Raw genomic sequence first — 92035 nt, 5'->3', positions numbered from 1 at the left:
AGAAATGGACCATGCCGATCCGGGATTGGAAGCCTGCACTGAATCGCTTTATTATCGAATTCGGTGACCGCCTGGACGGTCACCTATAGTGAGGTGGGCAGTTACACAGATTTATTTACAGGCTCGCCCCGAAGCCAGCAACATCATAAAAGCGACCGGTGGATGGCCAGCACTTGTCAGGCTTATGTGCCGAACCCCAAACCCAAATCTCCCCGCAGCGACTTGGCCGGAAACTCGCTCGTATTTCAGGGACAACCTCTTAACTGCGTTACCCAATAGTACGAGGACCTTTCTTTGCAATGCAGCGATGCTCGAAGTAATCAGCGCTGAATGCTATGGCTATGTCTATAAGACAGAAGAGGCCGACCGGGAAATTACGTTTCTTAACGAACATTATGCTCTTTTAGCTCCCACCGGGACTTCTGCTGATCGTATGGATATGCACCCTGTGCTGCGAGAGTATTTGCGTAGTTTATTTAACACCACCCAACGAGAACGTCGCTCGTATGTACTGAAACGGGTCGCGTTCTGGCATTGGCGTAGGGGAGAGTACCTCCATTCAATCAATGCAGCTCTGGAAGCCAGTGACCATCGATGGGCTCGCGTCGTAAGTGACAGCATTATCCTGGACGTGGCACTCAGACAGGGTGAAATCGAAGTACTTCGTACCTGGTTTGGAAAAGTACCGGCTCGTACGATAAAAAAAATCGCTGCCTTGAGCATAGGTTACGCGTGGATTTTGTATTTCAGCCAACAAGCTCGTCAAGCAGAGGAAATACTGGTTAGTTCGCTTCATCCGAGCTCCAGGGGGGTGGGCGATCTTGATGAGGAAGGATGGCGGGAATTGGTTAATGCGATAGGCAAAGCTACACAGGATAAATTACTGGAGAGTCAGGTTCTCTGTCAAAAATGGATAGACGCCTTTGGCGACCGTAACATGGTTGGCAAAGGCGCAGCACTTACTTGCCAGGCATTCATTGCCTCCAGTGGACGCCATTTTGAAGAGTTGGAGCGATTGTCCCATCGAGCGGCTGTGGCCATCCAGTCATCCAATCAACATTACGCTTTTATTTGGCTTAAAACTGCAGAAATTCAGGGTGAACTGTTCAAGGGGGACATCGCCCGAGCAAGGAGTGTGTTGCTTCAAGCGAATAAAACAGCAGAAAAGATTCAGGTGCCAAAAACTTTTTTAAATAAAATGTTTGGCACCCTTGAGTTACAAATCCTGCACGAACAGAACCATCACCTGGTTACCCAGGAATCTGCACAGGCTTCGTTCGATTTCGCTTTGAACTATGGCGTTACAGATATTCTGTGGGGGTGTACACAGGCCTACAGCCGTTTTCTGTACCACCAAGGGTTCCGAGATAGAGCCATGGCCTTGTTGGAACAATCCCGCTTAGCCTCCTGCGAGCGAGAGCTCTCTCGTCTAAATATCCTGACTAAAGTTCAGTTAGCTGAGTTTACTCTCCTGAACAACGAGGAATTGGGTCCACCTATACTCCCCGATGAATGTGAGCTGACGTTCCTGCCAAATCAAAACCAGGCCATTCAAGCACGTATGGCCCTGGTAACCTCAATGTATAGACTACGGCTTGGGAAACAGTTTGGTGTCGCCGAAAAATATGCCAAACAAGCACTACAAAGCGCCAGCGCAATTTCAGACGCTAGAACCAGGATCGCCGCCCACTATTGTCAGGCCCTGGCAGCGTTTGCCCTCGGTTCATCAAAATCGGCGAAGCGCATGATTCTTGATGCAAACCTACTTTCGGAACATTTGAACTGTCACTTCACACGGCTCTGGATCAAAGAAGCGCTACTTTCTCTTAGCCCCCTTGCTCAGGATCTTTTTAACGATCTGCCAGACGACTCTGAAGCTAAAGCTACGAAGGATCCCGATGTCAGAATAGAAGACTCCAGCGTGCCACCTGTGCCCGGCAATGCCCACTCAACCATCACGATAAAGCAGATTTCTCTGTTGAAATGCGTAAGCAACGGAATGACCAACAGAGAAATCGCTGAACGGCTTCTTGTGACGGAGGATACCGTCAAATGGCATATGAAGAAGATTTTCAGCGAACTTAAAGTAACCAACCGGGTTCAGGCAGTCACTGAAGCTCGACTGCGCGGACTTTTATAGTGCTACAAAAACAAAAGAGGAATCGAGCGAATATGCAAAAAATAGTTATCATTGGCGCTGGAATAGCCAGCCTGACCGCCGCAGAGGCTCTCCGCCAGAATGGATTCGACGGAACGATTACCATTTTGGGCGAGGAAAACACGCTGCCTTACCAGCGTCCCCCGTTGTCCAAAGCCTATTTGACCTCAGATGAGTTGCCCTCGCCAACTCCGATCCGTTCTCCTAATTTCTTTCGGGACAACAAAGTTGAATTTGAACAAGGCGGTAAAGTAATAGCGCTTGAACGATCGGCAAAGCAAGTAGTGATTCAAGGCGGCAGGAAAATTAAATACGACACGCTGATTTTGGCAACAGGAGCGAGGCCACGTCCTATTGATTTACCTGGTGAGAGCGCAAAAAATGTTTTCTATCTCAGGAATCTTGACCACTCCACCGCATTACGTAATGCCCTGTTAGCCCCGGAATGCGAGAAGGTGGCCATTCTCGGCGCGGGTGTTATCGGGCTTGAAGTCGCCTCCGCTGCCAATCTACAGGGAAAACAAGTCTCTGTGTTTGAGGCCAACAGCCGAGCGATGTGTCGAGTAGCGTCACCATTAACAAGTAATTTTGTCAGAAACCGCATGGCCTCCGCCGGCGTAATGTTCTACTTCAATGCTAGCGTCAACCAGATTCTCACTGAGGGAGACCGAGTTTCCGGTATCCGTTTGTCCGACGGCACTACCAAACCCGCAGACGTCGTTGTTATCGGTATAGGAGCCATCCCCAATGCCGAACTTGCGCAAGACGCAAACCTGGATTGCGACGGTGGTATTATAGTAGACAGCGGCATGCGTAGCTCCGACCCTGACATATTTGCGATCGGAGATTGCGCTAAAGCCGTCAACGTTTCCACCAATACACCCATCCGAATAGAAACTATTCACAATGCCATGCTTCAAGCACAAATTGCGGCGGCTCATATTTGTGGTAAACCGTCTCCGCCTGCCTCTCCTCCTCGTTTTTGGTCAGATCTCAACGGCATGAAAGTCCAGTGTATTGGAATCGCCACTGGATACGACCGAATTCAGCGGCGTCCCACAGAGAGTGACAATGCCTGTGAATTCTGGCTCTTTTCCGGAGACCGGATGATCGCAGCTGAAACGGTCAATCTTCCCACCCGGCAAGCCAAGCTATCTAAAGCTCTCTCCGGGTAAGTGTAAGCGAGATGGGATGCAGCTCATTCTCATCTCTGAGATTTCTATGTGTCGAGCCTCGTGACTGAGCATATCCAGCTGCAGGGGGATTCTGGCCCTCCCACAAGCTCTGCTGTAGAGCAGGAGATACAGAATCGCCCAGCCCAGCTGTGATGGCCACAGTGACCAGTCATTCACCCGGGGCTTACCTAACGACCAGGAAAGTGGAGCAATTGCCAAAGCGATTATTCAGATGGGACATAGCCTAGGACTCGATGTACTGGCCGAGGGAATTGAGACCAAAGAGCAAGAAAACCATCTCCGAATCCTTGGCTGTGATGCGGGACAAGGCTATCTATATGCTAAGCCGCTCTCAGTCAAAAGGTGCGAGGAGTACCTACAAGTTACTGACTGGGTTTAATTGGCCCGATGGTGGTCATCGAATCAATTTGGGATCACCGGACGCTTAGTGTGCGCCGGCGTTATCGCACCATCTGAACGTTCGCTTTGCGACCAGAAGCACCTAAACAGAAGCGAACATTCGATGCACGTCGATCGCCAGTGTAATGGGTGCATGTCCGGTTGTTCGGGTGAGGCACCACAGGGATACACCAATCGCATGTCCAGATAATTCCTGATTTGATGCACAGACAGGGTGCAGCGACGGAACGCTTTGGAAATGACATGGCCTAGCTCCTGGGTGCTGACCTACGTTCAAGATTGGTATCGAACATTCAGGTATTAAAGGTCATGTTGGTAACGCCTTGCTCTGTCGAGCATAAGGTGCGCAATCCGCTGTCCCAGTTCGAAACCTTCCTGCACAGTCACCAGCTGCGCGCTTGGTTTATCTCGCCCCCAGGCCTCCCCGGCCTGTCGAGAGGCAAAGAAAAGGACATCGCAACAAAACGCACTTCGAATGTCTCCCGATGCGGCCACCGACACTAAAGAGACGACCGCGTCCTCCGGCTCAAGCGAAACCACTCTCTGTGGCGTAATCGTCATGTTGATCGGGTTGTTCGTCTGCGGGCAACGCGATTGCACCTGCGCCCGTTCGCCAATAACGGTTGGAAACATCAAGGCATCCAGTGCACACCAGGTGTAAAGGGGCCGATCGTTGATGACAAATGCATGCGGGGTTTCTCGCAGTGTGATGCCGGAGCCGATCAGCCGTCCCTGGCCGTCGTACTCGATGGTCCCGCAGGGCAGTTTTTCCAGCACCAACTCTGCCTCATCAGTCGTCCAGTTGAGCGACTTCGCGAGCCGCTCAACAGTGACCGGTTGTCCCAGGGCAAGCTCGCGCAACAGCGTCACATGAAGCGCGGCTTCCCTTTCGCCGGTCAGACCCAGCCGTTCCACGATCTCATCCATGTTATACATTGGCGGCACCGTCTTATCCCGCACAGCACGACAATTGCTTCACGTCCTTGGTGAAGGTTTGGGCACAGAGCTTGAGCCCCTCCACCATGGTCAGGTACGGGAACAGCTCATCGGCAATGTCGTTCACGGTCATACGCGCACGCAGCGCCATGACGGCCGTCTGGATCAGCTCACCGGCTTCGCCCGCGACGGACTGGACACCCAGCAATCGTCCGCTGCCACGCTCAGCGACCATCTTGATGAAGCCCCCGGTATCGAAGTTAACCAGGGCCCGGGGCACGTTATCGAGGGTCAGGGTGCGGCTGTCGGTGTCGTATCCCTGAGCCTGGGCCTCCGCCTCGGACAGACCGACGGTGGCCACTTGTGGATCGGTAAAGATCACCTCGGGCATGGCGCTGAGGTCGAGGCTGGCGTCACCGCCGGTCATGTTAATGGCGGCCCGACTACCACCGGCGGCAGCCACGTAGACGAACTGGGGTTGATCGGTGCAGTCCCCGGCTGCATAAATGCCGGACGCGGTCGTTTGCAGGTGGTTGTCGATCCGGATCGCGCCGCGCTCGGTAGCCACGCCGACGGCCTCCAGGTTCAGGTTCTCGGTATTGGGTGTGCGGCCACTGGCCACCAGCAGTTGCTCCGCCTCCAGGGTGCCGGCGTTGGTTTGGAGGGTGAACACCCGGCCATTGTGGGTAATCTCACTGGCCTGGGTCTGCTTGAGCACCTCGATGCCCTCGCGACGGAAGGCCGCTTCCACGGCTTCACCCACCGCCGGGTCTTCCTGAGACAGCACCCGGCTGCGGGCCAGAATGGTGACCCGACTGCCAAGGCGGGCAAAGGCCTGAGCCAGCTCGATGGCCACCACCGAGGCACCAATCACAACGAGGCGCTCGGGAATGTGATCCAGCTCCAGCGCACTGGTGGACGTGAGATAGGGCGTCTCGGATAGCCCCGGAACAGGCGGTTCGGCGGGCCGGGCACCGGTGCCGATAAAGGCCCGGTCGAAGTGCACCGTCTGCTCGCCGCCGTCGTTGAGCGTAACCGTCAGTGTGCGCTCGTCCACGAACCGCGCCTCGCCCTTGAGGACGGTAATCGCGGCATTGTCATTGAGAATGCTCTGGTACTTGGACTCGCGCAGCTCCTCCACCCGGGCCTGTTGCTGAGCCAGAAGGGCTGAACGATCCACCACCGGTGCCTGGGCACTCAGTCCGTCGTCAAACGGGCTTTCCCGGCGAAGGTGGGCGATATGCGCCGACCGGATCATGATTTTGGACGGTACGCAACCAATGTTGACGCAGGTTCCGCCGATGGTGCCGCGCTCAATCAGCGTCACCCGGGCACCGCGCTCCGTCGCTTTCAGGGCCGCAGCCATGGCACTGCCACCGCTGCCAATCACCGCAATGTGCAGGTTGTTGTCACTCATAAACGTTACTCCTTGGTTGAAGGGCTGTCGCAGCAGGCGTCGTGTTTCTTTTTACGCCAGACGGCATAGCAGGTCAGGCCAATAAAAAAGACCAGTGCGGGCAAAAGCACGTAGTCGAGATAGCCGGTGAGGGCTGCCAGGCCTAAGGTTCCCAGCAAAACCACCAGTATTGGGGTAAAGCAGCACAGGGCGACCAGCACCGTGCCGATGACGCTCACCCGCAACAGGGTTTTGGGGTTTGCCATGGTTACTCCTGTTTTGCCTGAGATTGTTTCAGCGTGGACGGATAGCCGGCGTTGGTGGTGGCTTGCGTCAGTGCCTCAACGGTCGTTTTCTCGTCGTCGAAGGTGACCGTCGCATCGCGTTCTTCATAACGAACATCCACAGAGGTCACGCCGTCCACCCGGTTGAGAGCGGCCTTGACGGTGATCGGGCAGGCCGAACAGGTCATGCCAGGGACTGACAGGGTGACGGTTTGTGGTGCTGCCAGGGCCGGCAGGCTAACGAACAGGAATAACGCTGTGGCGATCAGTGATTTTTTCATGGTGCTATGCCTCTCAGTAAAATAGGGGTAAAACATAAGGGAACGCCAGCGCAGTCAGAATGAGCAGCGCGACAATCCAGAAAACAACCTTGTAGGTTGTGCGTACTTGCGGCACCGCGCAAACATCGCCCGGCTGGCAATCCTGTGCAGGCCGGTATATCCGGCGCCAGGCAAACACCATGGCCACCAGTGCCGCACCGATGAACCAGGGCCGATAGGGTTCCAGGGCGGCCAGATTGCCGATCCAGGCGCCTGAAACTCCTAACGCGATTAAAACCAGGGGACCAAGACAGCAGGCGGATGCCAGGACGGCGGCAACGCCCCCTGCGATCAGCGAACCGCGACCGGATTTGGGCTCAGACATTACGTTGGCTCCTTTCATGAGATGGATGACTGAGATAAGGTTACTCCCGTAGTCAGCTACGGAATCAACCCCCTATGTCCAAGAAACCACGTTCAATGACCATTGGCGCCCTGGCCAAGGCCGCCAATATTGGAGTGGAAACCATCCGCTATTACCAGCGCCGGGGACTGGTGGCAGAGCCTGACAAACCCTATGGAAGCATCCGCCATTACGACGATCAGGCGTTGGCGCGTCTTCAGTTCATTCGAACGGCCCAATGGTTGGGCTTCAGCCTGGATGAAATCGGAGGACTGCTAACACTGCAAGACGGCACCCATTGCGATGAAGCACGGGTACTGGGCGGACAGAAGCTCGCCAAGGTGCGTGAGAAAATTTCAAGTCTGCGGCGTATCGAGCGAACGCTGGAGGGGCTGGTGCAGGCATGTTGCACTGAGCAGGGTGACGTGAAGTGCCCGCTCATTACGTCTCTTTATAAGGGCGTAGAGGAAAACACGTCGTGAGCTTATCTACGAGAGCCAACTTCTCTGCCGGGGTCGGTTATGGCAACCAGCAAGGGGGCCGATCCGGTCGGCATCATACGTCGCCGCTTATCCCCGAGCCTACGCCAAATCTAAACGTTCGCTTTGCGACCAGGGCTTACTCTAGACCCAGCTAAACAAAAGCGAACATTAAAGATAGACGAATACGCAACAATCATTGGTATCGCTGGAGGAAGTTTTGCTCTCGTCAATCAGAACGTATATTCAAAAGCGGCTCCAGACCTTGAACTTTCCTGCATGGTTCTTGAGATCTCAGCGAAAACCTTTAAATGAATTGCGGATGCCGTCGACAATGTTTGTTGTCGCCTCGACTACTCCATGGATCTCGGCTTCAGCAGTCAATGCCAATTCTTCAGTAGATCTCTGATTGCGCTGGGCCGGGGTTCGAACCTCATCGGCAATGACGGAAAAGCCTCGGCGCTGCTCGCCAGCGCGGAGTGCTTCGATGGAGGCATTAAGGACAAGAAGGTTTGTCTGCTCGGCTATGATCGGACTCCACCCCATTCAATGACACTCGGTGGAAAGTGCAACGACGTTTATAGCTCCATCATAAGACACATCGTTTGTCCTCAAGGAACCACTTAACGCGTCTGGATAATACACCTCTGAAACTTTGATGGCCCAACGCGCTACTTCAAGAGTTCGAACGAGGCTCTCGCGGGTCTGATTAAAACGCGGCAGGGATTCCGGCACGAGCTGCTAGCGATTTCTTGCTTGCTGGCCAACCGTCGCAACATAAAGTCCTTAACCGTTACTCAATGCAGAACGTGTGTCCCAGACCCGCAGAAAGTCTCGATCAAAAACTCGGCCCTGATGTCCAGGCTGAACCAGCCCCAGAAGTTGCTGTTTAGCGCTCCAGAACCAGTGCAACCACGATGCCGGCCAGTAAATCGCCTCGGATGTTGGAAAGCCAGTCGGCTTTGAGTTTGTTAACCATAGTTGAGTTTCCAGTGCACTCGTCAAAACAGGAAGGGTGTCAGCGGGTTCTCTTTATCAACGAAAAGGCAGGTTACGAACACAACTTGCGGTGACAACGAGAGTAAAACGCGGGAAAACGGGTCGGAATTGCCCACCGACAGCGGGCGCGGAGCTTATCAAACTACAGGTTAAAAGGTAAGGCGCACGAGACAATAGCAGCGGATTAAACACCACTAATCTACATATTCGATTTATATCTCCTTTTTTATTCATTTTACAGATAACAATTTAAGGCATAACGTAATTCCATTAGATAATAAAGGAAAGCGTTATGTACAAAGGTCTTGGGTTATGTGTTCTATTCACCATCGGTGGTTTTTTGCTCACCGCGCTGACAGGCGACCGCGTCAGCCCGCTGGTGTTTGCTCTGGTGCTGGGGGTCATCGTCGGGAATCTTCCCATGCCATGGAAAAGCCAATCCGTTGAGGCCGGACTGAAATTTTCGACCCGCTGGCTGTTGCGCACAGGCATTGTGCTGTTCGGATTTTCCGTCACCATGCAGCAGGTCTTTGCGTTGGGGCCGCGCATTGTGGTTCTGGATCTGTTGGTCATTGTCACTGTTTTGTTTGTTGGCTACCAACTGGGCACCCGCTGGTTCAAGCTGGACCCGGAGACTGCCCTGCTGACCAGTGCGGGAAGCGCCATATGCGGGGCGGCGGCCATTCTGGCAACGGAAGCCACGATTCGGGCGCGGCCTGCCACTACGTCCATGGCAGTGGCAACGGTTGTATTGTTCGGTAGCCTGGCCATGGTGGTGGAGCCCGTGTTGTTTTCGATGATCGGCTGGGATCAGGGCCTGTATGGCATTTACATCGGTGCCACCGTGCACGAGGTCGCTCAAGTGGTTGCGGCCGGCAATGCAATTGGCCCAGAGGCGCTGGCGAACGCGGTTGTCGTCAAGCTGGTACGCGTGATGCTGTTGGTACCGTTCCTGCTGCTGGTGGGCAGATGGTGGCTCAATCGCCACGCAACCAGACAGGATGGCACCCAATCCGTCGGTAAACTGACCGTTCCCTGGTTCGCGTTCGGTTTTGTGGCGGTGGCGCTGTTTAACAGCGTTGTCACGCTGCCGGAAGCCTTGCACGAAAGCCTGACGCTGACGGGCCAGATCGCACTTACCATGGCTATGGCAGCGCTGGGTTATGAAACGCGCATGTCGAAGCTTCGCGCCCTGGGGATCAAGCCTTTTGCTCTGGCACTGATGTTGTTTGTACTGCTGATCGGTGGCGGGCTTGCGGTGACTCCGATGATTGCACTGGCCTGAAATGCTGGACGCAATCGCCCGGGGTGGGTATTACGACGCTCTGTTAAAAAATCGCTCAAGCCGGGTTGTCAGAAACTGAATGGTGTGGCCGCTGTGTCGCCAGAAATGCCAATACAGCGGAACACTCAGGGCCTGATTTTCTGCAATCATGCCGTAACCCACTCCGGCCAGTGCAAACTGGACAAATCCCTGCGAGGACGGGCACAGGTGATAGCGAAAACCGCCGTGATACCCAAAGCTGTCCATGAACCGATGCTGTAACTGGTCGTTTGGGCCGTAAACGATGGCGGGTGCGCGGCTCAGCGAGTCCAGGCTGATACCGTCTGCGAAGAAGTGGTCCCGAAACTCCGGCGAAGGCCCACGTCCTGATCCTCAATCACCAGATCCATCAGCACATCTTCCTGACTGAACCTAATGTAAATGATTCAACAGTTTCTGGCCCGTCGGGGTTGGCCGTTGTAGCCTTTTTCAATGTGATTCGTGGCAGCCTGGTGGCTTTTTTGCAGGTGCCAGCACTGCGTCCGTGATTTGGTTCGGTGCCATGATGGCTGCCATCGCACTGCATCTTGCCCGTAACGGTCTGCAGGGGCCCATGATCTGAACAGGTTCCAAACCTACGTCGGGAATAAATTCCGGCCCGGCAACGCCCTTGGCCCCTGAGTTCTTATCCGACCGGCTCGATCTTGGCATCGCGTTGCCACAGCATGGAGGCGGTCGGCTTTCATTCAGCGTTCGGGGCTTTCAGCATGCATCCAACCATCGGCCAATACGTTCTATCCTTCATCGCTGTTGCCGGAACGGCAATCGGTATCAGCTTGTCTGCCAATGCGGCTGAATCCACCCGCTTCGAGCGCGGGGCCAAGGTTTACAGCCAGCAGTGTGCGGCCTGCCATCAGGCACAGGGCCAGGGCATACCGGGCTCGTTTCCGCCCCAGAAAAACCACACCGCTGAACTGTACAACGCCACCGACGGCATTGGTGGCCGCCAGTATCTTGGCCACGTGCTGCAATACGGTTTGACGGGGTCCATCGAAGTGGGGGGCACGGCGTACAACGGCAACATGCCCGCCTGGGGCGGTGCCCTCACGAACCAGCAGATCGCGGATGTGCTGAACTACGTGTTGACAGCCTTTGGTAACGAGCAGCGTCTTGCGGGAGAGTTTCAGCCCTACACCGCTGAGGAGATCAAGGCGATTGCGGGCCAGAACCTGTCCGGCAAGGACGTGTACCAGTTGCGACAGGCGGTGCTGGGTCAGTCAGTAGCGCCATCCCGGGAAGGTCCAACCGCCCGGTCGGCCCCAGAGCTGAGCCTGGAGAACGCCATCCGCGATCCGCTTTATGTGGCCGTCCAGAACAGCGGTATTGTAAGAGCCTTACCGTCAAAACAGGCCTGGCCTGGCGTGGCAGGGGCGCACTACGATGCTCTGAGCCCGGATGGCTCTCGCCTGATGGTGTCTGGTTTTAAAACCGGTAATGTCTATGTTCTGGATACGGCCAATGGCGACGTCATGGCCAGTGTGGCGATAGGCGAGGTGGCCCAGGGCGTCAAGATCTCACCGGATGGCCGCTATGGCCTTGCGGTTGCGCCGACCCAGGGCGACGTTGCAGTGATCGACATGAACACCCTCGAACTGGTGAAGAAAATTCCGGTGGGCAAGGTACCCCACAATCTCATCTACAGCGCCGACGGCAAATTTGCCTACGTCACTTTGCAGGGCGAAGGCGCTCTGGCAGTCGTGAACATGCAAACCCTGGAAAAACAGCATCAGATTCCGACGCCGGGGCTTGAGACGCCTCACAACGTTGACATCAGCGCCAACGGCCAACGGCTGTGGCTGCGCGACTTTACGGGCAACGTGGGCGTGATGGACCTGGCCAGTGAAACCATGCTGAAAACCTTCAAGGTGGGCAGTGGGCATGGCGGCATCGACGTGGTGCCCGGCGGGAAATACATCGCGACCGGGGCGATTTCCGCGTCCGCCGTGACCCTGATCGACCCCGAAAGCCTGGAAATTGTCAAGAACGTCGATGTGGGCGTCGGCCCCCATGGCGTTCGCGCCAGCCGTGACGGCCGGTTCATATACGCCTCTGTCACGGCGGATAACCAGATTGCCGTGATTGACAGCCAATCCTTGAAGGTCGTTCGCCGGCAACCCGTGGACGGCAAGTTCCCGTTCTGGATTGCGGTTCCCGGCAACCCGTAAAAAAATGTGGCGACAGGGAATAAACTGAACACAGGCGACGTCTTTGGTTAACAAGTCCACCGATTCCAAACGGGCACACAAAATGCGCAGCACCGGAAGCAAGCAGCAGTTTGACACCCTAGTACGCCCCTGGCGTTACCGGCTGTACGGTGTTGCGCAACGCCAGTCCGCCTCGACTGAAATAGCGGAAGACTATACTCAGGAAACCCTGCTTCGGGCCTGGCGGGATTTTGGCCAGTTGGACGACCAGGTAGCAATCTATGCCTGGCTGCTCAGAATTCTCAACCGTGTGGTTGCCGATGGCTACCGCCGGGACAATCGGCGGCGGCAACTGGCCCCGGTACTCACAACCGAAGACGCCGTGCTGAGCGAACACCCCTGCGCCGCTCCCGGCCCGTTCGAGCAGGCACTGAAACATCAGACCGATGCGCAGGTGATGGCCGCCGTTCGCGACCTGCCGGACAACTTCCGGCAGGTGGTTCTGTTGAGGGACTTTGAAGATCTGAGCTATCAGGACATTGCGCAGATTCTGGACCTGGCGCCAGGCACGGTGATGAGCCGCCTGTCACGAGGCCGTCGCCTGCTGGCCGAGCGATTGATCAAGGTGGCATCCGACAATCCGGCTGCCAGTGACAACACGCACACAAGGGTGACCCCCCATGAGTGATAAGCCCTCTATCACCCCCTCTTCGGAATCCCATCAGTGGTCTGACCTGCACCACCAGATTCAGGACTGGCTGGCGGGCTATGCCGATGGCGAGCTGGATGAGCATCACATCACTCTGGTTGAAGCTCACCTTGCTGGCTGTGAGGCCTGCCGACACGATGCCGAACGCCAGCGGATGCTTTCTGAACGACTACAAGAGATACCCGCGCCCAGATTGTCCCCCGCATTTGCCAAGCGCCTCGACGATACCCTTGCCAGCGTCCAGACCAGCGACAGGCGCCCGGTCGGTCAGAAGCCTCTGGAAGGCCTGAAACACTGGTTGACCCGCCTGAGCCCATCGGCTGTCATCGGAGGCGGCGGCTGGGCGGTGGCCATGGTGCTGGCGGCGATGCTTCTGGTACCCAGCCTGACGCCCGAAGATCCCAATCAGATGGCGGTGGCCAGTCAGATTCCCATGGTCAACGACGTGCTGGCCGATTATCAGCGGGTGGTGGGCAACGATCTGCGCACGCCGTCTGACGACGCCGACCTGTCGCCGCCCATGCAGTGGGCCAATGGCCGCGTTCTGGCCCGTTGGACAACCAGAGTAGGTGGCGAGCCCGCCGAGGCCTACGCCGTGCGGCTGGGCAACAGCCTGATCGTTCAGTACCAAATATCGGAGCGCGTGTTTTTCCGGAATCCGGACGTGCGACAGGCCGTGGCCCGTGCCGGTGATTTTCGAACCCGTGACAACGAGCTGGAAGTTATTGGGTTGCCGATGCGGGCATCGGGCTTACTGGTTGTGGCGCCATCGGGCAATGTGCCACCCATCGACAAGTCAGCGATGAGTGCTTCCTGAACCGACCTCGGTGGTTATTTTCTAATCAATCCCTACACTTAACTCATGCATTCGCAATCAGCCCAACAACAAAACCGGAACCAGTCCGGAGTGATCAACAATGAGGGAAATACCATGTCGATCAATGATTCGCCCGCCATTGCCTCCCAGTCTCCGGCAGAGTCAATCCAAATGAGCCGTCGGCGCCTTTTATTGGGCTCCGCCGGTGCCATGGCGTCCGTCAGTCTGCTGGGGCTCAGCCCGCTGGCCAAAGCCGCAGAGCCCAAAACGCTGCCGGACTACGTTCGCTGGAAAAACGCCAATGACGTCATCGTTCACAGTGCCAACACCATCGAAACCGAACGGGGAGCGATTGGCAGTGGTGTGGTCACTGACAGTGACAAATTGTACGTGCGCAACAATCTGCCAGCCCCGAATGCCGATATCGTTGCTGACCGCGATGCCTGGAAAGTGACTTTTGAAGGCGTGAATGGCCCCCAGTCCCTGACCCTTGGCGACCTTAAAAAAATCGGCGTGGAAACTGTGACCACGGTGCTTCAGTGTTCAGGAAACGGGCGGGCCTACTATCAGCACGGGCCGGGGGGCACCCAGTGGGGCACAGGTGCGGCCGGTTGCCTGATCTGGACCGGTGTGCCATTACGGGAGGTTGTCGCAAAACTGGGCGGCGTGAAACCCGGGATGAATTACATCACCAGCACGGGCGGCGAGAGCCTGCCTGCCGGGCTGGACCCGAAAACCATTATGGTGGAACGGTCCATTCCCCTGAAGGCTCTGGATCAGGCCCTGCTGGCCTGGGACATGAATGATGAGCCCATGCCCCTGGCCCACGGCGGCCCTTTGCGCATGGTTGTGCCCGGCTATTTCGGGGTCAACAACGTGAAATACGTGGATCGGGTGGCGTTCACCGAGGGCCAGTCGGACGCCAAGATTCAGGCCTCCGGCTATCGCATTCGTCCCATTGGCGAGAAAGGAGCACCCGATCAGCCGTCCATGTGGGAGATGCCGGTCAAATCCTGGGTTACCGCCCCCCTGACCACCGCCAGCCAGGGCAAAAACCTGGTGTACGGCGTTGCCTTCGGCGGCATGAATGCTGTCAGCAAGGTGGAGGTGTCAGCCGACGGTGGCGAAACCTGGAAGACCGCCCGCTTCCTTGGGCCCGACATGGGGCGTTATGCCTGGCGGCCGTTTGTGGTGTCGATGGATCTGAGCGCCGGCGATCACCGGATTGTCAGCCGCGCAACCGACACCGAGGGCAATACCCAGCCGCCCACACGCACGGAAAACGAGCGCGGATACGGCAACACCAGTTGGAAAGACCATGGCGTGACCGTCACCGTTTCATAAATGCATGAACCTTGTGGCGGTTCGCCCGCCGGGCCGCCCGTTTCTTTGACCGAACCAGGATTTTCCATGTCACTACGTACACTGTTATTCGCTGTACTTGTCTCTGCGTCTGCCACCGTGATGGCGGATGAACAACTCGAACTGGGCAAGAAGGTGTTCACCGAGCAGGCTCAACCCTCCTGCACCATCTGTCACGCACTGAACGATGCAGGATCGGTTGGCGAAATTGGCCCCAATCTGGACGAGCTCAAACCCTCTGCGGAGCAGGTCCGCAATGCGGTAAAGAGTGGCGTGGGGATCATGCCAGCGTTCGGTGATTCGCTGTCGGAGCAACAGATCGAGGCCGTTGCTCACTACGTTGAATCCGTAACCGGGAAATAAACGCAGGAGGGACCGCCGTGCCGGTCCCGGAGTTCACCCAACCCTGCTGAGTTGCCTAGACCTTGTGCACCTCGTAATAGCGCATCATGCCATTGTCCTCGTGCTCCATATTGTGACAATGGTAAGGATAGAGTCCCGGGAAGTCGGTGAAGGTCAGCGCAATCCGGACCCTCTCTCCGGGCAGCACCAGCACGGTGTCGTGCAGCCCTGAATCCACGATGCCGGCCGCCAACTGCCCGGCAGCTAGTGCATCGGCGTAGCGTCGGCTTAGCACCCTGAACTGCAATCCACGGACATGCATGGGATTCGGTATCATGGTGTTGTTGAAGAACTCACAAACCTCGCTTTCGCCCAACAAAACAACTTCGCCATCGGCCACCGTCGCACCTTCAAACTGACGACCTTTGATGGTAAAGCCTTGCATCAATTTCATGCCAAGCCGGAACAATCGGGGGGGCTGTGATCGTGTCCGGGCGTGGCAGGTCGGCCAGTTCATTGCTCAGCCGTTCAGGGTGTGTGGATATTTACCCCATGTCAAAGCCTAAGTTTGGGATTTGACATTTCCTTGATAAATCCTTCAACAAACCTTGACCCACCATCCAGTCTGGACTTCCCCCACTAAACACGACAACCCCGAGCCTCAAACGGAGGCAAATTGGGCGGCATTGAAGGCCATTCCGAATGTTCGCTTTGCGACCAAAGCTGAAAATGTCTGCTTGGATGGTGCAGCGCGGCTGTGCCATGAAGAGAGTCAGGTGAAGACAGTGCAAAGGTCACGTCGGTAGGTTGCGATGCATTCACCTAAATTAACTGGGCACTGCCAGGGCACCATTTGGGCACAGGCGCAATAATCGAGAAAAATTCTCGCTTTTAATCTTCCCGTGCAAAGGTCACTGATTGAATCGGAGGTGTTCGGACTGGTCAGGCGTGAGCGATACAGGTGAGGGTGTTGCCTTGGTGATAACTTATTGATTTGCCAAATTAATGGCCCGCCCGTCAGGATTCGAACCTGAGACCTTCGCCTCCGGAGGGCGACGCTCTATCCAGCTGAGCTACGGGCGGATTTCAACAAGTTTGGCATGTTTGACCGTTGCCTTCGGTTCCGGATTTTTTCAGTGACCCTTGCCTCCGGAGGGCAGCGCTCTATCCAGCTGAGCTACGGGCGGGTGTCGAAAAAAACGCCGTGGCGTCAATTTCGAGTGCGCAATCTTACGTGTGATGGGCTGCGCTGTCCAGTCCTCTCGGCGTCGGTCTGGCCCGGGCCGGAGCTTCAGGCGGAATTCGCCTCGGCGCGCGGGTTGCGCGGATAATAGCGCTCCGGCAGGTGTTCGATGTGGGGGAAGAAACGGGTGTCCTTGTAGGGCATTTTCATGAAGCCGGACACCCCCAGCCCGGTGATCTGATTCACCGCGCCAAGGATGTCGTCCAGCAAGCGGGCGAATTCGCCCTCCCGCGCCGGGTCCAGTAGGCGGTAGTGGCTGTGGATCTTCAGATGGCGGGGCAGGGCTTCGAAGATGATCATGCCGGTGTGGTGGATGTCGTTGAGGGATTCCAGGGCGGTGATGATGGTGTGCGGCAGTACCAGGAATTCTTCCGGGTCGGGGCCGTCTTCGAAGTAGGAATGCACCCGGGATTCGTCCTCCACTTCCGGCGCGGCGCTGACCTCATACCGTAACTGCATGCCGGGTTCCGGCACGAAGGGCTGGTCCGGTCGCTTGCGGTCGATGTGCAGGGTGTTGCGGGCGTTGAACAGGCAGCTCTTGAAAATGCCCTGGCGATAGATCGCCTGGGCCAGGCACACCATGTTGTTGACGGCACGCACGAACGCGGTCTTGAGGCTCGGGTCGTGCAGGTTCAGCGAAGTGTCGACGTACACCCCGTCCGTCTCCCAGCGCACCGCCAGGCCACCTTCCACCGGGTATCGGCCCAGCCGGCTGACGGCCGCCAGGAACGCTTTTTCCGTTTCACCCATGCCCTGCATGAAGTTCTTGTAGTAGCGGTCCAGTTGTACGTCGTTGACGTCGTTCAGGGTTTCCGGGGCGCCTTCCTGGCGCAGGAAGGATTTGCGGGAGCTGTACACCACGGTGTCGATCTCGTGGTCGGAGGTGCGTGTCCACACCGGCACCATGGGCGCCAGCGGTGGCTCGGGCAGATCGATCATCACCGTGCGGGCCATTCGCGGCATTTCCCGCAGGTAGTAATCCCCGGCCTGGCGGCGGGTGTCCGGGTCCGGCACCAGCATGCCATCCAGCATGCGGGCAAACTCCATCGGCAGCCCCAGCGATCGGGCGGGAATCGCCAGATGGCCGAAACGGCAGGACTGGCCGGAAGCCAGCGCATAGAGAGTCGCCGCCGCGCCCTGTTCGTCAAAGCGGGGCGATGACAGGCCGCCGTTCAATTGCTCCTCGCCGATGAAATAAACGTCCCCCAGTCGGGCGTTGGTCTGCTGCAGGTTATCGGACATCAACTCCATGACGTTGCTGGCAATGAACTGCTGGTTGGCGTCGAGCTGGGCGAACACGGACGAGCCCCAGTCGATGAGAGCGATGTTTTCGGTGCGGGCATCAAACACCAGGTTCGATGGCTTGATATCGCCGTGCACGATGGGGCGGCCGGCGGGTCCGGCCTCGCGGCGCAGATGGCGCAGAATGTCCGCAAGCTGGTCGGCAATGCGCATCAGTACGCGGGGCTTGAGGCGGCCTTCGCGCAGGGACACTTCTTCCAGGTTAAGGCCGGCGGCCCGTTCCATCACCAGGATGGGCTGGTTGCGGGCCCGCTGGTAGGCGATCAGCCGCGGCACCCTGGGGTGGCGCACCTGTTCAAGTATGTAGGCTTCGTCTTCCAGGCGATCCTGCAGATGCCGTGGCAGATTGATGCGGGTGAATTTGAAGACGTGCTCCGGGGCGGTGTCACTCTGGCCGGGCAGGCGGCCGGCAAACACAAATCCGTAGGCACCCTTGCCGATCAGTTCGATGTCCCGGTAGCCAAGCTGGCGGAGCTGGGCGGCGCAGAGCGCCACCCAGTCCTTGAGCTTCTTGGCGTCGTCATGGCTGAGCAGATAGATCGACTGCTCTTCGGGTATGTAGAACTGCTGCAGTTGTGTCTTCTGCGCCATGATGACCGGTCAGCCCAGATGCAGCAGCATCGTTTGCGGCGCTTCGAGATAGCCTTTCCAGCGATTGCAGAACCGGGCAATGGTGCCGCCGTCGATGATGCGGTGGTCGCCGGCCCAGCTTACGGTCAGGATGGCCCGTTCCACCACCTGGCCATTGGCGTCGAAGCGCGGCAGTTTCTGGGTTCGACCCAGTGCCACAATCGCCACTTCCGCCGCGTTGATGATGGGCGAGGCGTAGGTGCCCCCTAGCGCGCCGATGTTGGAAATGGTGATGGTGCCGCCCTTGAGGTCGTCCTGGCTGACCCGGCCGGAGCGGGCTGCCTCGGTCAGGCGGGCCACTTCGTCGGCAATACCCAGCAGTGTCCGGCGTTCCACGCCCTTGATGTTGGGCACCATCAGGCCTGCCTTGCTATCGACCGCCATGCCGATATTGCACTGGGAAAGGTAGTGAATCTCGGTGACGTCGTCGTTGAGGCGGCTGTTGAGCACAGGGAATTCCTGCACCGCCAGCGCCATGGCTTTCATGAAGAAGGGCATCAGGGTCAGCCGTGAACCCCGGGCCTCGGCTTCCGGTTTCAGCTGCTCCCGCAGGGCCAGCAGGTCGGTGACATCGATGTCCTCACTGTAGATAAAGTGGGGGATGGTGGTCGCCGAGGCCACCATGCTGCGCGCCATCGCCGCTTTGATCCCGCGGATGGGCTCGACACGAACTTCCTGCTCGTCCTCGGCCGGAGTGCGTTTGGCTGCGGCGGTATCGGTGCCTGCCTGCTGGCTTCGCGCCGGCTCGGCGGGTTGGTCGAGGTGTGCCAGTACGTCGGCCTTCAGCACCCGTCCGTCTTTGCCGGAACCGGTGATTTCCGCCAGGTTCAGGTTGTGCTCCCGCACCAGTCGGCGCACCGCCGGGCTGGCCGGAATGCGCGGGCGATCTCCGCCTGCCGCCGGTCTGGTGGTCTCTGCTGAGGGTTCCCGCGCGGCGGCCGGTGCCGGCGCGGCCTTGGCTTCGGCGGGCTCGTCGCGCTCACGGGGAATGAACGCGAACAAAGGCGAATGCACGCGGGCCATGGCCTGCTGCTGGTGGTAAAGCCTGGTGACCCGGCCGGCCTTGGGGGCCGTAATCTCGACCATGGCCTTGTCGGTCATCACATCCACCACCGGCTGGTCTTCCTCGATCTCGTCGCCCTCCGCCACGCGCCATTCCACCACCTCACACTCGACGATGCCTTCGCCGATGTCGGGCAGGATGAAGTCCTCGCTCACCTCGTCACCGTCGGTCGCATTGGCGCCGGGCTGGGCCTCGGCAACAGGCTTTGCCTGGGTCTCGGGGCTGCGGGTTTCCGCTGCCGGCGTCTGTGCTGCGTCTTCGCTTTCATCGACCAGCTCGAACAACGGGGCGTGAACTTTCGCGATGTCGCCTTCCTTGTGGTACAGGCGGGTGACCCGGCCTTTGTAGGGCGCCGGAATTTCCACCAGCGCCTTGTCAGTCATCACCTCGGCCACCGGCTGATCCTCTTCGATCAGATCGCCCTCGCTGACCAGCCACTTGACCAGTTCGCACTCCACGATACCTTCGCCGATATCGGGCAGTATAAAATCACTCATGATTGCTCTCCTGTCCTGATATCAACCTAGAAGTCCACGCTCGCCCTGATGGCCTCAAAGACCTTCAGGTGATTGGGTAGATGCTCTTTCTCCAGCACCAGCGGGAAGGGGGTGTCCATCCCGGTGACCCGTGCGATCGGGGATTCCAGGTACAGGAAGCAACGCTCCTGAATCGTTGCCGCGATTTCGCCGGCGAAACCGCCGGTCAGCGGCGCTTCGTGGGTGACCACCAGGCGCCCGGTCTTGAATACCGAGTTGGCCACGGTTTCCACATCCCACGGCAGAATGGTTCTCAGGTCGATTACTTCACAGGAAATGCCGTCTTTCTCCGCCATCTCAACGGCCTGCTCGATGACGTCCATCTGCGCGCCCCAGCCCAGTACCGTTACGTCGGTACCCTCTTTAAGCACTTCGGCCTCGCCCAGGGGCAGCCGGTAGTCCTCGTCGGGCACATCGCCCACCGAGGCGCGGTAGAGCCGTTTGGGCTCGAAGAACAGGGTCGGGTTGGGGTCGTGGATGGCGCCCAGCAGCAGGCCTTTGGCCTGGTGCGGGTTGCGCGGCACCACGATTTTAAGGCCGGGTGTGTGGGCGAAATAGGCTTCCGGCGACTGCGAGTGATAGAGCCCCCCGGCGATGCCGCCGCCGTAGGGGGCGCGTATGGTCAGCCCGCCCACATTGAACAGGTTACCGGAGCGGTAACGGTATTTGGCGGATTCGTTCACGATCTGATCGAAGGCCGGAAAGATGTAGTCGGCAAACTGGATCTCGGCCACGGGAACCGAGCCCTGGGCCGCCAGGCCATTGGCAAAGCCGATGATGCCCTGTTCCACCAGCGGTGTGTTGAAACAGCGGGATTTGCCGTACTTTTCCTGCAGGTGACTGGTGGCCCGGAACACGCCTCCGAAAACGCCCACGTCCTCACCGAAACACAGCACCCGCTCGTCGGCGGCCATGGCGGTGTCGAGGGCGTTGTTGATGGCCTGGAGCATATTCATCTGTGTCATCTCAGGCCTCCCTCTTTGCTTGCTTGGCATGTTCGGCGCTCTTCGGATAGGCGTCCGGATGGCGGCGGATGTGCGCCTTGAGTTTTTCGAACTGCTCTGCCAGGGCCGGTGGTACCTCGTCGTAGACGTCACTGACCAGCGTATCCAGCGCGGGTGGTGGTCGCTTCTGTGCCCGCTTCATGGTCTCCAGCACTTCACGGCGCATGGTGTCCTGCAGTTCCTTTTCGTCGTCTTCGCTCCACCACTTTTTGCCTTCCAGCCACAGGCGCATCCGCAGGATCGGATCCTTTTCGCGCCACACGGCTTCTTCGTCCTTGCTGCGATAACCGGAGGGATCGTCAGAGGACGAATGGGCGGCAAGGCGATAGCTCATGGCTTCGATCAGCACCGGGCGGTTGTGCTCCACCGCCAGGCTGCGGGCGGCCTTGGTGGCCTCGTGCATGGCGAGAATGTCGTTGCCATCGACCCGAATCATGTCCATCTTGTAGCCGTAGGCACGGGGCGCCACGCCATCAGCGGCGAACTGCTCGGCGGCCGGCGTGGAGATGGCGTAGCCGTTGTTGCGGCACAGAAAGATCACCGGCACCCGATGCACGGCCGCCATGTTCAGGGCGGCATGGAAATCGCCTTCCGAGGCGGCGCCTTCGCCAAAATAGGTGATGGTGCAGTGGCCGTCGCCGGCCATTTTCTGGCCATAAGCGTACCCGGTGGCCTGGGGAATCTGGGTCGCCAGCGGAGAGGAAATGGTCATGTAGTTGAGCTTGCTGGAGCCGTAGTGCACGGGCATCTGACGGCCCTTGCCATAATCCAGTTCGTTGCCGAACAACTGGTTCATGAACTCATCGATGGTGAAGCCACGATAGACCAGGGAACCCTGTTCCCGGTACTGGGCCATGATCATGTCACCGTCGTCCAGGGCGGCGGTGCTACCGATCACGGCGGCTTCCTCGCCGGTGCACTGCATGTAGAAGCTCAGGCGCCCCTGGCGCTGGGCGGCGAGCATGCGTTCGTCGAGTATGCGCGTGGTGATCATCGCGCGGTAAATGCGCAGAGCTTTCTCTTTGTCCATCTCCGGCGCTTTGGCGCCTTTATAGAGAGAGCCGTCCTGTTTCAGCAATCTGAAAGTGGGAATGCGGAATTCCGCACCGTCGGTAAAGACCGGTTTATAAACAACGTTGGCTTTTGTTGTTGTCATAATCCTCTTCCTGGGGTGGTGGCCTGAGGAACAAAACACCCCTTGTGAGGGTGTCGCTGATTGTATTGTAGACAACCTGACGGAATCTGGTGTGATCCTGACAGTGATGTACAATCTTTACTTTAACGTAAACTGCACCTTTTGGGCGAGCCCCAAGGCGCTGATTGTAATCTTGGTGTGCGCGGAGCCTGACTCCGCAGTGGTGTCGGGGTGGTTCAGCTCGGGTAGAGCGGGGCCGGTGTAATACTGACCAGGCTGTCCTCGTTGCCGATGCTGACCTCGCCGTCCTGCATGGTGCACTGCAGGCTCATTCCCCGCTGCGCAAGATGCGCCAGTGCGGCGGTGGCTTCCGGGGGCAGGTCGACGATGGTCAGGTTGCGGAAACGGTTGAGTTTGTTCTGGTGCTTTTCCCACCACAGCGGAACGGCGCGACCGCCATAGGTGTACAGCAACACCTGATCGGCGCGATTGCAGGCCTTGCGCAGGCGGCTCTCATCCGGCAGGCCCAGTTCGATCCAAAGCTCGATCTCGCCGCTGAGGTTTTTCTGCCAGAGATCCGGTTCGTCATCGGTGCTGATGCCCTTGGTGAATTCCAGGCTCTCACTGGCGTTGAGCACGAACGCCAGCAGCCGGATCATCATGCGCTCATCGGTTTCCGACGGGTGGCGGGCCAGGGTCAGGTGGTGGTCCGCGTAGTAGTGGCGGTCCATGTCGGCGATGTTCAGCGTGGCTTTGAAGATGGTGGCCTTGAGCGCCATGGGGCTTCCTGTGTTAGTGAGGCGGATCGGTATCGGCTAGTGTAGTGCAAGTGTAATGCAATTCGGCAGGCGGGGAGCAGGATGGTCATGGTGATGTTGCGTGGTTTTCTGGTGTTATCGGCGTTTTTCGTGGCCGGCGAGGCGCTGCGTCTGCTGCTGGCGTTGCCGATCAGTGGCGGTGTGCTCGGCATGGTGCTGTTGACCGCGGTGCTGATGCTGCGCGGTGCCATCAGTGACAGCCTCGCTGTCGCCAGTCAGGGGCTGATCTCCGTGCTGGTGCTGCTGATTATGCCGGGCGTGGTGGGAGTGTTTTTTCTGGGGGACGCGTTTGACGGGCAGTGGCTTGCGGTGGGTGTGGCGCTGGCGGCCGGTACCCTGCTCAGTGTGCTGACCACCCTGTGGCTGATGCAGCGGTTCACCAATGACCCGCAGGAGGCGAAGCACGATGACTGATGTGTCCGGCTGGTGGCAGCCGCTGCAGGAGTCCCTGGCGGCCAGCCCGATGCTGGCCATTGCCCTGACATTGGGAGCCTATGCCTGCGGCAGCTGGGTATTCCACCGTCTGGGATCGCCGATCTGGGCACCCCCGGTTCTGGTGTCGGCCATGCTGTTGAGCGCGGTGCTGGCGGTGTTGACCATCGAATTCCGCGACTACCGCGCCGGCGCGCAATGGCTCACAGTGCTGCTGGGCCCGGCCACGGTGGCGTTAGGGGTGCCCCTGTACCAGCAGATGCATCACATCCGCGCCCTGTGGCGTCCCATTCTGTGCACATTGCCATTGGCCGCGACCCTGGCCGCCGTTTACGCGGTGGTCATTGCCGGCCTGCTGGGGGCCACCCCCGAGGTGCTGGCCTCACTTGCCCCCAAATCCGTCACCGCGCCCATTGCCATTGGCATTACCGAGCAGCTTGGCGGCTCGGTGCCGCTGATGATGGGAGGACTGCTGATCACCGGCGTAGTCGCGACCTTATGTGTGGATGTACTGGCGCGCTGGCTGGCAATCACCGATGAGCGCATTCTCGGTTTTGCGCTCGGGCTCAATGGCCATGCGATCGGAACCGCCCGGGCGTTTGAGCTGAGCGCAACGGCAGGCGCCTTTGCGTCGCTGGGAATGGGGCTGACCGGCGTATTCACCGCCATCTTCCTGCCGCTGGCTTTTCGCTGGATCGGCCTTTAACGGTGCGTACAGAACCCGTGAAAGGAATAAACAAATTTTTACGCAGCAGGGCTTGCAATCCGATATGCAAATAACAATAATTATCACTAACTTTCATTGGGCAGTGAGTGATCTGTATGTACGTATGCCTTTGCCATGGCGTAACCGACCGTGAAATCCGAGAAGCCGCTGATAACGGCGTCAGTTCCATGCGTCAGCTGGGCAAGGAACTGGGTGTCGGCACCCAGTGTGGTCGTTGCGCCTGCACGGCACGGGAAATTCTGCGTGAAAGTCGTACACCGGACTATCTGGCCATGGCAAACCTGCTGGCCCAGCCCGCCTGAACCCGCCGTTGCTGCGAGCGTTTCCCAATTGTGATTTTTTCTCCCTGAACAAAGGTCTATCCTTAACGGAATAGCCCATCCATCAAGGAGATTCGTCATGAAAGGCGACAAGAAGGTCATCCAGTTTCTGAACAAGGTACTCGCCAACGAGCTCACCGCCATCAACCAGTACTTCCTGCATTCCCGCATGTACAAGGACTGGGGCATCACCAAGCTGGCGGACAAGGAATACGAAGAATCTATTGATGAAATGAAGCACGCCGATCAGCTGATCGAGCGCATTCTGTTCCTCGAAGGGCTGCCCAACCTGCAGGATCTCAACAAGCTGCTGATCGGTGAGAACGTGGAAGAGATGATCTCCTGCGACCTCAAGCTTGAGCAGATCGCCCACGCCGACCTCAAAGAAGCGATCGTTCATTGTGAGCAGGTGCACGACTACACCAGCCGCGAGCTGTTCCGCAGCATTCTGGACAGCGAAGAAGAGCACATCGACTGGCTGGAAACCCAGTTGGAAATGATTTCCCAGATGGGTATTCAGAACTACATCCAACTGCAATCTGCTGCTGCGGAGTAACACCTGACAATGGATCTGTCCTGTTTCAAGGCGTATGACCTGCGTGGTCGCGTCCCCGACCAGCTCAACCCCGAGCTGGCGGAGCGCATCGGCCGTGCCTATGTGGAAGTGACCGGCGCGAAGAAAGTCATCGTCGGTTACGACATTCGCCTGTCCAGCCCGGACATTGCCGAAGCCCTGAGTTCCGGCCTGATGGCCGCCGGTGCCGACGTGTTCGACATCGGCCTGTGTGGCACCGAGCAGGTGTACTTTGCCACCAGTCATTACAAGATGGACGGTGGCATCATGGTGACCGCAAGCCATAACCCCCGGGATCACAACGGCATGAAAATGGTGGGGCCGGAGTCGCGCCCCATCAGCTCTGACAACGGCCTCAACGATATCCGCGACCGGGTGCCGGAACCCTTCGGCGATGCGCCGCAGCAGGGTCGCTACGAAACCCTCGAAGTGATGAACGCCTACGTGGATCATCTCCTGGGGTATATCGACGCCGCCTCGCTCAAGCCCATGAGCATTGTGGTCAATGCCGGTAACGGCGGGGCCGGTCTGGTGATCGACCAGCTCGAGCAGCATCTGCCGTTCGAGTTCGTCAAGGTGCATCACCAGCCAGACGGGCATTTCCCCAATGGCGTGCCGAATCCCATCCTGGAAGAAAACCGCGCGGCCACGGCCGACGCCGTCAAAACCAGCGGCGCCGCCATGGGTATTGCCTGGGACGGGGATTACGACCGCTGCTTCTTCTTCGACGAAAACGGCCGTTTTATCGAGGGCTACTACATCGTTGGCCTGCTGGCAGACCAGTTTTTGCGCAAGACCGGCGGCGGCAAGGTCATCCACGATCCACGCCTGACCTGGAACACCCTGGACCTGGTCAAAGCGGCAGGCGGCGAAGCCATCGAAAGCAAAACCGGCCACGCCTTCATCAAGCAGCGCATGCGCGACGAAGACGCGGTCTACGGCGGCGAAATGAGCGCTCACCACTATTTCCGCGACTTCGCCTACTGCGACAGTGGCATGATCCCGTGGTTACTGGTGGCCGAACGCCTGTGCCAGTCCGGCCAGACCCTGTCTTCGCTGATCGACGCGCGCATCGAAGCCTACCCGGCCAGTGGCGAAATCAACCGCACCATCGCCGAGCCCCCGAAAGTCATCGCCGCCATCGAGGCCGCATACAGCGTGGGCGCCAACAGCGTCAGCCACGTCGATGGCCTGAGCGTGGAGTTCAACACCTGGCGCTTCAACCTGCGCATGTCCAACACCGAACCGGTGGTTCGGCTGAACGTCGAGTCCCGGGGCGATATTCCGTTGATGAAAGCAAAAACCGCAGAACTGCTGGCAGAAATGGAAAGGTTGAACAACGAAGGCTGACCACACAAGCTTGTGGCCATTCAGGCGGGGCTTTCTTTCAGAAACTGTGCGGAGCCATGGATGGCGGAGCCAAGCGTACAGGGACGTATTCACAGCGTGTTTCTGAGGGGTGCCCCGCTTGACTGGCCATGCACCGAAGCCCGGATCTCAGAGCCAGTCGTTCAGCATGATGCCAACACCAAACCGCTGAATCCGCTCGTTGTAGTCGATCAGACTCTCCCCGTACCCGTTGTAGTACTGAAAGAACCCCTTGATCGTATCCCCCATCGGAAAGCTGTAGCCGAACTCCACCGACGTCTTGTTGTCCTCCGTGCGCAGATTATTGCGCAGCTTCAGCGAGAACGTCCGGTCCTCTGTCAGCTTGTAAACCGCCAGATAGTCGGCGTAACCCACATATCGTTCAATATCGGGATTGTCGTCCTCGTCCTCGCTCTCCGGCAGGCGGTACCAAGGCCTGACCATAAACAGCCAGCGGTTGTAGCTGTAGGCGGCCGATCCGACAATGCGATTCCAGCTGCGGGAGCGGGGCTCGGACTGGCCGTTGGATTCATGATTAAAGCCGAGGGTAACGCCGCTCAACGTGCCCGGTCCGATATCGTAGTCGGCCTGGTAACGCAGAAAAATCTCCGGCTCGTAGTTGGTCTCCCGGAACGGCGCGGAGTCATCAGTGTTGTACACCTGCCAGAAAGACAACTGGGTGTAACCGAACCACATGGTGGTACGGCCATCCAACCAGCCGGTCAGCAACGGTACCTTGAAACTGATCTGGTATTTCGCTTCCTCGTTGTCCAGGGAATGATCGTAACGGCTCTCGCCCAGCCGTGGGCTGACCGGGCGTTCATTGGGGGTGTCCACCCAGGTAAACGGCAGTATGTACATCGGCCGGTGGCCGACAAAACTGCCGGAAAACGAGAAAATGGCCTGTTCCGCGGCGGTGTAACGCTGCACCAGCGCCGCCATCACGCCCGCGTCCTCGTCTTCCGCGTCTTCGGCGATATCTTCTACCAGCTCGTCGTCCTCGGACGCCTCGGCGAGGTCGTCGTACTGCAGCGTCTCGGTGGCCTTCTCGGCGTCGCGGGTTTGCTGCTCATCGGCCTGTTCCCGGGCCTTACGGGGATCGTTGATACTGTCGTAGCAGGCCAGCCGCTGGACGCCGTCCTTGATCAGGGCGCAGTCTTCCAGCGTCAGGTCCGTTGCGATCTTCTGTTCCGTCGTCTGGTCGCTGGGCTGGCTGAAACCGAGTGCGGGGAACAGGCAGGCTGCCGTCAGCGGCAGGGTTCGTCGAAACAGACCATGGGAGGTCCGGCGGGAAGTGTCCATATCCTTTTGTCCTTTGAAAGTCCCTGTCAGGCGGTAAGGCTGACCCAGGTGTTGAAGATCGCGTAGCTCCACACCCCGAGCAACGTCACGGCAAGCAATGAAAAAATAATCTTGTGGCGGGTTTTCTCGCCGGCCTCAGCAACGGCGACCCAGCGCAGATACATCAGCCCGATGAAGCTGCAGAAAACCGCCAGGCTGGCGACGGCCGGAATCAGCAGCAGGATTGGGCTGAGCGTCGCTCCGTCGTCCGCGACGTGAGAGAAATAGGCCATGGAGATCAACAGGATGGCCAGTGAGGCAAATTCCAGCGTCAGTAAGGGCTTGCGAAGAGGGTGGCTGGTTTTTTCGGTTTGGCGCATAGACTACGGTTCCGCGAATGATTGGCTGCCATGGTAACTGCAATGGCCATCAAAGACCCAGATGCTTACGTAACGGCAATGAAAACGGTTGAAATTCCGTGCTGATTTTGCCCATTGGTTTTTTTGCCCTGCCGCAATCGCTATAATGCGTTCACTGATTATTATAACGCTCTGATGCGAGGTGCATTGTGAAGATGAAGAGAGTCCTGGCTGCTGTAGTGCTTGGCTTCGGCCTGACAGCGGGTGCCGTAACGGCAAGTGTTGAAGATGAAATTCGTGCACGCATTGCACCGGTAGGCGAAGTCTGCGTACAGGGTGAGGACTGCGGCTCAGAGGCAGCGCCGGCGGCGACTGCCAGCTCCGGTCCGCGCAGCGGCAACGAGGTGTATGACTCGGCCTGTACGGCCTGTCACAGCACTGGCGCGGCTGGCGCGCCCAAGCTGGGCGATGCAGGCGCCTGGGGTGGCCGTGTGGATAAGGGCCTGGAAACTCTGGTTGACCACGCGATCAATGGGTTCAATGCCATGCCGGCGAAAGGCGGTTGCGGCAACTGTTCCGATGAGGAAATTCAGGCAGCGGTTGAGTACATGGTGTCGGAAGTGGAGTAATCCGCACCATCGGATCCTGTCTTAGAAAAAGCCCCGCCGATTGGCGGGGCTTTTTGTTAGTGGCTGGCCTGGGATGCCTGTACCTGAATCGGGCGCCAGGTCAGTCGGCCGGTGATGGCTGAGGCCTGCTGGTCACCCTGGGTAACCGGTATTCGCCAGCCAGCGGTTTCATCCGAATGGCCGCCGCCCGCCAGTGATAGCCGTGGGTCGACCCATCCGAAATTGCCGGAACCGGACACCTGCACCCAAGTAGTGTTGCCCTTTGACTGGTACCCCCGGCTTTGGGGCAGGACCTGCCATTGGCTGCTTTGGACGTGTGCCTCGACCCGGTTCTCCGTGAAGCGCAGGAAGGGCTTATTATCACCGTCGTAAACGGTCAGCGCCTCCTCGCCGTGATAGCGGATCATCAAGGCCGGCTTTGGGGCGTCCAGCACCATGGCGCTCATGACGCTGATGCCACCCTCGTCGGTAATCGTCGCTCGAGTGATCCCCTCCGGGGCACCGGTGGTGCCCGGTGGTTGGTGGGCCAGCGCGGCCCCGGTCACAGGGGCGAGCGCGAGCGCCAGGAGGGCGGGGAATGCCAGGCGAACTCCGGACGTGCGATCAGTTTTGCTCATGATGCCTCCTTACGTTACCCGAACAGATTGCCGAGAAGGTTTCGAATGGGGCCGTCGCTATCGTCTCCGGTTTCGTCGGTGGTCGGCGATTCGACCGCTTCCTCGGTGTCGTCGACCATCTGCAGGTCACCGCTGCACTCGAGCGAACCGGCCGTCTGCACGGTGATGGGTGCGGAAACAGAGGGCACACGGCCTTCTTCGGTGTCTTTGCTGACAAACAGCATGTATTTTCCGGCGGGCACGACGCTGCTGGTCTCCGGCATTTTCAGTCGCAGGTTGTTGCCATTGCGGTGTTGAACCGGCAATTCGATAGCCCGCTGGTCACTGTCGACCGCGTGGGTCATTACTGTGCGGCGCATCAGCAGAATCTTGTCGATACTTTCGGCCTGATCCACCCGGATGGTAAACGCGTCGCCGGGCATTAAGGTGTCTGGTGCCGACAGGATTTGCGGCCGGTCATTGCGCATGGCGTACGGTGGTGTATAGATCTCGAAGCTGGGATCCCGGCCGTCGTACGGGGCCAGACCGAAGTCCTGCAAGTCGACAAACCGCAGGTAAGCGGTGTTGATCGGTGAGTGGCCACCAACCATGACCCGGCCATCAGGCAGCAGAATGGCGGTGTTGTGATAGGTGCGCGGCCGAATGCCGGTGGCCATTTCCGTCCAGGTCGACGTCTCCGGGTCGAACCGTTCGGCGGTCTTTATCGGACCCTCCAGCCCGGGTACGACGACCCCGTCGCGATTACCGCCACTGAAAATCATGACTGCGCCATCGGGCATGAGCACATTGGTGCCGTACCAGCGCGGCTGGTTCAGTGAGCCGGTCAGGCGGGATTCATAGTCGATGTCGTCGCCATTGGTGCGCACGGTGTCGATCCGGCTCTGGTCCGTGGGCAGATAGCCGCCCGGGTTGGTCAGCAGTGCGTAACTGGGAACGCCGCCGGCAGTCAGGAATTCGGCGTCGGTGTATTCGCCGTTTTCATTGGGTTTCAAGGGCAGCATGGTGGACGACGTGGACCCGCGCATGCCACCGGCGATGGCGGTTTTCAGGGTTTCTTCGTCGACATTCAGCTGTGTCGCGGCGCTTAGCAGGTTGGTGGCGGACCCCAACAGATCACCCACCAGAGATGCGCCCTGTTCCAGCGACAGGTTGGTGACGTTCAGGGTGCTGGCCAATTCACCCAGGCCAATTTCGTCCAGCCTCAGTGGCAGGCCGGCGTAGCCGAGATCGGTCCAGCTTTGGTCCTGCGGATTGAAGGTGGCGACAATGTTCCAGAGGGCCTGGTCGTAGCCCTGGCCGAACGGATTGAAAGCCTGGCCGCCGGCGTTATAGAGCACGTGGCCGTTGGGCAGCAAATGCATGCGCGGATACAGCGGCAGCGATCGGTCTGCGGTGGACGGGTTGACGCTCCAGGTGCCGGTGCAGGGGTCGTAGACTTCGGTCTGTACGATGTTGCGGCCGGAATTCAGGGGGTCGCTCGGGTAGACCGGCTTGAGCAGTTTTTCAACGCCGCTGGCCACCAGAATCCGGCTGTCTGGCAGGGTCACCAGCGAGGGGTACCAGCGCCCGTACGTCATATCCCCGCTCTGGAGCCAGCTGTTGGTTTGCGCATGAAAAATGCGGGAGTTCTTGATGCCCTCGAGTTCGGCAACCCCCAGCGGCAGGCCGTCGACGCCGGGTTCGGAGTAGTAATCGGTGCCGCCCACGGCCATGACACTGCCGTCGGCCAGACCGACGACGTCGGAGCAGAACAGCGCGCCGTCGTTCTTGGCGGTGTTGTCGGCAGTATCCAGCAAGCCATCCAGCACCGCCAGCGGTGTGTTGTTGAACAGCGTTTCACTGTCAGCGCCGTCGGGGTTGGCGCCGGCGCGTAGCGGGTTAGGCTTCAGCCACTGGGGCTCGTCGTTGTCGCCCAGCGACAGGACTCGGCTCTGGTCGTTGACAGACACTTCGCCAAACTCGGCAACAATAGACAGCTCAACATTCTCAGTGCCTTCCAGAGCATTGAGGTAGAGAATCCGGCCGTCCTCCAGCAGCGCCATGGTTCCGGCCGCGGGCTTGCACTCGGCCAGCCCAGCAGCGTTTTCAACGCACTTTTCGTCCGTCTCCACGGCCTGGCCGTCAACAATAATGGTCGGTTCCGCAAAAGGTTGGCTGAAGGTGCCGGCGGGTGAGTAATTGGCTTTGAAGGTCGGCTGCGTTTCCGCGAGGGCAGTTGCCGGTGCGGCGGTCAGGGCAAGTGTGCCCAGCACAGCGCCGATCTGTTGGTTTAGTCGCTTGTGGTTCCAGTGCATCCTGTGCTCCTCGAAATTGTTGTTATGAACAGAGGCAAGGCGAAAAACACCTTCCCCCTGTCAATAACGAATTGGGAGACAGAAAAGTTTCAGTTGTCTGGCAGTTTTTTGAAATATTGTTAGACAGGATTTGGGTGTCAGGCCCCCAGATCCCCCAACAGGGCGCTCAGAGTGGCTTTGCCTTTTTTCTGATTGGCCTCGACATCCAGGTCGCCCAGGCCTTCCCACTTCAGGTCGTCCTCTGGCAATTCATCCAGAAATCGGCTGGGAATGGTTTCGATTTTCTCGCCATACTGCTTGCGCTGGGCGGCGTAGGTCAGGGTGAGGGTTTCTCGGGCGCGGGTAATGCCCACGTACATCAGCCGCCGCTCTTCCTCGATGTTGCCTTCCTCGATGCTGGCCCGGTGGGGCAGGATCTCTTCCTCGAGCCCCATGATGAACACGTGGGGGAATTCCAGACCCTTGGAGGCATGGAGGGTCAGCAGCTGCACCTTATCACTGTCGTCCTCTTCCTCACGCTGCTCCATCATGTCGCGGAGAATGAGTTTGCTGATGGCGTCTTCGATACCCAGTTCGTCGGCGGTACCTTTGCCGTCGTCGAGCATGCGCCGGATGGATTCCACCAGATACCAGATGTTCTCCATGCGGCGTTCCGCCTGCTTCGGGGTGCCGGAGTGCTGGTGCAGCCATTCCTCGTACTCGATATCGGTAAACAGCTGCTTGATCACCGGCACCGGATCTTCCCGGTGCAGCCGTTCACAGATGTAATCGACCCAGTGGGCGAAGCGCCGTAACCGGTCCAGCCCCTTCTCGGTGACGTGGGTTTCCGCGCCCATGTCACCCAGCGCCTTGAACAGGCTGACGTTGCGGGCGCGGGCGTAGTGGCTCAGCTGCTCCAGGGTGCGCGGCCCGATTTCCCGTCGCGGCACATTGACCACCCGCAGGAACGCGGCGTCATCATCCGGGTTGATCAGTAACCGCAGGTAGGACATGGCGTCTTTGATTTCGTTTTTCGAGAAGAACGACTGGCCGCCGGAGATGTGGTAGGGAATCTGGTAAGCCTGCAGCTTCATTTCCAGCAAGCGGGCCTGGTGGTTGCCACGGTAAAGCACCGCGAAATCCTTGAAGGCCAGGCCTTTCTTCAGTTTCTGGTCGAGAATTTCGGTGGCGACCCGATCGGATTCGGCGTCTTCGCTGCGGCAGCGAACAATGCGGATTTCCTCGCCGATGGTGTGGTCACTCCACAGCGCTTTCTCAAACACGTGGGGGTTGTTGGCGATCACCGTGTTGGCGCTGCGCAGAATGCGGCCGGTGGAGCGGTAGTTCTGCTCCAGCTTGACGATCTTCAGGCTGGGGAAGTCTTCCTTGAGCTGCGCCAGATTCTCGGGACGGGCGCCGCGCCAGGCATAGATGGACTGGTCGTCGTCACCCACCACGGTAAAGGCCGCCCGTTCCGCCACCAGCAGCTTGACCAGTTCGTACTGGCACACGTTGGTGTCCTGATACTCGTCCACCAGCATGTAGCGGATCTTGCGGCGCCATTTGGCCAGCACGTCCGGGTGGCTGCGGAACAGTTGCACCGGCAGCAGGATCAGGTCGTCAAAATCCACTGCGTTGTAGGCTTTGAGGTATTCGTTGTAACGCTTGTAGATGAGTGCGATGCGCTGTTCGCGCTCATCCGCCGCCTTGCTCCAGGCTTCCTCCGGGCCGCGCATGGCGTTTTTCCAGGAGGAGATGGTCATCTGGATGTCGGAGAGTTCATCGCCGGCGTCGGCGGTGTCATCCCGCATCATCAGGTCCTGTAACAGGGCTTTGGCATCCTCGGCGTCGAAGATCGAAAAGCCGGGGTGATACCCCAGGTGCGGATGCTCCTCCCGGATCATGTTCAGACCCAGGTTGTGGAAGGTGGACACGATCAGTCCGCGGGTCTGTTTGCGGTCCACAATGCGCCCGACCCGCTCCTTCATTTCGCGGGCGGCCTTGTTGGTGAAGGTGACGGCAGCAATGTGACGGCCCGGAATGCCCAGCTGTTCAATCAGGTAGGCGATTTTGCGGGTGATCACGCTGGTTTTGCCACTGCCGGCGCCGGCCAGAACCAGCAGGGGGCCGTCGGCATAGCGCACTGCTTCGTTCTGTCTGGGGTTGAGTTTGTTCATCCGCGCATTCTACACCAGCATCACTTTCTGTACCTTGCCGATCTATCGGCTATCCTTGGGTAACCGGATGCTGTTTTTCACGGATTATCAGGCGCTTTTAATGACACTGCCAATGGAAACAATGAGTTCCAGCCAGGTGCGATTGCTGGTATTGACGCCGGAGTACCCGGACTTCCTGTGGTTGCAGAGTCTGCTGGCAGCAGACCAGGAGCTGTTACCGGATCTGGTCTGGTGTCCCGACCTGATCGACTGTGACGACCTGATTCGCCACACCCATTTTGATGTCATCCTCTGGGACTGCGTGTTCCACGGTGATTCCGAAGCGGCCTTTCTCGATTATCTGAACGTCGCCAGTAACGATAAGCCGGTGCTAGCCCTCAGCGGGGAAACCAGTGCCGAGCGTGCGCCGGAACTGATGGCCAGCGGAGCCGCCGATTACCTATGCCGCCAGTCGCTGGACAGCTGGAGCCTGGCGCGCTCCGTCAAATGTCTGTGGTATCGCGGGCAACTGGCCGGCTCCGCCCATGGCCATCTCGGGCGTGAGGTGGCCAGTGGCTTCATCAATCGCGACCTGTTCTTTGACCGGTTGCAGCAGGCGCTGCTGCGGGCCGAGCGTGGCGGGCACCGGCTGGCGCTGCTGCACCTGAATCTGGACGATTTTCGCAGCTTCAATGAATCCTTCGGCTATCAGAAAAGTGACCAGCTGGTGCTCAAGCTGGCCGAGCGCCTGCGCCACAGTCTGCGTCGGGTGGATTCGCTGATGCGGATCGGGGGCGATGAACTCGCCATCATTGTCGAGAAAGTGGAAGATTCCCTCGACATTACCCAGATCATCCGCAAGCTGGTGAGTGCGCTCAACGATCCGGTCACGGTCGATGGCCAGAGCGTGGTGGTCAGTGCCAGTCTGGGCGTGGCCACCTATCCGGAGGCGGGTGACAGTCCGGAGAACCTGATGCGCCGCGCTAACCGCGCGATGTTTGAAGCCAAGCGTGACCCTGGCACCAGTTACCGTTTTTACGACCGCCAACTGCACATCACTGCGGGCTATCAGTTGCGTCTCGAGGCGGACCTGCGCAATGCCCTGCGGGGCAATGAACTCGAGCTCTACTACCAGCCGCGGATCGACCTGGCCACCGAGGAAGTACGGGGGGTGGAGTGTCTGGTGCGCTGGAACCATCCCGAGCGAGGCCTGGTGGGGCCGGACGAGTTCATTCCGGTGGCCGAGCGCAGCGGTCTTATTGTGCCTATCGGTTACTGGGTCATCGAGCAGGCGTGCAAACGTCTGCAGACCTCCGCGGAGCTGGGGTTCCCGGGGCTGGTGTTTGCCGTCAACCTGTCGTTCCGCCAGTTCCACGATCGCAAGATGACCGAGACCATCTTCCGCATTATTTTCAACGCCAATGTGGATACCAGTCTGCTGGAGCTGGAACTGACCGAAAGCGCCATGATGCATGATCCGGAATACGCCCAGCGCTGCCTGCGGGAACTCAACCAGCTCGGTATCAGTTTTGCCCTGGACGATTTCGGCACCGGCTTTTCGTCACTCAGCAATCTTCAGCATCTGCCGATTTCACTGGTGAAAATCGACAAGTCCTTTGTGCAGGAACTGGGGCACTCCGCCGACGCGGAACACATCATTCGCGCCATCATCAGCCTTGCCCACAGCCTGCAGATCAGCGTGGTCGCCGAGGGGGTGGAAACCGAAGGGCAGCTGGAGTTTCTGCGCCAGCAACATTGCGATGAAATCCAGGGCTATTATTACGCCCGTCCCATGCCGTGGCAGGATCTTGTGCATTTCCTGCACAACCGGAGCCAGGCTGCTTGCCTGCAGCAGTAAGCCGCTGTACCTTTGCGCTTTGATCCAGAACGCATTACAGAGGTTGCATGAACAGTATCTCCAGGCGTATCGCCGAAGAGCTCGGTGTACGCGAGCAACAGGTCAATGCCACCGTCGCCCTGTTGGATGAGGGTGCCACCGTTCCATTTATCGCCCGTTACCGCAAAGAGGTCACTGGTTCGCTGGACGACAGCCAGCTGCGCAACCTGGAAGAGCGCCTGCGTTATCTGAGGGAGCTGGAAGACCGCCGCTCCACCATCCTCAACAGCATCGAGGAACAGGGCAAGCTGACCGACGAGCTGCGGGCCAGCATCAACGATGCCGATACCAAGAACCGTCTGGAAGATCTGTATCTGCCCTACAAGCCCAAGCGCCGCACCAAGGCGCAGATCGCGAAAGAAGCCGGCCTCGAGCCGCTGGCGGACGCTCTGTACGATGACCCCACTCTGGACCCGGAAGCCACGGCCGCCGGTTACCTCAACGCCGAAGCCGGCGTGGCCGACACCAAAGCGGCCCTGGATGGCGCCCGGTATATCCTGATGGAGCGGTTCGCTGAGGATGCCGAGCTGCTGGGCAACCTGCGGGAGTTCATCTGGCAGAATGGTCAACTCAAGGTCACCGTGATTGAGGGCAAGGAAAACGAAGGCGCCAAATTCCGCGATTACTTTGACCACGTCGAGCCATTGAAGAAAGTGCCTTCGCACCGGGCGCTGGCGATTTTGCGTGGCCGCAACGAGGGTGTTCTGGGTTACGCCATTGTGGTGGGTGACGCCGAAGATGACCGCCGTCAGCCCCATCCGGCGGAGCAGCGCATTGCTGCGCGCTGGAATGTGCGGGATAACGGCCGCGGGGCGGACAAATGGTTGTCGGATGTGGTGCGCTGGACCTGGCGGGTAAAACTCTCCACCCAGATTGAAGCCGATCTGATGGCACAGGTGCGTGAAGCCGCCGAAACCGAAGCCATCAACGTGTTTGCCAACAACCTCAAGGATCTGTTGTTGCTGGCCCCGGCCGGCCCGCGCCCGACCCTGGGCCTCGACCCCGGCCTGCGTACCGGCGTCAAGGTGGCGGTCATTGATGGCACCAGTCAGGTGGTCGGCCACGGCGCCATTTTTCCCCACGCGCCGAAGAACCAGTGGGATCGCTCCATCGAACAACTGGCGGCCTGGTGCCTTGAGTACCGCATTGAACTGATCGCCATTGGCAACGGCACCGCGTCCCGGGAAACCGAGAAGCTGGTGGCGGACCTGTGCAAGAAGTACCCCGAGCTGAAACTGGCGAGAATTGTGGTGAGTGAATCCGGTGCTTCCATCTATTCCGCCTCGGAATTCGCTTCGAAAGAGCTGCCGGACCTGGACGTCACCGTGCGCGGTGCCGTGTCCATCGCCCGTCGCCTGCAGGACCCGCTGGCGGAGCTGGTGAAAATCGAGCCCAAGTCCATCGGTGTGGGCCAGTACCAGCACGACGTGTCACAGGTGCAGCTGGCCCGTAGCCTGGATGCGGTGGTGGAAGACTGCGTGAACGGCGTTGGTGTGGATCTGAATACGGCGTCGGTTCCTCTGCTGGCCCGGGTATCCGGTCTCAATCAGAGTATTGCCCAGAACATCGTCGATTTTCGCAACCAGAACGGTGTCTTCAAGAACCGCAAGCAATTGCTGAAAGTGTCCCGGCTCGGCGACCGCACCTTCGAACAGGCCGCCGGCTTCCTGCGGATTGCCAGTGGCGAAAACCCGCTCGACCGGTCGTCGGTGCACCCGGAAGCCTATGGCGTGGTGGAAGCCATCGCCGCGAAGAATAACCGCAAGGTAGAAGGAGTCATCGGTGATGCGTCTTTCCTGCGCTCATTGAACCCGCAGGACTACGTGACAGAGCAGTTTGGTCTGCCGACCATAAAGGATATCATTTCAGAACTGGAGAAGCCGGGGCGTGATCCCCGTCCGGAGTTCCGGTTTGCCAGCTTCGAAGAAGGGGTGGAAACCCTGGGTGATCTCAAGCCGGGCATGGTACTGGAAGGCTCGGTCACCAACGTCACCAATTTCGGGGCGTTTGTGGATATCGGCGTGCATCAGGACGGCCTGGTGCATATTTCGGCGCTGTCGAACACCTTTGTGAAAGACCCCCGTGAGGTGGTGAAAGCGGGGGGCATCGTCAAGGTCAAGGTCATGGATGTGGACATTCCCCGTAAACGGATTGCCCTGTCGATGCGTATGGATGACCAGCCCGGAGAGAAGTCTGACAGCAAGGCTGGCGGCGCTGCTGGCCGGGGCCGCAATGAACACCGTACCGGTGGCCGTCATGGCCGCGCTCAGGGCGGCCAGCAGGACCAGCAGAAAGGCGCCATGGCTGGCGCGCTGGCCCAGGCGCTGGCGTCGGCCCGCAAGGACAGCCGTTAACGGACGGCACCGTACCCATTCCACAGGCAGGCTCGGCTCACAAGGCGGAGCCTGCCGTAGCAGGAGTCATCCATGGCAGATTCCCGCCATCAACTTTTTCATCAGTTCTCGGCCAGCGACTGGGGCGGTTTTCTCAAGGGTGTCGAGAAAGAAGGGCTGAGGGTCGACCGCAACGGCTTCATCGCTCAGACCCCGCACCCGCGTGCCCTGGGCTCGGCGCTGACCCATCCGGCGATCACCACCGACTATTCCGAAGCACTGCTGGAACTGATTACCCCGGTGTGCAGCTCCACCGGCGCCATGCTGGACTCGCTGCGGGATATCCACCGCTTTGTGCAGCGCCAGCTCGGTGATGAAGTGTTCTGGGCCGCCAGCATGCCCTGTGAGCTGGATGGTGACGCCAGTATTCCCATTGCCGAGTACGGCACCTCCAATATCGGGCGCCTCAAACACGTCTACCGACAGGGCCTGGCGGTGCGCTACGGACGGATGATGCAGAGCATTGCCGGGGCCCACTACAACCTGTCGCTGCCCGACAGCTTCTGGTCCCTGTGGCAGGGGGCACTGGACAACCGGCAGAGCCTGCAGGATTTCAAGTCCGACCAGTATTTCTGGCTGATTCGCAATTTCCGTCGTCGCAGTTGGTTGCTGATGCTGCTGTTCGGTGCGTCACCGGCACTGGATGCCAGTTTCGTGGCGAATGTGAAGCATGACCTGTCCCGCTTCAACCCGAATACCTGGCACGGTCCCGACGCGACCTCGCTGAGAATGGGGGATCTGGGCTACCACAACAATGCCCAGTCGTCCCTGAACATCTGCTTCAACGAACTCAGTACCTACACCCGTACCCTGGACCGGGCGATCCATACCCCGTGGCCGGAATACGAGGCGATCGGCACCCGCCGCGGGGATGCGTTCGTGCAGATCAACACCAGTGTGCTGCAGATAGAAAACGAGTATTACAGCGCGGTGCGGCCAAAGCGCACCACCGAGCGGGAAGAGAAGCCGATTCAGGCCCTGGAATCCCGCGGTGTGGAGTACATTGAGGTGCGCTGCCTGGATCTGGACCCGTTCTCGGCAGTCGGGGTCTCGGCGACCCAGATCGACTTCCTCGACCTGTTCCTGCTTGACTGTTTGCTGTCCGACAGCCCGCGTATCGGTGACGCGGAGTGCGAGCGTCTGGACGATAACTACAAGGACGTGGTGGCTCACGGTCGCAATCTTGAGCTGGCGTTGTGCCAGGGCGGGCACAGAACGCCGCTCGGCGAGGCCGCCAACGCTCTACTGGCGGGCCTGGAGCCTTTGGCCGAGCGCCTCGACAGCTGGACCGGCGGTGACACCTACCGCACCGCCCTGCAGGCTCAGCGCGCCAAGCTGGAATCGCCGCAGCTGATTCCCTCCGCGCGGGTGACGCAGGCCATGGCAGACTCGGGGCTGGGGCACCGTGATTGGGTGCAGGCCATATCGCTGCAGCATCAGCAGGCCCTGCGGGAGGAAGAGTTCGCACAAACGCCGCTGGCAGACTTCGAGCAGATGAGTGAGGCTTCTCTGGCTGAGCAGGCCGCGATGGAGTCTGCGGACACCCAGCCGTTCGACGACTTCCTGAAGGAGTATCTGGCGTCCTGACCGACCGCGATCTGGCGGCCTGTCACATGCTGGCCGGACCTGTCGCACAGAACCTGAACAAAAATTTGTCAGGTTCTGACCCTGCTGTTACGTTTTGTTGCAACCGTGTCACTGTCTGTTTCAGTGGCATTCAGGCATCAGGGAGAACCGGCATGGCCAGAGACATCAAGCTGGGTTGGAACGTTGACTCGCTCAACAAGGCATACCGGCAGGGCTACCTGGCCGCGTCCATGGGCATGGAGCGCAGCCGCTGCCCCTACCGGGGCGAGGTGGCCATTGCGGCCTGGGAAGCGGGCTGGGAAGACGCCGGCCAGATTGCCCGTGAGCAGATGCCTGATGGCGATGACCTGTTCTCCCGCATTGCCTGATAACCGGCCGATGACCTTCCGGTCACGCCTCAGCGTTGTACCACAAATTCCGTAAACAGCACCCCGGTAACGACTTCACCGGTCTGCTGTTCCGCCAGTGCGGCATTGATGCGCCGCGTCGCTTCCTCCCGCAGGGCAGCCTGCCCTTCGCCGCTGGCGAGTCGTTCGATATCGGTCTGTTCGCCAAACAGCATCACCAGCTCATGGCGCAGGCGCGGCATGTGTGCTTCCACCGCTGGCCGGGTGGTTTCTTTCGAGGCGCGCAGGGTGACTGCCGCTTTCAGATACGTCAGTTTGGTGCCCGGTTCGCCGACGTGGGTGACAAACGGCGGATCCATCTCGATGTAGTCGGTAATCTTCGCTTCCGACTGTTCCTCCTGAACCTCCTCCGGTGATTCCTCTTGCGCGAAGGCGCTGGAAACAGGAATGGCGATTACCAGGCAGAACAGGATCAGCAGCAGGCGCTTTGGCTCGCATGTCATAGGCTTGAAGTTCCCTATGGTTTAGGGTTTAGTGGCAGGTCAACGGCGATGACCGTCCGGTTTGTCGCAGAATAGCAGGCCCGCGAGCTGCTTGCAGCACTCCCCTGAGCGCAGAGGCGCCGGAGCTGGCTCGCGCCCGCATGTTAATCCCGAGGTGAGCTTTTGACGTCCAGGCTGGTGTTTTCAGGAATCTTTGTTGTGTGTGCCGCACTGCTGGGTGTGGCCTTCTATATGGAACACGTGATGGGTCTGGAACCCTGCCCGTTGTGCTGGCTGCAGCGCTTCGGGTTCATGGGGGCGGGGCTGGTGAGCCTGCTGGCGGTGCTGCACAACCCCCGCGGTTTCGGCATCCGGGTCTACGGTCTGTTGATGGCGCTGACTGCCGGGGCGGGTCTGGCGGTGGCCGGGCGGCAACTCTGGCTGCAGAGCCTGCCGGAAGATCAGGTGCCGGCCTGCGGGCCGTCGGTGGATTACATGCTCGATGTGCTGCCCCTGACGGAAGTGCTGACCACCGCCTTGCGTGGCACCGGTGACTGCGCTGAAGTGGTCTGGCGTTTTCTCGGTCTGAGCATTCCCGGCTGGACCGCGGTGTTCTTCTCGCTGGTGGTGATCACCGGCCTGGCGCTGGCTTTTCGTACTGGCGAAAGGTCTGAGTCGGGTGGTGCCTGAAACGGTTGCGGGCAACTGCAGGCATGGGGTACCTTGACTCTCGACATAACAAAAAATGAACTCGACACAGGCTTTGTCAGGTAACCGGAGAAGGGCGTCATGTTGGAAAATTGCCGTAATGCCAGGGAACGTTGGGGCGGTGTCAGCGAACTGATTGATCGCTGGCTGAAAGAGCGTCAGGAACTGCTCGTACACTATTGTGATCTGTCGGGGGAGAGCGATTACTCCCAGACCGAAGCCCTGCGGGAAAAATTTGTCAGGCTGTGCGAAGTGCTGGTGGACTACGTGTCGGCGGGCCACTTCGAGATTTACGAGCAGCTGATCCAGGAGGCGCGGGAATTCAACGACGGCGGCCTCGAACTTGCTGCCAAACTGTATCCGCGTATCGCCCAGACCACGGAGACAGCGCTGAACTTCAACGACCGGCTGAACGGTAAATCGTTGACCGAAGAGGAAGTGCGGGAGTTATTCTCGGAATTGTCCGAGCTGGGGGAAATTCTGGAAAGTCGCTTCGAGATGGAAGATTACCTGATCGAGCACCTGCATAACGCCCATGCCGACAAGGTCATGTCGTCCGCCTGAATGCCGCCGGGGGTTGCTGCCGTCACCAGTAGCGAAACACCCCTGCAGACTCCGCACATCCGGCGGAGCTGCAGTGGATGAGGGCCGGACTTACTCCGGGTTTACCTCAATCAGTTCCACATCAAACACCAGGGTCTCGTTCGGCCCGATGCCGCGGTTGCCGCCCGGACCGTAGGCCAGATCCGATGGGATGTAGAGTTTTACCCGGCTGCCTTCGTTCATCAGCTGAAGCCCCTCGGTCCAGCCCGGAATGACCTGGTTGAGGCCGAAGGTGACCGGTTCGCCACGCTCGCGCGAGCTGTCAAATACCTCGCCGGAGAGCAGTTCGCCGGTGTAGTGGACCTTGACCTGATCGGTTGCCTCCGGCTTCTCGCCGTCACCTTCTTCCAGCACTTCGTACTGCAGGCCGGAATCGGTGGTTTCCACGCCCTCACGCTCGGCGTTCTCGGCCAGGAAGGCCTCGCCCGCTTCGCTGTTCTTCTTGGCCAGCTCTTCCACTTTCGCGCTTTCCTGCTCCTGCAGCTGCTGCTGATAAGCCATCAGCGCTTCCTGGATTTCCTCGCGGCTCATGCGGCTGACTTCCTCGTCGCCCTCGTGGCCGTGCTCGATGCCCTGGAGGAACTGATCCATCTGCAGGTCAGGCAGATCGTTCTTCATGCGCTCACCGAGCACCAGGCCCATGCCGTAGCTGACCTTCTGGTCGGTGGATTCCAGGCTCGGGTCTTTTGCGGAGTCGGATTGAGTGGAGCAGCCGGCAACGATGCCGGTCACTGCCAGTGCGAGCAGAGCTTTCTTCATTTCAATGTCCTGTATTGTTGGGCGGGGAGGTATCGACCCCCGCGTGTGATGACTTGAAATAGCAAAAGGTAACCGGTTCTGTAGCGGGATGCCACTGAACATGTGTTAAGAAACCGGTCAGGTAATACCGTCAGCTGCCGTTATTGGCCGGCGGCATCGGTGCCAGAGAAAATGGCGCGCTGTAGGGTGATTGCCAGTCAGTCTCAGGATTGGCATCCGCCGCGCGGGGCAGGCTGCCATTGTCCTTGCGTTCAATGGCGAGTGCATTCCAGGGGCCATTTTCCGGTGGCCGGTCGGCGTAGTGCCAGTTGCCGTCACGATCCTGCCACTTGAACACGATGTCCGGGCCCTCAACGGGCACCGGAGAGGGCACGAGGCCTTCGAAGGCGGGTATCTCTTCTTTGGCCTGCGCTTCCGGAGCGGTGTCGGTGACCTTGGGTTCCGGCGCATTGAGGCCAAAGAACATCAGCATCAGCAGCACGCCGAGTGCGGGAAAGGCGAGTCGGATGAGCCATTTCATCATCATGACTCCCGATTCCCGGCACTGAAGGTCATCAGGCTACGGCTGAGGGCGTCCACTGTGTGCCGGGTCTCCGAGTCCATTGCCGTCTCCGGTGCGGCCGCTTCGAGGTTGGTGCGGGCCAGTTGTTCCGATCCATACATGCCGGCGTTCTCTTTTTGGGTTTCGGCGAGGCTCTGATAGACCAGGGCCAGCTCAATCCGTTCTGCTTCCAGCTCAGTGCGGGCAATGTCGCCCCGCAGGCTGTTGGTACCCGGATGATTTCGGGGTATGTATTGTCGGGCCGAGCGCAGTGGCTCGGTTACATGGATTCGCCACTCTGTTACCGTATTGTCTTCACGGTCGGCATACTTCTGGCCTGTTATGGTAAGCCAGCAGGCACTGAGAATCCGTGTCACACTCCAGCCTTTCTGCTGTAACGCCAGGCAAGCCGATTCGACGCCCGGAATATTCCAGAACGTCAGAGCAAAGTGCCAGAGCGGATTGTCCGTCTCCAGGTCTGTGGGCAGGCGATCCGGCTCAGCGCGCATGGGAGCTTTGTGTATTCCCTGTAAAATATACCCTGATAAAATGACAACATGCTAACGATAACCGATCTCAGTTTACAACGGGGGGGCGTCTGGTTACTAGACGCGGTCAACCTTACGATCCAGCCTGGACAGCGTGTCGCCATTGTCGGAGCCAACGGCGCCGGCAAATCCAGCCTGTTTCAGCTCCTGCTTGGCCAGCTTTCACCCGAGCAGGGTAGCGTGTCGCTGCCCGGTGGCTGCCGCATTGCCCACATGGCCCAGGAAGTGGAGGCGTCGTCGCGCTCGGCGCTCGACTTTGTGCTTGATGGGGACCACGATCTGCGGCGCATGGAGCGTGAGTTGGCGGACGCTGAGCAGCGCGGAGATGACCATGCCATGGCCCGCATTCATGGTGAGCTGGACGTCCATGAAGCGTGGTCGGCGCCACGACGTGCAGCAGCTTTGCTGCGGGGGCTGGGCTTTGTGGATGCCGACACGGCGCGCCCGGTGTCGGCCTTTTCCGGCGGTTGGCGGATCCGGCTGAACCTCGCCCAGGCCCTGATGCGGCCTTCCGAACTGTTGTTGCTGGACGAGCCCACCAACCACCTGGATCTGGACGCGTGCCTGTGGCTTGAGAACTGGCTGCGCCGGTATCCAGGCACGCTGCTGTTCATTTCCCACGATCGCGACTTCATGGATCGGGTCGTTACCCACGTGGTGCATTTTCACCAGTGCAAACTGGAACTCTACACCGGCAATTACTCGGCGTTCGAAGGCCAGCGCAGTGAGCGGCTGGCCCAGCAGCAGGCCGGCTTCGAGCGTCAGCAGGCGCGCATCGCGGAGATCCAGCGTTTCATCGACCGCTTCAAGGCCAAGGCAACCAAGGCCCGTCAGGCCCAGAGCCGGGTAAAGTCACTGGAGCGCATGGAGAAAATCGCTCCGGCTCACATTGATTCGCCGTTCAGCTTCGAATTTCCGGTGGCCGAGAAAGTGTCCAACCCGCTGCTGTCCATTCGCAATGGTGCGGCCGGCTACGGCGACACAAGAATTCTCGATGGCATCAACCTCAGTTTGCTGCCGGGCAGCCGCATAGGCCTGCTGGGTCCCAACGGCGCCGGCAAGTCGACTCTTATGGATGCGGTGCGGGGCGAAGCCGCGCTGCTGGCGGGCGAACGCACCACCGGCGAGCATCTGGCCATTGGCTATTTCGCCCAGCATCAGCTGGATTCCCTGGATCTGGACGCCAGTCCGTTTCTGCAGTTGCAACGGCTTTCGCCAAAGGCGTCTGAACAGAGTATCCGCAATTTTCTCGGTGGCTTTGATTTTCACGGCGACGAGGCGCTGACCCCGATCCGGTCGTTTTCCGGCGGTGAAAAGGCCCGGGTCGCCCTGGCCGTGATTGCCTGGCAGAAACCAAACCTGTTGTTGCTGGATGAGCCCACCAACCATCTGGATCTGGAAATGCGCCAGGCGCTCACCATGGCGCTGCAGAACTTTGACGGTGCCATGGTGGTGGTGTCTCACGACCGGCACCTGTTGCGTAACACCGTCGACGAGTTCTGGCTGGTCAACGACGGCCGGGTCTGCGAGTACGAGGGCGACCTGGAAGACTATGAGCGCTGGCTGGCGGATCGCCGCAAGGATGAAGTAGACGCGCCGAGACGCGACCCCGGGGACGCGTTGGCCGGGAACACCACCGGCGAGGTGGCCGCCGCCGAAGGCGTCGGGGAAAGCGCGGACGACCGCAAAGCGCGTAAACGCGCGGAAGCGGCGATACGCCAGAAACTGAGCCCCTACCGCAAGCAGCAGAGCGCGCTGGAGAAAACCATGGAGCAGCTGCAGCAGCAACTGAAAGTGGTGGAGGAATCCCTGTCGGCCCCCGAGGTATACCAGGACAGCGGCAAGGCCAGGCTCAAGGAAAAGCTCGGGGAGCAGGCGCAGCTGAAAAGCCGGCTCGAGGCCGTGGAAGCCGAGTGGCTGGAGATCAGCGAAACGGTGGAAAACCTTGAGGCGGAACTGGTGGCCTAGGGATTAACCACCAGCGTGAAACCCTGTTTGGCCAGGTAATCCGCTTCGTTCTCCAGATCGGCAAGGGTCAGTGGGCGTTCTTCAAGCCAGCCGTGGGGAAATTCGATGGCCAGCCGGTTTTCGCCGGCATGCAGATGAAAGGTGGGCGCCGCCTCCATGTTGCGTGGGTGCTGGATCAGCACCCCGAGACGGACCAGCACACAGAGGTATTTGAGCCGGGGAATGTCTTCCGGGTCCAGGCCCTCGAAGATGGCTGAGGAAAACTTGCGGCGGTGGCCCCGCACCAGAGTGGCCAGGTCACGCTGGAACTGCTGGCTGAATCCGGGCAGGTCAGAATAGCGCAGCAGGTAGGCGCCATGCTTGTGGTACTGGCTGTGGGAAATGGTCAGCCCGATTTCATGCAGTCGGCAGGCCCAGCGCAGCACTTCCTCGTCCGCCGGGGTTCTCAGTGCCCAGGTGTCGGCAACCTGATCCCAGGCTGCGATGGTGGTGTCTTCCACCGCGCGGCCATGAGCCTGATCCACATGATAACGCTCCTGCAACGCCGCGATGGTGCGCTCCCGGACGTCCTCGTGCTGGATGCGCCCGACAATGTCGTAGAGCAGACCCTCCCGCAGGGCGCCCTCGGCAAACGTCATTTCCTCGATCTGCAGCGACTGGAAAGCCCCCATCAGAATGGCAAAACCGGCCGGGAAAATACTCTGGCGGTCCGACCTGACGCCCAGATCTCCGAGTTTTTCGACCCTGCCCATGCTGATCAGACGCTGGCGCAGTTCGGTCATGCCGGCAAGGGTGATGGCGCCATTGGTGATCTTCAGCGTCTCCAGTACGCTGGCGATCGCCTTGATCGACCCGGACGACCCCACCGCGCTCTGCCAGCCAACACCGCGGAAATGGCGACGGATGTTCAGCAGCTCCTGCTGGGCGTGGGTGACCGCCTTGTCCATCTGGCGCCGGGAAATCCGGCCATCGGCAAAATAGCGATTGCGGAAGGACACGCAGCCCATGTGCAGGCTTTCCAGTTCCTGGGGCTCGAAGCGCTCGCCGATGATGAATTCCGTGCTGCCACCACCGATATCAATCACCAGCCGGCGACCGCTGTCGTCGGACAGAGTGTGCGACACGCCCAGGTAGATCAGACGGGCCTCTTCGCGACCGGCAATGATTTCCACCGGATAGCCCAGCACCTGCTCCGCCCGCGACATGAATTCCTGGGCGTTGCGCGCAACCCGCAGCGCGTTGGTGCCCACAATCTGCACTGCCTCCGCGGGCATGCCCTGAAGGCGCTGGGCAAATCGGCTGAGACAGGCGAGGGCGCGAAGCTGAGCGTCCTCGGTTAACCGGTTGTACGCATCAAGGCCGGCACCGAGCTGAACTTTCTCGCCCATCTTCTCGAGGGTGCGAATCTCCCCGTGAACCAGACGGGCCACCACCATGTGGAAACTGTTGGACCCCATGTCGATTGCAGCGAGCAGCTCGGGCGACGTATTTTCTGATTCGGCGGAGGGAGTGGCCGTCACGGGTGAAGAGTTCCTCTGGGGGTTACCGGTGCCGGTACTATAAGCGAATTCCGGCGGATCTGTCAGTAGAGGCAAATCGGGGATTTGCTCCCGCTCAGTATAGCGGTAAACCGAGAGGTCGGCAGAACCGCTTCACAGACAGCCGACCAATCGCGTAAAGTATGCGCTACTGAGATGAGGATGAACGGCCGCCGGGTACTCTTACGGCAGCCTTCAGCAACGTTCAACAGCACCACGCTTCGGCAAAGGCCGCAAGGCCGGTTTGGTGCCTGAATCAGGAAATGGTAATGAGCGGAAATATCGTAAACGTAACCGACGCATCCTTCGAACAGGACGTACTGCAGTCTGACGTACCTGTACTGGTAGATTACTGGGCTGAATGGTGTGGCCCGTGCAAAATGATCGCGCCGGTTCTGGAAGAGATTGCCGATGAATACGACGGCAAGCTGAAGATCTGCAAGCTCAATATCGACGAGAACGAGCAAACGCCGCCCAAGTTCAACATCCGTGGCATTCCCACCCTGATGCTGTTCAAGAACGGCAACGTGGACGCCACCAAAGTGGGCGCGCTGTCCAAATCCCAGCTCGCGGCCTTCCTGGACAGCAATCTCTGATTGCTGCCCGAACGGCTGAAACCGCCCCTGAACCCTGGTTCACGGGCGGTTTTTTATGGCCATGAAGAACCCTTCCCGCCCGTCACGCGTTATCGGCCTGCTGCTGGCCGGAGGCGAAGGTCGCCGCCTCGGCGGACGCGACAAAGGCATGGTTCCCTGGCAGGGCCGGCCCATGGCCGCATGGGTTTTTGCGGCCCTCTCGACCGTTGCCAGCCCTGTGCTGATCAGCGCCAACCGCTCCCTTGATGACTACCACGCGCTCGCCCCGGCCCCTGACCAGGTATTCGAGGATGACACCGCGGTTCACGGCCAGGGCCCTCTCGCCGGCCTTCTCACTGGCCTGCGCCGGGCCCGGGCTCACGGTGCCGCTGCGGTTCTGGTCTGCCCCTGTGATACCCCCGAAATGACCCCTACGATTCTGGTGAAACTTGTCAGCGCCTGGCAGGCTGCCCCGGAAACTGCCGTAATCGCCGAATGCGAGGGCAGGGTGCACCCGCTCCACGGTGTCTATCCGGTAGCCCTGGTTCCACTGCTGGAAAAGCAGCTACAGCAAGGCAATCGCAAAGTGATGGCCTTCGCAGAAGCAGCGGGAGTTCAACGGGTGGCATTCACAGATGTGTCTCAGGCGTTCAAAAACAGGAATCGCCCGAAAGACATCGAAGACAACTCAACAGAAGGGCGCTAATGCGGGTAGGTGGTGCCGAAAATGTGCGGAGCCATGGATGGCGGAGCCCAAGCGTACAGGGACGTATTCAAAGCGTTTTTCGGCACCACCTACCCGCATTAGGGACCGGCCGGTCAGGCACCGGCATGCTGCCTATTCCCAATCTCTATGCCGCGCCAGGTCGGAATCCCTCTGCCCAACCCAATGTTCTTCCTCGCCCGACAACTCCTTTTTCCAGAACGGCGCCGACGTTTTCAGCGCGTCCATGATAAACGCACAGGCCGCAAACGCATCGCCGCGATGGGCACTGCACACCCCCACGAACACGATCTGGTCGCACAGCGCCAACCTGCCCACTCGGTGCACCACCCGTGCCTTGCGCACATCCCAGCGGGTCGATGCCTCGGCAATCAGACCGGTGACCACCTGCTCAGTCATCCCCGGATAATGCTCCAGGAACAGCCCGGTGACCCCCTGCAGATCGCCGCTGTCGCGCACCAGCCCGGTGAAGGTGGCAATGGCACCGGTGCCGGCACCGCTGTCCCGCAGTGCCTGATATTCCTCGGCGACGTCAAAATCCTGATGCTGGACAGAAACCGAATAGTTCATTTCAGCCTCCCGTCACCGGTGGGAAGAACGCCACCTCGTCTCCGCCATTAAGCGGGGTGTCCGGTTTTGCCATGGCTTGGTTCACCGCAATCATCACCGGTTGTCCCCCGGCCAGCTGAGCCCAGGGGCCACCTTTCTGCGCCAGCGTGGACAGCAGCTGACCGGCGGTGGTGGGCGTGTCCAGCGGCAGCGTCAGGGTGTCGGTCTGCAATTCTTCCCGCAGGCGGGCAAAAAAGCGCACGGTCAGGGTGGTGTCGTCGGCCATGATTACCCCAGAAGCTCGGCAAAGGAATAATAGGTAAGTGTATCACCGGGGCTGATCGTGGTGTGCTCCGGAACCACCGCCAGGCCATCGGCCCAGCACGCCGAACTGAGCATGCCGGAGCTCTGGTTGGGATAGGCGGCAACGGCGACCCGCTGGTCGTGGACTTCCTTTCGTGCCCGCACAAACTCCCGTCGGATAGAGGGCGATGCGACCGTAAAAGCGGCGGGTAGCCGCTCGCCCTGCGCCCGGTAATGCGTTGCACCCTGGCATTTGCGAATGTAGGGGATGGCAACCACCAGGAACGTCACCAGTACCGCCGCAGGGTTACCCGGCAGGCCCAGAATCGGGGTGCCGGCGATCTTGCCAAACGCCAGCGGCTTGCCCGGTTTGATCGCCAGCCGCCACAGCGCCAGCTCTCCGGACTCCTCCAGCACCGCCCGCACGTGATCCTCCTCACCCACCGACACGCCGCCACTGGTGATGATCAGGTCCGCCTCGCCCGCGGCCCGTTTCAGGGTCGAACGGGTGGCTTCCCGGGTGTCCCGGAGCGTTTCACACAGCACCACCTCGCAACCGGCGGCGGCCAGCAAGCCCAGCAAGGTGAAGCGATTGGTGTTGTAGATCTGTCCGGGCTCAAGGGGCGTTCCCGGTTCCACCAGCTCGTCGCCGGTGGTCAGGATGGCGACCTTCAGGCGACGCGACACCTCAACCCGGGCCGCACCCATGGAGGCCAGCAAGCCCATTTCCTGGGGGCGGATGCGGGTGCCCCTGGCCAGTGCCAGGTCGCCCGCGCTCAGGTCCTGGCCGCGGCGGCGGATATTCTGGCCCTCGTTTACTTCTGCCTGAACGGTAATGCCGGCATCGGTCCGTTCGGTTCGCTCCTGCATCACCACCGCATCGGCACCGGCGGGAATTTCAGAGCCGGTGAAGAGGCGAACAGCGGTGCCAGGCTCAATGGCCGCGGGAGCATGGCCTGCAGGGACCCGCGCGGACACCGGCAGTGCCTTGCCCGCTGACAGGTCGCGGGCTCTCAGGGCATAACCGTCCACGGCGCTGTTATCGGCGGGTGGCACGTCCGCAGGTACCCGATGATCGTCCGCAAGAATCCGTCCCAGGCTGTCGGCGAGCGCGACGGTTTGCCGGCCGGTCACCGACATTGCCTGTGCAAGGAGCTGGTCGATGGCAGCGTCTACGGGCGTCAGTTGCTGGTCGGCCATGGTTATCTGGTCCCCCGGCTGCCGATTTTCTCGTGCAGTCGCTGATAGGGCGCTTGGGGCTTGCGCAACGCCAGCGCGGAGAAGTTGCAGGGGCCGTGGCGGCTGTCCAGCTGGCTGCTCAGAATGCCGTTCCAGCCAGTGCGGCAGGCGCCGGTGGAGCCGGGCAGGCAGAAGATCACCGTATGGTTGGCCAGGCCGCCAAAAGCCCGGGACTGGATCGTCGAGGTGCCGATTTCCGCGGCGGACAACCGCCGGAATTCCTCGCCGAAGCCGTCGATGGTCTTGTCCAGCAGCGGCGCCACGGCTTCGGGAGTGCTGTCCCGTTCGTGAAATCCGGTGCCGCCGGTGATGATGACGGCGTGAATGTCCGGATCGGCAATCCAGCCGGCCATCAGCGCACGCACCAGGTAGACGTCGTCGGGAAGGATGCGGCGGGCAATCAACTGGTGTCCTGCCTCGACCACCTGGTCTTCGAGATACTGGCCCGAGGTGTCCTCTGCGGCGCCGCGGCTATCCGATACCGTCAGAATGGCAATGTTCAGGGGCTTGAGTTCGCTGGTTTCTTCGCTGCTCATGAGCTGGCTCCGCAGGTTAAATCACTGATTGTGGCCAGTATCTCCGTAGCGGCAGGGGAATGGAAGGGGGTATCCCATGAGGGGGAGTCCGGGCGGCCCCGGGGTATTTCCGCTGTGATGCGTGCAGTCGTTGGTGTAAATTTGGCCAGCATCACTTGACATTCATTGGTCAGGTGGACGATTATCCCAAGTGCCCGGCGAACGGTTGTTCTTCCTGTCTCTGGCTTCAGTACTTTTCCGGCTCTCTTCACTTACCGGTTGCTCCATCTGGCCAGCACCAAGTTCAGCTAATACCCGATCAATCCGTTCAAGGGCATTCCTGTCATTCCAATATTCGTTTACTTCCATTCCTGACAATCTAACAACCTATGAACCTTACTGAACTCAAGCAGAAATCCGTGCCCGAATTGCTCGATATTGCGCAAGAGATGGGCCTTGATAACCTGGCTCGTTCGCGCAAGCAGGATGTTATCTTCACCATTCTGAAGAAACATGCCAAAAGCGGCGAAGACATCTACGGTGATGGCGTACTGGAAATTCTGCAGGACGGTTTCGGTTTCCTCCGTTCCGCCGATGCTTCATACCTTGCCGGCCCTGACGATATCTACGTGTCGCCTAGCCAGATTCGTCGTTTCAACCTGCGAACCGGTGACACGGTGGCGGGCAAGATCCGCCCACCCAAAGACGGCGAGCGTTACTTTGCCCTGCTGAAAGTTAATGAGATTAACTTCGACAAGCCGGACAACGCCCGCAACAAGATTCTGTTCGAAAACCTGACGCCGCTGTTCCCGGACGAGCGCCTGATGCTCGAAGCCGGTAACGGCAGCACCGAGGACCTTTCCTCGCGGGTGCTCGATCTGGTGGCGCCCATCGGCAAGGGGCAGCGTGGTCTGATCGTGTCTCCGCCCAAGGCCGGTAAGACGCTGCTGATGCAGAGCATCGCCCAGTCCATTACCCGTAACAATCCGGAATGCCACGTCATGGTACTGCTCATCGACGAGCGTCCGGAAGAAGTGACGGAAATGCAACGCACCGTGCGCGGCGAAGTCATCGCCTCCACCTTCGACGAGCCGCCGGCCCGTCACGTTCAGGTGGCCGAGATGGTGATCGAAAAGGCCAAGCGTCTGGTCGAGCACAAGAAAGACGTGGTGATCCTGCTGGATTCCATCACTCGTCTGGCCCGCGCCTACAACACGGTGATTCCGTCTTCCGGCAAGGTGCTGACCGGTGGTGTGGACGCCCACGCCCTGGAGAAACCCAAGCGCTTCTTCGGTGCTGCCCGGAATGTGGAAGAGGGCGGTAGCCTGACCATCCTGGCAACCGCACTGGTGAACACCGGGTCCAAGATGGACGAGGTCATCTACGAGGAGTTCAAGGGTACCGGCAACATGGAGATCCATCTGGATCGCAAGATTGCCGAGAAGCGTACCTACCCGGCCATCAACATCCGCAGCTCCGGCACCCGCCGCGAGGACCTGCTGATGACCGAGGCAGACATCCAGCGGGTGTGGATCCTGCGCAAGCTGCTGCACTCCATGGACGACGACACCGCCGCCATCGAGTTCCTGCTGGATAAGCTGAAAGAAACCAAGACCAACGACGAATTCTTCCAGTCCATGAAGCGTCGTTGATTTCAGGCACAGGTGAGGCGCCGGAATGCGGTGCCGTAACCTGAAGTCTGAAGAATGAGGTGTGGGGCAGGGGTTCCAAAACGTTCAGGGAAACCACGTTTCCCGTTTTGGGGCCCCTGCCCCACATCTCGTTCCGCCCCGGGCTAAAAGTCCAGTGCCGTCCCATCTCCGTAGTACCGGAAGCGCAAAAACGGAGCACCGAATGAAATACAACGATCTGCGAGACTTTATCGATCAGCTGGAAAAGCTGGGCGAGCTCAAGCGTATTTCCGTCGAAGTCGACCCGCACCTGGAAATGACCGAGATCTGCGACCGCACGTTGCGGGCAGGCGGTCCGGCGTTGTTGTTCGAGAATCCCAAAGGCTACGACATGCCGGTACTGGCCAACCTGTTTGGCACGCCGAAACGGGTGGCCATGGGCATGGGGCAGGAGGATGTGACCGCGCTGCGGGACATTGGCAAGCTGCTGGCCTTTCTGAAGGAACCGGATCCCCCCAAGGGTTTCAAAGACGCCATCGAAAAGCTGCCCCTGTTCCGCCAGGTTATGCGCATGAGCCCCAAGGTGTTGCGTTCGGCGCCCTGTCAGGACGTGGTGATCGATAAAGACCAGGTGGATCTGTACCAGATTCCGGTGCAGCACTGCTGGCCCGGGGACGCCGGTCCGCTGGTGACCTGGCCGTTGGTGATCACCCGCGGGCCGAACAAGGAGCGGCAGAATCTGGGCATTTACCGTCAGCAGGTGATTGGCCGGAACCGGCTGATCATGCGCTGGCTCAGTCACCGTGGCGGCGCGCTGGACTTTCAGGAGTTCAGGAAGGCCAATCCGGGGCAGCCCTACCCGGTGGCGGTTGCCCTCGGCGCCGATCCGGCCACCATTCTTGGTGCGGTAACGCCGGTGCCGGACACCCTCTCGGAATACGCCTTTGCCGGCCTGTTACGGGGCGGCCGCACCGAACTGGTCAAATGTGGTCTCAGTGATCTGCAGGTTCCGGCCAGTGCCGAGATTGTGCTGGAAGGGTTCATCTACCCGGACGACGTGGCGCCGGAAGGACCGTTCGGGGATCACACCGGGTACTACAACGAAGTGGATGAGTTCCCGGTGTTTACCGTCGAGCGCATAACCCATCGCAAGGACCCGATCTATCACAGCACCTACACCGGCCGCCCGCCCGATGAGCCGGCCATTCTCGGTGTGGCGCTCAACGAGGTGTTCATCCCGATTCTGCAGAAGCAGTTTCCGGAGATCGTGGATTTCTACCTGCCCCCGGAAGGCTGCTCCTATCGCCTTGCAGTGGTGACCATGAAGAAACAGTACCCGGGCCATGCCAAGCGGGTGATGATGGGGGTATGGTCCTTCCTGCGTCAGTTCATGTACACCAAGTTCGTGATTGTCACCGACGATGACGTCAACGCCCGGGACTGGCAGGACGTGATCTGGGCGATGACCACCCGTATGGACCCGGCGCGGGATACCACTCTGGTGGAGAGCACGCCGATTGATTACCTGGATTTTGCCTCGCCGGTGTCCGGTCTGGGCTCGAAAATGGGGATGGATGCTACCAACAAATGGCCGGGCGAAACCGACCGGGAATGGGGCACGCCCATCGCCATGACCGAGGACGTCAAACAGCGGGTGGACGAGCTCTGGGATAGCCTGGGGATTGAAACATCGCCCCGTCGCCCCGAGTAACAGGAACACTGATGTGCATCGGGTAACCCTGAAACCCTCCGGGCTGACATTTTCCGTTCGCCCGGACCAGGACCTGCTCGACGCCGCGGCCCAAGCGGGCATTGCCGTGCCCGCCGCCTGCCGCAATGGGGTGTGCGAAATCTGCGAGGCTCGCCTGCTGGCCGGCCACGCGCTGAACACCCGCAACCAACAGACGATGACGGTTCCCGAGCGCCTGATGCTGTGCAGAAGCCTGGCGCTCGAGGACCTGCAACTGGAGATAAACGCCGTTATGGCAGCAGGAACCAATCAGCCTCGTGAATACCGGGCCAGGGTGGTGGACGTTCGCTCCATCAGCCACGACGTGTATCGGGTCGAGCTTCAACTGCCCCGTCGACGGGAGTTGTCCTTTCATGCCGGTCAGTATCTGTCGGTGAATCTCCCGGATGCCGATCCCTGCTACTTTTCCATTGCCAGTAGCCCGACCGAATCGAGCATTGAACTGCATATCCAGGCCGCACCGGACTGGGTCTCGGCGCAAAAGGTGATTGAGGCGCTGACCTCGGGTAGCGAGGTCACGGTTGAGCTTCCCCACGGCAAGGCCTGCCTGGCCGCTGCGCCGGAAAAGCCGATGTTGCTGGTGGCCGCCGGTACCGGTTTCGCGCAGATGAAAAGCCTGGTGGATTACCTGAGAACAACGGGCTATCAAGAGCCGGTCAAGCTGTTCTGGGGAGTGCGGCGCCACGAAGACATGTACCTGCGCTCGCTGGCGCAGCAATGGCAGCAGGATTGGCCACCGTTCACCTTCTTACCGGTGGTTGGCGACGACGAGGACAATGACTGGGCCGGGCATCACGACCAGCTGGTACGGGCGGTGCTGGCCTCGGGGGTGGACTGGAAGCATGTTGAAGTGCATGCCAGCGGCTCGCCCACCATGGTGTACACCCTGATGGACGCCCTGATCGACGCGGGCTTGCCGGAAACGGCGTTTTTCTCCGACGTGCTGGAGTACGCCCCGAGAACCTGAAGGCCTGCTATCAGGCCTTCGGCATGGGCAGGTCCGGCAGCTCGCTGTCTTTCACGAAGCCCTGCATCAGCAGCTTCACGCTGGTCTCGCCTTCGCCCATGTGGGCGTTCAGCCGGCTCAGCTCGGCCAGGGTTTCGCGGCTGCGACGCAGGCGCAGACTGGTTTCGAAGTATTCCCTCGCCTTGCCCCACAGCTCATTTCTCAGACTCAATCGGCCCAGCGCCAGCAGCAGCTCGGCGTTGTTGGGGCGATCCTTCAGCCATTGTTCGGCGATCAGCAGCTGCTCGTCCGGTTTGTGGCCCTTCAGGCGACCGTAAAGGTTGATCAGTTCGTCGCTCCAGTGATTGCGCAGCACCTTGCGCAGCAGCGTTTCTGCCTGGGCCTCATCACCCAGGGCCGCGAGCAGGCGGGCGTACTCGCGGATGGTGTGTTCGTCCCGGCGCAGTACCCCGGGTAATTCGTCCCACAGGCGGGTCAGCGGCTCGAGGGAGGCCGAATCGCTGCCGGTCTGCCGACGGCAGTCTTCTGCGGCCCGTTGCAGCAGGTTCTGCCACACCGTGCGTTCCAGATTCTCGGTTTCATCGCCAGTCAGCAGGTTGCGCTTGCGCATTTCCGGCAGCAGTTTCGACAGTTCGCGCCAGTCCTCCAGCCGCAGGTAGGTGTTTTTCAGCAGCTTGAGTACGAATGGGTGGTGGGGGGCCTGCTTGCGCAGGCGAACCAGCGTGGCCAGGGCCTGTTCCAGGCGGTTTCCGGCCAGTTGCAACTGGGCCTGGGTGATGCCCACGGCCATGTCGGAGCCGGGGGTGCTGTCGAACGCCTGCCGCAGCAGTTTGTCGACGGCGTCGTGATCGCCGGATTCGAACGCGGCCTGGGCGGCTGCCAGGTAGTTGATCAGTGGCGTGTCGGCGTGCCCGGCGGACGATGTCAGCAGCTTGCGTGCACGGGGCCAGTTGCCCTCGGCCAATGCCAGCAGGCCCTGGGTGGTGCGGCGGCGGGCACGGCGCTCGCTGCCGCGGGCAATCCAGCTGGTCATGACCCCGGTACCATGGCGCAGCCGCCGCACCAGATTGATCACCAGCACCGACAGCACCACAGTGGCCAGCAGCAGTGCCAGTCCCACCCAGAAATTGGTCTCGATCAGGTAATGGCCCAGGCTGATGCGGATGTAGCCGAGGTCATACTGCAGGCCCATGGACAGGCCGGTACCGATCAGCAGGGCGACAAGAAGAATCAGCAGCAGGCGGATCATGAGGCGTTCTCCTCATCGCCGCTGTCTTCCCCGTCTGCACTGTTGTCACCATTGCCGGTCGCCCGGCGGCCCTCGAGCCGGGCCTTGAGCAGTTCCAGCGACCGACTGATCTCGGGCAGCTGCGGGTCGATGTTGCGGCCCTGTAGCTCGTCCAGCGTCTGTGTCAGTGCGGCTACCTGCGGGTTGGTGTCGTCGTACCAGTCATTGATGGCGTTGTCTGCCTTGGTCAACGCGCGCTCGTACAGCTCCTGATGTCCGCGCAGCACCGCCATTTCTGCCTCTTCGAGCATCAATTGCAGGTTCAGGCGGGCGTAGGCGCTCTGATCCGGGGAAAGGAGGGGTTTGACCGGCTCATCAAGGCGGCGCACCACCACCACATCCGCCAGGGTGTTCTTTACCCGTGACCAGCCCTGGCTCAGCAGGCCGGGCTCGCCTCCGGCTTCGTCGCCCAGGGCCTCATCGGCGCGGGTGACAAAGCCCGGTGCCCGCTCATGGACCAGAGCGTCATCGGTCAGCCGGTTGACGCTGTCGATGGCAGCTTCCAATGTCAGGTAGAGACCGGTGCGGTCTACATCGGCTATGCCCTTGAGCGCCAGAATCTCTTTCGCCAGCTGCTGGCGCACCGGGTAGACACCGATATCGTCGGACTCCTCCAGTACGTCATCGCCCGCTTCCAGTGCCGCGAGCGCGCCGCGAATGTCTTTCTCGATCAGCAGTCGCTGGTTGGCCACCCGCAGCAGATATTCGGCCTCGGCCAGCAGCCAGTCGGTACGGGTTCGGTTACCGGCTTCCAGCAGCTCGCGGGCGTTGTGATCGATCTGCCGTTGCTGGGTTGCAATCAGTTCGCGCTGGTCGGCGAGCTTGCTTTCCAGTGCCCGGAGCCGTTCGCTTTGCTCGCTGCCACTGTCGCCGTACATCCGGTCGAGTCGTGACACGTCCTCGCGGGTATCGGCCAGCGCCTGCTGCAGCGCCTGCTGATTGTTCCACTGCTGCCAGTTCCACAGAGCCAGGGCCACAAGGAGCGCGATGGTGAGCAGGGTAAGCAACCAGAGGGGCCAGATTCTGCGGCGACCAGACTGATCCTTGGCGACGGGGGCGGGCAGTTGCGTATTTGATTCAGTCACAGGCATCCTTACTTTGTGTTTTGGGCGCTACCGTTCCGGTGGTGCAGCTCCTGTGCAACGGTAGCCACAATGTCGGTATCCGCCAGGCTTTCTGGAATGCAGGTCTGTGTCAGCCCCGCCTGATGCGCCTGTTCGGCCACCCGGCTGGCGGGGACGACCAGTAATGATTTATCAGGATTATGGCCGCTATTCTTACTCAGTGCGATGAAATTGTTCAATGTTTCCCCTGACAAGATGACGACGGCGTCCGGTTGGAAGCTTAGCAGAGCCTCGCGGATCGTGGCCGGATCGTGCTCGGGCTGGCGGCGGCGGTACAGGGGAAGAAGCGTGACGGCGGCGCCGCGATCGGTCAGGGTCTGGTGAATCAGTTCGCGGCCATCCTCGCCCCTGACCAGCAACACCTTCTCATGGGTGAGCGTTTGCAGGGAAGGCAATGCCAGCAGCGCTTCGCTGGTCCAGCCCTGGGCGGGCTTGCTGGGGCTGAGGCCGTGGCCGGCCAGCACTGCCGCAGTTCCGCCGCCAACTCCATACCAGCGTATGCCCATGGGCAGCTGGGGCCACCAGTTGTCCGCCAGCGCCAGAAACAGGGAGGCGGCGTAGGGACTGACGGCAATGACATGGGCGTAGAGATCGAGATCCTGGATCACGCTGCGGGTGACTGCGGTTTCCGGCAGGGGTTCCCGTTCGATCAGCGGCAGCACCCGTACCGTCGCCCCCGCCTGACGAAAAGCGCCGGCCAGGCGGGAAGCCTCCGGTTCCGGCCGGCAGATCAGTATGCGCCGACCGGCCAGGCTGGGGCGATCAGGTCGGGAGGTGACCATAGATCTCCGCCAGCACCTTGTCAGCCCCCATCGCCAGCAGGTCTTCGGCCAGCTCGCGGCCCAGGCGTTCGCCTTCCTCGCGCGGCGCGCGACCTTCAACCCGGAAGATTTGGGTGCCGTCCACGGCGCCGACCAGCCCCCGCAGCCAGACGGTGTCGTTGTCTTCCAAGAGCGCGTAGGCAGCAATGGGAACCTGGCAGCCACCCTGGAGGCGGCGGTTGAGGGCGCGTTCGGCTTTCACGCGGTCGGCGCTGTCACGGTGATTCAGCGGCGCCAGCATGGCCTGCAGTTCGGTGTCGTTCAGGCGGCATTCAATGCCGAGGGCACCCTGGCCGACGGCGGGCAGCGACAGGGAATCCGGCAGGCAATAGCGGATCCGCTCATGGAACCCGAGGCGTTTCAGTCCGGAGCTGGCCAGCACGATTGCCTCGTACTCACCGGCGTCAAGCTTGGCCAGGCGGGTATTGACGTTGCCCCGCAGCACGCGAATTTCAAGATCCGGGCGATAGGCCCGCAGCTGGGCCTCGCGCCGAAGGCTGGCGGTTCCGACCACGGCGCCCTGGGGCAGGGCATCAACGGTGTCGTAGTGATTACTGACGAACGCGTCGGTAGGATCTTCCCGTTCACAGATGGCCACCAGACCAAGGCCCTCAGGGAACTCCATGGGCACATCCTTCATTGAATGCACCGCCAGGTCGGCGCGGCCATCGAGCATGGCTTCTTCCAACTCTTTCACGAACAAACCCTTGCCGCCAATCTTGGCGAGAGGGACATCGAGAATCTTGTCGCCCTGGGTCTTGATCTTGACCAGTTCCACGGTGATGTTGTCGTGCAGCCGTTCCAGCTCGGATTTGATGAATTCGGCCTGCCACAGCGCCAGGGCACTGCTGCGGGTCGCTATACGAAGGGTTCGTTCTGACATGGTTGTGCCTTGCCAATGTGAAAAAATGTCCGCCAAGGGTACCCTGAAGGCGGGTAAAAGTCCCGTGGCCGCCGGCCGGCGGGCATAGTCGCGGCGCGGCGTTTAACCGGGCTGGTGTTCCTGCAGCCATTGTTTCACCGCACTGGTGTGGCGACGGCTTACCGGCAGCTGCCCGCGCCCGTCGCGCAGCTCCACGAAACTGTGGCCGCTGGCGTCACGAATCAGCGCCCGGACGAAGCCCACGCCCACCAGGGTATGGCGGTGAATGCGCAGCAACGCCTGCGGATGGCTGTTTTCCAGCTCCTTCAGGGTGTAATCCGACACGGTTTCACCACGGGTATGGTGAATGGTGACGTACTTCTGGTCGGCTTCGCAGTAGAGGATTGCCCCGATGTCGATCAGCTCGGTACCACGATGGGATCGGATGGCCAGTTGGCCGCTGCTGTCGGCGCCGGAGGATGCCATGGCCTGTTGCTGTACCCGGTTGACCTGAGCGGTGCGATTGAGCGCCTCGGCCAGCGCCTCGCGCCGTACCGGCTTGAGCAGGTAGGACGCCGCCCGCACTTCGAAGGCCTTGATGGCGTAATGGTCGTACGCGGTACAGAAGATCACTGCCGGCGGGTTGTCGAGCTCGGCGATGGCGGCTGCGGCGTCCATGCCATCCATGCCTGGCATGCGGATGTCCAGCAGGACGATGTCGGGCCCGAGGTCCGCCACCTGGCGCAGGGCGCTGTCACCGTCAGCGGCTTCACCGCAGACCCGGTAACCGGGAATGTCTTCGATCAGTCGGCGGATGCGATCCCGCGCCAGCGGCTCGTCGTCAGCGATCAGCACTTTGCGTGTTGCAGGGGTGGTCAGGGTCATGGGGATTCTGCCGTTTTCTTGGTGGCGGTTTCCTGTAACTGGTCGGCGCTCTGGCGCGGCAAGCGCAGCGTGACCGTGTAGACGTCATTCTGGTGGCTGTGTTTAAGCACCGCCTGCTCGCCGAACAGCGCCAGCAGCCGCGACTGGATGTTCGCCAGTGCCATGCGGTTGCCGTCGTGGCTGCTGATGGCCTGCTCAGGCCGCGGGTTCTGAACCATGACGTAGACGAACGAACCACGGCAACTGGCATCCAGTTTGACCGTGCCGCCCTCCGGCCGTGGCTGAATACCGTGGTAGATGGCGTTCTCCAGCAGTGGCTGTAGCGTCAGCGGCGGGATGCCTTGCCTGTCGAGGCCCGGCGCCACCTGCCATTCCAGCTTCAGGCGCTCGCCAAGGCGCAGTGCTTCGATGTCGAGGTAGCGCCGGCACAGGTCGAGTTCATCTTTCAGTGGGATCAGCCGGTCGCCGGCACGCAGGCTGGCGCGGAACAGTTCCGACAGGTCAAGCACCGCGTCTTCAGCCCGTTCCGGGTTGACCGCGATCAGGCTGGCAATGGTGTTCATACTGTTGAACAGAAAGTGCGGATGGATTCTGGCCTGCAGGGCGGTCAGCCGCGCCTGCATTTCCGCTTCCCGTTGCTGTTGCCACTGGTATTGAAGATAGAAATACCGCAGTACCATCAGCGCGATCAGCAGGGCCAGCAGCAGTTTCTTTGCGATTGCCTGCCAGTCGGGCATGCCGCGCTGTGGGTGCAGCACGCTGTCGGCAAACAGGCTGAAGGCCAGTACGTCCAGCACTACGATGGTGAGCATTGCCAGGGTGGCGCGTGGGGTGGTCAGTCGGGCCAGCCGACTGCGCAGCAGGCAAATCAGCGCGGCGCTGGTGAGTACGGTCCACTGCACGAACAGCGACAGCAGCCCGAAGTAGTTCCAGTCGATCCAGCCGCCTTCGGCCTGCACGATGGACAGCACCAGTACCATCAGTTCGCTGGTGACCAACAGCAGGAACACGGAGCGCACACGACACAGGTCCGGTACGTAAAAGTCGTTGGTTTTCTCGGTTGCTGCCATTACATCGGGATCCTGAACCGGGAGCACAACAGGACGCGCGGCAATGTTATAATCCCGCGATCATCCATTTACTCACTCCCGCAAAATAATGCCGGGCTGTCAGCAGGAAAGATAGACCATGACGGATCAGAAAAAGCCTGACCAGAGCACAACCCCCGACAAACACTCCGAAAAGCCCTGGGGTGGTCGCTTCAGTGAGCCGACCGACGCCTTTGTCGAACGCTTCACCGCCTCCGTGGGTTTTGACCAGCGCCTCTACCACCACGACATCACCGGCTCCATCGCCCACGCCACCATGTTGGCGGAAGTCGGCGTGCTGACGGCGGACGAGCGAGACAGCATCCTCGAAGGGTTGCAGGCGGTCAAGGCCGATATCGAGGCCGGTACGTTCGAGTGGTCTGTCAGCCTGGAAGACGTGCACATGAACATCGAGGCCCGCCTGACCGACCGCATCGGCATCACCGGCAAGAAGCTTCACACCGGCCGCAGCCGCAACGATCAGGTCGCCACCGACATCCGTCTGTACCTGCGCGACGAGATTGATGTCATCGCCGAGGAGCTGACCCGGCTGAAAGCCGGCCTGCTGGATCTTGCCGAGCGCGAGGCCGATACCATCATGCCGGGTTTTACCCACCTGCAGACGGCCCAGCCGGTGACCTTTGGTCATCATCTGCTGGCCTGGTACGAGATGCTGGTGCGGGATGGCGAGCGCCTGCAGGATTGCCGCAAGCGGGTCAATGTGATGCCGCTGGGCGCCGCGGCGCTGGCCGGCACCACCTACCCCATTGACCGGGCCATGACGGCGCGCTTGCTGGGTTTTGATCGCCCCACCGAGAACTCCCTGGATTCGGTCAGCGACCGGGATTTCGCCATTGAATTCTGCAGCTTCGCGGCGCTGCTGATGACCCATCTGTCGCGCTTCAGCGAGGAGCTGGTGCTGTGGACCTCCGCGCAGTTCGATTTTATTGATCTGCCGGACCGCTTCTGTACCGGTTCGTCCATCATGCCCCAGAAAAAGAACCCGGATGTGCCGGAGCTGGTGCGCGGCAAGACCGGCCGGGTGAATGGGCATCTGATCAGCCTGCTGACCCTGATGAAGAGTCAGCCGCTGGCCTACAACAAGGACAACCAGGAAGACAAGGAACCGCTGTTTGACACCGTGGACACCATCAAGGGGTGTCTCAAGGCGTATGCCGACATGATTCCGGCCATTCGCGCCAAGGCCGACAACATGCGGGTGGCGGCCAAGCGTGGCTTCTCGACGGCAACCGATCTGGCGGACTACCTGGTCAAGAAGGGCGTGGCCTTCCGCGATGCCCACGAAATCGTCGGTAAGGCCGTGGCGTTCGGGGTGGCTGAGAACCGCGATCTGTCGGACATGACCCTGGAGGAGCTGTCGCGGTTCTCGGATGTCATCGGTGAGGATGTGTTCGATGTGCTGACCCTGGAAGGCTCGGTGCAGGCGCGTGATCACCTGGGCGGCACCGCGCCGGACCAGGTTCGTGCCGCCGTTGCGCGGGCTCGCAAGCAGCTCTGACCGCCGGCCGGGCGGGGCGCTAGCCGCCGATCCGCCCGGTGCTCAGCTCGACCGCGGCCGGTTTCAGATCTGTCAGCGGGCGCGGGCGATACAGACGGAATCCCTGACCGTAATGGATACCCAGCGTCCGCACTTTGCGCAACGTATCGTCGCTCTCGATAAACGTCGCCACGGTGGTTTTCCCGGAGGCCTCGGCGATCTTGTGCAGCGCCTCCACCATCACCTGCTGTACCGGGTCATCGTGCAGATTCTGCATCATCTTGCGATCCAGCTTGATAATGTCCACCGGTAGCCTGGCGGCCAGGCTGTAACTCTCCACAGACGCACCGGCGCCGTCCAGCGCCACCCGGCAGCCGATGCGGTGCAATGCATCGCACAGCACGGCGACATCATCCGGGTACTGGGTGGCGTGGGACTCGCGTATCTCCAGGCAGAAACTGTCGGCGGCATAGGGCGAACGGGCCAGCAACGCCTCGAGGAAATCCGCGAAGGTGTCGTCCAGCACGCTGGCCAGTGACAGGTTGAAACCACAGTATTTCAGTCTTGGCTCCAGCAGCGCCTGTCCGTTCAGCCATTGCAGAGTCTGGCGGATAACCTGACGGTCCAGCTGTTTCGCCAGATCGAAACGTTCGGCAACCGGCAGGAACTCGCCGGGCTGCAGGGACGGCAGCTCGGCACTCTCCCCCGGAATTCTGGCCAGGATTTCAATGTGATCGCCCCAGGTAACGCTGGCGACCGGCCGCAGCGCCTGGTATTCGAGAATGAGGCGGTCGTTGTCCAGCGCATCGCGGATCTGCTCCACCAGTTTGCCCGCGCCGCTTTCCTCGAGGGCGCCGGAAAATGCGTGGGCGGCGTGAATGCGGTTGCGCCCGGAGGTTTTTGCGGTGTGGCACAGGTCCGCCGCCTGCCCGAGCAGTTGTTCCGGATCCTCCGGCAGGTGATCGGCCAGTACCAGCAGGCCACCACTGGCGGTGGTTTGCAGTTGTTGGTCCTGCCAGTCGAAGACGAAACTGCCGATCAGTTCGAGCATGTTGTCGGCAATCTTGCGGGCGGTGGGCTCGGGGCAGTTTTCGATCAGCAGCGCAAAGGTATCGCCTGAAAGCCGCGCCAGGGCGTCGCGCTGGCGTACCCGCACCCCCAGGTTGCCGGCCAGTTCACGCAGGTAGCGGTCGCAGGTACCGCTGCCGGCCGCTTCGTTGATGCGATCGAAATCATCCAGGTCGAGATACAGCAGGCTGTCAACGTTGTCTTTGCGACGGGCTGGGTCCATCACGCGGCCCAGGCGCTGCAGGAAGGCCTTGCGGTTCATCAGCCCGGTGACCGGATCGTGGCGGATGCGGTATTCGCTGCTGGCGGTGGTGTTGGTGCGGGCGCTGACGTTGCGGCCGACGTGAACCGCGCCGATCACCTCGCCCTGGGCGTTGGTCAGCCGCTGGTAGTGGAATTCGTACACCGGCAGTTCACGGTTCTGCTGCGCCAGCGGCATCTCGACCACGAAACTGTCCCGTTCAAACGCCCGTTGCCAGAGCCGTTCGATCAGCCGCCGCTCATTGGGAAAGTCCTGCAACATATCAATCAGGCTGGCACCGGTGCGGGGCAGTTGGCCGAAGGTGTGGGTGAACTGGCGGGCGAAGGCCTGATTGAAATGCAGCAGGTTCAGCTGGCGGTCGACCGCCACCACCAGATCGCTGGTGGCGTTGGTGGTGGCGCCCAGCAGGTCCTGGGCCTGCTGGCGGTTCTGCTCCCGCAGCATTTCTCCGGTGTGATCCACCAGGGTGCCGACGAGTTTGCATACGCGGCCGCCTTGTTTGATCGCCCGTCCGCTGATCTGTACCCGCCGGTGCTTCTGCCGGGCGGTCTGCAGATCCAGCATCACCGAGAACGGCTGGCCGGCAAGGAGGCAGCGTCGGAACATGGCGCGCACCCGGTTCTGCCCGCTCTGGCAATAGAACAGAGCCTGCTCCGGGGTGATGTCTGTGCCGGGGCGGAGTTCCAGCAGGGCGTAGAGGCCGTCGGTCCAGGTCAGCTGGTTGGTGCCTACGTCGAGTTCCCAGATCCCGAAGCCGGCGGAGGACTCGGCCAGTCGCAGTAGCTGATGATCGATGGGCGACTTGTCCCGCAGGGCGATGTAGGCACTGGCCGCCTGGTCGGAATCCCGCATGTTCATGCGCAGGCTGAGGCTGGCGGTGAAAAAGAAGCCTTCCTTGTGGCGCAGCGTGATCATGACCGGTTCGCCGCTTTCAATCCGGTGCCGGTTGGCGGTGGCAAACGGGTCATCCTGTCGGGCCGCAAGAATCCGCTGTACGGGCTGGCCTTCGAGTTCGCTGGCGTCGTAGCCGAGCACGGCATTGGCATGGTTGTCGGCGAAGGTGATGGTGCCTTCGTCGTTGATACGGATCAGGGTGCGACGCTCCGCTGACCCGGTGTTGTCAGACCGGTAGCGGCGGATAAAAAATTCTTTCACGACGGATGAGCCTCAGCCAGTGTCTCGCCGGGAGTGTATAAAGTAGTCCCGCTTTTATTTTTTTGTCGGTTTTGCCACGATGCATCCATCATACTGATAATAACACCGGAAAGAACCTCTCCCGCGGAGCCGCCTTGACCATTCACAGCATGCCCATTGCCCTGGACTTCGACGAGGGTATTGATCGAAAAACCCTGCGGCTGCTGCGCGATCGTTTCCTCGGGGTGAATGAGCAGCGCTGGCAGCGGGCGCATTCAGCCCTGAACTATCGTCAGCAGGCAGTGCTTGAGGTGTTGCCGCTGGTGTTTCACCTGAACCACCCGTCGTTGCCGGGATACCTCGATCGCGATTGCCCCTATGGTCTGAGCCACTATCGGCCGTCGGAGTCCGCATTGCATGCCGCGCGACGGCTGGCCCGCACCTTCGCGCTCAAGGATGAGGGCCGACGCCAGCCGGATCTGGAAGCGCTATTCCTGATGGGCAGCCCGGGCACCCTCGGGCACTCCGTTGCCAGCGACCTCGATGTCTGGCTCTGCCATCGCCCGGATCTGTCGGAGCGGGGGGTGCTGTGCCTGGAACGCAAGGCGGACCGGTTGGCGGCCTGGGCCGCGTCCCTGGGTGTCGAGTTGCACGTGTTTGTGTTTTCCGCGGCCGACTGGCGTGCCGGGCGCCAGCGCGCGGAAGTGACCGGCGAGAACTGTGGCAGTGCCCAGCATTTCCTTTTGCTCGACGAGTTCTACCGCACCAGTATTCACCTGGGTGGGCGTTATCCCCTGTGGTGGCTGGTGCCGGCCAGCAAAGAAGCCGAGTATCACGATTGTGCGCGCCAGCTGATCGAGTGTCGTTTTATCAAGGGCGACGAGTACATTGATTTCGGGCCGGTGCCCGCCATCCCCCGGGAGGAATTTCTCGGCGCCGGCGTCTGGCAGTTGTACAAGGGTATCGATACGCCCTGGAAGTCGATTCTCAAGCTGCTGCTGATTGAATGCTACGCCCGCGACCGCGGGCAGCCGTTGCTCTCGGGGGTCTACAAAGCGGCCATTTTCGGGGGCGAGACCCGTGCCGACCGGCTCGATCCCTATGTTTTACTGTATGACCGCCTGGAACGCTGGCTGCTGGCGGGGCAGGCTGGCGAGCGGCTCGAACTGGTGCGCCGGAGCCTGTACCTGAAAGCAGGGCTGCCGTTGTCCCGGGCGGAAGCCGGTGCCGATGGCTGGCGTGCCGGGCTGTTGCGTCAGCTGGTCGCAGGATGGGGCTGGCAGACGGCGCAGCTGAAGGAGTTGGACAACCGGCAGCGCTGGCGGGCCGAGGATGTGATGGCCCTGCGCCGCCTCTTCGTCACCGAACTCACCCACAGTTACCGGCTGCTGTCGCAGCTGGCGCGCGAGCACGGCGGGCACGCCGCCATCAGCGCCAGTGACATGAACCTGCTGGGCCGCAAACTCTACGCGGCGTTCCAGCGCAAAGCGGGCAAGATTGAGCAGATCAACCCCGGTCTGGCGCCGTCGCTGGCAGAGGAAAACCTGGCGTTTCACCATCAGTCGGAGCAGGCCGGCGATCCCACGCAGACTGGCTGGCTGCTGTACCGTGACCTAGAGGATCCTTCGGATGCCTTCTGGCAGCCGGTGATCCGCCGCAGCGGTAACCTGACCGAGTTGATGGTGTGGTGTTACTGCAACGGCCTGCTGACCCGCGCGACCCGACTGAACGTGCGGGCGGGGACCAGTACCGCCTCCGTGTCGGAGCTGCGGGAGATGCTGGATGCGCTCGCCAGTTTTGTTCCCTCCCCGGTGGTGCCGGCCCCTCGCGAGGCGTTGTCCCGCGGCGTGAGGCCGCTGCGCAATCTGTTGTTTGTCAACGTGGGCGTGGACCCCCAGGCGCATCTCACCGGCCGCGGGCTGCACAAGCTGAGCGCGCGTCACGATTCCCTCGGTTTCAGCGGTGGGCGTGACAACCTGGTGTCGACCATTGATCAGGTCACCTTCAACAGCTGGCACGAGGTGAGCCTGCAGCATTACGCGGCCGGCGACACCCTGATCCAGTGCCTGAAGAATGTACTGGCCTCGGTGGCAGCTGCCCCGACCCACCTGCCCGAGATGATGGTGCACAGTCACAACAGCGGGCACGGTGCCGCGATTGCACGCCGGGTTCAGGAATTGTTTACCGACGTGATCCGGCACTTTTTCGCCGGCGGCTGTGGACCCCATCCCCTGCGCTACGTGATCGAGATGGACCGTCGTTACTTCGTGCTGCAGTTCAGTGGCCGTGAGCCCGGTTTTATTGCCGTGGACAGCACCGCGGCATTGATGGAACAGCTGGCACGCCCCCAGGAGCACTATCTGCCGGTGGTATTTGATCGTGGCGCGCTGCTGGACAATCTGCCTTTGCGGGCCGTGTGCCATGCCAGCGAGCCGGCCAACGTCCAGGTGTTCTATCGGGTCAGCGGGCAGCACGCCACCTTGTGGGTGGTCGATGAGCGGGGGTCTGTGTTCAGTTGGGGGCAGGCGTTCAGCAGCCGGCGGTATCTGCTGGTGCCGCTGTTGCGCTTTCTGGCCAATCTGGTGGAGCGGCGACAGTTGCGCCAGACCGATGGCCCCGACGGCATTGCCGGCGTGCAGTGTTACGAACTGGTGCGGCGCAATGACGATTGGCACCCCGAGCGCCGGTTCGATGACGATGGCGGGGCGACGCTGCGCGGGCTGGAGGTGCAGGCGGTTGGCGTACAGGAAGGCGACCACCGCCTGCGGTTTGACATCTTCTGTGGTGATCAGGAATTCACCGTACAGGAGTACGGCGACCAGCTGATTCCGGCGGTCGCCCACTACCTGCGCTCGATTCGTCAGCCTGGCGAGCATTACCCCGTTTACCTCACCGATGTGCATCTGCCCCACGATCTGGATCCGCAGGTTTACCAGCAGGATATCCAGACCACCCAATACCTCTATTACCGCGCTGCGCTGGAAGAATCGCTCAATCGCCAGCTCATGGCCGCAACCGGCGAGTGACAGCCTCGCCGGCCGGCCGTTGAGTCAGGTATACTGCGCCCATATCGAAAACAGAGGCAGATGCCATGCGGGCATGGAGAACAGTGAGTGTCGGGCTGGTGCTGATCGGCGTGCTGGCCGGTTGCGGGCAGAAAGGCCCGCTGTACCGGGAAGCGCCGCAGCAGACAGCAAACGAAGCCGTGGAGGCCAGCCGGAGCAGTGATCCGGAACGTCGTCAGGATGGCGACGCCAGCGCACGCTGAATCATCGCCCGCCAACAGAATCAGGATACCCATGGATCATTTCAATTATCGTAACGGCCAGTTGTACGCGGAAGACGTACCGGTAGCCGACATCGCCGCGCGCTTCGGCACCCCGGCGTACGTATACTCCCGCGCCACTCTCGAGCGCCACTATCGCGCCTACGATGAGGCCCTGGCCGGGCGCCCGCACCTGGTATGTTACGCCGTCAAGGCCAACAGCAACCTGGCGGTACTCAATGTGCTGGCGCGCCTGGGCGCCGGGTTTGATATTGTCTCCGCCGGCGAACTGGAGCGCGTCATCCGTGCCGGCGGCGATCCCGCCCGGGTGGTGTTCTCGGGCGTGGGCAAGCAGGAATGGGAAATGAAGCGGGCCCTGGAAGCCGGTGTGCGCTGCTTCAACGTGGAATCCGATACCGAGCTGGATCGCCTCAATGCCGTGGCCGGTGAACTGGGCCGGCGCGCCCCGGTGTCATTGCGGGTCAACCCGGACGTTGATGCCGGTACCCACCCCTACATTTCCACCGGGTTGAAAGAGAACAAGTTCGGTATTGATATTACCGAAGCGCCAGAGGTGTATGCCCGCGCGGCGGCCATGCCCAACCTGGAGGTCATTGGCGTGGACTGCCACATCGGCTCCCAGCTCACCACCGTGTCGCCGTTTCTCGACGCGCTGGACCGGGTGCTGTCGCTGATCGATGCACTGGCGGAACAGGGCATTGCCATTCGCCATCTGGATATGGGCGGTGGCCTGGGGGTGACCTACGACCACGAACAGCCGCCGCAGCCATCGGACTACGTTCGCGCACTGGCGGAGCGTCTGGGTGAGCGGGATCTTGAACTGGTGCTGGAGCCGGGGCGCTCGATTGCTGCCAATGCCGGCATCCTGCTGACCCGGGTGGAGTTTCTGAAGTGCACCGAGCACCGTAATTTCGCCATCATCGATGCGGCCATGAACGACTTGATCCGGCCGGCACTTTACAGCGCCTGGCAGGCGATCATACCCGTGGTGCCGCACCAGAGTGGCGAGGAGAAAGCCTGGGATCTGGTGGGCCCGGTCTGTGAGACCGGGGACTTTCTCGGTAAGGACCGCTCTCTGCGACTGCAGGCCGGTGACCTGCTGGCCGTCCGCTCGGCCGGCGCCTACGGGTTCGTGATGAGTTCCAACTACAACAGCCGCAACCGCCCGCCGGAGCTGATGGTGGACGGCGATCAGGTGCATGTGGTCCGTCGTCGCGAAACCCTGGAAGACCAGCTGGGTCCCGAAAGCTGCCTGCCGGAATGAGCGCGGACATGGCCAGAATGGATGACAACAGTTCGTCACGGCGGGGGCAGGGGCCGGCAATGCGGTTTACCAAAATGCACGGCCTGGGCAACGATTTCATGGTGGTGGACGCCATCAGCCAGCCGTTCCGCCTGCGCCCGGAGATGATCCGTGAGCTGGCGGACCGTAACTTCGGCATCGGTTTCGATCAGCTACTGGTGGTCGAGCCGCCGGGGCTGCCGGATGTCGATTTCCGCTACCGTATTTTCAACAGCGACGGGTCCGAAGTGGAGCAGTGTGGCAATGGCGCCCGCTGTTTCGCCCGTTTTGTCCGCGACCAGCGCCTCACCAACAAGCGGGTCATCCGGGTTCAGACCGCCAAGGGGGTCATCGAGCTGCGGGTGGGGCGCGATGGTCTGGTGATGGTGAACATGGGGGTGCCGGAGCTCAACCCCCCCGCCATTCCCTTTGCCGCCGACCGTCGCAAAGCGGTGTACACCGTGGAAGTGGACGGCCAGACCGTGGAGCTCAGTGCGGTCTCCATGGGCAACCCCCACGGTGTACTGCTGGTGGACGACGTCGACACCGCGGCGGTGGAAACGCTGGGTCCGAAGCTGGAGGCCCACCCCCGTTTTCCCGCCCGTGCCAACATCGGTTTTCTGCAGGTGATTGACCGCGGCCATGCGCGCCTGCGGGTGTTTGAGCGGGGCTCCGGCGAAACCCTGGCCTGTGGCAGCGGCGCCTGCGCCGCGGTGGTGGCCGGTTGCCTGCGGGGTTTGCTGGATGCGCGGGTGGAAATCGAACTGCGTGGCGGACGGCTGGTCATCGAATGGCAGGGCGAAGGGACCCCTGTTATGATGGAAGGGCCTGCGGCCACCGTGTTTGAGGGCCAGCTTCGCCTGCCCGGAGACAATCCGGGACGTCGCCGCAAAGGCAGCCGACCGCCAAAAACAAAAGCCTGACGAGCAGGAGAGCAGCATGACAGAACAAACGGCCCAGCAGAAGGCCGGCGGGCTCACCCGTGAGCAGGTTGCGGATTACCTGCGCGCCAACCCGGATTTCTTCCTGGATCAGGACGAACTGCTGCGCAGTCTGACCCTGCCCCACGACAGCGGTCGCGCGATTTCCCTGGTGGAGCGTCAGGTTCACCTGTTCCGTGAACAGCGCGATACGCTGCGGCGGGAACTGGTGGAGCTGGTGTCGATCGCCCGCCACAATGACCGTCTGTTCGAGAAGAGCAAGCGCCTGCTGATGCAGGTGATCGAAGCCCGCAACCTCAACGACATGGCCGCCGCCATCGACGATAGCATTCGCGGGGATTTCGGGCTGGACGCGGCCTCGGTGTTGCTGTTCACCGACGTCGATCTGCCGGTTACCTCCCAGGGTGCCCTGCATGTGGTCTCGCCGGAGCAGGCCAAGGAGCGTCTTGGCAGCCTGCTGGACGGCGCCCGCGCGGTGTGTGGCCAGTTCCGGGAGTCGGAACGTTCGTTCCTGTTTCCTGATCGCGAAGAACCGATCGCCTCGGTGGCGCTGGTGCCTCTGCGCAGTGACGGTCTGGTGGGGGTGTTTGCGGTGGGCAGCTGCGAGCCCGGGTATTTTGATCAGAGCATGGGCTCGCTGTTTCTCTCTTACATCAGCGACACCCTCAGCCGCCTGCTGCCTCCGATGGTGCAGCGTCATACCAGTGCGGCGCCTGTGGCTGGTGTAATTGCCGAGTCCCGCTAAGCGTGACCGCGGCCGGGTATTCTGCGGAGCTGACGGAACCCCTGGCGGCTCCGCTCACCGCATTTATTGTTCACCTCGCCTCTGAAAAGCGGCATTCTCCCCGCACCTGCGACAGCTACCAGCGCGATCTGCAGCGCTTTGGCCAATGGTTGCTGGCGGGCGAGCAGGCCAGCTGGGCGAGGGTCAGCGGACACGATCTGCGCCGCTACGTGGCCTCACTGAGCCGGGACGGCATCAGCGGTCGCAGCATCGCCAGGCACCTGTCCGCCATTCGCCGGTTTTACCAGTTCCTGCTGCGAGAGAAGCTGGTGCAGGACAACCCCGCACTGGACATTCGTGCGCCAAAATCCCCGCGGCGCCTGCCACGGGCGGCGGACGTGGATCAGCTCAATCAACTGCTCAATGCCCCTGCCGATGACCCCCTGGAAGTTCGTGATCTGAGCATGTTCGAGCTGATGTATTCCTGTGGACTGCGGTTGTCAGAACTGGCTGGCCTGGACCTGGACGCCGTGGATGCCCGGGGGGGCGAGGTCCGGGTGCTGGGCAAGGGTGGTAAGGAGCGGGTGCTGCCGGTGGGCCGCAAGGCGCTTGAGGCCCTGGGCGCCTGGCTCGCGGTCCGTCCCGCCGTCGCGCAGGAGTCGGAGCCGGCGCTGTTCGTCAGTCAGCGTGGTGGCCGGCTGAGCAATCGCAGTATCCAGTCGCGGCTGGGCCGCTGGGGTGTGGTGAAGGGCGCTGAGCAGCGCCTGCATCCGCACATGCTGCGGCATTCGTTCGCCAGTCATCTGCTGGAGTCCAGCGGCGATCTGCGCGCGGTTCAGGAGCTGCTGGGCCACGCGGACATTGCGACCACCCAGGTTTATACCCATCTGGATTTCCAGCATCTGGCACGGGTTTACGATCAGAGCCACCCCCGGTCGCGGCGTCGCGGAGGGCGTAATCCCGACGACAACCAATAAGCCGGGTTGTCAGTGACGCATCTGGGCATCGAGCTCGTCAATGATCTCGGCCCAATCGGAATCCTCTTCCAGCCCTTCCTCCAGAAACTGAGACTGGCTCTGTGACCAGAAGGGCGCATCCTGAAGGGCAATGTCGGCCGGAAGCGGAGAGTAACGGGCGATAAAGTCGTCGATGGCGGCGTTGTCCGAGGCAAGACCGAGCTGTTCGAACAGTGTGTTGAGAGTGTGCTTGCTGGTATCCATGGCGAACGCCTCCGTCGGTCAGTGCTGTTGGTATGAAATCGGGGAAATTTGCAGGTATTGTTTCCTGAACTTTAGCGGAACCGTCGAGGATATCCAGTGAAGGCCGTGTTACAGGGTGTGTTGATATTGCTGTGTTGCCAGTTTGCCGCGCCCGCGCTGGCGGACCCGCCGCAGACGTCACCGGCGCCGGTCCTTGGCGCGGATGACCTGGCCTGGGTGGCGGAGCAGGACGGTTTCCGGGTCGGCGTGGCCGGTGGCCAGATCCCGTTGGTGTTTGATACCGGCAATGGCGAGCTGGCCGGCATCTACATCGATTATCTGCAGCGGCTTGCGGAGAAGCTGGGTGTGGCGATTACGCCCGTCGCGGGCAGCCAGGCGACGATTGACGAGCTGCTCGCCAGCGGCGATCTGGACGCCCGCCTGGTGGCGCGCGGTGCACAGCAGCCCGACCCGGCCGGACGCGCCACGGGCGAGCCGCTGATGAGTCTGACCTATGGCCTGTTTGTCAGTGCCGGTGACGCCGGAATTCGTAAGCTTTCCGATCTTGAAGGCAGCCGGGTGGCGCTGATTGCCGAGGACGGCAACCAGTACCCGCTGCTGGACCCGGTCGAGAATTTCATCCCGGTGCCGGTCGCCAGTATCAGTGAAGCGGTGAGCATGGTGTTGTCCGGGCAGGCCGACGGCTTTGTCGGGCCGTTGCCGGTGGTGTCGGATTATCTGCAATCGGCCATGATCAACGGCATCGGCCTGGCGCTGTTGCTCGACCAGCAACCGGTGGACGTGCTGCTCGAAGTCAGTGCTGAGCGGGATCAGTTGCTGCGGGTGCTCAATCGGGCGGTGAGTGCAATCAGCCACAACGAGCACCGCACCATCCGGCAATCCTGGCTCCAGACGGCTATGCCGCAGGTGCAGGAGAACGGCATCAGTCTGTCGGTCAAAGAACAGGACTGGCTGCGTCGCAATCCCGATCTAAAGGTGGCGTTCCGCAGCGACTGGCCGCCTTTCGAATTCGTCCAGGAGGGGCGGCCCAGCGGGCTGGTGCCGGATCTGGTGTCGCGGCTGGAAACCCAGCTCAATGTTCGCTTTGCGCGGGAGCAGGCTACGGACATTTTCGACGCCGAGGAGCGCCTGCAGGCCGGGGAGGTGGACATCCTGCCGGCGTTCAGCAAGACGCCCCGGCGCAGCCAGGATTTCCTGTTCACCCGCGCGTATCTGTCGGTCCCCATTGCCCTGGTGATCCGGGACGATGGCCGTTTCATCGGCGACCTGCGGGAACTGAGGGCGGAACGTGTCGGCGTGGTGAACCGTCACGCCGCCCACGATTACCTGCTGATCAACCACCCGGATCTGGATATCTACCCGATGGATACGGTGGAGGAAGGCTTGCTGGCGCTTTCCAATGGCGACCTGGATGTCATGGTGACCCACATTCCGGCGGTCAGTTACACCGTGGCGCGCCTCGGCCTGTCCAACCTGCGCATCACCAGTATCACACCCTACCAGTACGAGCTGAGCCTGGCGGTCAGCAAGGACCGACCGGAACTCCAGCGCATCCTCAACAAGGCGCTGGGCAGTATCGATGCGGTGGAGTCGGAGTCGATCTATAACCGCTGGATTCATCTGGATATCGAGCAGCAAACCGATTACACCGTTGTTCGCCGCGTGGTGGGCATCGCGCTGGTGGTGGTGCTGATCTTCCTGTACTGGAACCGCAAACTTTCCCGCGAGGTGGATGAGCGTATCCGATCGGAGAACGCCCTGCGCCGCAGCGAGGACGAACTGCGTGCGGCCAAGCTGGAAGCGGAGCGGCTGGCGCGGGAAGCGGAGGCAGCCAGCCTCGCCAAGAGTGAGTTTCTCGCCAATATGTCCCATGAAATCCGCACGCCGATGAACGCGGTCATCGGCTACAGTGACCTGTTGAGCAACAGCGTGACCGACCCCCAGCAGCGCAACTACCTCGATGCCATTCGCGCCGGCAGCCGCAGCTTGCTGATGCTGATCAACGACATTCTGGATCTGTCCCGTATTGAGGCCGGCAAGATGCGGCTCGACTACACCGCCGTGTCGGTGCGCCGGCTGTTGAGTGACGTGCGCCATATCTTTGATCTCCGTGCACGGGAGCAGGGCATCACCCTGGAGGTCAGCGTGGATTCGAAAATGCCGGCGGCGATGATGCTGGATGAAACCCGTCTGCGTCAGGTGCTGTTCAATCTGGTGGGTAACGCCATCAAGTTCACCCATGAAGGTGGCGTTGCCGTGCGCGCCATTGCGACGCCCATTGCCGGGCGCAAGGGTGGTGATGAGGGCGACGACGGCCGCAAACTCTACCAGCTCAAAGTGACGGTGCAGGATTCCGGGATTGGCATTCAGCCCGACCAGCTGGAGCGGATTTTCGATGCCTTCGAGCAGCAGGAGGGCCAGAGCAGCCGTCGCTACGGTGGCACCGGGCTGGGCCTGGCCATCAGCCGCAAGCTGGCGCGCATGATGGGAGGTGAGCTGTTGGTGGAAAGCGAGCCGGAGCGCGGATCCACCTTTACGGTGACGCTGCCGCGGGTCGAGGCCACGGTGGAGCAGGCCGAGGAGGATGGTGCGCCGGAAGAGTCAGAGCGACTGCTGGCCCAGACTCTCAGCATGCAGGAGCGCGGGTGGCTGCAGGAACAGCTGGCGAGAGATTTCGGTGATGAGTGGGAAACCGTCAGAGCAAGCGGAGACCCTGAGCAGATGCGCGATTTCGCCAGCCGGGTGCTGGCCTGGGGCGAACGTTTCCGTTCACCCTCGGTCACCCGCTATGGCGAGAAACTGCTGACCGACGTAGAGGCGTTCAATCTGGATGCGGTCAACAGTGCGCTGGAGGCGTTTCCCCGTTTGCTGGGGCGTGATTCGTAACAGCGGTTACAGGCAATCGAACTGGGACCGGCGATCAAACGCCACGGAAACCATGTCGTAGCCGGAATCGGAGAGCGTGCGGATCAGGTCGCGGTTCTTCAGCAGCGTCATGCACACTTTGTGAACGCTGGCCTGAAGCTGCTCTTCCGGCGGCTGCGATTGAAAACGGAAGTCGACGATCAGGTATTTGCGATCAACCAGCGACGACGCGGGAATGTCCTCGCGCTCGACGCTTTCATAGCCAATGTAGGTGGCCTGGCCGTTATTGAACACCTGGCTCATCAGCACGTCCAGATTTTCCGCCTGCGCGGCCGAGGCGGCCAGCGTTGACAGCAAAGCGAAGGCGAATGATGTGGATCGTGCAGGCATGAAGGCCGCTCCCTGGAGCTTTGAATACTCTGTGTAACCGAATGTAACCTAGCGTTACAGGGATTATTGCAGAGTGTGGGGGAGTTTGCGTGGCCTGAATCGCGAATTTTTCAATTGTTTGCAGTTTGTGTAAAAAATGTGCAGCGTGCCGCAGGTTTCCCCGGTCATGCCGGATCAACTATCATGAACAACGACCGATTCAGTAAGAGGCAGTCCCATGTTCCAGCTTGTCTTCAAGGGCGAATGCGCGCCGGGAACCGATCCTGAAGTTGCTCGCACCAATGCACGAACGCTGTTCAAGGCCAACGCCGCGCAGATTGAGCGCATGTTCAGTGGTCAGCCGGTGGTTATCCGCAACAAACTCGAAGAGGATCAGGCCGAGAAATACCGTGCGGTGCTGGCGCGCCACGGTATGGTGGCGTATGTGCAGGTGATGGCGGATGCTGAACGGGCCGCTGCGCCACCGTCTGCATCGCAAACTGCGGGCCAGGCGGAGCCGCCCCGTGCCGCTGCCTCACCGCAACCGGCCAGCAGCGGTCAATCGGCCCGTTCACCGGAGGCAGAGCCAGGAGAGCGCCTGCCGGTGGCCGGAGAAAAGGTGGATGCAATCCTGGCGGGCTCCGGGCTGTCGCTGGATCCGGTCGGGGTGACCCTGGCCGAACACCAGGAAGTCCAGGCGCCCATGTTCCAGCATCTGGACGAATGGACACTCGCGCCTGCGGGTACCGACCTGGGCGTGGAACGTGATGTGCCGCCGCCGGTGGTCCCCGATGTCTCCCATCTGTCACTGGCGGACGATGACGTCCGTGGTGAGTCGTAACGTAACGGCAGGATCTCTCCTTTGCTCAGACTCGTGTTGCTGTTGGCGGGTGTTGTCCCGTTACTGACGCCTTCGGTTATTGCTGCTCCCGCCGATGACCGGCCATTCGAGGAGCGCCCCACCGTAGGCCTTGTGCTCAGTGGCGGTGGCGCCAAGGGTATGGCCCATGTTGGGGTGTTGCGGGTGCTTGAGGAGATGCGTATCCCGGTGGATCTGGTTGTCGGCACCAGTGCCGGGTCGGCGGTGGGGGCGCTGTACGCAACCGGTATGCCGGTAAGTGAAATTGAACAGCGCTTCATCGAGCTGGACTGGATCTCCAGCTTCCAGGACGATCCCGGCCGCGCCTACAAACCGGTGCGACGAAAACAGGAGGACTGGCGCTTTCCGGTGGTGCCCGGTATCGGGGTTCGCGCGGGTGGCCTGCAGCTGGGGGGCGGCATCATCGCTGGCCAGAACCTGGGTTTTATCCTGAACGAACTGACCCGCAGTGCGGCGCTGGTGGAAGATTTCGACGACCTGGCGATTCCCTTTCGCGCGGTTGCCACCGATCTGGAGACCGGTGAGCAGGTGGTGCTCAGTGACGGTAATCTGTCCGAGGCCATCCGCGCCAGTATGAGCATCCCGGGCGTATACGCGCCGGTGGAGCGGGATGGCCGGTTGCTGATCGATGGCGGCATCGCCAACAACCTGCCGGTAACGGTCGCGCGGGAGATGGGGGCCGATGTGGTGATCGCGGTGGACATCACCGATCCTTTGCTGAAAGCCGAAGACCTGCAGGAAGCGCTCTCGGTGGTGGGGCAGCTCACCACCCTGATGACGCGGATGAACACCGAGTATCAACTCGACCGGCTGCAGGAGAGTGACGTGCTGATCCGTCCGGATCTTGAGGGCCGTTCGTCCGCCGACTTTTACGAGGCCCCGATCCTGTTTGAGCTGGGCGCCACCTCTGCCCGGAATCTTGCGGGCGAGCTTCGTCACCTGGGCGTTGACGAGTCGCGCTGGCAACAGTTCCGTGCCCGTGTCGACGCCAGCGCCTATTCACCGGGCAGGATCGCTCATATCCGCGTTGAGCAGGACTCCCGGCTGGCGGGGGAATTCCTGCGGTCGCGGATTCGCCAGCAGGTTGGTGAGGAGCTGGATGTGGAGGTTCTCGAGGAAGATCTCAAGCGCATCTACGGGCTCGGCTACTACGAAACGGTGTCTTATTCCCAGTCGCCGTCAGATCAGGGAACGGTCCTGACGGTGCAGGTGCAGGAGAAGTCCTGGGGGCCCAATTACCTGTCGTTCGGGTTGAACTACGAAGACAACTTTGACAGTGAAACCCGCTTCAATGTGGGTGCGGCGGTGCGCATGACCGAGCTCAACGCCCTCGGGGGCGAGTGGCAGACCGGTCTTCAGCTGGGCACCGAGCCCTATGTTCGCACGCAATGGTTCCAGCCGCTGGATTACGGTTACCAGCGCTTTCTCATTAGCGGCGCGGAATACACCCGGGACAGCTTCACGGTGTTTGATGACGACGGCGAGCGCAGTGCCGAGGTAGACGTCACCTTCCGCCAGTTGGATCTGGCGCTGGGCATGGAACTGGGAGGCAACGGCGATGTGCGGCTGGGCTATTACCGTGGTTTCGCCACGGTGGATGAGCAGGTCGGAGAATCGGTGGCGCCCTCCGGGGCGATCCATCAGGGCGGGTTGAGCCTGCAACTGGTGCACGACTCGCTGGACGATATCTTTAATCCCCAGTCCGGTGGCTTTGCCGGCCTGCGTGGGCAGTTAGAACGGGAAGGGCTGGGTTCCGACCGGCGGTTCGATGCGGTCACCGGCATGGGGCTGGGTACCGGCAGCTGGCGGGACTTCACGGTGACCGGGCTGTTGTACGCCCACGTGGTCACCCGCGGCGAACCGGGTATCGAGAACGCCATCCGGCTCGGTGGCTTCCGCCGGCTTTCCGCCTATGCGCCGGGCGAGATCACCGGCGCCAATGCCGCCATGGCCTCGGTGTTTGCCAGTCAGGAGTTCGGGGGCCCGTTCGTGCCCTGGTTTGCCGGCGCCGGCTTCGAGACCGGTAATGCCTGGCCGTCTTTCGAGGATGCCAGCTGGAACAACACGGTGCGTTCCTGGAGTGTGTTCGCCGGCGTGGATACTTTCCTGGGGCCGGTGCAGCTGGCCACCGCCTACAACAACGAAGACAACTGGACCGCGTACCTGAATATCGGCTTTTCGTTTACCCAGCTATTCTACTGAACCGCTGCGCTGGCCCTGGCTCCGGGCCAGTGCGGAGAGTACCTGTTGGCACTGCTGGTCAGCGAAGCGCTTGAGGATCATGGCAAGATGGTCTTCGTCGCGCTCCTTGATGGCCTGAATCGATTCGTCCATGTGCGCCAGATTGTCCTCAAGCACCTGGTTACCGCCACTCTGGAAGGCCACGAAGGCGCAACGCCGGGCCGACGGCCACAGGTCACCGATCGCCGACACAATAAAGTAGTTGTCAGCGTAGGCGAGAGAGGCCTGGGTGTACTCGATCCCGAGTTCCAGAAACCCCATCAGCTCATTGCGCTGATAACAGTCCTTCATGCGCCCGAACAGCGATTCAAGCCTGGCCATGTCGTCGGGCTGCCACTGGCGTGCCAGCTTCCGGCCGGTGTGCGTCAGGTACAACTCCAGAATCTCGTACAGGCTGCGTACAAAGTGCTCGTCCAGGGGTGTCACGAAAGCCCCTTTACGAGGCACGTTGCGCACCAGGTGACGCTTCTCCAGCAACAGCAGTCCTTCGCGGATCGAGCCGTGGCTGACGTCCATCTGCTTGGCCATGGCGCTTTCGTAGATGCGCTCACCGGAGCGTAACTGGCCAAAGGCGATAAGGTTTTCGATGTGGCGCGCAACCTGTTCGGTCAGCGTTTCTCGGGGCTTGAATGTGGTCATGGTTCTGCTTCGTTACTGCATGGCGGGCCGGGGTTCCGGGAATACTCTCACATTATCGCCATCGGGAAAACGCCCGGGGCCGGGGTTGCTCAGAGCAGAGGGGCCAGCAGGCGCACGGCGCGGCACCCCAGGCGGAAAGCCAGCGACCGGTCCCGGTAATCCCGTTCGGTCATCAGGCGGGTGCTGGCAAGGTCTTCCTCAAGCATGGACTCAACCGCGGACACGAATGTCCCGGCGGTGTTAATGGCGGTGATTTCAAAGTTCAGTCGCATCGACCGGTTGTCGAGATTGGCGGTGCCCACAGCGGCATAACGGTTATCCACCAGAATCACTTTCTGGTGCATGAAGCCCGGCTGGTAGCGGTAGATGCCGACGCCGGCCTGGCACGCCTGCACAAGGTAGGAGTAGGCCGCGATCTTGATCAGCCAGCTGTCGGATTTTTCGGGAATGATTATCCGCACGTCGACGCCCCGCAACGCCGCCAGCTGCAGGGCGTTCATGATCTGGAAATCCGGCACGAAGTACGGCGAGGCAATCCAGATACGGGTGCGGGCGTTGTTGATGCAATTCAGAAAGAACAGTGCACAGGTCTCGTAGGTGTCCGCCGGGCCAGTGGGCAGAATCAATACTTCCTCATCACCCGGGACCGGCAGGTCGGGTTGCCAGTTCAGGTCCGGGAATTCACTGCTGGCCCAGTTCCAGTCTTCCAGCCAGGCCAGCTGCAGGCCGATCACCGCCGGGCCGGAAATCTGACAGTGGGTGTCGCGCCAGGGCTCCTGATCCATTGCGGTGCCCAGGTATTCGTCGCCGAGGTTGATGCCGCCGACGAAGCCGGTGTGGCCGTCGCACACCAGCAGTTTGCGGTGGTTGCGGAAATTGATCTGGAAACGGCGGCGGCGGATGTTGCCATCACCAAAGGACGCCACCTTCGCGCCGGCGCTGGCCAGTTCCCGCAGGTAGGTGCGGGGCAGCCCGACGCTGCCGATGTCGTCGTACAGGAACCACACCTCGACGCCCTCAGCGAGCTTGCGCTTGAGAATGGACTTGATGCGCTGCCCGACCTTATCGGAGCGCACGATGTAGAACTCCAGCAGGATGTAGCGCCGGGCGTTTTCCATGGCCTCGAACACCGCATCGAAGGTGGCTTCGCCATCCCGGAGCAGGTTGCAGGCGTTGTTGCTGGTGAACGGTTGGCGTCCGAGTTTGCACAGCACCTGCAGCTCATCACTGAAATGCTCGTTGCCGGCGTGGGAAATCGAGGTGGCTTGTTGCTCGAAGCGGTTGAGCAGCTCCGTCAGCGCCGCGTCGCCCATCCGCCGGGCCCGCACGTAGCCACCGAACCGGTTGCGTCCGAACAACAGAAACATCGGCACCGAGAGGTAGGGCAGGGCCAACAGCCCGATGATCCATGCAATGGCACCCTGGGCCGTGCGATAGGACAGCAGGATGCGATAGATGCAGGCGAAAGCCGTTGCGTACAGCAGACCAACAGCAACGGCGATAAGGGTGGGTTCGGGCATGGTCAGTCCTGTGTCGGGGCGGATTCGCCGGCAAGGTGGCGGGCACGATACTGGGCGGGTGCCATTCCGGTCCAGCGTTTGAAGGCGCGACTGAATGCGCTGAGTTCGGAAAAGCCCAGCAGGAAGGCAATCTCGCCGAGGGCATAGTGATCGGCGGCCACGTAGCGCAACGCCTTGTCCTTGCGCACCTGTTCCACCAGTTCGTGGAAGCCGAGGCCTTCTTTCTTAAGGCGTCGGTACAGGGTTTGGCGGCTCATGTGGCACTGTCGTGCCAGCGTGTCGGCGTCAATGCGGTCGGTGGACATCTGGCGGGAGATCAGCCGGCGAATCTTCCGGCCGAAGGTGCGCCGGGTCTGGAGACGCGCCAGCAGACCGTTGACCTGCTTGAGCATCGCGGAATAGACATAGGGGTTGCGGTGAGGAATCGGGTGGCTCAGATGTCGGCTGCTGAAGGCCAGGCGGGTGGCACCGCAGTTGAACGAGACCGGGCCGCCCAGCAGAGACGCGTATTCCCCCGCGTAGGAGGGCTCCGGGTGCGCGATCTCGGCCCACTGCGCGGTAATGGCCGGGTGAATGAAGTGCCGGGTGCGGCTGAGGGCGGCGGCCAGGGTCCGGTCCATGTCCTGGCGGCAATACAGGTCCGGGCTGTCCGGTTGCCAGGCAAGAATGGCCAGGTCCCCGGTCTGCTGAAAGCTCAGGGTAACCGATTCGTTGATCAGTCGATGCAGCCGCACGTACTGGGTAACCGCTTCCCCGAGGGTGTCGCAGTTGAAGAACACGTGGCCCACCAGGCCCATGCGTTCGGGGTCCACCACCTGGCCCGCATGCAGGCCGACGGCGGGGTCGCCGGTGACGCGTTCGGCATATTCCCAGAGGCGGTAGTGCTGCTCGGCGGGCAGCCGCAGATCCGGGTCTGCCAGAGCTTCCAGACTGGTGCCGATGATGGGTTCGACCTGATCGCGGTTCAGCACGCCCCGGCGATCGAGGTAATGCACCAGCGCCAGAGTGCTGGATGCGGCGACCAAAGGCGTGTTAGGGGCGTCAGCCGGCATTGGGTTCACGGTCATGGGTCCTGTTGTTACCAGCCTGTCATGATCACTGGTACAAAATGTCAAGCAAGTGGGACAGCCTGTCAAAGGGTTGCCACGTCAATAACGATAGCATTATCCCATCAGGTTGAAGCAATGCGTCCGTGATCATTGAGGAGGTGTAATATGGAACGTGAAATCTTCGTACCCCATACCGAGCTGGAGCGTCGCAACTGCGCCGCGCTTGCCGAGTATCTGAACAGCATGTATTACTGCTGAACAGCGAACCGTAAGCTGCTGACCTTGAACCGGGGATCTCCCCGGTTTTTTTGTGCCTGCCGGTGCTACAGTGACTGCCCCGGTCTTGCCCCGCTTCCCAGCAGTGGTAATGTATCCGTCGGATTACCGCCATCAACCCTGATTCCGGAGACAAGAGCCCATGAGTGTTGAGCTGAATCATCGCATTACCGGCGAAGGCACGCCGCTGATTCTTTTGCACGGTCTGTTCGGGTCCCAGGACAACCTCGGGGGCATTGCCCGGCGCCTGGAGGATGAGTGGCAGGTGCACGCCCTGGATCAGCGCAACCATGGCACGTCTCCCCATACCGAGACCATGGACTACCCCGCCATGGCCGACGATGTCCTTGCCTACATGGACGCCCGGGGGCTGGAGAAAGCCGCAATTCTCGGCCATTCCATGGGCGGCAAAACGGCCATGCAGGTGGCCCTGCGTGCTCCGGAGCGTGTCGACAGGCTGATCGTGGCGGACATTGCGCCGGTCAGCTATCAGCCTCGCCACGATGCCATCCTGGAGGGGCTCAGCTCACTCGACCTGCACGCCGTCACCAGTCGCCAGGAGGCAGACCAGGCACTGGCCGAGCATGTCGAGATGCCGCAGGTTCGCCAGTTTCTGTTGAAGAATCTGGAGCGGGTGCCCGCCGATGAACGGCGTGAAGGGGGGCAGGTGTTCCGCTGGCGCCTTAACCTGCCGGTGATTGAAGCCTGTTACCCGAAGCTGGCGCTGGCGCCCGAGGGAGAGCGTCCGTTCGAGGGCCCGGTGCTGTTTCTCAAGGGGGCCGAATCTGCCTATATCCAGGAAAAACACCGGGATGAGATTCGCCGCCTGTTCCCCGCCGCCGAGTTGCGGATTATTGAGGGCACCGGTCACTGGTTGCACGCCGAGAAGGCCGACACCTTTGCCGCGCTCTGCCGCCGCTTTCTGAAACCGTGATTCCGGCCCCGGTGGCGGTGCAGCCAGGGGCGAGTGTCTGCTAAGGTAAGCTCATCATCGCTGTTGGAACGGACGGGTTATATGAAGTGGTTGTTGGGGCTGTTGCTGATCGGATTCGTGCTGCTGGGGAGCTTCCTGCTGTCGCCCTCGCCCGTGGACAGCACGGCCTGGGATGCACCTCCGCCGCCGGCTCTGACCGGAAAATTGGCACCCAATGAACGCCTGCGCCTTGCCGACCTGCTGGCACGCGGGCAGGTCTACGGCCCGGAAGACACCACAGTGGGTGCCGACGGTGTTCTGTACACCGGTACTCAGGACGGCAAGATTGTCCGGGTCTGGCCAAACGGCCGGGTGGAGAACTGGCTCGACACCAGCGGCCGCCCATTGGGAATGGTGTTTGACGCCGGCGGCAACCTGATTGTTGCGGACGCCTGGAAGGGCTTGCTGTCGATTGCTCCGGACGGCGGCGTCAGCCTGCTGTCACGGGAATCCGAGGGGCTGCCCTTCGGCTTCACCGACGATGTGGACATCGCCCCGGACGGCCGCATTTACTTCACCGACGCCAGTTCCCGTTTCGAGCAGCCCGATTACGTGCTGGACCTGCTGGAGATGCGCCCCCATGGGCGTCTGCTGCGCTACGACCCGGGCACCGGGCGTACCGAGACCCTGTTGCGGAACCTGTACTTCGCCAATGGCGTGGCGGTCTCGCCCAAGGGCAATTACGTGCTGGTCAACGAAACCTGGAAGTACCGCATTCTGAAATACTGGCTCACTGGCCCGAAAGCAGGGCAGGCGGAGGTTTTTGCCGACAACCTGCCGGGGTTTCCGGACAACCTCGCGGTGGATGCCGCCGGGCGTTACTGGGTGGCGTTTCCCACGCTCCGCAACCCTCAGGTGGATGCCCTGCACCGACAGCCGTGGCTCAAGGATCTGCTGGCCAAGCTGCCCGACTCCTTCCAGCCGGAGCCACAGGAGTACGGGCTGGTTCTGGCATTTGATGCCGGCGGCAAGGTCATCACCAGCCTTCATGACACCCGTGGTAGCCACCTGCAGGAGATCACCTCGGTTAACCCCCATGGCGAGCACCTATACTTTGGTTCACTTCACAACGACCGCATCGGACGGCTACCGTTGCAGGCCATACCGGGTCTGGAAGAGATTGAACCATGAGTGGCCATCGCAACAACATCGACTGGGATCTGCCTTCGCCCTACACCATCGAGATTGAAGTCAGGGCCGAGGACACCGATCGGCTGGGTCATGCCAATAACGTGGTCTACGTGCGTTGGCTTGAGGACGTCAGCTGGGCGCATATTGAGAGTCTGGGGATGACCTGGGAACTGCACGAGGAAACCGGCAAGGCGATGGCCATTACCCGCACCGAGATCGACTATCTGGCGGCGGCCAATACCGGCGATCGGCTGATTCTGGGCACCTGACTTACCGGTTACGATGGCCGCTTCCGGTCATCACGGCAGTTTCAGCTGGTGCGGGTGGCCGATGGCAAGACGCTGGTGCGGGCGGTGTCCACCCACGCCTGCGTCGACCTCAAATCCCAGCGACCCGCCCGCGCGCCGCGGGCCTTTGGCGAGATTCTCGGCGGCGCGGTGGTGCCCGGTGGCGCCGCCCCGGTGCTGGGCTGACTTTACGGCCGGGTACGCGCCGTCGCCCTGAACATCTGCTAGTCTGAATGAACGTGCAGGCTTTTCCCCCGTTGTCCGGAGAATTTCATGGAAACTACCCTTGATCAGAGCACTGATACCGTTATGTCCCATGTGGTCTATGATCGCTTCGGGGATCGGGATGTACTGCAGGTCGCCCGTTCCGCCATCCCCGAGCCTGACGCCGGGCAGGTACTGATCCGCGTGCATGGCGCCGGGCTCAATCCCATCGACTGGAAAACCCGCAAGGGCCTGGGTTTCGCTGCCCGTCAGATCGAAGCCCACCTGCCCTGGACGCCGGGATACGATGTGGCCGGCGAGGTGGTGGCGATCGGGGATGAGGTAACCACGCTGGCCCCCGGTGATCGGGTGATGGGGATGATCGGCTTTCCGGCGGACGGCGGAGCCTACGCCCAGTATGCGATCGCCGCGGCCGACGAAGTGGCGATTGTTCCGGAAGAACTTGATCTGGTCACTGCCGGAGCGCTGCCACTGGCGGCCCTTACGGCGTGGCAGGCATTGTTTGAGGTGGCGAAGCTGGAATCCGGCCAGAAGATCCTGATCCACGCCGGCGCTGGCGGCGTCGGGCATTTCGCCGTGCAGTTTGCCCTTGAGCGGGGCGCTCATGTGGTGGCAACCGCCTCGGCCGGGAACCGGGATTTTCTCGCGGAGCTGGGCGTGCATGAGGTCATTGACTACCGCACCACCGACGTCGCCGAGGAGTGTTATGGGCTGGACGTGGTGCTGGATCTGATCGGTGGGGAAACCGGCAAGCGTTCGCTGCACACCCTCGGCGAGCACGGTGTGCTGGTCACCATCCCGACGGTAACCGCCGACGACATCATCAGTGCCGCCGAAGAGCTGGGGCTGCGCGCCCACGGCATGACCGTGCGGCCGGACGTGTTCCATCTGGATGAGATCGCCGAACTGATTGAGGACGGCGATGTGAAGGTCCACATCGAGCAGACCTTTCCCTTAGCAGACGTGGCCGATGCCCATGCGCTGCTTGAAGGCGGCCATGTGCGCGGCAAGCTGGTGCTGGACTGCCGTCAGGGCTGAGGGCCTCGTTCCTTCGACGCCTGGGGCGGCACCAGGCTGATCAGCGCCCAGTCGGTCTCCGGCTGCAGATCCTCCATGTTCAGCACCGGCGTAACGTGACCCTTGCCGTTGAACACGAACAGCACCAGTGCCTGGTGCTGATGCTTCTCCAGAAACGCGTCGTAGGTGAATTCCTCGCTCAGCTGGGTGGTCTTCACGGTGTAGCCCTGGCTGGCCAGGCTGGCCAGCTTGGCGTAACTGACACCGTCAAACAGGCCGCGGGTCATCTGGATCTTTTCTGCGGTCTGGTGCCGTGCCTTCTGGTCGGGGTCGCCCTCGGCGAGCGTGAACACCGAATCTTTCCCGAACCAGTCGAGGAAATGGTAGGTGGCGAGGGAATTCATGTGCTTGTACGGCGAGATCACCAGCAGGTTGCCGATACCGGTCAGATCCAGGTGGGTGGAGGCATGCTCTGACACCGGGTTGCCGAAATAGACCGGAATGTTGTCCATTCTTGCCTGGCGGATGTTTTCCCAGTTGGTGTCGGCCAGGGTCACCGGTACCTCGTATTTCTTCAGCGCCATCGCAATCATCCGGGCCATCGGGTTGGCGCCCAGAATGAGAAAGCCGTAAGCCGCCGGCTCGGCGACCTTGAGCAGCCGGGCCAGCGGCCGCGCCGTCAGGCTTTGCAGGGTGACGGTGGCAATGATCAGCATGAAGATCAGCGGCACCAGGGCGCCGGCGCTGTCGTACCCGAGTTTCTGCAACTGAAACGCGAACAGCGCGGACACCGCCGCGGCGACAATGCCCCGTGGCGCGATCCAGCTCAGGAACAGCTTATCGCGCCAGTTCAGGTTGGTGCCGATGGCCGACAGGAATATGCTGACGGGGCGGGCCACCAGCATCAGCACCGCCAGTACGCCCACCAGACCCCAGCCCAGCTCCGCGATGGCGGCAAACTCGATCCGCGCGGCGAGAATGATGAACAGCGCGGAGATCAGCAGAACACTGAGGGATTCCTTGAATTCCAGAATGTCGTCAATGGGTACCTGCTTCATGTTAGCCATCCAGATGCCCATGACCGTCACGGTCAGCAGCCCGGATTCGTGGGCCATCTCGTTGGAAATGGCGTAGACGCCGAGCATGAAGGTGAGGGTGCCGGCGTTATGCAGGTATTGCGGCACCAGATGTTTTCTCAGCACCAGGCCGTTCAGGTAGCCGGCGATGGCGCCGATCAGGAAGCCGACGGCCAGCGTCTTCCCGAAGATGTAGAGGGAGTGGCCGAACACGTTGCCCTGCCCCCAGGAGACAATGCCCTCGAACACCAGCACCGCCAGCAGGGCACCCACCGGGTCGATGATGATGCCTTCCCAGCGCAGGATGTTGGCGAGCCTGGCCGCCGGTCTGACCGATCGCAGCAGAGGCGCAATCACCGTGGGCCCGGTGACGATCGAGATCGCACCAAAAAGCAGGGCCACCTCCCACGACACGTCCAGCAGCCAGCGGGCGGCCAGTGTGCCAATCAGGCAGGTGACGATGGAGCCCACCGGTATCAGGTTGCGGACCATCTTGCCGTGGCCGCGGATTTCCTGATAGCGCAGGGTCAGGCTGCCCTCGAACAGAATGATGGCCACCGACAGCGAGATCACCGGGAACAGCAGGTCGCCGAACACCGCCTCCGGGGCCAGGAAGCCGAGCAGCGGGCCGGCCGCGATACCACCGGCCAGCAGGAAGAGGATGGCCGGCATCCGCACCCGCCACGCCAGCCACTGACAGAACAGCGAAAGTACGCCAATGCTGGCGAGAAGAAGGACAGTGCTCACGGGCATAGTGGTGTCAGATCCATTGAGTTAGAGGGTGGTGCGTCGCGCAATCCGGTGCAGTATCCGCGCCGCCGCAAAGAAACCGAAGCTGGCGGTCACCGGGCTGGCGGCGCCGAAACCGGAGGCGCAGTCCAGACGGACCGGGCCATCGGTTACCGGTTTCTGCAGGCAGACCTCGCCGTCACCGGCAGGATACGTCAGCTGTTCCAGTGAGTATACGGCTTCAATGCCGAAACGCCGCTTGGGGTTGCGGGAGAAACCATACTCCCGGCGCAGCATATTACGAACCTTGGCGAGTAACGGATCCTGGGTGGTTTTGCTCAGGTCCGCCACGCGGATCTGGCTGGGGTCCATCTGGCCACCGGCACCGCCGGCGCAGACCAGTGGAATCTTGCGCCGCTGACAGTGGGCGATCAGCGCGGCCTTGGCCTTCACGCTGTCGATGGCGTCCACCACGCCGGTCATCTCCGGAGCAATCAGATCGGACACGTTTTTTAGCGTCAGGAAACCGAAATGCACGCGGATATCGGCGTGGGGATTGATGGCCTGCAGGCGCTGGGCCATGGCCTCGGTCTTGGTGCGGCCGTAGTGCCCCTCCAGCGCGTGCAGCTGGCGGTTGGTGTTGGACACGCAGACATCGTCCATATCGATCAGCGTCAGTGTGCCAATGCCGGAGCGGGCCAGCGCCTCGGCCGCCCAGGAACCTACACCGCCAAGCCCGACAATGGCCACATGGGACTGACGGAAGGCCTCCAGCGCGCGGCGGCCGTAAAGGCGTTCAATGCCGCCAAAGCGGAAGCCGTAGTCGTCCGCGGTACGGCCGTCGGGGGCAGAGTCGTCGGGATTCATGGGGTATCTCCGGTAACGGGCAAAGACGGGGATTGTACCGCAACCGGCAGAGGGCATAAAAAAAGCCACGCAGAGCGTGGCTTGTAAGCAAGGTGTTCAACCCGACGGGGAGTTGAACAAGGACTAGTTCAGAGACACTAATCAACGTGTCCATTATCGGGCGGCCGATCACCGGACGGAAGGTCAGATCCTGACAATGTCCGGTCATTTCCGGCCAGCACCGCTAAGCTCACGCCGCCCAGTGGTCATCCTCCAGGTCCATCATCGCGTCCTTGCCACTTTCAATGTCGGCCAGCAGCCAGTGCACCTCCGGCAGCAGTTTCTCGAAATAGAACCGGGCAGAGACCTTTTTGCCCTGCAGCAGCGGCGTGTTGCCCTCGCCGGCCGCCAGCTGCTGCCCGGCCACGTTGGCCATGCGCGACCACAGGTAGCCGATCACCGTCAGCGCCATCAGTCGCAGGTAAGGGGTAGCGGCAGCGCCGGCCTGTTCCGGGTCTTTCGGCGCGTTGCTGGCCAGCCACAGGGTGGCGCTTTCCAGCGCCTTCAGGGCGCCTTTCAGTTCTTCCCGATACGGCGCGTCGGCGTTATCCTTCAGGTAGCCGCTGATCACGCCGAACAGGGTGCGCACCAGCCGGCCTCCTTTCAGGCTCAGCTTGCGCCCCACCAGGTCCATCGCCTGAATACCGTTGGTGCCCTCGTAAATGCGGGCAATGCGGCCATCACGCACCAGCTGCTCGAGCGGCCAGTCGGTGGTGAAGCCGGAACCGCCCAGCACCTGCAGCCCGGTGTTGGCGTTGTTGAAGCCCTCGTCGGTGAGGAAGGCCTTCACCACCGGGGTCAAAAGTTGCACCAGATCATCGGCGGACTCTCGCACGGCTTCGTCCGGGTGCGCGCTGGACAGGTCCAGTTGATGGCCGGTGAACAATGCCATGGCACGCATGCCCTCGTTCAGCACCTTCTGGCGCATCAGCATGCGGCGGACGTCCGGATGCACGATGATCGGGTCGGCGGGGCCCTCCGGGTTCTTGGGGCCGCTCAGGGATCGGCTCTGCAGACGTTCACGGGCAAACCCGAGGCTTTCCTGGTACGCCATTTCCGCCAGTCCCAGGCCCTGCATGCCCACCATCAGGCGGGCCTCGTTCATCATGGTGAACATCGCCCGCATGCCGTCGTTGGGCTCGCCCACCAACCAGCCTTTGGCGCCTTCGAAGTTCATCACGCAAGTGGCCGAGCCCTTGATGCCCATTTTGTGCTCGAGCCCCCCACAGAAGGCGGGATTGCGTTCGCCGGACTCCGGCAGGACCTTGGGCACCGCGAACAGCGAGATGCCCTTGGTGGTATCCGGAGCGCCCGGCAGCTTGGCCAGCACCAGATGCACGATGTTGTCCACCAGGTCATGCTCGCCGCCGGTGATCCAGATTTTGGTGCCTTCGATGGCGTAACTACCGTCGTCGTTCGGCGTTGCCTTGGTGCGGATCAGCCCAAGGTCGGTGCCACACTGGGGCTCGGTCAGGCACATGGTGCCGGTCCATTCGCCGGAGATCAGTTTTTCCAGGTAGGTCTGTTTGAGCGCATCAGATCCGTGCGCGTGCAGGGCGCTGATGGCGCCGTGGGTCAGCCCCGGGTACATGCCCAGTGACAGGTTGGTGGAACAGACCATTTCATCCACCACGAACTTCAGTGTGTGGGGCAGACCCTGGCCACCGAATTCCAGCGGCGCATCCAGTGCCGTCCAGCCACCCTCGACGAATTTCCGGTAGGCCTCCTTGAAGCACTCCGGCGTGGTCACGGCATGGGTGTCGGGATCGTAACGACAGCCTTCGCGGTCACCGATCTGGTTCGTCGGCTGGATGACCTCGGCGGCGAGTTTGCCGGCCTCGTCGATCACCGCGGAAATCAGATCGGGGGTGGCATCGGCGTACTTTTCCAGTTCGTGCAGCCGGTCTGCGCCCAATACGTCAAACAACAGAAAGCGAAGGTCATTCGCCGGAGCCTGGTATTGCATGGATGGTTCTCCTCAACTCAACGCAAGTTCTTCTGGTTGCTGTTCGCCCTATCCGGTACGTGCAGCTGTGTGGTTATCGCCCCATTTCATACGGCTGTTTGAATTCGCCGGTTCACCGGGCAGGAGGGTCTGATGGCAAAAGCTTTCGTATCAACACTATCGTTTGAGTCAATCGTGGCAGGACAGACGTGCAAGGAGTGGGAGGGTGATGATGCAAAAAGTACTGATAGCAGGCGTCTCCGGGGCCATCGGCAGCCACATGGCGCGGGAGCTGCTGAAGCGTGATCCCCGGGTCCGGCTGTTCGGCCTGTGTCGCCAGCCCGAGAAACTGCCTGAAGACCTGGCGCACTCGCCGCGGATGACCCTGCTGGCCTGGGACGCGGCTGCACCGGATGCCGCCAGCGCGGTGGCCGCAGAACTGGCGACGAGACTGCCGGCGGAAGAAGGGCTGGATGCGGTCGTTTACGCCGCTGGCGTGCTGCATGGCGGCGGGATGTTTCCGGAAAAACGCGTTGAGGAGCTGGAAGCGGATGCGTTGAGTCACGCTCTGCAGGTGAACGCGTCCGGCTTTGCGCTGCTGGTCAGCGCGTTGCTGCCCTGGTTGCAGCACCGCCAGTTCAAACGCGTGATGGCGATTTCCGCCAAGGTCGGGTCGATCACCGACAACCGCTTTGGCGGTTGGTACGCCTACCGCAGCTCGAAAGCGGCCCTGAATATGCTGGTGAAAACCCTGTCGGTGGAACTGCCCCGGCGCAGTGGGCCGCTGGCCTGCGTCGCCGTGCACCCTGGCACGACTCGCTCACCGCTGAGTGAGCCGTTCTCCAGGTCACTGGCCCAGTTGCAGGTGCATACCGCCAGCGAGACGGCTGCTCACCTGGTCACCTTGATGAACGGGCTGGAGGAACGCCATAACGGCTGCTTTCTGAGCTGGGATGGATCGGAACTGCCGTGGTGACGTCAAAAAAGGGGGCCGGTTGGAGGCTGTGTAAAAACTCGATTTACATAGCCCCTGGGCTGGCAAGCAAAATGCCTCGGACATTGTCCGGGGCATTTTTGCTTTGAGTCGGTTTGTATTTCCAAGCAATAAAAACACGGGGAACAGAC

At 61.0% G+C, this 92035-nt stretch carries 83 protein-coding genes, 1 tRNA gene and 1 pseudogene; 43 read left to right on the top strand and 42 right to left on the bottom strand.

Features of this window, described 5'->3' with window-relative positions:
* Positions 1-307 precede the first annotated feature (307 nt).
* The 3 genes from DYI22_RS15625 (at position 308) to DYI22_RS15615 (ending at position 3733) form a co-directional block, all read left to right on the top strand.
* A complete protein-coding gene (locus DYI22_RS15625; protein ID WP_228301078.1) occupies positions 308-2140 on the top strand; it encodes a helix-turn-helix transcriptional regulator in 1833 nt (610 codons plus the stop codon).
* Positions 2141-2172: 32 nt separating this feature from the next.
* Positions 2173-3333, top strand: a complete 1161-nt coding sequence (locus DYI22_RS15620) for an NAD(P)/FAD-dependent oxidoreductase (RefSeq protein WP_053115264.1) — start codon at positions 2173-2175, stop codon at positions 3331-3333.
* A gap of 133 nt (positions 3334-3466) precedes the next feature.
* On the top strand, positions 3467-3733 hold the full coding sequence (locus tag DYI22_RS15615) for an EAL domain-containing protein (RefSeq protein WP_081496573.1): 267 nt from the start codon (positions 3467-3469) through the stop codon (positions 3731-3733).
* Between the two features lie 320 nt (positions 3734-4053).
* Here DYI22_RS15615 and merB read toward each other — a convergent pair whose 3' ends face one another.
* The 5 genes from merB to merT are packed head-to-tail and all read right to left on the bottom strand — an operon-like array spanning position 4054 to position 7014.
* Positions 4054-4689: an organomercurial lyase MerB gene (gene merB / locus DYI22_RS15610; protein ID WP_008175605.1), complete on the bottom strand. Its 636-nt coding sequence runs from the start codon at positions 4687-4689 to the stop codon at positions 4054-4056.
* Between the two features lie 13 nt (positions 4690-4702).
* Complete coding sequence (gene merA, locus DYI22_RS15605) at positions 4703-6106, bottom strand: mercury(II) reductase (protein ID WP_008175602.1); 1404 nt, start codon at positions 6104-6106, stop codon at positions 4703-4705.
* 5 nt (positions 6107-6111) lie between these two features.
* Positions 6112-6351: a mercury resistance system transport protein MerF gene (merF, locus tag DYI22_RS15600; protein WP_008175600.1), complete on the bottom strand. Its 240-nt coding sequence runs from the start codon at positions 6349-6351 to the stop codon at positions 6112-6114.
* Positions 6352-6353: 2 nt separating this feature from the next.
* Positions 6354-6650, bottom strand: coding sequence for a mercury resistance system periplasmic binding protein MerP (gene merP / locus DYI22_RS15595; protein ID WP_213478995.1), 297 nt, complete (start codon positions 6648-6650; stop codon positions 6354-6356).
* A 13-nt stretch (positions 6651-6663) separates the two neighbouring features.
* The gene (gene merT, locus DYI22_RS15590; RefSeq protein WP_008175596.1) at positions 6664-7014 is read right to left on the bottom strand and encodes a mercuric ion transporter MerT; all 351 of its coding nucleotides are present in this window, start codon (positions 7012-7014) and stop codon (positions 6664-6666) included.
* A gap of 74 nt (positions 7015-7088) precedes the next feature.
* Here merT and DYI22_RS15585 point away from each other — a divergent pair, with 74 nt between their 5' ends.
* Positions 7089-7514 (top strand): MerR family transcriptional regulator, encoded by a 426-nt coding sequence (locus DYI22_RS15585; protein WP_008175593.1) that lies wholly within the window; start codon positions 7089-7091, stop codon positions 7512-7514.
* Positions 7515-7805: 291 nt separating this feature from the next.
* On the opposite strand, the gene DYI22_RS17530 is transcribed toward DYI22_RS15585, so the two are convergent.
* Positions 7806-8057, bottom strand: a complete 252-nt coding sequence (locus tag DYI22_RS17530) for a methyl-accepting chemotaxis protein (RefSeq protein ID WP_069184683.1) — start codon at positions 8055-8057, stop codon at positions 7806-7808.
* Between the two features lie 745 nt (positions 8058-8802).
* On the opposite strand from DYI22_RS17530, the gene DYI22_RS15575 reads away from it, so the two are divergent.
* The 6 genes from DYI22_RS15575 to DYI22_RS15550 all read left to right on the top strand — a co-directional run bounded on the left by DYI22_RS15575 (position 8803) and on the right by DYI22_RS15550 (position 15229).
* Positions 8803-9795, top strand: coding sequence for a YeiH family protein (locus tag DYI22_RS15575; protein ID WP_069184684.1), 993 nt, complete (start codon positions 8803-8805; stop codon positions 9793-9795).
* 746 nt (positions 9796-10541) lie between these two features.
* Positions 10542-11999, top strand: coding sequence for a cytochrome D1 domain-containing protein (locus DYI22_RS15570; protein WP_205632675.1), 1458 nt, complete (start codon positions 10542-10544; stop codon positions 11997-11999).
* Between the two features lie 82 nt (positions 12000-12081).
* Positions 12082-12666: an RNA polymerase sigma factor gene (locus tag DYI22_RS15565; protein WP_141697240.1), complete on the top strand. Its 585-nt coding sequence runs from the start codon at positions 12082-12084 to the stop codon at positions 12664-12666.
* Entirely contained in the window at positions 12659-13504 is an 846-nt protein-coding gene (locus DYI22_RS15560) for an anti-sigma factor family protein (protein WP_069184688.1), read from the top strand. The genes DYI22_RS15565 and DYI22_RS15560 overlap by 8 nt, the downstream gene beginning before the upstream one ends.
* A gap of 114 nt (positions 13505-13618) precedes the next feature.
* On the top strand, positions 13619-14848 hold the full coding sequence (locus tag DYI22_RS15555; RefSeq protein ID WP_083231865.1) for a sulfite oxidase: 1230 nt from the start codon (positions 13619-13621) through the stop codon (positions 14846-14848).
* Between the two features lie 66 nt (positions 14849-14914).
* Positions 14915-15229 (top strand): c-type cytochrome, encoded by a 315-nt coding sequence (locus tag DYI22_RS15550; protein WP_069184689.1) that lies wholly within the window; start codon positions 14915-14917, stop codon positions 15227-15229.
* 55 nt (positions 15230-15284) lie between these two features.
* On the opposite strand, the gene DYI22_RS15545 is transcribed toward DYI22_RS15550, so the two are convergent.
* The 7 genes from DYI22_RS15545 to DYI22_RS15515 all read right to left on the bottom strand — a co-directional run bounded on the left by DYI22_RS15545 (position 15285) and on the right by DYI22_RS15515 (position 22900).
* Positions 15285-15662, bottom strand: coding sequence for a multicopper oxidase domain-containing protein (locus tag DYI22_RS15545; RefSeq protein WP_069184690.1), 378 nt, complete (start codon positions 15660-15662; stop codon positions 15285-15287).
* A gap of 552 nt (positions 15663-16214) precedes the next feature.
* Positions 16215-16291: transfer RNA gene (locus tag DYI22_RS15540), tRNA-Arg, on the bottom strand.
* Positions 16292-16499: 208 nt separating this feature from the next.
* The gene (locus DYI22_RS15535; protein WP_213478994.1) at positions 16500-18344 is read right to left on the bottom strand and encodes a protein kinase domain-containing protein; all 1845 of its coding nucleotides are present in this window, start codon (positions 18342-18344) and stop codon (positions 16500-16502) included.
* 9 nt (positions 18345-18353) lie between these two features.
* Positions 18354-19943, bottom strand: a complete 1590-nt coding sequence (locus DYI22_RS15530) for a dihydrolipoyllysine-residue acetyltransferase (RefSeq protein ID WP_213478993.1) — start codon at positions 19941-19943, stop codon at positions 18354-18356.
* 26 nt (positions 19944-19969) lie between these two features.
* Entirely contained in the window at positions 19970-20947 is a 978-nt protein-coding gene (locus DYI22_RS15525; RefSeq protein WP_213478992.1) for an alpha-ketoacid dehydrogenase subunit beta, read from the bottom strand.
* Between the two features lies 1 nt (position 20948).
* Positions 20949-22142, bottom strand: coding sequence for a thiamine pyrophosphate-dependent dehydrogenase E1 component subunit alpha (locus DYI22_RS15520; RefSeq protein ID WP_213478991.1), 1194 nt, complete (start codon positions 22140-22142; stop codon positions 20949-20951).
* Between the two features lie 215 nt (positions 22143-22357).
* The gene (locus DYI22_RS15515) at positions 22358-22900 is read right to left on the bottom strand and encodes a YaeQ family protein (protein WP_213478990.1); all 543 of its coding nucleotides are present in this window, start codon (positions 22898-22900) and stop codon (positions 22358-22360) included.
* A gap of 87 nt (positions 22901-22987) precedes the next feature.
* Here DYI22_RS15515 and DYI22_RS15510 point away from each other — a divergent pair, with 87 nt between their 5' ends.
* The 5 genes from DYI22_RS15510 to DYI22_RS15490 all read left to right on the top strand — a co-directional run bounded on the left by DYI22_RS15510 (position 22988) and on the right by DYI22_RS15490 (position 26342).
* Complete coding sequence (locus DYI22_RS15510; protein ID WP_213478989.1) at positions 22988-23353, top strand: CidA/LrgA family protein; 366 nt, start codon at positions 22988-22990, stop codon at positions 23351-23353.
* A complete protein-coding gene (locus DYI22_RS15505) occupies positions 23346-24077 on the top strand; it encodes an LrgB family protein (protein ID WP_213478988.1) in 732 nt (243 codons plus the stop codon). The genes DYI22_RS15510 and DYI22_RS15505 overlap by 8 nt, the downstream gene beginning before the upstream one ends.
* 116 nt (positions 24078-24193) lie before the next feature.
* Positions 24194-24400, top strand: a complete 207-nt coding sequence (locus tag DYI22_RS15500) for a bacterioferritin-associated ferredoxin (RefSeq protein WP_213478987.1) — start codon at positions 24194-24196, stop codon at positions 24398-24400.
* A 97-nt stretch (positions 24401-24497) separates the two neighbouring features.
* Positions 24498-24974 carry a bacterioferritin gene (gene bfr, locus DYI22_RS15495; RefSeq protein ID WP_213478986.1) on the top strand — a complete coding sequence of 159 codons (477 nt, stop codon included), beginning with the start codon at positions 24498-24500 and terminating at the stop codon, positions 24972-24974.
* A gap of 9 nt (positions 24975-24983) precedes the next feature.
* Positions 24984-26342: a phosphomannomutase gene (locus DYI22_RS15490; protein ID WP_213478985.1), complete on the top strand. Its 1359-nt coding sequence runs from the start codon at positions 24984-24986 to the stop codon at positions 26340-26342.
* Between the two features lie 147 nt (positions 26343-26489).
* Here the strand turns inward: DYI22_RS15490 and DYI22_RS15485 are convergent, their stop codons facing one another.
* Positions 26490-27662, bottom strand: a complete 1173-nt coding sequence (locus tag DYI22_RS15485; RefSeq protein ID WP_213478984.1) for a phospholipase A — start codon at positions 27660-27662, stop codon at positions 26490-26492.
* 26 nt (positions 27663-27688) lie between these two features.
* Positions 27689-28021, bottom strand: a complete 333-nt coding sequence (locus DYI22_RS15480) for a hypothetical protein (protein WP_213478983.1) — start codon at positions 28019-28021, stop codon at positions 27689-27691.
* A 194-nt stretch (positions 28022-28215) separates the two neighbouring features.
* On the opposite strand from DYI22_RS15480, the gene DYI22_RS15475 reads away from it, so the two are divergent.
* Positions 28216-28629 (top strand): c-type cytochrome, encoded by a 414-nt coding sequence (locus tag DYI22_RS15475; protein WP_213478982.1) that lies wholly within the window; start codon positions 28216-28218, stop codon positions 28627-28629.
* Positions 28630-28685: 56 nt separating this feature from the next.
* On the opposite strand, the gene DYI22_RS15470 is transcribed toward DYI22_RS15475, so the two are convergent.
* The 3 genes from DYI22_RS15470 to rep all read right to left on the bottom strand — a co-directional run bounded on the left by DYI22_RS15470 (position 28686) and on the right by rep (position 33696).
* On the bottom strand, positions 28686-29246 hold the full coding sequence (locus DYI22_RS15470; RefSeq protein ID WP_213478981.1) for a hypothetical protein: 561 nt from the start codon (positions 29244-29246) through the stop codon (positions 28686-28688).
* Between the two features lie 14 nt (positions 29247-29260).
* Positions 29261-31540 carry a galactose oxidase early set domain-containing protein gene (locus DYI22_RS15465; protein WP_213478980.1) on the bottom strand — a complete coding sequence of 760 codons (2280 nt, stop codon included), beginning with the start codon at positions 31538-31540 and terminating at the stop codon, positions 29261-29263.
* A 137-nt stretch (positions 31541-31677) separates the two neighbouring features.
* Positions 31678-33696 (bottom strand): DNA helicase Rep, encoded by a 2019-nt coding sequence (rep, locus tag DYI22_RS15460; RefSeq protein ID WP_213478979.1) that lies wholly within the window; start codon positions 33694-33696, stop codon positions 31678-31680.
* 100 nt (positions 33697-33796) lie between these two features.
* Here rep and DYI22_RS15455 point away from each other — a divergent pair, with 100 nt between their 5' ends.
* From DYI22_RS15455 to rmf, 4 genes are all read left to right on the top strand, one after another.
* On the top strand, positions 33797-35533 hold the full coding sequence (locus DYI22_RS15455) for a putative bifunctional diguanylate cyclase/phosphodiesterase (RefSeq protein WP_213478978.1): 1737 nt from the start codon (positions 33797-33799) through the stop codon (positions 35531-35533).
* Positions 35534-35580: 47 nt separating this feature from the next.
* Positions 35581-37926, top strand: coding sequence for a Tex family protein (locus DYI22_RS15450; protein ID WP_213478977.1), 2346 nt, complete (start codon positions 35581-35583; stop codon positions 37924-37926).
* Positions 37927-37998: 72 nt separating this feature from the next.
* Positions 37999-39552: a glutamate--cysteine ligase gene (gene gshA, locus DYI22_RS15445; RefSeq protein ID WP_213478976.1), complete on the top strand. Its 1554-nt coding sequence runs from the start codon at positions 37999-38001 to the stop codon at positions 39550-39552.
* A gap of 152 nt (positions 39553-39704) precedes the next feature.
* Positions 39705-39920 carry a ribosome modulation factor gene (gene rmf, locus DYI22_RS15440; protein WP_213478975.1) on the top strand — a complete coding sequence of 72 codons (216 nt, stop codon included), beginning with the start codon at positions 39705-39707 and terminating at the stop codon, positions 39918-39920.
* A 29-nt stretch (positions 39921-39949) separates the two neighbouring features.
* Here rmf and DYI22_RS15435 read toward each other — a convergent pair whose 3' ends face one another.
* Entirely contained in the window at positions 39950-40402 is a 453-nt protein-coding gene (locus DYI22_RS15435) for a flagellar basal body-associated FliL family protein (protein WP_213478974.1), read from the bottom strand.
* Positions 40403-40564: 162 nt separating this feature from the next.
* Here DYI22_RS15435 and DYI22_RS15430 point away from each other — a divergent pair, with 162 nt between their 5' ends.
* Together DYI22_RS15430 and rsd are read left to right on the top strand one after the other, a co-directional pair.
* Positions 40565-41071 (top strand): disulfide bond formation protein B, encoded by a 507-nt coding sequence (locus tag DYI22_RS15430; RefSeq protein WP_213478973.1) that lies wholly within the window; start codon positions 40565-40567, stop codon positions 41069-41071.
* Positions 41072-41170: 99 nt separating this feature from the next.
* On the top strand, positions 41171-41653 hold the full coding sequence (gene rsd, locus DYI22_RS15425) for a sigma D regulator (RefSeq protein ID WP_213478972.1): 483 nt from the start codon (positions 41171-41173) through the stop codon (positions 41651-41653).
* Positions 41654-41743: 90 nt separating this feature from the next.
* On the opposite strand, the gene DYI22_RS15420 is transcribed toward rsd, so the two are convergent.
* The 3 genes from DYI22_RS15420 to DYI22_RS15410 form a co-directional block, all read right to left on the bottom strand.
* Positions 41744-42451 carry an FKBP-type peptidyl-prolyl cis-trans isomerase gene (locus DYI22_RS15420; protein ID WP_213478971.1) on the bottom strand — a complete coding sequence of 236 codons (708 nt, stop codon included), beginning with the start codon at positions 42449-42451 and terminating at the stop codon, positions 41744-41746.
* 130 nt (positions 42452-42581) lie between these two features.
* A complete protein-coding gene (locus tag DYI22_RS15415; protein WP_213478970.1) occupies positions 42582-42977 on the bottom strand; it encodes a DUF4124 domain-containing protein in 396 nt (131 codons plus the stop codon).
* The gene (locus DYI22_RS15410) at positions 42974-43501 is read right to left on the bottom strand and encodes a TIGR02444 family protein (protein ID WP_213478969.1); all 528 of its coding nucleotides are present in this window, start codon (positions 43499-43501) and stop codon (positions 42974-42976) included. The genes DYI22_RS15415 and DYI22_RS15410 overlap by 4 nt, the downstream gene beginning before the upstream one ends.
* A gap of 48 nt (positions 43502-43549) precedes the next feature.
* Between DYI22_RS15410 and DYI22_RS15405 the strand changes: the two genes are divergently transcribed.
* Positions 43550-45508, top strand: a complete 1959-nt coding sequence (locus DYI22_RS15405) for an ATP-binding cassette domain-containing protein (protein ID WP_213478968.1) — start codon at positions 43550-43552, stop codon at positions 45506-45508.
* Here DYI22_RS15405 and ppx read toward each other — a convergent pair.
* Complete coding sequence (gene ppx / locus DYI22_RS15400; protein WP_213478967.1) at positions 45505-47028, bottom strand: exopolyphosphatase; 1524 nt, start codon at positions 47026-47028, stop codon at positions 45505-45507. The genes DYI22_RS15405 and ppx overlap by 4 nt on opposite strands.
* Positions 47029-47315: 287 nt before the next feature.
* On the opposite strand from ppx, the gene trxA reads away from it, so the two are divergent.
* Together trxA and mobA are read left to right on the top strand one after the other, a co-directional pair.
* The gene (trxA, locus tag DYI22_RS15395) at positions 47316-47642 is read left to right on the top strand and encodes a thioredoxin TrxA (RefSeq protein WP_012139190.1); all 327 of its coding nucleotides are present in this window, start codon (positions 47316-47318) and stop codon (positions 47640-47642) included.
* A 55-nt stretch (positions 47643-47697) separates the two neighbouring features.
* On the top strand, positions 47698-48327 hold the full coding sequence (mobA, locus tag DYI22_RS15390) for a molybdenum cofactor guanylyltransferase MobA (RefSeq protein ID WP_228301076.1): 630 nt from the start codon (positions 47698-47700) through the stop codon (positions 48325-48327).
* 132 nt (positions 48328-48459) lie between these two features.
* On the opposite strand, the gene DYI22_RS15385 is transcribed toward mobA, so the two are convergent.
* From DYI22_RS15385 to moaB, 4 genes are read right to left on the bottom strand one after another with little or no spacing between them, the layout of a single operon-like run.
* A complete protein-coding gene (locus DYI22_RS15385) occupies positions 48460-48915 on the bottom strand; it encodes a molybdenum cofactor biosynthesis protein MoaE (protein WP_213478966.1) in 456 nt (151 codons plus the stop codon).
* 1 nt (position 48916) lies between these two features.
* Positions 48917-49180: a molybdopterin converting factor subunit 1 gene (gene moaD, locus DYI22_RS15380; RefSeq protein WP_213478965.1), complete on the bottom strand. Its 264-nt coding sequence runs from the start codon at positions 49178-49180 to the stop codon at positions 48917-48919.
* Positions 49181-49182: 2 nt separating this feature from the next.
* Positions 49183-50397 carry a gephyrin-like molybdotransferase Glp gene (glp, locus tag DYI22_RS15375; protein ID WP_213478964.1) on the bottom strand — a complete coding sequence of 405 codons (1215 nt, stop codon included), beginning with the start codon at positions 50395-50397 and terminating at the stop codon, positions 49183-49185.
* Positions 50398-50399: 2 nt separating this feature from the next.
* Complete coding sequence (gene moaB, locus DYI22_RS15370; protein WP_213478963.1) at positions 50400-50972, bottom strand: molybdenum cofactor biosynthesis protein B; 573 nt, start codon at positions 50970-50972, stop codon at positions 50400-50402.
* Between the two features lie 368 nt (positions 50973-51340).
* On the opposite strand from moaB, the gene rho reads away from it, so the two are divergent.
* The 3 genes from rho to DYI22_RS15355 all read left to right on the top strand — a co-directional run bounded on the left by rho (position 51341) and on the right by DYI22_RS15355 (position 55299).
* A complete protein-coding gene (rho, locus tag DYI22_RS15365; RefSeq protein WP_213478962.1) occupies positions 51341-52603 on the top strand; it encodes a transcription termination factor Rho in 1263 nt (420 codons plus the stop codon).
* 202 nt (positions 52604-52805) lie between these two features.
* Positions 52806-54293, top strand: coding sequence for a 4-hydroxy-3-polyprenylbenzoate decarboxylase (gene ubiD / locus DYI22_RS15360; RefSeq protein WP_213478961.1), 1488 nt, complete (start codon positions 52806-52808; stop codon positions 54291-54293).
* Between the two features lie 13 nt (positions 54294-54306).
* The gene (locus DYI22_RS15355; protein WP_213478960.1) at positions 54307-55299 is read left to right on the top strand and encodes a 2Fe-2S iron-sulfur cluster-binding protein; all 993 of its coding nucleotides are present in this window, start codon (positions 54307-54309) and stop codon (positions 55297-55299) included.
* A 10-nt stretch (positions 55300-55309) separates the two neighbouring features.
* Here DYI22_RS15355 and DYI22_RS15350 read toward each other — a convergent pair whose 3' ends face one another.
* The 6 genes from DYI22_RS15350 to DYI22_RS15325 form a co-directional block, all read right to left on the bottom strand.
* The gene (locus DYI22_RS15350; protein ID WP_213478959.1) at positions 55310-56548 is read right to left on the bottom strand and encodes a heme biosynthesis HemY N-terminal domain-containing protein; all 1239 of its coding nucleotides are present in this window, start codon (positions 56546-56548) and stop codon (positions 55310-55312) included.
* Entirely contained in the window at positions 56545-57678 is a 1134-nt protein-coding gene (locus tag DYI22_RS15345) for a uroporphyrinogen-III C-methyltransferase (protein WP_213478958.1), read from the bottom strand. Before DYI22_RS15345 ends, DYI22_RS15350 begins: the two co-directional genes overlap by 4 nt.
* A gap of 2 nt (positions 57679-57680) precedes the next feature.
* Entirely contained in the window at positions 57681-58493 is an 813-nt protein-coding gene (locus DYI22_RS15340) for a uroporphyrinogen-III synthase (protein WP_213478957.1), read from the bottom strand.
* The gene (hemC, locus tag DYI22_RS15335; protein ID WP_213478956.1) at positions 58474-59415 is read right to left on the bottom strand and encodes a hydroxymethylbilane synthase; all 942 of its coding nucleotides are present in this window, start codon (positions 59413-59415) and stop codon (positions 58474-58476) included. The genes DYI22_RS15340 and hemC overlap by 20 nt, the downstream gene beginning before the upstream one ends.
* Before the next feature lie 102 nt (positions 59416-59517).
* Positions 59518-60279: a LytR/AlgR family response regulator transcription factor gene (locus DYI22_RS15330; protein WP_213478955.1), complete on the bottom strand. Its 762-nt coding sequence runs from the start codon at positions 60277-60279 to the stop codon at positions 59518-59520.
* On the bottom strand, positions 60276-61349 hold the full coding sequence (locus tag DYI22_RS15325) for a sensor histidine kinase (protein ID WP_213478954.1): 1074 nt from the start codon (positions 61347-61349) through the stop codon (positions 60276-60278). The genes DYI22_RS15330 and DYI22_RS15325 overlap by 4 nt, the downstream gene beginning before the upstream one ends.
* Before the next feature lie 118 nt (positions 61350-61467).
* Here DYI22_RS15325 and argH point away from each other — a divergent pair, with 118 nt between their 5' ends.
* Entirely contained in the window at positions 61468-62886 is a 1419-nt protein-coding gene (argH, locus tag DYI22_RS15320; protein WP_213478953.1) for an argininosuccinate lyase, read from the top strand.
* A gap of 19 nt (positions 62887-62905) precedes the next feature.
* Here the strand turns inward: argH and DYI22_RS15315 are convergent, their stop codons facing one another.
* Entirely contained in the window at positions 62906-65350 is a 2445-nt protein-coding gene (locus DYI22_RS15315; RefSeq protein WP_213478952.1) for an EAL domain-containing protein, read from the bottom strand.
* Positions 65351-65484: 134 nt separating this feature from the next.
* Between DYI22_RS15315 and DYI22_RS15310 the strand changes: the two genes are divergently transcribed.
* The 6 genes from DYI22_RS15310 to xerC all read left to right on the top strand — a co-directional run bounded on the left by DYI22_RS15310 (position 65485) and on the right by xerC (position 72539).
* Positions 65485-68355 (top strand): class I adenylate cyclase, encoded by a 2871-nt coding sequence (locus DYI22_RS15310; RefSeq protein ID WP_213478951.1) that lies wholly within the window; start codon positions 65485-65487, stop codon positions 68353-68355.
* A 65-nt stretch (positions 68356-68420) separates the two neighbouring features.
* Entirely contained in the window at positions 68421-68597 is a 177-nt protein-coding gene (lptM, locus tag DYI22_RS15305; protein WP_213478950.1) for an LPS translocon maturation chaperone LptM, read from the top strand.
* A gap of 31 nt (positions 68598-68628) precedes the next feature.
* Positions 68629-69879, top strand: a complete 1251-nt coding sequence (gene lysA / locus DYI22_RS15300; RefSeq protein WP_213478949.1) for a diaminopimelate decarboxylase — start codon at positions 68629-68631, stop codon at positions 69877-69879.
* A 59-nt stretch (positions 69880-69938) separates the two neighbouring features.
* Positions 69939-70820 (top strand): diaminopimelate epimerase, encoded by an 882-nt coding sequence (gene dapF / locus DYI22_RS15295; RefSeq protein ID WP_213478948.1) that lies wholly within the window; start codon positions 69939-69941, stop codon positions 70818-70820.
* Positions 70821-70836: 16 nt separating this feature from the next.
* The gene (locus DYI22_RS15290; RefSeq protein ID WP_213478947.1) at positions 70837-71583 is read left to right on the top strand and encodes a DUF484 family protein; all 747 of its coding nucleotides are present in this window, start codon (positions 70837-70839) and stop codon (positions 71581-71583) included.
* A 2-nt stretch (positions 71584-71585) separates the two neighbouring features.
* Entirely contained in the window at positions 71586-72539 is a 954-nt protein-coding gene (gene xerC / locus DYI22_RS15285) for a tyrosine recombinase XerC (protein ID WP_213478946.1), read from the top strand.
* Positions 72540-72548: 9 nt separating this feature from the next.
* Here the strand turns inward: xerC and DYI22_RS15280 are convergent, their stop codons facing one another.
* The gene (locus DYI22_RS15280; RefSeq protein WP_213478945.1) at positions 72549-72782 is read right to left on the bottom strand and encodes a DUF2789 domain-containing protein; all 234 of its coding nucleotides are present in this window, start codon (positions 72780-72782) and stop codon (positions 72549-72551) included.
* A gap of 105 nt (positions 72783-72887) precedes the next feature.
* Between DYI22_RS15280 and DYI22_RS15275 the strand changes: the two genes are divergently transcribed.
* Positions 72888-75668, top strand: a complete 2781-nt coding sequence (locus DYI22_RS15275) for a transporter substrate-binding domain-containing protein (protein WP_323132930.1) — start codon at positions 72888-72890, stop codon at positions 75666-75668.
* 6 nt (positions 75669-75674) lie between these two features.
* Here DYI22_RS15275 and DYI22_RS15270 read toward each other — a convergent pair whose 3' ends face one another.
* The gene (locus tag DYI22_RS15270) at positions 75675-76037 is read right to left on the bottom strand and encodes a hypothetical protein (protein ID WP_213478943.1); all 363 of its coding nucleotides are present in this window, start codon (positions 76035-76037) and stop codon (positions 75675-75677) included.
* A 217-nt stretch (positions 76038-76254) separates the two neighbouring features.
* Between DYI22_RS15270 and DYI22_RS15265 the strand changes: the two genes are divergently transcribed.
* On the top strand, positions 76255-76857 hold the full coding sequence (locus tag DYI22_RS15265) for a hypothetical protein (protein ID WP_213478942.1): 603 nt from the start codon (positions 76255-76257) through the stop codon (positions 76855-76857).
* Between the two features lie 159 nt (positions 76858-77016).
* Positions 77017-79098 carry a patatin-like phospholipase family protein gene (locus tag DYI22_RS15260; protein WP_213478997.1) on the top strand — a complete coding sequence of 694 codons (2082 nt, stop codon included), beginning with the start codon at positions 77017-77019 and terminating at the stop codon, positions 79096-79098.
* Here the strand turns inward: DYI22_RS15260 and DYI22_RS15255 are convergent.
* The 3 genes from DYI22_RS15255 to DYI22_RS15245 form a co-directional block, all read right to left on the bottom strand.
* Positions 79087-79776, bottom strand: coding sequence for a GntR family transcriptional regulator (locus DYI22_RS15255; protein WP_213478941.1), 690 nt, complete (start codon positions 79774-79776; stop codon positions 79087-79089). The two genes, DYI22_RS15260 and DYI22_RS15255, sit on opposite strands and share 12 nt — an antisense overlap.
* Positions 79777-79865: 89 nt before the next feature.
* Positions 79866-81296, bottom strand: coding sequence for a cardiolipin synthase (gene cls / locus DYI22_RS15250; protein WP_213478940.1), 1431 nt, complete (start codon positions 81294-81296; stop codon positions 79866-79868).
* 2 nt (positions 81297-81298) lie between these two features.
* The gene (locus DYI22_RS15245; protein ID WP_213478939.1) at positions 81299-82363 is read right to left on the bottom strand and encodes an AraC family transcriptional regulator; all 1065 of its coding nucleotides are present in this window, start codon (positions 82361-82363) and stop codon (positions 81299-81301) included.
* 400 nt (positions 82364-82763) lie between these two features.
* On the opposite strand from DYI22_RS15245, the gene DYI22_RS15240 reads away from it, so the two are divergent.
* From DYI22_RS15240 to DYI22_RS15225, 4 genes and pseudogenes are all read left to right on the top strand, one after another.
* On the top strand, positions 82764-83555 hold the full coding sequence (locus DYI22_RS15240; RefSeq protein ID WP_213478938.1) for an alpha/beta fold hydrolase: 792 nt from the start codon (positions 82764-82766) through the stop codon (positions 83553-83555).
* A gap of 81 nt (positions 83556-83636) precedes the next feature.
* Positions 83637-84725 carry an SMP-30/gluconolactonase/LRE family protein gene (locus DYI22_RS15235; RefSeq protein WP_213478937.1) on the top strand — a complete coding sequence of 363 codons (1089 nt, stop codon included), beginning with the start codon at positions 83637-83639 and terminating at the stop codon, positions 84723-84725.
* Positions 84722-85198 (top strand): annotated as a pseudogene (locus DYI22_RS15230) (acyl-CoA thioesterase). The gene DYI22_RS15235 and the pseudogene DYI22_RS15230 overlap by 4 nt, the downstream one beginning before the upstream one ends.
* A gap of 87 nt (positions 85199-85285) precedes the next feature.
* Positions 85286-86275, top strand: coding sequence for an NADP-dependent oxidoreductase (locus tag DYI22_RS15225; RefSeq protein WP_213478936.1), 990 nt, complete (start codon positions 85286-85288; stop codon positions 86273-86275).
* On the opposite strand, the gene DYI22_RS15220 is transcribed toward DYI22_RS15225, so the two are convergent.
* From DYI22_RS15220 to DYI22_RS15210, 3 genes are all read right to left on the bottom strand, one after another.
* Positions 86266-88083 carry a cation:proton antiporter gene (locus tag DYI22_RS15220; protein WP_213478935.1) on the bottom strand — a complete coding sequence of 606 codons (1818 nt, stop codon included), beginning with the start codon at positions 88081-88083 and terminating at the stop codon, positions 86266-86268. The two genes, DYI22_RS15225 and DYI22_RS15220, sit on opposite strands and share 10 nt — an antisense overlap.
* Positions 88084-88104: 21 nt before the next feature.
* Positions 88105-88926, bottom strand: a complete 822-nt coding sequence (gene tcdA / locus DYI22_RS15215; RefSeq protein ID WP_213478934.1) for a tRNA cyclic N6-threonylcarbamoyladenosine(37) synthase TcdA — start codon at positions 88924-88926, stop codon at positions 88105-88107.
* Between the two features lie 229 nt (positions 88927-89155).
* Positions 89156-90931 (bottom strand): acyl-CoA dehydrogenase C-terminal domain-containing protein, encoded by a 1776-nt coding sequence (locus DYI22_RS15210; protein ID WP_213478933.1) that lies wholly within the window; start codon positions 90929-90931, stop codon positions 89156-89158.
* Positions 90932-91142: 211 nt separating this feature from the next.
* Between DYI22_RS15210 and DYI22_RS15205 the strand changes: the two genes are divergently transcribed.
* Complete coding sequence (locus DYI22_RS15205; RefSeq protein ID WP_213478996.1) at positions 91143-91886, top strand: SDR family NAD(P)-dependent oxidoreductase; 744 nt, start codon at positions 91143-91145, stop codon at positions 91884-91886.
* Positions 91887-92035 lie beyond the last annotated feature (149 nt).

This window comes from Marinobacter lipolyticus, from assembly GCF_018424605.1.
GTDB classification, from domain to species: Bacteria; Pseudomonadota; Gammaproteobacteria; order Pseudomonadales; family Oleiphilaceae; genus Marinobacter; species Marinobacter lipolyticus_B.
This window is presented reverse-complemented; position numbering and strand designations above follow the sequence as displayed.

Excerpts from the sequence above, each read along its gene's own strand:
- DYI22_RS15455 (WP_213478978.1), top strand. The coding sequence starts at position 33,797 with ATGACACTGCCAATGGAAACAATGAGTTCCAGCCAGGTGCGATTGCTG.
- DYI22_RS15465 (WP_213478980.1), bottom strand. The coding sequence starts at position 31,540 with ATGCACTGGAACCACAAGCGACTAAACCAACAGATCGGCGCTGTGCTG.
- DYI22_RS15255 (WP_213478941.1), bottom strand. The coding sequence starts at position 79,776 with ATGACCACATTCAAGCCCCGAGAAACGCTGACCGAACAGGTTGCGCGC.
- DYI22_RS15340 (WP_213478957.1), bottom strand. The coding sequence starts at position 58,493 with ATGGTCACCTCCCGACCTGATCGCCCCAGCCTGGCCGGTCGGCGCATA.
- DYI22_RS15405 (WP_213478968.1), top strand. The coding sequence starts at position 43,550 with ATGCTAACGATAACCGATCTCAGTTTACAACGGGGGGGCGTCTGGTTA.
- DYI22_RS15585 (WP_008175593.1), top strand. The coding sequence starts at position 7,089 with ATGTCCAAGAAACCACGTTCAATGACCATTGGCGCCCTGGCCAAGGCC.
- DYI22_RS15510 (WP_213478989.1), top strand. The coding sequence starts at position 22,988 with ATGGTGATGTTGCGTGGTTTTCTGGTGTTATCGGCGTTTTTCGTGGCC.
- DYI22_RS15325 (WP_213478954.1), bottom strand. The coding sequence starts at position 61,349 with ATGGCAGCAACCGAGAAAACCAACGACTTTTACGTACCGGACCTGTGT.
- DYI22_RS15480 (WP_213478983.1), bottom strand. The coding sequence starts at position 28,021 with ATGCGCCAAACCGAAAAAACCAGCCACCCTCTTCGCAAGCCCTTACTG.
- DYI22_RS15515 (WP_213478990.1), bottom strand. The coding sequence starts at position 22,900 with ATGGCGCTCAAGGCCACCATCTTCAAAGCCACGCTGAACATCGCCGAC.
- bfr (WP_213478986.1), top strand. The coding sequence starts at position 24,498 with ATGAAAGGCGACAAGAAGGTCATCCAGTTTCTGAACAAGGTACTCGCC.
- DYI22_RS15500 (WP_213478987.1), top strand. The coding sequence starts at position 24,194 with ATGTACGTATGCCTTTGCCATGGCGTAACCGACCGTGAAATCCGAGAA.
- dapF (WP_213478948.1), top strand. The coding sequence starts at position 69,939 with ATGCGGTTTACCAAAATGCACGGCCTGGGCAACGATTTCATGGTGGTG.
- rho (WP_213478962.1), top strand. The coding sequence starts at position 51,341 with ATGAACCTTACTGAACTCAAGCAGAAATCCGTGCCCGAATTGCTCGAT.
- DYI22_RS15520 (WP_213478991.1), bottom strand. The coding sequence starts at position 22,142 with ATGACAACAACAAAAGCCAACGTTGTTTATAAACCGGTCTTTACCGAC.
- DYI22_RS15280 (WP_213478945.1), bottom strand. The coding sequence starts at position 72,782 with ATGGATACCAGCAAGCACACTCTCAACACACTGTTCGAACAGCTCGGT.
- merA (WP_008175602.1), bottom strand. The coding sequence starts at position 6,106 with ATGAGTGACAACAACCTGCACATTGCGGTGATTGGCAGCGGTGGCAGT.
- DYI22_RS15485 (WP_213478984.1), bottom strand. The coding sequence starts at position 27,662 with ATGGACACTTCCCGCCGGACCTCCCATGGTCTGTTTCGACGAACCCTG.
- DYI22_RS15525 (WP_213478992.1), bottom strand. The coding sequence starts at position 20,947 with ATGACACAGATGAATATGCTCCAGGCCATCAACAACGCCCTCGACACC.
- ubiD (WP_213478961.1), top strand. The coding sequence starts at position 52,806 with ATGAAATACAACGATCTGCGAGACTTTATCGATCAGCTGGAAAAGCTG.
- DYI22_RS15330 (WP_213478955.1), bottom strand. The coding sequence starts at position 60,279 with ATGACCCTGACCACCCCTGCAACACGCAAAGTGCTGATCGCTGACGAC.
- moaD (WP_213478965.1), bottom strand. The coding sequence starts at position 49,180 with ATGGCCGACGACACCACCCTGACCGTGCGCTTTTTTGCCCGCCTGCGG.
- DYI22_RS15265 (WP_213478942.1), top strand. The coding sequence starts at position 76,255 with ATGTTCCAGCTTGTCTTCAAGGGCGAATGCGCGCCGGGAACCGATCCT.
- DYI22_RS15415 (WP_213478970.1), bottom strand. The coding sequence starts at position 42,977 with ATGATGATGAAATGGCTCATCCGACTCGCCTTTCCCGCACTCGGCGTG.
- DYI22_RS15560 (WP_069184688.1), top strand. The coding sequence starts at position 12,659 with ATGAGTGATAAGCCCTCTATCACCCCCTCTTCGGAATCCCATCAGTGG.
- DYI22_RS15490 (WP_213478985.1), top strand. The coding sequence starts at position 24,984 with ATGGATCTGTCCTGTTTCAAGGCGTATGACCTGCGTGGTCGCGTCCCC.
- DYI22_RS15575 (WP_069184684.1), top strand. The coding sequence starts at position 8,803 with ATGTACAAAGGTCTTGGGTTATGTGTTCTATTCACCATCGGTGGTTTT.
- merT (WP_008175596.1), bottom strand. The coding sequence starts at position 7,014 with ATGTCTGAGCCCAAATCCGGTCGCGGTTCGCTGATCGCAGGGGGCGTT.
- DYI22_RS15210 (WP_213478933.1), bottom strand. The coding sequence starts at position 90,931 with ATGCAATACCAGGCTCCGGCGAATGACCTTCGCTTTCTGTTGTTTGAC.
- DYI22_RS15450 (WP_213478977.1), top strand. The coding sequence starts at position 35,581 with ATGAACAGTATCTCCAGGCGTATCGCCGAAGAGCTCGGTGTACGCGAG.
- DYI22_RS15245 (WP_213478939.1), bottom strand. The coding sequence starts at position 82,363 with ATGACCGTGAACCCAATGCCGGCTGACGCCCCTAACACGCCTTTGGTC.
- rmf (WP_213478975.1), top strand. The coding sequence starts at position 39,705 with ATGGCCAGAGACATCAAGCTGGGTTGGAACGTTGACTCGCTCAACAAG.
- DYI22_RS15570 (WP_205632675.1), top strand. The coding sequence starts at position 10,542 with ATGCATCCAACCATCGGCCAATACGTTCTATCCTTCATCGCTGTTGCC.
- DYI22_RS15220 (WP_213478935.1), bottom strand. The coding sequence starts at position 88,083 with ATGCCCGTGAGCACTGTCCTTCTTCTCGCCAGCATTGGCGTACTTTCG.
- DYI22_RS15240 (WP_213478938.1), top strand. The coding sequence starts at position 82,764 with ATGAGTGTTGAGCTGAATCATCGCATTACCGGCGAAGGCACGCCGCTG.
- DYI22_RS15350 (WP_213478959.1), bottom strand. The coding sequence starts at position 56,548 with ATGATCCGCCTGCTGCTGATTCTTCTTGTCGCCCTGCTGATCGGTACC.
- DYI22_RS15410 (WP_213478969.1), bottom strand. The coding sequence starts at position 43,501 with ATGCGCGCTGAGCCGGATCGCCTGCCCACAGACCTGGAGACGGACAAT.
- DYI22_RS15625 (WP_228301078.1), top strand. The coding sequence starts at position 308 with ATGCTCGAAGTAATCAGCGCTGAATGCTATGGCTATGTCTATAAGACA.
- DYI22_RS15385 (WP_213478966.1), bottom strand. The coding sequence starts at position 48,915 with ATGAACTATTCGGTTTCTGTCCAGCATCAGGATTTTGACGTCGCCGAG.
- DYI22_RS15205 (WP_213478996.1), top strand. The coding sequence starts at position 91,143 with ATGCAAAAAGTACTGATAGCAGGCGTCTCCGGGGCCATCGGCAGCCAC.
- DYI22_RS15470 (WP_213478981.1), bottom strand. The coding sequence starts at position 29,246 with ATGAGCAAAACTGATCGCACGTCCGGAGTTCGCCTGGCATTCCCCGCC.
- DYI22_RS15260 (WP_213478997.1), top strand. The coding sequence starts at position 77,017 with ATGGCCCATGTTGGGGTGTTGCGGGTGCTTGAGGAGATGCGTATCCCG.
- DYI22_RS15345 (WP_213478958.1), bottom strand. The coding sequence starts at position 57,678 with ATGCCTGTGACTGAATCAAATACGCAACTGCCCGCCCCCGTCGCCAAG.
- DYI22_RS15545 (WP_069184690.1), bottom strand. The coding sequence starts at position 15,662 with ATGAAATTGATGCAAGGCTTTACCATCAAAGGTCGTCAGTTTGAAGGT.
- DYI22_RS15235 (WP_213478937.1), top strand. The coding sequence starts at position 83,637 with ATGAAGTGGTTGTTGGGGCTGTTGCTGATCGGATTCGTGCTGCTGGGG.
- mobA (WP_228301076.1), top strand. The coding sequence starts at position 47,698 with ATGGCCATGAAGAACCCTTCCCGCCCGTCACGCGTTATCGGCCTGCTG.
- merF (WP_008175600.1), bottom strand. The coding sequence starts at position 6,351 with ATGGCAAACCCCAAAACCCTGTTGCGGGTGAGCGTCATCGGCACGGTG.
- cls (WP_213478940.1), bottom strand. The coding sequence starts at position 81,296 with ATGCCCGAACCCACCCTTATCGCCGTTGCTGTTGGTCTGCTGTACGCA.
- trxA (WP_012139190.1), top strand. The coding sequence starts at position 47,316 with ATGAGCGGAAATATCGTAAACGTAACCGACGCATCCTTCGAACAGGAC.
- DYI22_RS15550 (WP_069184689.1), top strand. The coding sequence starts at position 14,915 with ATGTCACTACGTACACTGTTATTCGCTGTACTTGTCTCTGCGTCTGCC.
- DYI22_RS15620 (WP_053115264.1), top strand. The coding sequence starts at position 2,173 with ATGCAAAAAATAGTTATCATTGGCGCTGGAATAGCCAGCCTGACCGCC.
- glp (WP_213478964.1), bottom strand. The coding sequence starts at position 50,397 with ATGGCCGACCAGCAACTGACGCCCGTAGACGCTGCCATCGACCAGCTC.
- DYI22_RS15270 (WP_213478943.1), bottom strand. The coding sequence starts at position 76,037 with ATGCCTGCACGATCCACATCATTCGCCTTCGCTTTGCTGTCAACGCTG.
- DYI22_RS15420 (WP_213478971.1), bottom strand. The coding sequence starts at position 42,451 with ATGAAGAAAGCTCTGCTCGCACTGGCAGTGACCGGCATCGTTGCCGGC.
- DYI22_RS15555 (WP_083231865.1), top strand. The coding sequence starts at position 13,619 with ATGTCGATCAATGATTCGCCCGCCATTGCCTCCCAGTCTCCGGCAGAG.
- merB (WP_008175605.1), bottom strand. The coding sequence starts at position 4,689 with ATGTATAACATGGATGAGATCGTGGAACGGCTGGGTCTGACCGGCGAA.
- DYI22_RS17530 (WP_069184683.1), bottom strand. The coding sequence starts at position 8,057 with ATGGGGTGGAGTCCGATCATAGCCGAGCAGACAAACCTTCTTGTCCTT.
- gshA (WP_213478976.1), top strand. The coding sequence starts at position 37,999 with ATGGCAGATTCCCGCCATCAACTTTTTCATCAGTTCTCGGCCAGCGAC.
- DYI22_RS15530 (WP_213478993.1), bottom strand. The coding sequence starts at position 19,943 with ATGAGTGATTTTATACTGCCCGATATCGGCGAAGGTATCGTGGAGTGC.
- tcdA (WP_213478934.1), bottom strand. The coding sequence starts at position 88,926 with ATGAATCCCGACGACTCTGCCCCCGACGGCCGTACCGCGGACGACTAC.
- argH (WP_213478953.1), top strand. The coding sequence starts at position 61,468 with ATGACGGATCAGAAAAAGCCTGACCAGAGCACAACCCCCGACAAACAC.
- DYI22_RS15225 (WP_213478936.1), top strand. The coding sequence starts at position 85,286 with ATGGAAACTACCCTTGATCAGAGCACTGATACCGTTATGTCCCATGTG.
- rsd (WP_213478972.1), top strand. The coding sequence starts at position 41,171 with ATGTTGGAAAATTGCCGTAATGCCAGGGAACGTTGGGGCGGTGTCAGC.
- merP (WP_213478995.1), bottom strand. The coding sequence starts at position 6,650 with ATGAAAAAATCACTGATCGCCACAGCGTTATTCCTGTTCGTTAGCCTG.
- DYI22_RS15290 (WP_213478947.1), top strand. The coding sequence starts at position 70,837 with ATGACAGAACAAACGGCCCAGCAGAAGGCCGGCGGGCTCACCCGTGAG.
- DYI22_RS15535 (WP_213478994.1), bottom strand. The coding sequence starts at position 18,344 with ATGGCGCAGAAGACACAACTGCAGCAGTTCTACATACCCGAAGAGCAG.
- DYI22_RS15435 (WP_213478974.1), bottom strand. The coding sequence starts at position 40,402 with ATGACATGCGAGCCAAAGCGCCTGCTGCTGATCCTGTTCTGCCTGGTA.
- hemC (WP_213478956.1), bottom strand. The coding sequence starts at position 59,415 with ATGTCAGAACGAACCCTTCGTATAGCGACCCGCAGCAGTGCCCTGGCG.
- rep (WP_213478979.1), bottom strand. The coding sequence starts at position 33,696 with ATGAACAAACTCAACCCCAGACAGAACGAAGCAGTGCGCTATGCCGAC.
- DYI22_RS15475 (WP_213478982.1), top strand. The coding sequence starts at position 28,216 with ATGAAGAGAGTCCTGGCTGCTGTAGTGCTTGGCTTCGGCCTGACAGCG.
- lysA (WP_213478949.1), top strand. The coding sequence starts at position 68,629 with ATGGATCATTTCAATTATCGTAACGGCCAGTTGTACGCGGAAGACGTA.
- DYI22_RS15505 (WP_213478988.1), top strand. The coding sequence starts at position 23,346 with ATGACTGATGTGTCCGGCTGGTGGCAGCCGCTGCAGGAGTCCCTGGCG.
- DYI22_RS15565 (WP_141697240.1), top strand. The coding sequence starts at position 12,082 with ATGCGCAGCACCGGAAGCAAGCAGCAGTTTGACACCCTAGTACGCCCC.
- lptM (WP_213478950.1), top strand. The coding sequence starts at position 68,421 with ATGCGGGCATGGAGAACAGTGAGTGTCGGGCTGGTGCTGATCGGCGTG.
- moaB (WP_213478963.1), bottom strand. The coding sequence starts at position 50,972 with ATGAGCAGCGAAGAAACCAGCGAACTCAAGCCCCTGAACATTGCCATT.